We start from the raw sequence: 115,343 nt of genomic DNA, 5'->3' as shown, positions 1-115,343 counted from the left end.
CCGGAGCCTTTCTGCCCTCGGTCGGCCGCGCCATGTGTCAGCTCAACTCGATGATCTCGTGTTGTTGTCGCTGAATCTCCGAGCCCCGCTTCCCTAGGCAGTAGTCCGCTCGGTCCCTACCCAGGTACCTCCCATCACCTCGGTATCGGTGCGTCCTCGCCCGTGGCGCGAATCCTGCTGCAGCCGAGATGACCACGGACGTCCGCTCCCTCTCGCTGATCGAATCCCGGTAACAGGTCTGGGCTGATCATCGTGACACCGCCCGAGTCTCAACCGGGGATGCACGGCAGGCGGCAAACCACCCGAACCGCTGCCGGAGCCTCAGCAGGGAACCAAGAGCAGGCCCGGTCGGAGACACCGGCACATCTCATCCACAACTGAATCACGAGCGGCCAGAATCGGCGCCACCTGGTGGTGCTTTAGGGGCCGCAACCCGCAATCATCACTCTGACGCCGGCGAGCACTCAACGACTCGTCCATGACAATCAGCATCACAGAACAGGAAAACCATGTCCCACAAGCGCAATCACCTACGAACTGCGGCAGCCTTCGCGTCCTCACTGGTACTCGCCTTCGGGCTGGCCGCCTGCGGCTCGCCGGACGACATTCCCGCGGACGACAGCCCGGCCGCAAGCGAGTCATCGGTCGGCAGCAGGACTCCCGAAGAGATTCAGGCCGCAGGTTCCATCCGGCTCGGCGTGTTCAGCGACAAGTCCCCGTTCGGCTACGTGGACTCGCAGGGCGACTACGCCGGATACGACATCTACTATGGCGAGCGGATCGCCGAGGACCTGGGCGTCGACGTCGAATGGGTGCCCGTCGAAGCGGCCTCCCGCGTCGAGTTCCTGGAGACCGGCAAGGTCGACGTCATCCTCGCGAACTTCACCGTCACGCCCGAGCGGGCCGAAAAGGTCGACTTCGCCAACCCCTACATGAAGGTCTCCCTCGGCGCGGTGAGCGCAGCTGACTCCCCCGTCAGCGACGACCAGCTCGCCGACTCCAAGATCCTCGTGGTCAAGGGCACCACCGCCGACACCTGGGTGGACGAGAACCTGCCCGACGCCGACGTGCAGGAGTACGAGCAGTACTCCCAGCTGACCAATGCGCTGGCCGATGGACGCGGCGATGTCTGGATCACCGACAACACCGAGGCGCTGGCCTACAGCGCCCAGAACACCGACTTCGTGACCTCGATCACCAGCTTCGGCTCGCAGGACACCATCGCTCCGGCAGTGCAGAAGGGCAACACGGAGCTCGCGACCTGGCTGAACGACGAGCAGGTCACCTTGGCCGAGGAGGACTTCTTCCACGCCGACTTCGAGGAGACCCTCAAGCCCGTTTACGGCGACGTGATCAGCCCCGACGAGCTGGTTGTCGAGGGCGGCAAGGTCGACTGACGCATCGGCTCGCAGAGCGGATTCATGAATCTTGATTTCATGCGGGACTCGATCCCGCTCTATGTGGATGCGGGGATTCTCACGCTGAAAATCGGCGTGGTGGGAATCGTGCTCGCATTGCTGACCGGGCTGGTGTGCGCGATCGTCCAGCAATTACGGATTCCGGTATTGCGCCAGATCTTCGGTTTCTACATCGAACTGTCCCGCAACACTCCGCTGATCGTCCAGCTGGTCTTCTTGTATTACGGCCTGCCCAAGGCCGGGCTCACCCTTTCGTCCGAGATGTGCGCGATGGTCGGCCTGGCATTCTTGGGCGGGTCCTACATGGCCGAGGCCTATCGCTCCGGCTTCGAATCGATCGAACCCATTCAGGCCGACTCGGCCCGGGCGCTCGGCATGAAACCGGTACAGGTGATGGGCAAGGTGCTGCTTCCTCAAGCATTCGCGGTAGCCGTGCCCGCACTGACAGCGAATGTCATCTTCTTGATCAAAGAGGTCTCGGTGGTCTCGGTGATCGCGCTACCCGATCTGGTCTTCGTGGCCAAAGATCAGATCGGCAGCGATTACAACACCCAAGAGTCGCTGCTGCTGCTCGTCAGCGCCTATCTGGTGATCTTGCTGCCGATCTCACTCGTGGCCCGCGCGCTGGAGAGGAGGGTCCGCTTTGCCACCTATGGAGATTGATTTCTCACAGGGCTTTCAGCTGCTCTTCCAAGGACGCAATTTCGCCCGAATGATGCTCGGGCTGTGGGTTTCGGTGCGCATCGCGCTGGTCGCGATGATCTTGTCCATCGTGTTGGGAACCCTCGTCGGTATCGCCATGAGATCGACGAGATCCTGGCTGCGCGCCATCATGCGGGTCTATCTCGAATTCATCCGCATCATGCCGCCACTGGTCCTGCTCTTCCTGGTCTATTTCGACCTGACCAGGCTGTCGGATCTGAATCCGGCGCTGCCCAATATCAACCTGTCGGGCGAGACCGCCGCCATCATCGTCTTCACCTTGTGGGGCACCGCCGAGATGGGCGACCTGGTGCGCGGCTCGATCGGTTCGGTTCCGAGGCATCAATACGAGTCGGCCCGGGCGCTCGGCATGTCAGGCGGCGAGGTCTACCGCTATGTGGTGATTCCGCAAGCGGTGCGCAGGCTCGTCCCCCTGACGGTGAATCTGACCACCCGCATGATCAAGACCACCTCGCTGGTCAGCCTGATCGGCGTGGTCGAGATCTTGAAGGTCGCCGAGCAGATCATCGACGCGAGCCGCTTCGAGTTTCCGGACGCCTCGCTCGGCATCTACGGCATCGTCTTCGTCATCTACTTCATCGTCTGTTACATCATCTCCAGCTACGCGCGGCATCTGGAACGAAAGTGGGCACTCGCATGAGATCGGCAGACCTCACGCGGCCCACCACGTCTGCCGAGCAGGAACCCGCCGCCTTCGAGCGTGGGCTGCACGTGCGGAACGGCCATCTCGCGAGCCTCGAAGCAAGGAAGGTAATGCAGTGACTCAGAACGTCCTTGAACTCGACGAGGTCACCAAGATCTATCCCGGGCCGGTGCAGGCCCTCACCAAGATCAGCCTGCAGGTCGCGCGCTCCGAGGTGCTGGTCATCATCGGGCCGTCGGGCTGCGGCAAGTCGACACTGCTGCGCACCATCAACGGTCTGGAGCCGATTCAGGGCGGCTCGATCACGTTCAACGATCAGGTCATCACCGATCGCAAGGTGAAATGGGAGCCGGTTCGCGAACGCATCGGCATGGTCTTCCAGTCGTACGAACTCTTCCCCCATCTCACCGTGCTCGACAACCTGCTGCTCGGGCCGAAGGTCGTCCAAAAGGCCAAGAAGGACGAGATGACCGCCCGTGCGCACGCTTTGCTGAAACGCGTCGGTTTGGACGACCGCGCCGACTCGTATCCCCGGCAGTTGTCGGGCGGGCAGAAGCAGCGCATCGCCATCGTCCGGGCGTTGATGATGCAGCCCGAGGTACTGCTGCTCGACGAGATCACCGCGTCGCTCGACCCGGAGATGGTGCGCGAGGTGCTCGACGTCGTCCTCGAATTGGCCGGTGACGGCATGACGATGCTGATCGTCACCCACGAGATGGCTTTCGCTCAGGCCATCGCCGACCGGGTGATCTTCATGGAGGCCGGCCAGATCGTCGAGGAAGGCGAACCGAAGTCGTTCTTCGCTCACCCGCAGACCGAGCGGGCCCGGCAGTTCTTGACCACCTTCGTCTTCGAGACGCCCGGCACATAGGCCTGACGCCGCTCACCACCACAGCTGCGCCCGGCATCGACTCCCGCGCCCGAGATACCTGGCGCGGGAGCAGATTTCGGGCGCGAACGGCAAACCTCGCCATGCCAGAACCGATCCGATGCCCGGCCAGGTTCGCTGGCGGGCTCAGTGCCGGGTCTCGGCGGTGTTCAGTTGCATCAGGTAGACGCTGTCGCGCAGCTTGGTGGCCTGCGCCCTGGAGAGCGTGCCATCCTCGTAGAGGTCCTGAATAAAGCTGAGTTCGAGGCGGAAGCCCTCCTCCTCGATGGTCCTGACCGACTCCCACAACTGGGCCCGGTCGCCGGTCGGGCGGCCCTGGGCGTCCCCGGCCATCTGGCGCTGCCTGCGGTACATCCGCAACAGCACCTCGTGGTCGGTCTTCAATCTGGACGCGGCCTCGGCCCGCTCGTCGTTGCTGTGTTCGAGCACCCCACCGAGGTACTGCACAGCGCGCACCTCGAGCAGAATCTGGGCGTCCCTGGTCTTGCCTGAGCGCCGGGCGCTTTCCCGCAGCTCGGCCGGACGCTGGGAACGGCCCATCCATTGCTGTGCCTGGGTGCGCATCAGCGAGGTGAAAATACCCCGCCGCTTCCCGGTGGTGACCACCGCAAGGTTGCGGCGCAGAATGGACGCGCAGATGCGCGCCGTCTCCGGGTCGACGGCACCGGATTCCTTCGCCTCGTCGAGGTAGAGCTCCTGGTCGGCGATGACCTCGGTACGCAACTGCTGCAGCAGCGCGGTCTGTTCGTCCTCTTCGGTGAGCTCACGGACCTGCAGCCGGTATTCGTTGACGACAATGGAGACGGGCACTGCGGTGGCGGCCGTCGACTGCTCCCGCAAGGCCCGCACGACCTTGTTCAGAATCTCGACGTGGACTTTCGCCAGCTGCTTCTCTTCGTCCGAAGTGTCGGCCTTGGGTGCCAGCACCGGCACCACGAAGTTAGCGAGCAGCAAGGTCAACAAGATCACCCCGGACGCCAAGAAGATCAACTCGTCGCGTTGGGCGAAAAGGTCCCCGCTGGCAAGCGTGTACGGCAAGGTGAATGCGATCGACAGCGTGACCGCACCCTTGGGGCCGGCGAATGTGGTGACCGCCACGTCGCGCAGCAGCTGCCGGCCACCGGGTCGGGGCGTGCCGAGCTTGTCCTGCATTCGCCGCCGGTGCAGCATTTCCATCCCGAACAACCAGATAAAGCGCAGGGCCGTCGAAATGAATGTCACCACGAAAATCAGTCCGACAAGGCTGATCGGATTGGTGGCGTCCTCCCAGGAGTGCTCGAACGCGTACGGCAGTTGCATGCCCAAGAGCACGAAGACGACGCCGTTGATGACGAAGGTCAGCACCTCCCACACGCTGGACGACACCAGTTTCACTCTGGCCTGGTAGCTCGACCGCAGTTGCGGGAAGAGGGTCATCACCAGGCCGGCGGCCACCACCCCGAGGATTCCGGAGGCGTGCAGTTCTTCGGTTATCAAGAAGATGATGAACGGTGTCACCACTTCGAAAAGCACGTGAAACACCGTGCTTTCAAGACCGATCGCCCGCACCGAGCGCAGGATCACGACGGCGAGAAAACCGAGCAGCGCCCCGGTCGCCAGGCCTCCGAAGAAGGAGATCGCGAAGGACACTCCGGCCTCGGCGAGGCTGAAAGCGCCGGTGACCAGCGCGGCCACCGCGAACTGGAAGGAGACGATGCCCGAGGCATCGTTGATCAATGCTTCTCCCGACAGCAACGACTTCTGTCTGGTGTTGAGTTGCAGGCTGCGCGATAGCGCGGTGACGGCCGCCGCATCGGTGGGCCCCAGCATGGCGCCGAGCGCGAACGTACCCGCCAGCGGAATCGTCGGCGCCAGCCAATGCAGGCTGAATCCGACGACCAGGGCCGAGATGATCACCAAACCGATGGCCAGCGACAGGATGCTCCCGATGTTGCGGACGAACATCTGCTTGTTGATCTTGCGGGATTCGTCGAAGAGCAATGGCGCGATGAACAGCACCAGGAACAGTTCGGGGCTGGTGGATATGTGCAGAGGCTCACCGACGACCACGGACAACAGCGCGCCGATCAAGATCTGCACCAGCGGCAGCGCCAGCCGGGTGAGCAGCTGGTCGAGCACTGCCGACACCAGGACGACGGTCAGTACCAGAAGGATCAGGTCGAATGTCTCCATGCGCGGCTACCTTCGGCCGCTCGGTGCAGGGCCCGGACCGGACGAGATGGCCCATGTGACGAACGAACGCGCACCTGGCAGATCGGGACGGCAGCGCTCGGGTGACGGGCTGCGAGCATCGGCGGCAGTATCGCGGGCATTCATCGACGGGGCCTGAGATCCTGGGCGAAAACGCTGCGGTAGTTGGTCGTCATCGGAATCCGCCCTTCTTCAGGTTTCCCGAATCCGCCACTTTTACTCGCACTGGCGCCCATCGCCGGATTCTTCTTGGAGACCCTCCTATTTTTCCACGGGTCAACCCATGACCGCGACGGTTTCCATATGCGTTGCCGTGAACTCGCCGGCTCCCGAACAGCATGGGCAACGGTGATCGGCATCGGGTCGAGATCTCATACTCAGTTGTCTACTCCATCAGTCTGGTCCGGGATCCTTCCGTCGCCGTCCGCCAGCCGTCCGCGATCGGTGGCCATCCCCGTTGCCATGGTCGGGCGTGCAAAACCTTCCGCGGTTGACGGCTAACGTCTCGGTAGGGCCGGTTTGGAGGCAGCCGGCGGTTGATTGAGGAAGGTTATGCACGGTCGTCGCCGTCCCCACCAGATGATTCTCGATGGTCCCCGCGATCGGTGGCCAGCCCGGCGTCCACCAAAACTCGGACGATAAAGTCGGCGGTCGCCTGGCGGGGTGTGCGTCCGTCGGCGAGGGGCGGGCCCGCAGAAAAATATCCCTGCGGGCCACCGTGCTTGAGGCCACCCATGGTGACGATCTGCAGCCGGCCATCGCGCAACGCCCGGTTCCATGACGACTTGCGGAAGAGTGGCCAGCGTCCGGCGAAGAACACCGGCCCCAGTTTCTCCGCGACATCCGACTCGCCGTGCAGATGCCAGATCTGCTGGGCCCGGTCGAGGCCGGGATCGGCCGAAACGATGCCCGCCATCGACATCACCCGCACCGGCATCCCCAAGGCCGCCAGGTACCACGCCGCGCCGGCCGCGATCTGGGCGCCACCGCTCCATCCCAGCAAGGTGACCGGACGGTGATGTTCGGGTACGTAACCGTTGCGGATCAGGGTTGCGGCGATCTGTTCGGCGACCGCGAGATTGAAAACCGGTCCGTATCTGCGATCGGAGCTGACGAACATCTGAAAGGCGTTACGCAGATTGATCAAGAACGCCAGCGACCGGAGCCTTGTCTTGTTGAACTTCCAGCGGGCGAGCGCGCCCCAGATACGGCTCATCCGTCTGCCCTGGGTGAGCGCGGTGTTCGCCACCGAGTAGGGGTAGATCCGCCACATCACTGTGGTGCGGCCGAGACGTTCGGTGAGCAGCCGGACCATCGGGATCTCGATGACCGGGAGCTCGTCAGGACTGCTGATGCCGATGCCCGACAGGTAGATCAGATAGTGGTCCTCTTCCGCCGGAAGATCGTCGGGCACCTCGTCGTCGGGTTCATCGCCGGGACGACGGAATGCTTCGGCAACACTCGGCCAGCCGATCGTCCGGTCGTCCAGTTGGCCGCGACGCCACCAGCTGAGTGCCTCGCTGGGAGCCACCAGCCCGGCAATGATCAGACCGAGCACGACGATCGCGATAATCTGCCCGATCATCGGTGGTCTCCCAGCCTGGCGGAGCTCATCAGGTCGCGGCCGGTCAGCCCGGCCGAGCCGCTGACAAGCTTGAACACTCGTTCGCGCAGGTGCATCGGGGCGCGCTCGATCAAGGCGTCGATGCCTTGCTGGGCCAGCCAGGCAACCGCCGCGATCAGCAAGGAGTAGCCGCCGCCCATATCCAGCACCGGACGCAACCCCAGCCACATGGCCAGCAGGTGCCACACCTTCAGCACGCGCGCGACGCCCGGTCCTGTGTAGGGCAACACCACCAGGAATCCCAGCCAATAGGGCGCGTAGGCGACCAGTACCGCCGGCAGCACCACCCACAGCCGCACCCTGTCCTGCAGCAGCGCCCAGCTCAGCAACGCCACCAAACCCGCCTCGACGACACCGGTGCACAGGGTGCCGAGCCCGGATGTGGCGAGAGTCAGCAGAGTGCGCCAGCGTCCGACCCGGTTGATGGCGAGCAGGGCCCATTGCCCGAGCATCAGCGAGATGCCGGCGATGATCGCCACCCCGATCGGCACCGCCCAGCCGAATGATGCCGTCGGCCGCAGGGCACAACCGGTTCCGAAAGACAGCGAGCAGCCCACCGCACCCAGCAACGCGTCCAGAAATGCACCGAGCCAGCTCACCCGGCAAGTCTCGCACGCCGCACCGTGCACCATGCACCGCAACCTCCAGGTGCTCGCCATAAATGGCAGACGCTCGCCTTAATCCCCAAACACTCACCATCGTGCATATCGCCTAGCGAAAGGGCGTTTACTACTGCTGTAACAGCAGCAGACTTACCTACGGTGAGTGGCGTGCAGGACTGCGAGCATTCGCGAATTAGTGTGAGCATGTGGGCGTCCGGGCTGAGTCTCAAACCACCGGGTGGACGATTGTCCGCGCCGCTCTTCGAACCACACCTAGAGTGGCCCCATGACCTTCGAACTCGGGATGACCGTCGACCAGTCCGATCCGGTGGGTGAGGCGCTGCGGGGCCAGGTGCCGATCGTCCAGATTCAGATCGGCGACCCGCAGAGTTGGAAGGCACCGAAGCTCGGCTTCGAAGACGGGCCCGAGGCGCTGCGCGAGCAGGCCGAGCGGGCAGGGGTCGGCATCTACGTGCACGCGCCCTACGTGATCAATGTGGCTTCGACGAACAACCGCATCCGGATCCCGAGCCGCAAGATCTTGCAGCAACACGTCAGCGCAGCGGCCGCGATCGGGGCGCGCGGTGTGATCGTGCACGGTGGTCACGTGACTGCCAACGACGATCCGGCTCAGGGGTACGTGAACTGGTTCAAGGCCGTCGACGGGCTGCGGCTGGAGTGCCCGATCCTGATCGAGAACACGGCCGGCGGTTCGCATGCGATGGCCCGCTACCTCGATTCGATCGGCAGACTGTGGGAGCAGCTGGCCAAGGCGTCCGACTTCGATCAGGTCGGGTTCTGCCTCGACACCTGCCATGCACACGCCTCCGGCGAGGAGCTAACGGGGATCGTCGAGCGGGCGCGGGCCATCACCGGACGTATCGATCTGGTGCATCTCAACGATTCGCGCGACGTGGCCGGCTCGGGTGCCGACCGCCACACCCACCTCGGACAAGGCCAGATCGACCCCGATCTGCTGGTCGAAGTCGTGAAGCAGGCCGATGCCCCGACCATTCTGGAGACCCACGGCAGCATCGAGGATCAGGCGGCAGACGTCGCCTGGCTTCGTCAACGGCTGTAGTTACTGTCGGTGTATTCCGTTATAGCCAGCGCCGTACAATTCGGCTACCGAAATAGATCCTGGCTACCGCTATATCGGTAGCGAAAGTCTCATTCGGTAGTCACCTAACTGTGGATGAAAGAGGACGAGGACGATGGGCTTCCGCGATTTGTTCAGCAAGGACGAACCCGAGGCTGACGAGTTTGCGATCTCGATCACGGACGCGCTCGGTCAACTCGCCAAGGGCGGCCTGTTCATCGACGTACGGACGCGAAGCGAGTACGAGCGGGGCCATATCCCCGGCGCGAAGCTGATCGCGATCACCGACCTGAGGGAATCCGCGCTCGAGGCGATCTGGGGGGATGATCCGCTGGCGATGCTCGACCCGGAGACCGCGTCCAAGACCATCGTGGTGGTCAGTTCGACTCCGGCGCACGCATCAGCGGCCACCCATTTGCTGCGCGACCAAGGCCTCAACGCCTACGCGCTGGCAGGCGGCCTGATCGCCTGGGTGCGCGACGGCCAGGTGCTGTTGCCCGGCCCACCCCGCTGACCGCAGGTTGGTCCTATCCCGTTGGCCCAGAAGACCGTGCCCCGTGGCCCGCTACTTTTTCCAAAGGCTGCCGATATAGATCTTGGCTTGTGGTGTGCGCCAAGCCATCGTCCATATCGGCAGTCAGTGTTCATCAACACGAAACCTCGTGCGTGACGGCCCGACGTCCGGCACAAAGCGGAGCGGGCTATCTTGCCTGGAGGTTTCGACTTCGTCGACACAGGCGGGTAGACTCGCGGCTTGTGTCGGACGCGTCCGTAGTGTCCGGCACACGTATTACGTCCTCCTGCCACGGGAAATACTCGCGGCCGCCTAGTCCGAAGGAGGTGGAGTTAGCGTATGCGTAAGTACGAGATCATGATCATCATTGACCCCGATGTCGACGAGCGTCAGGTGCCGGCTCTGCTGGAGAAGCATCAGAAGGTCATCACCGCAGCCAACGGCGTCATCGACAACCAGGACGTCTGGGGCAAGCGCCGGATGGCCTATGAGATCAACAAGAAGCCCGAAGGCATCTACGCCGTGCTCGATATCACGGCGCCCGTTGATGCCGTCAAGGAAATGGATCGGCTCATGTCCATTGATGAGCAGATCATGCGCGCCAAGGTGATGCGCACCGACAAGAAGTAGGGGCCCGGCAGGAAATCGCCACCGCGCATCACCCTTGGAATCGAATAACTGAATCCCGGGCTGACCGTAGCCTCGCTACGCGGCTCAGCCTCGGCCCTCGGATATCCGGTTCGAAAGCTGCTGCTCGGTATCGCATTCTTCGTCAAACCCCGAGTTGAACTCGCGGAGTTGTCCACAGATTCATCGGGCATCGATTTTTTGTCGGTGCCGTGGCGAATACTTGGGAGAACCCGCAGACAACTTATTCGCACTCGTAATGGAGGAATCCCATGGCAGGTGAAACCCAGATCACACTGGTAGGCAACCTGACTGCCGACCCCGAACTACGGTTCACGCCGTCGGGCGCAGCGGTGGCAAATTTCACGGTTGCCTCAACGCCGCGCACTTTCGACCGTCAGACCAATGAGTGGAAAGACGGCGAATCCATGTTCCTCAACTGCTCCATCTGGCGCCAGGCGGCCGAAAACGTCGCCGAATCGCTCCAGAAGGGCATGCGGGTGGTCGTTCATGGCCGGCTCAAAGCACGCAGCTACGACGACCGGGAAGGCAACCGCCGCACGGTCTTCGAAGTCGACGTCGATGAGGTCGGTCCGTCGCTTCGCTACGCCACAGCAAAAGTCACCCGTACCTCTTCTGGTTCCGGCGGCAATTGGCAAGGTGGCAACCAGGGCGGCCAGCCCAATCAGGGCGGCGGCTATAACCAAGGTGGCTTTAACAACGCCAACCAGGGCGGCGGCCAGGATAACTGGCAGTCGGGTGGTTCGTCCTCACCCAACCGCGGCGTCTCGAACGACCCGTGGGCCAGCGCCCAAAGCGAAGAACCGCCGTTCTGATCGTCCGGTCAGATCGGCACAGATACACACATATACAAGGCACATTCCGGCGAAGCCTGTTGAGGGATAGCCGGGCTCAGACTAAGGAGCACCACAATGGCCGGTCCACAGCGTAAGCCTGTGAACAAGAGGAAGATCGTCCCCGTCAAGACGGTCCGCATCGGCAATGTCGACTACAAGGACACCGCAACCCTGCGGAAGTTCATCTCCGAACGCGGCAAGATCCGCGCGCGCCGGGTCACCGGGCTCAGCGTGCAGGATCAGCGCAAGGTCGCGATCGCGGTGAAGAATGCCCGCGAGCTGGCGCTGCTGCCCTACACCACGAACGCCCGCTGACCAGGAGGTGTGTTGATATGAAGCTCATTTTGACTGCAACAGTCGACAACCTCGGTATCGCCGGCGACGTCGTTGAGGTGAAGGACGGCTACGGACGCAACTATTTGCTGCCCCGTGGCTTCGCGATCGCCTATAACCGTGGCACTGCCAAGCAGATCGAGGGCATCAAGCGCGCCCGCGACGCCAAGCAGGTCCGCAGCAACGAGCATGCGGCCGAACTGCGTACTCAGCTCGAAGAGCTCCAGGTGAAGGTCGAGGCCCGCACCGATGCTTCCGGCAAGCTGTATGGCGCACTGACCGGCAACACGATCGCCCAGGCGATCAAGAAGGCCGGCGGCCCGTCGGTCGACAAGCGCGCCATCTCGGCGGCCAAGCCGATCAAGACCACCGGTACCCACCTGGTTTCGATCAAGCTGACCCCAGCGGTCACCGCCCACGTCCCCCTCGAGGTCGTCGGCGCCTGATTTCGCACAAGTTCGGGCGCACCGGCCAGCACTGGCCTGCTGTTTCCCCTAGACACGTCAGCACGCCCGGAATCGTCCGAAGCGTCGTCTGACGTTTAACGACGGTGAGTCCCTGCCCGAAGATTTGGGCGGGGACTCACCGTTATTTTGAGTTCTCAGTGGCGCTGGCCGTCACCCGGGGTCAGCCAAATAACTGCGGCAATTCCCGCCCATCCCAGGAAGACGCCCGCGAACATCGGCAAAGCGCCGAAGTCGCTGAACATTGCGGCCGACCGAACAACCGCGGACGATCCACGGGGCTCGGCACAAAGGTGCAACAATCTAACTCGTGCGCGTATATAACTTCTCCGCTGGTCCAGCGATGATGCCACAAGCCGTTCTCGAGCAGGCCCAGGCCGAATTGCTCGATTGGCAAGGCACCGGAATGTCGGTCGCCGAGGTGTCGCACCGCAGCCCCGAGTTCAAGGCCTGCGCGGCCCGCACCGAGCAATCACTACGAGATGTGATGGGTATCCCCGCCGACTACCGGGTGCTGTTCATTCAGGGCGGCGCCTACGGGCAGTTCGCCGATGTGCCGCTCAACCTGTCGAAGCCCGGCGACACCGTCGATTTCGTGCTGACCGGCCAATGGGGCGCGAAAGCCCTCAAGGAGGCCAAGCGGTTCGGCGTCGAGACAGTCGTGGTCGCCGACGAAAAGGCGTCCAACTACACCACCACCCCGGCCGGGGACACCATCACCGCGACCCCCGGTGCCGCCTACTTGCACTACACGCCGAACGAAACCATTGGCGGCGTCGAGTTCGGTTATGTTCCCGAGACCGGTGATGTGCCGCTGGTCGCGGACCTGAGTTCCACGATCCTTTCGCGTCCGATCGACGTGTCGAAGTTCGGCGTCATCTACGCGGGCACCCAGAAGAACATGGGGCCGGCCGGCATGGCCGTGGTGATCGTCCGCGAGGACCTGCTCGACCGCGCACGGCCCGATTCCCCATCGATCTGGAACTACCGGCTGATGGCCGACAACGATTCGATGCTCAACACTCCCCCGACCTTCTCGATCTATCTGCTCGGCCAGATCCTTGACTGGGTCGAGGACCACGGCGGTCTCGAAGGCATGGCGACACGCAATCGCAAGAAGGCCGAGGCGCTCTATGGCTTCCTGGACGCGTCCGGCTTCTACTCGAACCCGGTCGCTCATGATTCCCGCAGCTGGATGAACGTGCCGTTCTTGATGGCCAACTCTGATCTCGACAAGAAGTTCGTGGCGGACGCCGCCGATGCGGGTCTGACGAACCTGGCCGGGCATCGTTCGGTGGGCGGTATGCGGGCGTCCATCTACAACGCGATGCCGCCTGCTGGGGTCAACGCTCTGATCGACTTCATGAAGGAGTTCGAGCGCGTCCACGGGTGACGCGCGCCCACCCTTGCACGTTCGCGGTGGACCTAGCGGGCGCGGCGCCAGGCAATAACACAGACGATTCCGAATCACGCGGCGGCAAGTCGGCGCGTGGGATGCGCAGTAGGCGCACAGAACAGGACCGAGGCCAAAGATGACCTACCGTATCCAGACGCTGAACTCGATCAGCGCGCGCGGACTGTCAAAGCTGCCGGACACCTACGAGGTGGGTTCGCAGGTCGAAAACGCGGACGCCTGGCTGGTGCGCTCGGCCAATCTGCATTCGGTCGAGATCCCTGACTCGGTGCTGGCGATCAGCCGGGCCGGGGCCGGCACCAACACCATCCCGGTCAATCAGCTGAGCGGACGCGGCATCGTCGTGTTCAACACCCCGGGATCCAACGCGAATGCCGTCAAGGAGCTGGTGCTGGCCGGCATGCTGCTGGGCGTCCGCAACATCATTCCGGCAGCGAACTTCAGCCGCCGGCTCGCCGGGGACGACGACGAGATCAATGCCGCGGTCGAGGCCGGCAAGAAGCAGTTCGTCGGCTGGGAGTTGCCCGGGCGCACACTCGGCGTGATCGGGCTGGGCGAGGTCGGAGTTCAGGTGGCCAATGCGGCGGTGGCGCTCGGCATGAAGGTGCTCGGCTACGATCCGGCGATCACGATCCGGCACGCCTGGCAGCTCAGTTCACATGTGACCAGGGCTTCGTCCATCGACGAGGTCTTCAAGAAAGCGGACGTGCTGACGGTGCATGTGCCGCTGGTCGACGGCACGAAACACCTGGTCAATCGCGAGCGGCTCGGCCTGATGAAGCAGCGCGCGCTGGTGCTGAATTTCTCCAGGGCCGGCATCGTCGACTCTGAGGCGATGACCGAGGCCTTGGACGCCGGGTCGATCCGCGGTTACGTCTGCGACTTCCCGAGCCACGAGCTGCTCGGCCACTCCAAGGTGGTGGCGCTGCCGCATCTGGGTGCATCCACGGCGGAGGCCGAGGAGAACAGCGCAGCGATGGCGGTCATCGAGCTGCAAGACTTCTTGGAGAACGGCAACATCACGAATTCGGTGAACTTCCCGGACGCGATCCTTCCCCGGGAGCCCGGCACGACCCGCATCGTGGTGGCCAATGTCAACGTGCCGAATATGGTCGGCGAGGTGTCGTCCCTGATCGGCGACGCAGGCATCAACATCGCGAACCTGTTGAACAAGTCGCGAGGCGAACTGGCCTGGACGCTGATCGACGTGAAGGGCGAGGTCACGCGCGAGTTGCGCGCCGCGATCGAGCAAGTTGAAGGAGTGCTGCGCGTCCGTGTGATCGGATGACGCCTCGGCGTACCGTGTGGATCCAAAGCCCATGACGGGCGCTGATTCTCCACGATGCGCAGGCCAACCGGACAGGGCCGGTCACACCCGCCGGAGGCGACCTTTAGGCTGGGGCCATGGAGAGCTACAACCGGGCCAGCACGGGCATCACCGGGCTCGACCGCATCTTCGACGGGTTGCGGCTCGGCGACAACGTGGTTTGGCAGGTTGACAGCCTCTCCCAATACCGCGACCTGATCCAGCCCTTCGCCGAACGCGCCCAAGAAGAGGGCCGCCGGTTGGTCTATTTCCGGTTCGGGTCGCACGCCCCGCTCTTGGACGACCTGACCGGCGTCGAGGTCGTCAAGTTGGACGCCTCGCTGGGCTTCGAGAACTTCGCGTCCGCGGTGCACAACACCATCACCGAGAAGGGCTTCGGAGCGTTCTACGTCTTCGACCTGCTCACCTCGCTGCTGTTCACCTGGCGCAGCGACCTGGCCGTCGGCAACTTCTTCAAGGTGACCTGCCCCTACCTGTTCGACATGGACACGGTCGCCTACTTCGGGCTGATCCGCCGCGAACACACCTTCGCCACCCTGGCCATGATCCGAGACACCACCCAGCTGCTGCTCGACGTCTACCTGATCTCGGGCGACACCTATGTCCATCCATTGAAGGTCTGGCTACGCCATTCACCGACAATGTTCTTCCCCCACCTGCTCAACGGCGACGAGGCGAATCCGATCACCTCCAGCGAGACCACCGCCCGGCTGTTCGCGGCCGCGTCCCACCGCATCGATCCGCCCGACCATTGGCAGCGGGTCGTCCAGCAGGGTTGGGCGGCCCTCGACTCTCTCGAAGTCGGGGTGCAGCGCGAGGCCAAGGATGAGCTCATCGACATGTTCATCGGACGCGAGGGCCGGGTCGTCGAGCTGTGCCGCAGCCACGCCACCCTCGCCGACCTGTTGACCGTCGCGATGCGAGAGATCGGCACCGGGTACATCGGGGGCAAGTCGGTCGGCATGATCGTCGCCAACGCCATCTTGGATCACGATTCAGAGGCCCGGTTCACGCCCCGGATGGAACAGAACGACTCCTACTTCTTGGGTTCCGACCTGTTTTACACCTACATCATCGCCAACGGCTGGTGGAAGCTGTGGGTCGAGCAGAAGAGCCAGGACGGCTACTTCACCGCTGGCGCGTCACTGAACCGCAAGCTCGCCACCGGCAGGTTCCCGCCCGCGATCCGCGAGCAGTTCCTGACGATGCTGGAGTATTTCGGCCAGTCCCCGATCATCGCCCGGTCGAGTTCGCTGCTCGAAGACAACTTCGGCAATGCGTTCGCCGGCAAATACGAGTCGGTTTTCTGCGCCAACCAGGGCACCCCCGAGGAGCGGCTGCATGCGCTCGAAGACGCGGTGCGCACCGTCTATGCGTCCGCGATGAGCAACGATGCGCTGGAATACCGCCGCAACCGGGGGCTGGACACCTCGGACGAACAGATGGCCATCTTGGTGCAGCGGGTGAGCGGAGACCATCACGAGGGCCTGTTCTTCCCGCACGCCGCCGGGGTGGGTAATTCGTCCAATTTCTATGTCTGGGATCCCTCGATCGACCCGGACGCAGGGATGCTGCGGTTGGTGCTCGGTCTGGGTACCCGCGCCGTCGACCGGACGATCGCCGACCACGCCAAGCTCGTCACCTTGGACGACCCGACCCGCGAGGTCGACGCCACCGACAAGGCCCGCAACACCCAGCGCTATGTCGATGTGATGAGCCTGGACGAAAACCGGCAGCTCACCATGGCCCTGGCCGATATTCGCGAACTGGATATCAAGGCCGATTGGGATCTTTTTCTCTCGACCGATACCGAGACATTGCGGTGGCTACGGGAAAACAATCGTCCGATCAAACAGATACCGAAGGTGCTCGATTTTCACGGCCTGATCGAGCGCACCGATTTCGCACCATTGATGCGCGACATTCTCGCCAAATTGTCACAGGCCTACGATTATCCGGTCGATATCGAATACACGGTGAATATCAACGAGTCCGGCGAGCCGCGTATCAATCTGCTGCAATGCCGCCCGTTGCAGACCCGCGGGCTCGGCCATGCGATCGCGATGCCGTCCGAACCCGATCCGGCGCACATCTTGTTCAGTTCACACGGCAACTTCATGGGCGGCAATGTACGGCTGCCGCTCGACCATGTGGTGATGGTGCGCCCGGACGCGTATCTGGCGCTCGGTCAGCGCGATCGCTATGCGGTGGCGCGCGGCATGGGCGTGGTGAACAAGGCGCTCGCCGACGCCTCATTCATGATCATGGCTCCCGGACGCTGGGGCACCACGTCTCCGTCGTTGGGCATTCCGGTGCACTTCACCGAGATCAGCAATGCCGCGGTGATGGCAGAGTTCACCTATCCCGCGGGCGGGTTCATCCCGGAGCTGTCCCAGGGCAGCCATTTCTTCCAGGATCTGGTCGAGTCGGGCATTTTCTACGTGGCGATCTTCGACCAGCGTCCTGAGGTCAGCTTCGCGCCCGGCCTGGTGACCGAGGCACCCAACCGGCTGACCGAACTGGCGCCCGATCTGGCAGGGTTGGCCAATGTGCTTCATGTGGCCCGCACCGACGACCTGGTGATCTACTCCGACATCGCCTCCCAACAGGTCATCTGCTGCTGATTCCGGGAGTCGTCTGGCCCAGCACGCCAGCCGCGCCCGAAATCGACTCCCGCGCCAGGTATCTCGGGCGCGGGAGTCGATTTCGGGCGCGGGTAGTCATGGAAAGGGCCGGATGGGACTACTACGCAAGAATGCCAGCAATTTGGCCGCGAATCGTTGACCGTCGGCGAGGTCGTCCCAGGTCCAACGAAAAACCCACCACCCGAGTGCCCGAAGCCGATTCTCGCGCCGTTTCTCCCTCATGATGACGTCGGCCGCGTCGCCCATCATCGTGGTGTATTTGACGCGTCCATCGAATTCGCCGATGACGCGATACCCCTCCCACACGAAATCGGGCCGGGCCACGAAGTTCCCGTTCTGGTCGGTGATAGTGACTTGGAGTTTTGGCTGCGGAACGCCACCCATGATCATCCAATAGCGGCTCAATGATTCGCCGGCGCTCTCAGATAGCGGATCAGCATGTTCAAGGGCCCACCTTGCTGCCCTGATACCGGAGCGTCCGCTCGCAGCCTCGCAGGCTTCGACCATGCCATCAGGCGACCGCGAACTCCGCAGTGCCGCATCCACTACTTGCAGCGCTTCGTGGGGCCGGCACAGCATGGCCGTTTCGATAGCCGTCCTCGCAAGGCTCGTCACGTTCAGGCCATCAACGTGGGCCACATCTTCTGGTTCGAGTGGAGCCATGTGCGTGTGCGTCCACGTGCGCACATGCCCACCGCCCGACCCTTCACGGGTCATGAACCTTGCCCAACAGCCGCCTGGGCACCGGTAGTCCCCATAACAACGCTGCAGACGAATGGCTGATCACTGTATCGGCCCTCAGCAGCGGAGCCGTCGTCTTGATCAACGCAAAATGCCGCTCCTCTGGCTGCGTCGAGGACAAATCGAGCGCATAGCCACCATGCCGGACACGATCAAGCGCGCCAGAAGACACCTGCCTGCGCACCGACTTATCGTCGTGTCCTTGATCAACGAGGTTTGTGAATCTAAATGTGAGTGTCATGCCCCAAAGATCGTTAAGCGCAACCCCAATCGTTCAGTTATCCACAGGAGAATCTCAACGATTTCACGCGGAGGCCGAGATTGCGGCAATGGCGGTCGCCGCAGCACTGCCCGCCACGCGCGGCTGATCCGGGGAGACGTGCGGCACTGATCGTCAGCCCCACAGACGCGCCCGAAACCTGCTCCCGCGCCCGAGATACCTGGCGCGGGAGTCGATTTCGGTCGCGGATAGTCAGCGGGGCAGCGGCGGCCCTGCAGCACACCGCGGCCCCGAATCGTCCAATTTCGCGCGCGGGAACAAAGGGGGCCGCGCTCGGGAACCACGAAGCCCGGTGCGAGACCCACGAAGCCGGAGCACAGTGGTCGGCTGAGGGCGGTAGCGCACACAAATGACACTTGCTGATTCCGGCAACCTCAAGAAATGGGGGCGCGAATCGTCGTATCTTCGTAGGGTGACCAACAAAAGCGTGTATGTTACGTCCCCCGACGGGCTAGGTGGCAAAAGCGCCATCGCCCTGTGCCTGATTGAAGCACTGTCGCGGCAGGTGGATTCGGTCGGTGTTTACCGTCCCATGGTCCGCGACGACAACGACGAAGTTGCCAATGCTCTATTGGCGCATTCCGGCATCCAGCAAACCTACGAAGAAACCATCGGCGTGCAGGTTGACGCCGCCATGGACGACCCGGAGGCCGCTCTCAGCGAGATCATCTCCAAGTACGGTGCCCTGCAAGACCGCTTCCAGACCGTGGTGGTGGTCGGCAGCGACTATGTCGGGGCCGCGTCCCCGACCGAGCTGGCGTTCAACGCCCGTGTCGCCGCGAACCTGAGCTCGCCAGTGCTGCTGGTCGTAAGTGGACGCGACCGTACCCCCGACCAGGTTGTGGCGTCCGTCGAATATGCGGCCAAACAGTTCCGCGACCTGCACAATCAGATCGTCGGGGCCGTGGCCAACCGCGTCGACCCGGACGACATCGAGCAGATCCGCACCGAGCTCAAGACCCTCGGCCTTGGTTTCAGCGCCGCACTGCCCGAGAATGCCCTGCTCAGCGCGCCGAGCGTGCGGGCCCAGTTCGAGGCCCTGGACGCAAAGTTCCTGATGGGTGACGCCGCCGCTCTCGACCACGAGTCGCTCGGCACCGTGGTTGCCGGCATGACCTTGCCCAACGTGCTGACCCGGCTGGAGCCCGAATGCTCGATCGTGACGGCCTCCGACCGCACCGATCTGCTGCCGGGGCTGGTCGCCGCGCACACCTCGCAGAGTTTCCCGAATCTCGCGGCGATCTTCCTGACCGGCGGCTACCCGCTGCCCGAGGCGATCAGCCAGCTGATGGACGGCCTGAAGGTTCAGGTGCCGGTCGGCTTGGTGCAGCGCGGCACGTTCTGGACGGCGTCCAAACTGCACGATCTCAAGGGTTCGGTGATGAGTTCACCGCGCAAGCACGCCGAGGCGCTGCGCATCTTCCACGAGAATGTGGACGAGCAGGCTCTGCTGGCAGCCCTTGACGTGCCGTCCACGGCGTTGCGCACACCACGCATGTTCGAGTACCAGATCATGCAGAAGGCCCGCAGCGACAAGAAGACGATCGTGCTGCCCGAGTCGAGCGATCCCCGCATCTTGGAGGCGACCTCGATTCTGCTGCGCCGCGGCGTCGCCGATCTGGTGCTGCTGGGTGAGGAAGACAAGGTCAGGGCGGACGCTGCGGCTCTCGGCTTCGACATCACGGGCGCCAAGGTGCAGTCGATGCACGACCCGCAGCTGGCCGACCCGTTCGCCGCGAAGTATGCGGAGTTGCGCGCCAAGAAGGGCGTGACGATCGAGCAGGCCCGCGAGAAGATGACCGACCCGTCGTACTTCGGCACGATGATGGTCTACATGGGCATGGCCGACGGCATGGTTTCCGGCGCCACGCACACCACCGCGAACACCATTCGTCCGGCACTCGAGTTCATCAAGACCAAGCCGGGCGTCAAGGTGGTGTCCGGTTCGTTCTTGATGTGCATGCCCGAGCAGGTGCTGGTGTTCGCCGACTGCGCGGTCAACCCGAATCCGAACCCCGAGCAGCTGGCGACCATCGCCACGAGTTCGGCGGCCACCGCGAAGGCCTTCGACATCGAGCCGCGGGTCGCGATGCTCTCCTACTCGACCGGCACGTCGGGTTCGGGTGAAGACGTGGACGCGGTCGCCGCCGCAACCGAACTGGTCAAGCAGACCGAACCCGATTTCGCGGTCGACGGTCCGATCCAATTCGACGCTGCGATGGATCCGTCGGTCGGCAAGTCGAAGATGCCCGGCTCCCAGGTGGCGGGCCAGGCGACGGTCTTCATCTTCCCCGATCTGAACACCGGCAACAACACCTACAAGGCGGTGCAGCGCACCTCCGGCGCAATCGCGATCGGCCCGGTGCTGCAAGGCCTGAACAAGCCGGTCAACGACCTGTCGCGCGGCGCCCTGGTGGCCGACATCGTCAACACCGTGGCGATCACCGCGATCCAGGCGCAGACCGGCATCTGATCGGCCTGAACGACCTCAACAAGTAGAAGGGCTCGCACCATTCACTGGTGCGAGCCCTTCGCCGTATCGGGCACTCAACAGCGACCACGGCTTGCCCAACCCGCGCGTCCAATGCCTACCGCCAGCCGCACTGGAAAGCGCCTACGTGGAAGGAGAGATTGCGCAATCGTGGTGCCGGCAATCGCGGCATGGGCGGCGCTCATTACAACCAGACCGGGTTGCCGGCCTCTAGACTGATCTCATGAAGCTGGACGAAGCCGATCGGCGGCGCTTACGCAGCATCTGCGAGCGTTACGGTATTCAACGCCTCGAGGTTTTTGGCTCGGTTGCGCGAGGAACGGCAACCCCAGCGTCCGATATTGATCTGCTGTATTCCCTCAAGCCCGGCGTCGAGTTGGGGTGGGAAATCGAGGATCTGACCACCGAGCTGTCAGAGCTGTTCGGACGCCCAGTTGATCTGGTGTCACGCAAGTCGATTCATCCTTTGATCCGCAGCGACGTCCTGAGTCAAGCACAGGATTTCTATGCCGCCGCCTGAGGTACTACTCATCACGGAGATGATCGATGCTGCACGTGAAGCGTGCCGCCTCGTAAGAGATCAGTCCGTTGAGCAGTTGAACAACGATCGGCAGCGGAGGGACGCGCTTCTATGGAATTTCACGGTATTGGGGGAAGCTGCCGCTCAACTTCCATCCGATTTCAAGAAGCTGCATAGCGAGATCGATTGGGTACGGCCCGCGCGCCTTCGCAACCGTATCGTGCATGGCTATTGGTCCGCCGATATGAGCATTCTCGCTGCAACCGCAAACAATGATCTCCCCGAATACGCCCAGCAGCTCCAATTGCTGCTTGAGATACTCACACACGATCAATAAAGCATGCTTTGCAGTCTCGTCGGTATGGACACTGCGCGGATCGTCGCGGACCCAACCATTATGGCGGGCATGCCGACTATCCGCAGCATGCGCATCACGGGTTTCAGCAATACTCGGCCAACTGGCTGCAAGCAGGCCGGTTGATCAGGACGGTTGATGAGGCAGTCACTGACTGCCCATCGATCACACGAGAAGATGTGTTTGCGGTACTCGGGTTTGCTGCCGGATCGGTCGCGAATTGAGCGCCCGGTTGCTGCGACTTGAGCTACCTCGCAGCTGAAAACATCTCCCGGTTGCGGAGTTGCTTCTGCGCCACAATCTCGACTCGAAACACATTCTCGAAAGTCACACACTCTCGCGTCTCAAAAGCCACCCTCGACTGCGGAGACGATGCGATCGCGTGCTGGTTCCACCATCGTTGTGATGTAGTCGGACGACAGATGCCCCGGGTCCAGCCACATCAAGACATTCCCGATCACCACGGGGCATTGACCGTCGGGACAGATCAGATCGGTGAAATCGAGATTCGTGTAGCCGGAGCGATTATCCAATTCCTCCGCCGGGTTGATCGGTTTCAGCAGACCCGACTCGGGAACCATGCATGCGTCCGGGTTATCGAGATGCTTGGTGTAGCACTCGACTCGATCGTCCTCTGTGCGGGGATTGTCGCGGATTCCGGTCACGGATATACCCTCGTCGATCAATTCGTCGATGGTCTCGGCAATTCCCGGAACCAGATTCTCGCCATCTGCACTCACATCAGACCGGGTGGAATGCAGAATCACGGCGTCGGGATGAAGGTCGAGAACATAGCGGTTGAATGCCTCATTCGCAGGAGTGCATTGATCGAGGTACTCGACAACCGTGAAGTTGCAGCCGGGCTGCAGAAGTGACACCAACTGCCAGTTCTGTTCTTCAGCAATGGGCAGAATCGCTGCCATCATCTGTGCGCTATGTGAGTTTCCTACAACCACGACCGTTTTTGATGGAAACGTGACCATGGGCGATTGCTTGCACCAGCCGGGCGTGAGATCAATGTCGGTGGCGTACCTACCGGTGCAGTCTTCTTCAAGTCCGAACCATTGGGTGTCCAGTTCGCCGACCCTGGGCAGGATGGTTGCATCCGCGTCGCCCTCATACACAAAGTCGGGCATCAGCGATTGGGCGCCGGGGTTGTTCCTTGTGAACTGTTCGCGAGCCTGCTCACTCTCGATCCGCACCCGGTTGGTGTCCCAGATGAGCCAGCCACCCACCGGGACCGACGCGAGAGCGACGCTCGTGACCACAATGATGGCCATGTGCTTGGTGGTCGACTCGGCCCAGTGCCACCGTCGCAGCGGCTCATCGATCAGCCTGGTCAGCGTCACCGCCAGGGCCACACTTGCCACAACCAACACCACACCTGATCGGGGGCCGGCTTCGGGACGGTCCCTGATCACCATGTAGGTGATCAGCAATGGCCAATGCACGAGATAGAGCGCGTAAGCCGAATCTCCCAACCGGACGATCGGCCCCCAGCTGAGAAGACGATCGATACCGAAACGAGATCCCGACTGGCCAACCGCCATTATCGCCGCCGCCGAGACCAGCGGCCACAGAGCGATCCATCCGGGAAAGACACCCTGCACGTCGATCAGAATGCCGACCGACAGCATGCTCACAAATCCCGCCCAGCCGAGGGCGAGGCGTCCGGCCTTGGGGACCTTGATGAAAGGAATCGCCAGGGCCAGCAGCGAACCCAGCGCAAACTCCCACAGTCGAGCCCGAGTATCGAAGTAAGCAAACGCCTGATCTGCCCCGGTTGCGTAGATCGAGTAGCTCAGCGATACAGCAAAGATCACGCTGAATGTCACGGCCAGCGTCTTGACCGGACGAATATCGAAGCGCTTCTTAATCCAACTCGCGAACAAGAAGATCAGTGGCCAGAGCAGGAATACCTGACCTTGCATCGACAACGACCAGAAATGCTGGAACGGAGACGAGAGTGAACGGTCGGTCGCGTAGTAGTCGGCTTGTTCTTGGGCCAGATGCCAGTTCTCGACATAGAAGATGGACGCCAAGCCATCTCGACGGAAAGCCCAGACCGATCCCTCCGGATAGAAGACGGCCAGCAACAGCGAAGTGACCAAGATAGTCGCTGCCGCCAACGGCAGCAGGCGCTTAAATGTGTGCAGCCAGTATCGCCCGAGCGCGAGAGGTCGTTCGCCCTCAAGCTTGCGGACAAACGACAAGGTCATGAAGAAGGCTGAGATCAGCAAGAAGATGTCTACGCCACCCGAAACCCGGCCAATGAAGACGTGGTAGACGACGACCATGAGCACTGCGACGGCGCGCAAGCCCTGAATCTCTGGACGAAATCCCGAATAGCGGGCAACGAGACTCGGAGAAGACTGCACCCGGAGACTTTACCTGAGAAAACCCTGAAACAAGAACCGGGCGCGTTGACTCATCGTAGATGCCCGCGTAGCGCGAGTCGTTGACTCATTTGAAGATGCCCGCGTGGGATCTATAACGAATGGAGCTCACGATGGCAGCGCGTAAAGCGATTACGAAGGCGCAGTTGGCGAAGTGGCCGAAGGCGACCAAGACGGAGAAGGGTCAGATTCTGGACGCCGTCTGTGCGGTGACTGGCTGGCATCGTGACCATGCCCGTAAAGCGATCCGGACCATGCTCGCTAACCCTGACCCGCGCCCACGCCGGCCACGAACCCCTCTCCAGCGCTACGACCAGGCCGCGGTCGATCTGTTGACCCGCTGCTGGGCGATACTGGACGGGCCCTGCGGTAAACGCCTGCGACCCGCACTGCCCGAAACCCTGGCCAACCTGACCCGGCACGGACACCTCGACAACACACCCAGCGAGATCATCGAGCAGGTCCAGGCCATGTCCGCGGCCACGATCGATCGCCGTCTCGCTCCCGCCCGGGTCGGGCTAGTCGCCGGTAAGGGCATGTCCCACACCCGTCCCGGATCCCTGCTGAAGACCTCGATCCCACTCAAAACCTGGGCCCAGTGGAACGACACCGTCCCCGGCTTCATCCAAATCGACCTGGTCGGCCACGAAGGCGGCGACAACAACGGCCAATTCCATTACAGCCTGGACGCCACCGACATCGCCACCGGCTGGACCGAAACCATCACTGTCCGATCCAAAGGCGAACGCATCGTGTCCGCCGGACTGGACCAACTCCACCTCCGATTCCCGTTCCACATCGCCGGCATCCACTCCGATAACGGCTCCGAATTCATCAACCACCACCTGCTGCGCTGGTGCACCACCCGCCACATCACCTTCTCCCGGGGCCGAGCCTCCCACTCCAACGACCAAGCCCACGTCGAAGAGAAAAACTGGTCAGTCGTGCGCCGCAACGTCGGCTACTACCGTTACGACACCGCCCGCGAACTCGACCTGCTCAACCAGCTCTGGCCCCTGGTCTCACTCCAAGTCAATCTGTTCTTGCCCCAACAAAAACTCATCTCCAAAACCCGCACCGGCGCGAAAGTCTCCAAACGCTACGACACCGCCACCACACCACTCAACCGCCTACGACACCACTACCCCGACATCCTCGACCCCCACGACCAGACCCACCTCGAAACCCTGCACCACGACACCGACCTACTCGACCTGAAAAACCGCATCGCCGACATCCAAGGCAACCTCACCGAACTCGCCCGCCGCCGCGGCCAAACCCAACGCCGCGCCAAAACCAACCACGTCTACCTCAGCCGCACCAAAATGAGCACCCGCAAGCGGGCAAAACCCGACGAGTCAACGACCCCCAACACGCGGGCATCTTGACATGAGGCAACACGCCGGGTTACAGCCCGAATGAGGACAAGAAGGCGACCACCAAGAAATCTGCGGCTGCGTTGAAGCGTGGGCGATCTCCGGCCGCAATGGCAGTCGGTACCCGGCGGGCTCGAGCCGCGCAGGCGTCGCACGCCTTTCGGTGATCACAGATGACCCAGGCGAGGGAGCAAGCCCAGCGTCCCGGCTGTAAAGTGGCTTACCGTCGTGACTTCTCAGCAAGGGGGACCCAACTACTATGTCCAAGCCGATCCTCGTCCTGAACTGTGGATCAAGCTCGATCAAATACCAGATGATCGACGTCGAGAGCGAAGAACTGCTTGCCAAGGGCATCGTGCAGCGCATCGCGACCGGCACCACCGGAACCATCGACCATGAGGTGCTCGCAGGTGAGCCCGGCGAGTTCCACGTCGACCAAGAGCTCGACAACCACGAAGCCGCTCTGGCAACTGTTTTCGACCTCTTCAAGCAGCACGGTCCTGACCTTTCCTCCACCGTGGCCGTCGCGCACCGCACCGTGCATGGTGGCGACAAGTTCGCTGACCCCACGCTGATCACCGACGAAGTCGTCGATACTCTGCGTGAACTGTCGCCGCTGGCTCCGCTGCACAATCCGGCCGGTATCTCCGGCATCGAGGCGGCCCGCAAGCTGCTCCCCGAGATTCCCCATGTCGGCATCTTCGACACCGCATTCTTCGTCCGGCTGCCCGCCGAGGCCTTTACCTACGCCATCGACACCGACCTGGCCAAGCGCACCCGCATCCGCAAGTACGGCTTCCACGGCACCAGCCACCAGTTCGTCAGCGGCGAGGTCTCCAAGCTGCTGGGACGCGACGACCTCAAGCAGATCGTCTGCCACCTCGGCAACGGCGCCTCGATCTCGGCCGTCGACTCCGGGCATGCCATTGAAACCTCGATGGGCCTCACCCCACTGGCCGGCCTGGTGATGGGCACCCGCTCCGGCGACATCGACCCCGGCATCGTCGGCTACCTGAGCCGCGAACTCGGTCTCAGCTCCGCCGAGATCGACGACGAGCTCAACAAGCGCTCCGGCATGCTCGGGCTGACCGGCCACACCGATATGCGTGACGTCGAGTCCGCGATCGACGCCGGCAACGAGCAGGCCCGCATCGGCATGGACGTCTACATTCACCGCATCGCGTTCTACATCGGCGGCTACGCGGCCCTGCTGGGCGGCCTGGACGCCATCACCTTCACCGCCGGTGTGGGCGAGAACGCCGCGCTGGTTCGCTCCGAGGTCTGCGCCCGGCTGGGTGGTCTCGGCGTCGAATTGGACGAGGACGCCAACGCTCAGCGCTCCAAGGATCCCCGGGTCATCTCGACCGATGCGTCCAAGGTCAAGGTGCTCGTTGTGCCGACCAACGAAGAACTGGCGATGGCCCGCCAGACCGCCGAGCTGCTCGGCTGACCTGCCCGCTCTGATAAGGCCGCCACACATCGGCTCCATCACACACACTGATGGTCATGCCCGACGTGGTGGGCCAAGACTCATTGGGTGCTCCGGAAGATTGACGGTGAGGCGGTCTCCGGAGCGCCCATGGCACGCCCCGATGATCGGGACACGCTGTGTAGTCACATCGCGAGTATCTCATCGCGAACAGGACACGGTTTCGGGATTATGATCGGCTGACCTGCTTCGAGCATGGCAACGGCCATGTTCTGTTGAACGACGCATCCCGCTAGATTGGAGAACATGGCGACAGCATTGGTCACGGGGGGCACCTCGGGCATAGGACGAGCCTTCGCGACCGAGCTCGCCGAGCGCGGCTACGACCTCGTGTTGGTGGCGCGCGACCAGTCCCGGCTTGATCAAACTGCCTCTGACTTGCGTACGCGTTTCGGATGTGAGGTCGAGACCTTGCACGCCGATCTTGCTGTCCGAAGCGATCTCGACCCTGTCATCGCTCGCTTGAGCGAGACCGATCGTCCGGTCGATGTCCTGGTGAACAATGCCGGATTCGGGCTGAACGCGTCGTTGCTCGATGAGGATGTCGCCACCCAAGAACGTGCGATGGATGTCATGTGCACCGCGGTGCTGATCTTGTCCGGTGCGGCCGGCAGATCGATGAAAGCGCGGGGACAGGGCATGATCATCAACGTGTCGTCGGTGTCGGCGTGGATCGTCAAGGGCAACTACTCGGCCATCAAGCGCTGGGTACTCACCTATACCCAGGCGCTCGCGCTCGAATTGTCGGGCACCGGCGTGCAGGCCACCGCGGTGTGCCCGAGCTGGGTCAAAACTGAGCTGCACGAGCGCGCCGGGGTGGCGCGTCCGAAGCTGCCGGGCTGGGCCTGGGTCGACGGTTCTGTCGTAGCCAAAACCGCTTTGGACGCAGCCGCCGCCGGCAAACCGGTAGCCATTCCCACCCGCAAATGGCGCGTCGCGGTCTGGTTCTTGGACCATGCGCCCAAGGGGCTGTCACGCGCCATCTCCCGCAAGATCACGAAGTCGAGGAGGTCTGATGGCTAAGCTCGGCGACAACAAGAGGCGTTTCAAGAATCCGCTGTCGGTCACGGCGAGCACCGCCGCTCAGCAGCTGTTGATGAAGCCTGCCGTGTGGGGCATTCTCAACGTCCACGTGCACGGCGAGGAGAACCTTGAGGGAGTGGAAGAGCCCTTCATCGCCATCGCCAATCACTCCTCGCACTTCGATGCGCCGTTGATCATGGGGGCGCTGCCGGCCAGGCTCAGCAGGCATCTGGCCACCGGTGCTGCGGCCGACACGTTCTTCACCAAACGGTCGAACGCGCTGGCGATCGAGCTGTTCATGAATGCCTATCCGGTGAACCGTGGCGCCACCAGAGATCACCGCGGCATGTCGAAGCAGCTGCTCAGCGATGGTGTGCCGCTGTTCATCTTTCCCGAGGGCACCCGCTCACGCACCGGCGGGATGGGGCCGTTCACCCCCGGTGTGGCGGCGCTCGCGATCTCGTTCAACTGCCAGGTGCTGCCCGCCGCGATCGTCGGCTCCTACGCCGCCTGGCCAGCCCGGCAGAAGCGCTGGAATCCCGGGCGTCCGGACGTGCATGTGGTCTTCGGTCTGCCGATGCGCCCGCGTCCCGGTGAGATCGCCCACGAGTTCAACGAGCGGATGCGCCGCAAGGTCATCGAAATGCATGACTCCACCGCGACCGCCTACTCGATGCCCACCCAAAACGAGCTGGCTCACATCGCCGCGATCGAGGCACCGAAGAAGCCCAAGAAGGACGACAAGTAGCCGCTGCAGTCGCTGCTGGAGGTAGCGTGACTCTCCCGCTGGAGGTAACGTAAATCGCCTAGGTTTACGCCTCGGCTAGCAGGTTCACCAGTTTAGGTTGGTAGCTTGTCTATGGCTCGTCAGGCCACCAGCTGTGCGGCACGTTGATGTGAGACTCCCATGACCGTTCCAATGTCACGCAATGTCAGCCCGGCGTGTTGCAGTGCTCGAGCAGCTGCCCGGGAGGCCTCAGCCGCTTCCCGCTGTTTTCGGGCCACATCTTTGCGCAGCCGTTCGGCCTCTTCCGCTGCGGAGGTGAACTCATGCGGCAAAACAGGATGCACATCAATATCGAAAGTGTCCTCACCAAGGCCCATCTGATAAGCGATAGCTTCACGCATATCGTCCGCTGCCTGATCGAGACGGCGGACTTGCGACACGCTGCCGGCTTCCGCACACTCGGTGACCCACCAGGGTCCCCGCCCACGCTCAGCGGTAACCACAAATGTCTTGCGACTCATCGCCACCATCCTTTTCCACCAAACTCCTCCGCAAACTGATCGAAGAATTTCCCAGCAGTCACCTCATCCACCTCGGCATGCCGTCCAAGAGTTCGGCTTGTCGACCCGACTATGACAGCCGTGTGTCGCGTCAGCTCAACAATCCTGTACTCCAGGCCCGCAGCTTTAGCCGCCGCCTGGATTTTCTTGAGCACAGCTCTTCGCTTCACACAGGGATAGTCTAGTGCACACTTGCAGTTTAAGGCAAGAGAGCTCTAGACATCGGATCGTCCCAAGTAGCGCTACTGAACCCAGGCTCCGCTTGCGTCCAGGTAGTACCAGGTGCCGCCGACACTGACCCACCCTGTGGCCATCGAGCCATCGGAACGCAGGTAGTACCACGTATTGCCGAGCTGCAGCCAGCCGGTCCTCATGGCTCCACTCGCGTCGAGGTAATACCACGTGGCGCCGAGCTTCTGCCAGCCGGTGGCCATGGCACCATCAGGGGCCAGGTAGTACCAGGAGCCGCCGGTGCTCAGCCAACCGGTGGTCATCGCACCACTGGACGCCAGGTAGTACCACGAACTGTCGAGCTTCACCCAGCCGGACGCCATAGCGCCACTCGCGTCCAGGTAGTACCAGGTGCCGCGATCGTTCACCCAGCCGGTGAGCATCACGCCATCGGAGCGCAAGTAGTACCACGAGCCCCCGGTGCTCAACCATCCGGTGGCCAGCGAGCCGTCGGAGTACCGGTAATACCAGTTTCCGTTCTTCTGCTCCCAGCTACCCGACCAGTCGCTGGGCGCCCCGACCTGCTGAACAAGGCTGGAAAGCTGCGAATAGATCTGGTTTCCCGGGCAATCGGTCGGATAGACATCGCGGTGCCCGAAGATGCGAGACAGTGCCGCACCGCCCTGGCTGGTGAACCCTGAGGCGTCGCGGGCGTCCAAACCGGCCAGATCGAAGCGATACTCGATCACCGTCTTGAACGCATTCAGCATCGCCTGAGTGGGTGCGGTGCTGGTGTAGGTGCCGAGCGCGGAGACGCCCAGGGTGCCGGTGTTCGAGCCGTAGGCATGTCCTCCGACGATCATCGAGCTCGCGGCGACATCGAGCGAACCCTCGCGTCCCTCCCACATGCCGCCGTACTTGTCGACCAAGAAGTTGTAGCCGATGTCTCCCCAACCCAAGGTGATCGCGTGGTAGTAGTAGATGCCCGCGATGATGCCGGGCACATCGCCCTGCGCATAGTTGTTCGTGCCGGCCGTGTGATGGACGATGGCAGCCTTCAGCTTGGCTTGCTCATCGCCCCAGGTGGGAGCCGGTGAATTGCCGTCCCACGCACTGCGGGGACGGATACCGCGGGCGATACCCTCGCGTCCCTCGTCCGTGGTGCCGGACTGGGTGTTCGCCTGCGGCCCGACCCGGCTCGACAGCGATCCATCGCCCTGTTCGGCGACGACCAGCTTCAGATCGGCCGGCAGTGAGTCGGCCTCGCCGGTGATCTGCACCTGGACGGCGGTGGCCACCCCGGAGATGAACGGATCACTACCACCGGCGTTGCCCGACTGCTGAGGATCGGCGCTGACACTCGACCAATCGCTCCAGCCCGAGGCTTCGAGCACCCGGATGAACGCTGCGTTCGCGTCATCGAGGCTGTCTTCGGCGTTCCAGGTCAAAGCTGACACCGTGAACTGGCCGAGGTCGATCTGATCGGTGATGACGGCGGACCCGTCGACGGTCGTGCCGGTTGCCAGGTCGGTCTCATCGGCGTCCGCCGCACCTTCACGAGCGTCCGCCGTCAGACTCGCGGACGAATCGGTGAGCGCGATCTCGACCGGTTCGATGGCAGTTCCGGCTTCGTCCGCGACCGCCGGCGAGCCGGCGTACAGAGCGCCGCCGGCCACCAGTGCGCCGACAACCGCCATCGAAACAGCACGTGAAACCTTGAACTTATGCACGAGGTGTCTTCCCTTCTGGGGTCACGAAACGCCCGTCACCGTCTCGGCGCCATGGTGCACCGAAGGTTCTCAAAGAATTCTCGGTTCATTGACAGTAAAAACACAATTCGACGCGCCCGCAGCAGCAGGTCAGTCGGCGAGGCGACCCATGCGTCCGCGGATGCCGTCACGAATGCCTCGCCACAGCATGCGGCGGCGCTCGGGCAGCCGGTCGACCAGCAGCGAATTGAAGGCGACGTATTTCGCCAGCCAATAGCAGTACCGGACGCGCCAGCGCCAGGGCATCAGGTTGGTCTTGATCAGGTAGATCGTGTTGCGCGCCAGGTAGTAGTTGCGGAACGGGGCGTGTACATGAATGGGCTGCGCACGCCTGGGCAGCTGCACTACCTCGTCTCCCAGGGAGTGATGCAGATGGGCGCTGGGCACCGCCACCAGCCGGTAGCCTGCGCGGCGAGCCCGCAGCCCCCATTCGAGATCGACGTGGTCGATGAACATCGGCTCGTTCATGCCGCCGATCTCATCGAGCGCCGAGATCGTGATCAGGCACCCGGAGGCGATCAAGAACGCCACATCCAACTGTGGCCGGCTGAGTTCTTCGGCAGTGGCCCGCTTCGGGCTCCATGTGCGTGCCATGTAGACCAGCTGGTCGCCGCCTTCGCGGTCTTCGGCGGCCAACGGCCCGGCGGCCGCGATGCGGGGATCCTGCTCGATGGCCGCGAGTAGCTTGGCGACCATGCCGTCGTCCGGCAGCGAGTCATGGTCACTCAACAACACATGGCTGGCGCCGAGTTGCCGGGCCATCGCGATGCCACGGTTCTGCGCCGCCGCGATGCCCAGGTTCTCTTCGAGAGCGATCAGCCGCGACCCAGTTCCTTCGCAGGCGAACCTGACCATGGTCAGCGCATCGGTGCCCGAACCGTTGTCGACGACGATCACCAGGTCGCACTGCCGGTTGAGCTCGGTCAGCAACCCACGCAGGCCCTCACCGGCGCGATAGGTGACGACGACCGCCACGATCTTGGTCATCGCATACCCCTCACACTGTTAGGTGGACGCCGCCACGCGCCCACCGTGACACCACCGTTGGCCCTGGCCATGGCGAGCCTCGCGCGTCCGGTGGTCACCAGATTTTGCTGCATGTCGTCTCAGCCTTGCCTGCGCGCGACGAAGACCTGCAGCTCTTCACGGGCCTTCAGCCCGAGCCACAGCAGCGCCCGCAGCGGCCACTGGTACCAGGCGTCATAGATGCCGTTCAGGTAATGCATCGCCGAACGATGGTGGGCCCGCAGCATGGCTTCGGGCTGCTGTTTCCAGCTTTTCCCCTGGTCATGGACGATCTGTGCGTCCGGAATGAAGACGCTCTGCCAGCCCGCCCTGGCCAGGTCGTCGCCCAGCTGGGTGTCCTCGAAGAACATGAAATACGACTCGTCGAAGCCGCCGATCTGCTCGAATGCGGCCCGCCGCAACAGCAGACATGACCCCGAGAGCCAATCGACTGGGTGGGCGCTCGCCACCGAGGAGTTTCGCCGGTAGGCCTGAGTGAACGGGTTGGCCGGCCAGATGCCGCCGAGCAGAGCGTGCCCGATGCCTGAGACGAGCCTCGGAAAGTGCCGGGCCGATGGGTAAACGAGACCTTCCGGTGTGTGAATCAGCGGGCCGAAGGCTCCACCCTGGGGCCAGGTGCCGGCAACCTCGACCAGTGCGTCGATGGAATGCTCGCCGAATCGGACGTCCGGGTTGACGACCAGTATCCACTCGGCCTCGGCCCCCCGGGCGCCCAGGTTGGCGGCAGTTCCGTAACCCAAGTTTGCTCCCGGACGCACAACTTCTGCCCCGGACGCGGCTGCCACCTCGTCGACGACTTCGGTTTCGGTGCCGTTGTCGACGATGACCAGCTCATAGGGATGGGAGCAAGCCGCAGAAAGCGAGGCGACCATCCTGGCCAGCTCCGGGCCAGGATTGAACGCTACGGTCACGATGCGTAACCCGGGTTTGCTCTGCATCATGTCAGGTTAGGCCCGCGCCTCTCCACGCGACCTCAACACCAGACTGCATCTCTGATTGCGAGTAAGTAGGTCCTTCCGAATCGGGTAGTGGGCTCCAGAATCGCTCCTTCTGCCCATTCATTCCAGGCATTGATGAATACCAGCCGGTCTTTGGGCTCACGAGGCAGCACTGCAGAAATCAAGCCCATCACCCAACGGTGGAAGGTGTAGGGATTGGACCCGTACCAGGTGTCCGCCTTCCACTGCCGGCGTGCGGTATTGTCGAATGTCACCATCGCACCAGGGTAGTTCTGATTGGACAACTCTCCCGTCATTGCCAAGGATGCATCGACCGTGGCTGGATAGCTCATGAAGTTGCCTCTCCACCTTTGATCGAGCCCCACATCAGTGGCAGGACCTGCGACCCATGGGAGATTGTGCGGGGGGAATTGCAGGGTCCCGTCGAGCCCCAGAGACGTCACGTCCGCGCCTACTCCATCGAATTCGTCGGCAACCGCAACTGCAAGGACAAATAGCTCGCCTACTCCTGCCTCGCGAGCTCGCTTCCGCCATGTAGAAACCACATCGGGAAAGTTCTTCATCTGTCCCGGACGGTAGACAGAGATCAGTGCCTTGCCATCGACCCTCATATAACGGGGATCCGATAAGAACTCCATGATATCGTCAATAAAATCCTCGGCAGGGATCCTAGAATAATCTTGGCCGATCAAAATATCTTGCGATCGTCCGTCCCAGCGTCGAGTCCAATTCTCATTGGCCCACATGATCGAATACGGCATATCGACATCAGAAGCACGCATCTTCTCGATGGGAAGGTTAAGCAATCTTTCGCCTGAGAACCAGTAGTAGTAGTACATAAACCCGGCAATCCCGTGCGCCTTCGCCAGATCGGCCTGCTTCTGGCGAACAGAGTCAAGAGCGAGATCATAGAAGCCAAGGTCCGTCGGAATCTTCGGCTGATAATGACCGCGATATCCGGGTATCGCACTCGTCACATTCGTCCATTCCGTAAATCCGTCACCCCACCAACGGTTGTTCTGTGGGGAATCATGAAACTGCGGAAGATAAAATGGGACAATCTGGGCACGAGCAGATCGTGGCGCTTCGCGCCCGAAACGGAGATAACCTTCTGTATCATAGGACGAATCGACTGAAAGTACTGCCAGGTCGCTAATCTCGGCCAAAGACAGCCCTGCCTCCTCGGTCAGGATACCTATAATCCGCTCCAAAGCGTGAGCAGTCGTGCCATCAACTTGCCCTGATTCCTCATCGAAATCAGCGCGCTGCAAATTCATTGCCCGAAGGCCCTGCAATAGAAACCCGCGAATCCAATACATTGAGCCCGAGGCGAACCGCAGGCGGTCATGGTCCAATGACATCTCTAACCGTCTGAGCAACTCCTCGGATATGCGCTGGTCTCCACCCCAGAACTCGGAACCCACGATGCTCTCATCAGCGGTAACGAGACCAATGGAAGAATCAGCTGCGAAGGCATTCAGTATGTCGATCGGCCGCTGCGCAGTACCCACTAGGCCATCAAGGAACTGGTCGTTCCAAGTGGCCCCGCTTCCGGCAAGCTCAGTGTGCGCTTCCCGCCACGGGCTCTTCTTCGTGTGCATCTTAAGGACGAGTTCATAGGGATCCAAAGCCCCTGAGTTGACTAACTGAACCAGCGGGAAGATATCGCGGCCGCGATTCTCCACATCCACGACCACGGCATGCCCCATCCTCTCAAGATCAGTTGGTATCTCAATCTGTTTGCCCGAGGCATTTGTGAGGAATAGATCAAAATCGATCGGTATGTTATGCAAGCAAGAAAAGAGCTCCGGTAGAAGGTCCTCGTAAAAGCAGTGGATAACGACCGCGAGTCTAGCCGGCTCGTCGATAATGAACTGGTCGTCTACGCGCCACCTATCTGGAAAGCCGGAATCTTGTCGACCTCCCTGACGAAAGACGAAGTTGGAGAAGTCAGCGCAATGCTTTACTTGAAAACCCCTAACGCTGCCAGAAACTAGATAGTTCGCCAGGGCGCTTCTGCCCTTCGCAAGTTTATGTTTGACCCGCCGCTCAAGTCCTGCAGGCACGATCTTAGACATATTGTTCCTTACCACTCATTTACATCGGCGTCGAATCGTCTCTTGATATATCGTTGGGCTTCCACAGCCTCACTCATGGTTGACGGATGGGTCATGATGGTGCGCTTCAAAAACGGTACATCCGTCTCAATCAGATTCCTCCAGCCATCAACCGTCGGATTCCCATTCGGCACGCCGAGCTCCGGCCCGGTCACCCAGGACTGACTCGAGTACGCTTCAGAAAACGCCAACCTCGATGCACCGATTTCATACTGCTGCACGATTGCTTCTTTGTCGGGCTCGACTTTGACTGAGTTGAAGAACTCAACCCAAGGCTCGTCCGCCAGAATCCCTCCGCGAAACGCCAAGAAATAGCTCTGCATATGCTGCGTGAACTGGAATGATTGCGTCAGTGCACGAATGCTGGGCCCAGGCGAAGCCGCCCATTCCAGCAAGTGATCAATCGGTGCGAACGGCCCTAATAGCGAGTCGTTAGTCAGTAGGACTGTGTCGCATGCGCGGATCTGTGGGTACTGGTTCATCAGGTCCGCCCACGACCCAAAATCGTAGCCGATATTCGGCCTTCTCACGACGACCACCTCGTCCGGGATCCCATATGGGAACTCAAGCGGACGCCGATCACTGCATACAGAAATCACCATGGGAAGGTAGGCATTCGCCGCCAATGCATGAAGATATGCCGACAACGATTGTGATTGCACTGAAGTCGGCGAGTATTGAGCGACCAAAACGACCCGGTCGGGCAGGGCGTCGACTTCCAAGCGGCCTCGCTCTATTCTTAGACCGCTTGATGTGTCACCGATAACGAGGCTTCCACGGCGTCTCATTTGCGCAGCTTCCTTGCCACGTTTTTGGCCTTGCGGAGAAAACTACCAACCCGCCATGACTCCGATTTGCGCAAAGTGTCCAACTGGTACCAGCTATCTTCGAGCGATCGTTTCGTGCGTCGAAGTTCCAACTCAACTTCCTCGGTCCGCCTCCGTGCAGAAGAGAGCTCTCGCTGTGACTGCCGGAGGGCAGCGCGTAGCTGACGGATTTCTTCTTCCACCTTGTCGTGCCGCTCCCCGCTCATTCCGCCACCTTACGTACGCTTGTTTTCCCACTAGGGCCGGGATCACTCGGGATGCCCGCCGCTCTACTCCACGTTCCGGTCGGCAATTTCACGAGACCAGGCTCGGTGGTGATGCTGTCAGCGCGCACGATCATTTCCGTCTGCCGATCCGAGTAGTCATACATTTCGCCATCCCTGACAAAACAAGTCGTCAACCAGTAGCGACCTTCCTGGATGATCAGGTTGTCGATTGCGTAGTCAATGAACGTGGTTCCGCTGGGAAGATCATAAAGACAGCCAGCACTCTTGGAGTTCGGGCCCGCGACCGTTATTCCTCCATCGGTCACAAAACCGAGACCTAGCTCGACATCATGAAGAGCCTGCTTGGCATGCACATGCACTCGGATCGTTGCGCTCGCCCCCGAAATGAGGAACGGGATGGTCTTCCCGTCCCGGTCCAGGAAATCCACGCCTGTCATCCTGCATGCGCCGTTTCCTTGGTTCAACTTGTATTGGTCATCCTCCGGTGCCTCGCCGGCATCTACTTGCTCAAGTGCGCGCTTCTCGGCTTCTTTCACGTTGACAGACTGCAAGTATGCAGAGACGACGGTATCGGCGTCACCGATCATCTGAACGTCGCCGCGATCAAGCCAGACCACCTCGTCGCACATCTCACGGGCGAGGGACAGCGAATGGGTGACCAAAGCAATCGTGGTGCCCAGCTCGCGTAGGTGCCTCATAAAATCGAAGCACTTGCGCTGGAATTCTTCGTCGCCGACCGCAATGATCTCGTCGACGATGAGAATCGTTGGGGTGATCGCCACAGCGACCGCGAACCCCAAGCGTACGGTCATTCCTGATGAATAGACTTTCACGGGTTCGTCAATGAAGTCGCCAATATCAGCGAAATCTATGATCCAGTCGAGAGATTCATCGATCTGTTTCCGGCTTCTCCCCAGAATTGCGCCGTTCAGGTAGATATTCTCCCGACCGGTGAGCTCTCCATGAAAGCCAGCACCTAGCTCAAGAAGTGCATCGGCTTTATCAGAAACAAGAACCTCTCCCGACGTTGGCCTATAAACTCCAGCCAAGATCTTAAGCATGGTTGATTTTCCGGATCCATTATGGCCGATTAAGCCGAAGGTCGTCCCTTTCTTCACCTTGAAAGAAACGTCGTCCAGCGCATGAAACTCCTGTTTCTTTGTCGACCTGCCCCGAACGAAGCGCTCTTTAAGGGAGTCGCGCCTATCGGCATGCATGGTGAACGTCTTCGTCACGTTGTGCACTTCGATCGCGTACTCCGGCGAATCTGTAGAAGTGCCGATCTCCTCCAGCCCGCTCATCAGATTCTCTCTCCCAGATCAGAACCCCACCGTCGGCAGACCCAAATCGCGCCAAGCACAGCAAGGAGAGCCCAACCACAGGCTGCCAACCAACTTACAATCGAGCCAGGGTTGAGCTCGTACAGCAGGCTCCGGAACAATCCGATGAACTCTGCGACAGGCATCGACGTAACGAGCCGGCGGGCTGGCAGCCCAAACACCACCTCCGGCACGATCTCCGGGTTGTAAATGATCGGAGTCGCATAGAACATCAACTGCAGGAACACGCCCACGAGATGAGCTAGGTCCCGCACATGAACATTCCAGACCGCCAGCATGACCGAAATCGAAGCGGTGAATATCATCAGTAGGACGAGCAACAACGGAACGAGCAACCACGTCCAGCCCACGTTTCCAAGCACGAGAAGAGCAGCGAGCAGAATGCCCATCTCGATCGCAGACTGCACACCAACCGCCAAACAAGCACCCAGGACGGGAGAGTATGCCGGAAAGTACACCTTTTGGAGGAGGCCGCCTGCGCCCAACAACCCGCTGATTCCGGCGTTAACCGAATTCTGAAAGAAGCTCCATACGGTTAGCCCCGCGAACAACCAGATGGCGAAAATGCCAACGCCCTCATGTCGCGAAGCTATGCCAGGGGGCTCCATCTGGAAGAGCCCGCCAAAGATCACCGTATAGATGCCCAACGAGGCAAGCGGTACAACCAGCGACCACACCCAACCCAGCGCGGTGCCCTTGAACTTCGACTTGAGATCACGATTGCCAAAAGCTCTGATGAGATTCCACTGCTTCAGCGGTGGCTGAGATACCCGCACATTGGTCTTTCCCACTACTACCTCGATTGCCTAGCTCGCGACTACAACCCATGGATGTCGCCCACAGCTTGCCGTGGAGGACGTATGGCTAACACATGTGGCGGCCGACATTACAGGCGCCTTCCGCTTTACGTTTCTCGCGGCTGCACTTGGTTCACCGCTCCCTAGCCCGACCCCGCCTAAGCCTGAATACACAGGGCAAGTGTAACCAAACGCCCTAACGTTACGCCGCCGGCCAGTCGAGCACCAGATATACCAAGGTGCTCCATTCGAGCGGGGCTCCACCCGATGAAGACTTGCGACAGCATCTGTTGCCTGCGACATCGATCCCTTTTGCCGGCACCTTTGGCTGCATACAGGTCGCGTAGCATGTGGCCTGTGGAATCTGTCGACACCAAGACTGCATCTTCTGGGAACCCAAAACCACTGAACTACATCCTCGTAGTGGGTGGCTTGCTAGCGCTGCTCACGGGACTGGCTTGTTGGGCGATGTCGTCACCCACTGGGGCTTCACCTGACGAGGACTACCACCTCGGCAGCATCTGGTGCCCACGGCCAATCGAAAGCTCGGGTTGCAGCTACGAGACAGAGAACGATCAAATCGTCAGCGTCGACGTTCCGCAGTCGGTCGCGAACCCGATGTCCTGTTATATCCGGCACACCCAGCAGAATGCTGCCTGCGCCGATGCACTGTCAGATTCAGCCTTCCAACCTACTGACCGGTTCGACAATGGGACCTATCCACTCGGCTTCTATCACGTCAATCATCTTTTTGTCGGCCCAGATGTAGACCGCTCCGTGACCTCAATGAAGGTCTTTAATGCCTTGCTCGGGCTCGGAGGGCTTGCCCTTGCATCAATACTGGCACCTCCCAAGCTTCGTCATTCGGCAGTGGTAGCAGCAACAGTTGCCTGGGTGCCGATGGGCGTTTACTTCATCTCATCGGTCAACCCCAGCTCCTGGTCCATTTCAGGTTGCCTTATCTATGCCGTTGCCCTGATAGGGGCCGTTGAATCCACGGGAAAACGCCGCTGGGCGCTGCTCGCCGTGGCCGGTTACGGGGCCTTGCTTGCGATCGAGAGCAGAACCGATGCCAGAATCTACGTTCTTGTCATCAGCCTCGCCATATGGGTATTCGTTCGCATTACACGGAAGAGACTTCTTCTCCTTACGGCGTCAGCTCTGGCTTCGATTCCCGGTCTCCTCGTTTTTCTTCCCACAGAAGGAGGCAGTCAATTCACAGGATCCGGCGGCTGGCCAATGAGTGAGTGGCCGTTGCCCAAGATATTTGCATATAACATCATGAGCCTGCCGGAGTATCTGGGTTCACTATGGGGGTTGCGGTGGGGCCCGGGATGGTTCGATGTGCCACTTCTTGGTTGGTCCACCCTCACGATGATCGCCGTCGCTGGTGGCGTGGTCTTTGTAGGTATTCAGGAGCTCTATTGGCGCAAGGCCTTGGCAGTGGTGCTTATCTCAGGTGCGCTCTGCGGTATCCCGGTTGTGAGTCTTACGCTTCGCCACGTACAGCCGGTCATTTTTTATCAGGGCAGGTACCTGCTGCCTCTTCTTGCGGTCGTATTGCTGTTGTGCCTAGCCCGCCAGGGCGCCCGGTCATTCTTCCTAGCACGCGGGCAGTTAGCACTCATAGTCGTAATATCCGGTGTTGCCAATGCCCTGGCCTTGCGCAGAATAATCGCCCGCTACGCCTCCGGGGTACTGACCGAGGACTACAGCTTTGCAGTCTTCAACCCGCAGTGGTGGCCCTGGCCGATTTCGATCGATGCCTTCTGGGCAGTTGGTTCACTGACAATGGCGATCGGACTGTGCTGTCTCTTGATAGCGTCAGCACGGTCAGTCAAACTACTCCAAAGCGACGGGGACCGCGCGATGACACCCAAGCGCGCAGCGCGAGCAGACTAAGGTGTCTGCCTCGGCGTCACCGTCCTTGCTCCACCAGCCCACGCAGGTACGCACCGTAACCTGACTTCACGAGTACCTCTGCTCTGGCGAGCAACGCCTCGTCGTCCAACCAGCCCTTGCGCCAGGCCGCCTCTTCGGGGCAGCCGACCTGCAGACCTTGGCGGGCCTGAATCGTGCGGACGAAGTCACCCGCGTCGTTGAGCGAATCGAACGTTCCGGTGTCGAGCCAAGCTGTTCCCCGCGGCAACACTTCGACGTGCAACTTGTGCTGCTCCATGTAAATGCGGTTGATATCGGTGATCTCCAGCTCCCCACGTGCACTGGGTTGCAGGTTGCGGGCATAGTCGATGACCGAATTGTCATAGAAGTAGAGGCCAGGCACCGCCAGATGCGATTTCGGCTGAGTCGGCTTCTCCTCGATTGAGATCGCCATGCCTTCATCATCGATCTCAACCACTCCATAGGCCTGTGGATCGGCCACCCAGTACCCGAAGATCGCCGCACCGTCGATGTCGGTGTACTGGCTCAGCCTGGTACCAAGTCCGCGCCCGTAGAAGATGTTGTCGCCCAGCACCAATGCGGCCGAATCGCTACCGATGAAGTCGGCACCGATGGTGAATGCCTGGGCCAATCCCTTGGGCTCTGGCTGCACAGCGAACTGCAGATTCACGCCGAGCTCTGAGCCATCGCCGAGCAGACGGTGGAAGGGCTCCGCCTCGTGCGGGGTGGTGATAACCAAGACATCACGGATGCCAGCATGCATCAGAGTCGACAGTGGGTAGTAGATCATCGGCTTGTCATAGACCGGCAGCAGCTGCTTGCTCGTCGCCTGAGTTATCGGGTGCAGGCGGCTTCCGGTGCCGCCGGCAAGGATGATGCCGTGCATGGGGCTTTCTCCCTAGTCTCGCATTCGCCGAACCCTGCGTGGCGCGGACACGTTATTCGTTCAGCCTAGCGGTAAGGAGCGAGAGCACCACAACCGAAATTCGACTACCCATCCATCTATTCTTGCCTGCGCACCGAGACGATCCTGGAGCCCGTGTTCCGTCCTCGTCGAGAACATCAAGACTCATACACTCGTCGTTATGAGAGTCGTCTACTCAGCGCTGCTTGGCGAGTATGAGAATTTGAAAGAACAGCCAATCGCAGCAGCGACAACAATTCCGTTCATCCTCTTCACCGACGACCCCACGCTTGGCAGCGATACCTGGAATGTGCGGCTCATCACGCCTGAGTTCCCGATGGACATCGTCCGTTCGTCACGGGATATCAAGGTTCTCGGGCACCCCGGTCTTGAGGACTTCGACGAGACACTTTGGATCGATAATCGAGTTGAACTTCTCGTCGACCCTGATCAGATCCTGGACGAATGGCTGGCGCAGTCAGATCTAGCCCTCTTTGAGCACTCCTTTCGGGACGCACTCATCAACGAGTTCTATGCGGTTGTCAACGAAGGCTACGACGACCCGTCGCGTGTTTACGAACAGCTGATTCACTACGCCGAAACGAAGCCAGAAATCTTGGACGAGAAGCCGCTGTGGACAGGCTTGATGGCTCGCCGAAAGACCCACGAAGTAGACGCAGCAATGCGGCTCTGGATGGACCATATCTTGCGTTACTCGCGACGTGATCAGCTTTCGGTTAACCTGGCCATCAGTGATCTCGGTGATCGGGTGGCGCGAATCAACGGAGATAATCTCCATTCAGAATGGCACAAGTGGCCACTTCTCGAGCATGACCGTCGACTCAAGCGTGACAAGTCACGTCCGAGGGATGCCTTCGTGCATTCGATCCGAGCACCGCTTTCAAGGCTGTCTGAGATAGAAGGGCCGGTTCGGGAGTACGTGCGCCAGCTCGAGGAGACAGCGACCGAGCGGGCAGCAGTTATCGACAACCAGCAAGAACAGATCGACTCGCTGGGCCGGGAGATCGAATCACTCAGCAAGAAATCCCAACGGGACCTCAGCCAAGCCGAGGCCGAGGTCAATACGTTGCGAGCCGAGCTCGAAGCGCTTCGCGAAACACACTCCACGCTTCAAGCTGAAGCCAATTCCCTACGCGCTCAACTAGCTGGCGCAATCCAGCGGAGTGCGCTCGTGCGCCTGAAGCGACGCCTGTACCCCTTGGCGCAGCGCCTCGGCGTTCGCCCATAGTCGGGAGATAGGCCTAGCCACGCGGGTCAGCACTTGCCACACGTCTGTCCGGCCCGGAATGCGTGCCTCACGAGGGCCGAGATCAGCGTAAGTACTCCTGCAGGTACTCCCGGAGGCGCTGATCCGCAGTTGCCGGAACGAAGCCGGTTGCCTCGATCTTGGTGAGATCCATGGTGCTGTTCAACGGACGCGCAGCGACCTGCTTGCCTGCGAAGTACTCCTCGGTGCTGATCGGCGAGACCTGGCTCGGGTCATGACCGGTAAGTTCGAAGACCCGTGCCGCCACTTGCTGCCAGCTGGTTTCTGGGCCCTCATTCGACAGGTTGTAGGTGCCGTATTCGGCACCGGTGCTGAGTAGATGGATGATGCCTGCCGCCAGATCTGTGGTGAAGGTCAGCCGCCCGACCTGGTCGGAAACCACTGACGGGCTGATACCTTTTTCGGCGAGCCCGGCCATCGTGCGAACGAAGTTCTTGCCGTCGCCCACCACCCAGCTGGTGCGGACCAGATAGTGCTTCGGGGTGGAGACGATCGCGGCGTCGCCGCCGGCCTTGGACTGCCCGTAAACGCCGAGTGGGCTCGGCGGCTCGGCCTCGGTGTGCGGGTTCTTGGTGCCGTCGAAGGTGTATTCGCTCGAAATATGCACCAGCGTGATTCCCTGTGCCGATGCAGCGCGTGCCAGGTTTGCCGGACCCCCCGCGTTGGCCTTCCAAGCAGCGGGGCGCCCTTCGGCGGTCTCGGCACCATCGACATTGGTCCAGGCGGCGGCATTGATGATCACCTCGTAGCCCGCCCAGTCGACACCGGCCATCTGCTCGGCGTTGGAGATGTCGAAGTCGGGCAGGTCGACTCCGTCGGCCGCGAATCCGGCCTCAGGCAGCTGCCGCATCAGTTCGCGACCGAGCTGGCCGTTGGCTCCGGTGACCAGCACCTTCTTTGCGGGAGCGCACGCGACGGCGAACGGCTTCACATCAGCAAGCCTCGGATGGCCTTTATCCTTGTCGGACTGGATGGCCTGATCGAGCGGAATCGGCCAATCGATGGCGACGGTTTCGTCCGCAAGATTGAGGAAGGTGTACGAAACCTCAGGGCTCCAATGCGCATTCACCAAGTAGGTGTAGGCGGTATTGGGCTCGAGGGTCTGGTAAGCGTTGCCGACACCCTTCGGCACGTAAACAGCAACGCTCGGGTCGATCTCGCAGCTGTACACGGCACCGAAACTGGGGCCCTCCCGCAGGTCGACCCAGGCTCCGAAAACGCGGCCGGTGGCCACCGAAATGTACTTGTCCCACGGCTCTGCATGAATGCCGCGGGTCACGCCGACTTCGTCGTTGAACGAAATGTTGTTCTGCACGGGGCCGAGATTGGGCAGGCCGAGCGCCATCATCTTCTCGCGCTGCCAGTTCTCCTTGAACCAGCCTCTGTTGTCTGCGTGCACCGTCAGATCGATCCGCAAGAATCCCGGGATCGGCGTCTCTTCGATGCGCAGTTGCTTGCCAGCCTCAATCTCAGCCACGGTGATGCGTCCTGTCTTTCTTCTTGTACCGGCTATGTGCTTACTGGCCCTGGGCGGCGTATTTGGCCTCGACGGCCGCCTTCTGTGGCCGCCACCAGCCCTCGTTGGCGCGGTACCACTCGATGGTGGCCGCAAGCCCTGTCTCGAAATTGTTGTACTTCGGCTGCCAGCCCAGCTCGGTGCGCAGCTTCGTGGAGTCGATCGCGTAGCGCATGTCGTGGCCGGGGCGGTCGTTCACGTGATCGTAGGCGTCTGCCGGCTGCCCCATCTCGGAGAGAATCAGCTCGATCACGGTCTTGTTGTCTTTCTCACCGTTGGCGCCGATCAGGTAGGTCTCGCCGATCTCGCCGGCTTCGAGAATGCGCAGCACCGCAGAGTTGTGGTCGTCCACATGAATCCAATCGCGCACATTGAGCCCTTGGCCGTACAGCTTGGGGCGGATGCCGTCGATCACATTGGTGACCTGGCGCGGAATGAACTTCTCCACATGCTGGCGGGGACCGTAGTTGTTGGAGCAGTTGCTGATCGTCGCACGTACGCCGAAGCTGCGTGCCCAAGCTCGCACCAGATGATCAGAACCCGCCTTGGACGACGAGTACGGGCTCGACGGCTTGTAAGGCGTCGTCTCGTGGAACTTGTCGGGATCGTCGAGCTCGAGATCGCCGTAGACCTCGTCGGTCGAGATGTGGTGGTAGCGCTTGTCGTGCGCGCGGACGGCTTCGAGTAGCGAGAAGGTGCCGTAGAGATTGGTGGTGATGAACGGCTCGGGATTGTTCAAAGAGTTGTCATTATGGGATTCGGCTGCGAAATGCACCACCGTGTCAACCTTGCTGACCAGATCATCAACAAGCTCCCGGTCACAGATGTCGCCCTTGACGAATTCGTACCGGTTCTCGGGCAGCCCCTCCAGGGAGGCCAGATTGCCCGCGTAGGTGAGCTTATCCAGCACCACCACTTGATCGTCGGTGTGGGCCATCACGTGGTGGACGAAGTTCGACCCAATGAAACCGGCGCCACCGGTCACCAAGAGTTTGCTCATGGGATCACGGTATCAACTACGCCTGTGCTGTTGCTCGCTTAGGTGTCGGCTCAAGATCTTCCGCGGCGGAGCCCTCGGCCTCAGTCGGCCTCCCTACATAAAGAAGCGCCGCTGCAAACATGGCAAATCCAAGCGTGCCGAGTACCCACAGTGTCATGGGCTGCACCGGCGCTTCCCACCATTCAACGGCCACATTCAAATTGAAGCCATCAACATCGATGCCAGTTATATACCGTCGGATGTTTCGTTGTAGGGCGAAGCACTGAGCGATGACCAAGAACGTCCACACCAGCCACCGTGTCGCCACGGGGAAGTGAATCGAACGCTCAGAATGATTTTCATCCACGAAAAGCACCATGCAAAAGACCAAGATGAGGGGCAGCAGATAACGGGGTTGTACCTGGTTGCCAACTGTCGTATTACTTAGCTGTAGCGTCCAGAGCGCGAGAGCCGATGCCGCGCCAAAAAGCATCATTAGGATCAACCCTTTACGCCAGGAAATCCGCTGCGTGCCAACGAAGAGGATACCCCCAACCACCATAAGCATCGCAACGGCCGTGATGCTTGGCAGGCTGGTATCCAGCCAACCCAGCCCCCATTGATACCCGAACATTCCACCAAAGAGCAGCGGCAAGTCCCGAATATTACGAATCAGCAAAGAAAACCCCGTGAGCGATCCTCCGTCAATCCATGGTTGAGTTAGACCACTAGCCGATTGACCTGCTGACATAAACCCGATTAGCCCAATTAGACTCGCCAAGACGACGCCGAAGATGGCGATTCGTGGTGCCCCTCGACGATACTGAAGTATCAGATATCCTGCCGTCACCACCACTACGAAAGCACCGGCATCTCCCCGGCTTACAGCGGCAATCGTCGCCCCCAAAAGCAGCAACAAAACTGCTCCAATTCGCTTCCATCGAGCAGAATGCGGAGCGATTAATGCGTGAGTACTGCCCCAAGCTACGGCAACGCCGATAATCGCCCAGGCGCTTGGATTGACCGACGCCACTAAAAAGATCCCGAGCGGCACAAGCCCGACAATCATGCCACCGATCACTGGTAGCCGCGCCGATTTTCCACTCACAGCAGCAGTTGCAGCGAACAGCAGCCCAGCGAGTATCACATTGAACACCCGCATTGAATACACACTTTGGTGTGTATCAGGGCCGACGAACCAATGCATGAAGTCGTAGTAGCCGCCCGGGTATCCGCCATTATCTACCCGCGTCGTTTGAACTTCACGCTCAACATCGCGCTGGCATCCCCCAGACTCGTCTGGGTGCTGCGCATAACATGCACGTGGACCAATCGAATTGGGGATATGAATTATGGCGTTTCCTGAATCATCGTATCCTGCAAGGCACCCGGATGTCTCAAGAGGCGTAGGACACCAGATACTCGCCATGTGATAATCGTCATCGGGACCTGATCCCACAGGTGATGACCAGGCCCAAGCCCAGCCTGTCAGCAAAAACCCCGCGAGCGGGACCATCCAGCCGAGGATACGCAGCGTTACCCCCAACGTGCTTCGGCGCCGAGCCTTCGAACTGGGACCCATCCGATATCGCCTTCCAACCGCTTCAGATTCCACACGAATCCGCTACGAAGACTACCGGTCGGGCCCGAGACACCCTACTCAGAGTAGGGAGACTTGCCCAAGGATGCCTCATAGTCGGAGGAGCACCGTGTATCTCGCCAGGTTTGGCATTTAACAATGCTCTGGCTTTCCTGCACTACCATCGGACACGACCTCAATGGCGAAGCAATGAGCTAGGAGAAGACGGATGAGCGTTCTTGTTGTGGGTGGCGCGGGCTACATCGGCTCCCATGTGGTTCGGTTGCTACGCGAATCGGGCACCGACGTTGTGGTCGTGGACGACCTGTCCAACGGCGTGCCTGCCCGGATCGGTGATACCACGCTCGAACAGATCGACATCTCCGCCAATGCTGCGCCCGAGGCTCTCGCCGGTGTTATCCGCCGCGAGAAGGTTGACGCGGTCATTCACTTCGCCGCGAAGAAGCAGGTCGGCGAATCGGTCGAGCGTCCGCTCTTCTATTACCAGCAGAATATCGGCGGCCTGGTGAATGTGCTGGAGGCGATGCGCCGCGAGAACGTGACAAAGATGATCTTCTCGTCGTCTGCTTCGGTCTATGGCGCGCCTGAGGATGCAGTGGTCACCGAGGATTCGCCGACCGAACCCATCAACCCATATGGACGCTCCAAGCTGATCGGTGAGTGGATTCTCGCGGACTGCGAGCGGGCTTGGGGGCTCAACTGGGTGGCACTGCGTTACTTCAACGTCGCCGGTGCCGGCTGGCCCGAACTTGGAGATTCGGTGATCATGAATCTGATCCCGATGGTGCTCGACAAGCTCGCCGACGGTGCGGCGCCCCGTGTCTTCGGCGACGACTATCCCACCCCCGACGGCACCTGCATTCGCGATTATGTGCACGTGAAAGACCTTGCCGAGGCCCATATCGCCGCGCTGCACGGTCTTGACGGCCAACTCACCCATCACGTGTTCAATGTGGGCACCGGCCGGGGTTCATCGGTCACCGAGGTCATCGAATCGATCGGACGCGTCTCCGGGCTGGACACTTCGCCTCTGGTCGAGGGACGCCGCGCCGGGGACCCACCGAAGCTGATCGCCTCCGCCGACCGAATCCGCGAGGATCTGGGCTTTGTCGCGAAGGCCGACCTCGACGAGATCGTTGCGTCCGCCTGGGAAGCCTGGCAGGCAGGGCCCCGGCGCATCGAGGCGTAACGCGATCACCACCGTGCAGACCTGTGCGTGACCGAGTTACTCGGCCAGGCGCGAGGACATCCGGTGGTCGCCAGCTTCAATGACCGATACCACTATGGATACAGCCAACGGCAAGCCTGTAACATGCGCCAGGTGGAGCGTTTATGCATATTCACCCCGACGTACAATCGGGCGCACACACTTGAGGCGCTGTTCGAAAGCCTCAAGCGACAGAACTCACGGCAGTTCTACTGGCTGATCGTCGACGACGGCTCCACGGACGACACCGAAGCACTCGTGCGACGCTTTATGACGGACGCTCCCTTCCGCATCGAGTACTCCAAACAGCCCAACGGCGGCAAACAACGCGCCTACAACCGTGGCGTCGAGTTGTGCACCAGCGAACTCTTTCTATGCGTCGATTCGGACGATCTGCTCGCTCCTCGAGCAGTTGACACTGTCTTGGACAGCTGGGTGTCGTATCAGGACGATCCGACTGTCGCTGGCCTGATCGGAATGTGCGGGAGCGACGCCGAAACACCGCTCAGTAACGGCATGCCTCCAGGGATCACCCGCACAACCTATTGGGATCTCTACTACAAACATGGTCACAAGGGCGATACGGCTCCGCTGCACCGCACGGAGATCCTCAAGCGTTATCCATTCTGGGTGGCCGACGGCGAGAAGTTCATGGCGGAGCCCTACGTCTATCACCAGATCGATCAGCACTATTCGCTTGGTGTTATCGATCGGGTTCTCATCGTGCGCGAGTATCTGGCCGATGGCTATACCGCCAATGTCCGTGCCATCACGAAGAAGAACCCGATCGGCTACATGACGCTTAAACGCATGTATGTGGAATACTCCGACACCTTCTGGTTGAAGTTCTACAACTCGATCCTCTACCTCGTCGGCTGCCAACTCAGCGGTACCCGCCGTGGCGTGCGCAACGCTCCCAATCGCATCATTGCGGCGTTGGCCTACATACCCTCAGTCATCCTACGCAGAACGGTTTATCGCTAAGCCAGGAGGCACAGATGGAAGCGATTGAACTTCCCGAGATGAAAACGCTCGAGTTGGGCATCTTGATTGATGTGGCAGACTTCTGCACCCGTCATGGCTTGCGGTATTACCTTGCCTATGGGACGCTGCTCGGCGCAATACGTCACCACGGCTTCATACCGTGGGACGACGACATCGATATCACCATGCCCCGGGAGGATTATGAGAAACTCTACGGCCTATTCAATGACGAGCATGCCGGATCGAATCTGAAGCTCATTTCGTATCGGGATAAGTCATCGATCTATCCATTCTTCAAGATCGTTGACAGCAGAACCTACGTCGACGAGCAATATGTGGATCCTCGATATCGATCAGGTGTGTGGATCGACATCTTTCCCGTTGACGGTCTACCAGCAGACGACGAGCCGTTCCGGGCCAATGCCCGGACTAAACGCGTCTATGACTTTGTCGTAGCAAATCCTCGCGTTGCGAGCAGCCCCCTCCGAAAGGCCATCAAGAGCGTCCTAACGCCACTTGCACGACGTAGGGATATCTATGCGGAGGCAAAGAGACTCGACCGACTGGCGGCCGCGACGCCGATCACTGACAGTAATGATGTTGCTACGGTGATCTGGTCATACGGCCCGGCTGAACGGATGCCGCACTCCTTTCTGGAATCCACGACCGTGGAGTTTGAAGGGCACAGCTTCCTGGCACCACGCAGCTATGACGCCTTTTTGACATCCATCTTTGGGGACTACATGACTCCACCGCCCGAAGATCAGCGGCTCCCACACTTTTGTAAGTCTTATTGGAAAGATGGCACTTTGCATGACTGACGAGTCGGCAAGCGGCGAGGAGGGCACCGGCCCGGCTGAGTCGCGAGCTCCGCGTCCATTGTCGATCCGGGCGAACATGCTCTGGAACTCGATCGGCTCACTCACCTACTTGGGGTTCCAGTGGCTCATCACGATATTAGTCGTGAGGCTGTCGGGCGGATATGCCGCAGCCGGCATGTTATCGCTGGCAATGACGGTCTATAACATCTTTGGCCCGCTCGCTATCTATCGGATGTACACCTATCAAGTCTCCGATGTGAGGCGTGAGAACACGGTCGGCGAGTACTTTGCGTTTCGGATGGTCACTTCGGGATTGGCCCTGACCGGGTGCATTGTCTACGCCGCGATCAGCTGTCCTCCCCAAACACTTTTCGCTATCTGTCTTTACGCTGTTTTCAAGATCTGTTCGCTGCTCATCGATGTCTTACACGGCTTTGACCAGGTGAACGGTCGCATGGACTACATCGGCAAATCGCTGATGTTCCAGGGCATCTCCACCTTCGTGGCATTCATCGGCATCTTCGGCCTCAGCAGAAGCCTCGAAGCAGCGCTGGCGGGTATGGCCATCGTCACCGTTGCTGTCGGATTGCTTTACGACCTGCCACGATCGCGACAATTCGGGCCAATCAAGATCGGCATCAGCTGGGTGAAGGTCATCCATCTGCTCAAGTACTGCTTCCCGATCGTCATAGCAGCAGTTGCATGCGCCGCAGCCCCTTCAATTCCGCGCCAGTTTCTCTCGTTCGTGGAAGGTGACAGTGCGCTTGGTATCTACGCTTCGGTGGCCGCTCCGGTTGCCATCATTCAGATGGGTGCCAGCTATGTCTACAACCCTCTGTTGAGTGTATTCTCAACGCATTTTGCCGAACACCGCAGGAAAGAACTCACTCGCCTCTTTGGCAAAGTCCTGCTGGCCATCATCGGCATCGGTCTCATCAGCGCGGTCGTTCTCGAACTGCTCGGCCCTTGGCTGCTCAGCCTGATGTTCGGAGACAGCATCCGGCCATACACGTACCTGCTGCTTCCGATCATCGCTACTACGGTGGTCTCCGCCTACGTCTGGTTTTTTAGCGATCTGCTCGTGGTGCTCCGTTCGTTCACCGGAAGCTTCATCGGCAACGTGCTGGCAGTCGTCATCGCGGTTCCGACCACCTACTTCTTCGTCAACAGGTGGGACATGAACGGTGTGAGTTTCACTGGAATAGCGTCATACGGCATCGGCGCGATTGTGATGGCGGCCTTCATCCTCCGTGCCTTCAAGAAGGGGCCAGCAGTTGCCGAGCCCCTTCCCACCGAACCAGAACCTAACGAATGAGTTCGGCGGCGATCGCTTCGAACTGGGCCGCCCTGTTTCGCCACGACCACTTCTCCAGCTTGCGCCACGGGTAAGGCTCACCGGGGTCGTCCAGAACCGCCTCGACCGCCTGCCGCAAGCTCGTTTGGTCGCGCCGGTCGGTGATCGTCACCGGAGCACCGTCGTCAGCGAGCACTTGCGCGCCCGGCACCGGATAGGTCACCACCTGGCCGCCGGCGGCGAGGGCCTCGAGCAGCGTTGTCTGGAAGCCTTCGGACAGCACGGTCGGATTCACCAAAGTCGCACCCCGCAATTGGACGCCCACCTCTGCCGGCGAAACCCGGCCATGAACGGTAACACCATCCGGCGCGGCCCGCCGAGCTGCTTCTTCGTCGGGACCGTTCCCGAGCAGGCTCCCGGTGACGTCGAACCCCTTAGCCCGCAGCTGAGTCACCGTCTCCATGAATGCTTCCCAGCCCTTGCCCGGCACCAGCCGACCCACGAAGACCAGATGTTTGGGATTTCGGGCCGGTGTTTCCGGCGCCTGAGCCGGCAGGTCGATGGCGTTGTAGAAGACCTCTGCCTCGGCTCCGGACAGCCGTTTCACGAACGCCACCGCGTTCTCCGACACCCCGATCACGTGGCTGGCGCGGCGCAGAGCGCGGCGTCCGAAAGTGAGGTCAACGATCCTGGACGCAACAGCGATGATCGGTGAATTGGACGCAACGTAACCTGAGCCGTGCTCAGTGACGACCACCGGGATGCCGCAGGCCCGGGCGGCATCGACACCCAACCAGGTCATGGGGAAAAAGCGCGTGTGCACCGACACCAGATCAAAGCCGCCATCACGCAGCATCTGCCGAAGCCGCCGTGCCGTGCCGAGCGGCGGAAATGCCAGCACATCGGCTATCCGAAAGCGCTCGCGCAGTCGGATGACATGCATGTCTTCCTCGTCTGATTCGCCCGGTGAGTCGCTGAGCGCGACCACCGTGACGTCGTGGCCACGACCGCGCAGGGCGCAGGCAAGCGCATGAACATGCATTTCAAGGCCGCCGACGTGAGGCGGATAGTTGTTGACCAAGAAGGCGATGCGCATGGCTCAGTACTCACCAAGATCGATGAAGTAGGGGGCGTGGTTCTTGCGTTTCTCCACCGGCGGTAACTCCATATAATCGCCGAAACCGTTGGTGAGGACCTTGTCATAGTCACGCGGGATCTTGATCGTGAGGTTCTCGAAAGGCGCATCGACCGCCGGAAACATGTCCTCGGCCGTTACCGCCCAAGCCATCGGGGTGAGGTCGGAAAAGTCGGCCATCAATTCGGTGGTGTCGTTCTCGTATCGCCGAGCCACCTTGTCCCAGTGCTTCTGCACCCAGGCGCCGTCCATATGCAGGACGCGCATTGCCCAATGGGCAGCAGAAGTGATTGCCAAGACGAGGGAACGCTTCCAGCCGGTCAATGCCACATTCGGTTTTCCCGTTGCACTCAGATACATGAGGCGGCCCCAGAACCAGGCCTGCCGGCATTGCCGGCGCCGCAGCTTCGGGTCATCGGCAACGTTGTCGAGAGGGAAGAGATCGACACTCACCGGCTTGCGGTAGGAGTGATCCTTGATGTCTTCGTGCACGAGCTGCGTGCCCTTGAGAGTCAGAAACGAGAAGACCGCAGTGAAGTCGCGATGATTCCTGGTGTTATGAATCTCGAAATTGTCGCCCAAGACCGCGGGCGCCTCGGCCAGAAAACGCTCGTAATCCGAGCGCATCATCGCCACATCGACATCGTCGTCCCACGGAATGAAACCTTGGTGCCGCACAGCGCCGATCGCGGTGCCACCGTAGGCGACGTAGGGAATATCGAGCAACCGGCAAACCCTGTCGAACTCGGCCAAAACGATGACCGTGACTCGTTGAACCTCGCGTAGCAACTCGGGGCTCTCGTACTCCTTGAACGCCATCGCTCAACCTCTCCAGTTGGCCCAACACTCGTATATGTGTGTGCTCGCAACCAGTGATAAAGATAACAGGGCCGATCTGTTCAGCGATCACGCTCGAATAGCTGCCCCGGGGGCGAAGACGCTTTCGTCACCTGTTTGGGCATCGAATACTACGCGACAGGCAGGCCCAGGTAGGCAACTGTCGCGTTGGGCGTCCGAACATGACCGAACCGCCGGGTGCTTCAACACGGCCCCTTCACAACAGCCACTAGAGTTCTCGACAGCTATCCTGCTATGAGGTGGTGCATACGCCAGACCGATCGAGAGGTGAAGATGCCGCGCACATTGCTCATCATGCCGGCGTGGAATGAGGAAGAGGCGATCGGTACGACTGTTGCGGAAGCCCGCTTGGTGCTTCCCGATATCGACGTCTTGGTGGTGGACGACGGGTCTACCGATAACACGGTTGCCGTTGCGCAGGCCGCTGGGGCCAGCGTGCTCAGTCTTCCTTATAACCTCGGAGTCGGCGGGGCCATGCGCGCCGGTTTCACCTATGCCAAACGATTCGACTACGACCAAGCCATTCAGTTGGACGCAGATGGCCAGCATGATCCGCGCAACGTCCCCAAAGTGCTGGCGGGTCTCGAACACGCCAATATCTCGATCGGAGCACGATTCGCCGGAAGCGGCGACTACGAGGTTCACGGGCCCAGGCGCTGGGCGATGATGATGCTCGCCGGAATCGTGTCGCGGCTGGCTCGCACCAAGCTGACCGATATCACCAGCGGATTCCGGGCTGCTGATCGGGAAGCCATCGAACAGTACGTCAGGTACTACCCCGTCGAGTACCTCGGAGACACGGTGGATTCTCTGGTCGTTGCTCTCCGCTCAGGGCTCAGCGCGGCCCAGGTGCCGGTAGCGATGCGGCCACGGCAAGCCGGCGCGCCATCAAACAATCCCTACAAGGCCGCCGTCTATCTGGGCCGTTCGATGTTCTCGTTGCTGGTGGCGCTCACCAGGCGTCCGGTCAAACGTGGCGACCGGGTGGACGAAAAGAAGGACGCAGCATGAGAGGCACCATCTTTTTTCTGATCACTGCCGTACTGACGCTGATTTTGCTCTTCAACCTTGTCAGGTCACGTCGGCTACGCGAGAAGTACGTAGCGCTGTGGATGCTGGTGGGCCTCGTCATCATCGTGCTGGCGCTTTTCCCGGGACTGTTGAGTTCACTCGCACACCTCGTCGGCGTGCAAGTGCCATCGAACCTGCTGTTCGCACTCGCCATCCTTCTGTTGCTCGCCGTCTGTTTGCAGCTCTCCTTGGAGGTTTCGAAGACAGAGGCAAAGTCTCGAACTCTTGCCGAGCACGTCGCCATTTTGGATCTACAGATGCGCAGGTTGGACGATCGGGTGAAAACACACAAACCGGAGGACGATCAGCCCGGGCAATCGCCCTCTGATACCGATCATGGTTCGGCCGACCGGACATAGGCCAAGACACATGCCCCTTCCACTCGCCGCACCCCATTTCCGGCCCCGTGCAGGCATCAAAGGAAGTACGCCGGTTCATTCGTGATCGACAGTAGGGATGCGCACATATGACCAAAGCATGCGCTGACGTAACCGCCATCATTCCGTTCTTCAACTCGTCTGGGACGCTGCAACGCGCTCTTGATTCGGTCACGCAGCAGACTTCTCGGGTGCGAGAGATCATCGTCGTTGACGACGCCTCATCACCGGAGGAATCGCGCCTGGCCGCAGCTATCGTGGCCGAGACACCCCACGCGCGACTGATCGTCCTGCCTTCAAACGGGGGCGCCGGTGAAGCGCGCAATATTGGCTGGGACGCTGCCCAGGGGCGCTGGGTCGCCTTTCTCGACGCGGATGACGTCTGGCACTCCCGCAAGATCGAGACCCAACTACGCGCGGCAGAGCGAACCGGCCCCGACACCGTGCTCGTCGCTGCCGGCTGGGGGCAAGTCGGCGACCAGGCAGCTCTGGATTCACTCCCGGTCGTTGATGATGCGCCCACTCGCAGGCTATCGAAACGACGTTTCCTCCTGATCAACCCGATCGGGACGTCAACCGCTATGGTCCGCCAAGACATACCGGTCAGGTTTCCCGCCGGGCGGCGATACTCGGAGGATCATGAAACCTGGCTCTTGATCTTGGCGCTCGGCCGCCCGATGATCCGCATCGATTCGCAGCTGGTCGGAACCTTCAAGAACCCCTACGGGGAGTCAGGGCTGTCGTCGGCCATCTGGCGCATGATTGCCGGTGAATATCAGGCGTTTCGGGGCGCCCATAAGGCCGGTGCGCTCCGCCTGGATGAGATGATCTTCGGCATGGCCGTTCTCACCGCGCGGGTATGCGTCCGCCTGATAGAGATGGGATCACGCAGACTCCGCACCCGAATCCAAGGCCGGGCTGGACACCGCAAATAGGGCCAGCAAGAGTCCTCCGTGAGACTCCCGCTCGCGTCCCTTCAGCCCTGTTAGCCGACTCGTCTAGGGCGAAAGTACTGGCTACCGGCGCGATCTCCCGAGCTCTTCACGAAGGACCCGCTCGAACTCGGGAAGGTCGTTCTGAACAGTCTCCGCGATCATCTGAATATCGAGGATCGCGTAACCATGAGCAAGGTAGTTACGCGTGCCCCAGATCTTGCGCCAGTCGCTGAGAAACAGCCGTTCTCCCAGGAGCGGCTCGCCATGGTGTAACGCGTCGATGGCTGCGGCCAAACGCATGCTCACAGCATCAGCGACGATCTGATCTGCCAGGTCACCACGAGAAAGATGCTCTCGCAAGATGCCGAGATGCGTCAGCGCCTCTTCAATTAACTGCTCGTCACTTCGTTTACTCATATCGGAACCGCATCCGCCAAGACGCCCGATCGCAAATGCTCATAGAGGCCGGAGTCGGGCACGACATCGACGGCAACGCCCAAGAGATCCGAGAGCTCTTGCCCCATCGCGGCGAGAGCGAACAGCCCCATACCGGCGGGGCGTGTAAATAGAAAGTCAATGTCACTATCGTCGTCAGCATCGCCCCGCGCAACGGAACCGAAAAGCCTGGGGTCCGTTGCTCCATAAGAGCGAAAAACGGCATCAAGATCTGCTCGATTGCGCTGAATCAATGTGCGCAACTCAGAAGATCTCCGAGTCGGTGTGAGCGTCGTCATAGATCCAGAATACGAGGCCCTGCCCCGCTTGGCGTCGCAACATCACCTCGTTGAAGCCTTTGATGCCCATCGGGTGCTTGCTCGCCTTCGCGATGCATCAGATCGTGCAGATGGCCAAGAACGCCATCAGCGCCGTCGCATCATTAGTCCGAAACATCTCGTCGAGGGCGAGATTGAACTCTCTCCGCCGACGAAACGGTACGGGAACCAGGGTTGGCTAGTGGAATACCGCGCTTGAGCGTCCTTCGACTGGCCGGACCTCTCGACCGCCTCCGAAAGCTGTTCCATAAATGGAACAGCATCACGTACTTGTATCAAATATGGGACACCGGCTGGCGGCCTTCGCGAGGGCTAAGTGGCACGATCTGCAGACCAGGCAGTTCGCTCACTCGTCGGATGCATTGGCCTCGGGGGCCGGCCTTCCGACACCAGCGCCGACCGGGGCGTCCGCAGCGACAGACTCGCCACCGCGGGACTTGCGTCCGAACCGAAGCTCATTCCAATCGGAGGTGGCGGCCAGGACCGTCCCGACCAGGACCACGACGCAGCAGATGATCGTCACCGGGCCAGGAACGGTACCCATCAGCAGCAGACCGAAGACCACGGCCCACGCCGAGTACGAGACGTTGAGCGCCATGCCACGGGCAGCGCCGATGGTGTCGATCGCCTTGTAATAGAAGAGATACGAGATGGTGCCGGCCAGCCCGGCGAGCGCGATCACCGCGGTCGCGGGCGTGAACAGCACCTGCCCGGAGAACTTCAACACGCCGAACAGCGGCGCCACGATCAGCGCGTAGGTCAACGCCGAGGTCGTCTCACGAATCTGTAGTGCGGTCTCGTTGTCGACCGCGTCGTCCCTCATGCCCCAAGCCAAAATGACGGCCTCCGAGCCCCAGCCGATCATGCACATCAGCGCGCCGATAATGCCCAGCCAGGCATTGCCTTCGATGGTCGTAGACGTCCAGCCCATCAGCATCACTCCGGCCAGCGCCGCCAGCAGCGCCACCACCTGGCCCGGCTTCATCCGCTCCTTGAGGAAGACGAATGCCAAGACCGTGCCCACGGCCGGGTAGAACGAGGAGATGATCGCGGTATATCCCGGACCGATGTTGTTGATGGCGATCAGATAGCCTGACATGCCCAACGGGCCACCCAGCACGGCCGCACCCATGACGGCCTTGCCGCTGCGGGTCTTGAGCGCGCTGAGAGTGTGCCGCAGCCGACCGCGCACCCCCATGTAGATCAGCATGACCAGCGCGCAGGCCGCATCGTGCAAGAACGCGCTTGCCATGGACGCTTCGGGAGCGCCGGCGAAGGCACCCATTGCTAGTGCGATACCCAGTACGACCGTGTCGAGGCCCCAGGTCATTCCGCTGATAATGCCGTATTTCATGCCGTTACCTCGATCAGCTCGTCTTCGTTGTTTGCTTCATGCCGGCCGTCTGCGTACCGATCGGCCGACTCGTACCAGTCGAGCACCTGATCGATGTAGTCAACGGCGTACTTGTAGTAGATGAAAAGCCACTCGCCGACGTTGTCACCCTCGGCCTCCTTGGCGAGCGCCCAGATGTACCAACACCATCCGGCGAACACCACGTACGCCCAGAAGTGCCGTCTCTCGGCGAAGCTCGCCGGGCGTCCGAAATAGAAGTCGAGCGCCTCGTCGGCCTGCTCCGTGGACAGTTGGCAGCACACGGTGAAGGTGCCGAAATCGTTCGCGACGTCGGACATGCCCGCGTATTCCCAATCGATGAGGCTGAGTTCATCGTTCTTGTCGACCAGGAAGTTGAGGAAGAAGAAGTCGTTGTGGTTGAGGCAAGTCGGGTAGCCGTCCGCGTCGGCGTAGGTCTTCAGCCTGCTGACCTTGTCTTTGAGCTCGGTGTATCCGGGCACATCGATGGGACCATGCTGCGCCAGGAGCTTCTCGTAGCCGAGGCCCTCCTGATAGAAGTCGAATTCGCGGTCGAGTGTGGCACCGCAATCATGGACCTTGCGGCACACCTGCATGGCACGCTTCACCTGCGCAGAATCGTATGGGTCGAGATTGCGGACACCCGGGATGAACTTCGAGATCTTCCAGCCCTTAGCGGGATCCTCGAAGATGAAGGTGTCGTCGATGCCGAGATCGCGGGCGAGGCGCAATGCCGCCTCTTCGGCCTCCCGGTCGATCATCTGCTCGGTGCCCACGCCCGGATGGCGGTAGACGTATTCTTCGTCGCCGACCGCGAAATGGCAGGACAGATTGGTGAGCCCCTGCTTCAGCGGGTAAAAGTCGTGAATTTCTGATTTCTTGCAGTCGAGCACCGAAACGATGTTGTCGAAGATGTCGGAGTCGACGTTCTCGATGAAAGCCGGATCGAAGCCGCTCAGCTCGTCCAAGGAATCGAATTCGTTGATGAAGCCTGTCTCATATGGACGCAGCACCATCTTCAACTGCTTGATGTGGTCGGCATAAATGCCCTCCCACAACTTGTCGGCCGTCTCCGGAAGGTCATAGACCTCTTCGAGAATCTGCACGAACTTCTCGGAGAAGGCGCGATTGAAGTAGACGTGCCCCAGCATGACCCAGGCATCGCTGCCTCCCACGGTCACGTCGGTGATGCGATTGCCGGTGCCGGTGGTCAGGCACCACTCGTCGGTCGGTCCCTCGACATACTGGGACGCGTAGTAGGCCTGGTAGACGTAGCGCTCAAACGGATTATCGATGAAATAATCATCGGACGAACAAATGAAGGTGTTGCGCAGCCGGTCTTTGACCAGCCACAGCGTCGAATTGTTATTGCGCGTCGCGTAATAGGGATTCACCACGATATCGACGCCATATTTGGCTCTCAGATAGAAGAAATATTCCTTCATGTATCCGACGACCATGGTGATGTCAGAAACGCCGACTTCGAGCAACTGGCGGATCTGACGTTCGACCAACACTTCGTCGCGAACCTTGAGCATGCCCTTCGGCTTCTCATAGGAGATCGGGGCAAATCTGGACGACAGGCCCGCCGCCATGATGATCGCGTTATCGACCTTATACGGCTCGAGCGCGGCAATGCCGGCCTCGGTGATCCGACGATCTTGGACGAAGCCCCGCCGCTCACAGCTTGCTACGGCGGCGTTCACGCTGCCCAGGGAGACATCTCGCCGTTCACTGATCTGTCGCTGGGTCAACGCTTCGCCGCTGATCGCCAGGGCAAAGAGCACCTCGAACTCGTACTTTGTCAGCGTCACAGGTGTCCTCCGTGCAGTCTCGACCTGCTGATATCCACAACAGATTCATGACCAGTACACAGCAAAGACGAACGATGTTCAAGTTGTGTTCATTCTGCGTTGTTGTTGAACACGGGACTATGCGACGGCGGCCGGGACGAGTTGCTCGTAGGCGGCCAGCGCCTTCGCGCTAAACGACTGGGCGTAGCGGTACCAGAGGTAGAGGTACTCGTCCACCGGGTTGCCCTTGACTTCCTGATAGATCGCCCAGACGAACCAGTAGTAGCCCGACAAGGCGACATACCCGAGATAATGGGCACGCTCACGGGGCGTCGGTTGGCGCTGGCCTGTTCGAAAGGTGACACAGGGGTTCTCATCGAGGAACCTAGACTGAGCAGTACGGCAGCACGAGGAGCAATGCATGACCGACGAGTATGCGATCGACGCCAGTCAGTTCGCGCGAACCCTGCGCGAGCAGCGCCAACTGAAACTCCCCGGTGGGCTCTATCACCTCACCCAGATTGAGATGGCATTCAACTCGAACCGCATCGAAGGCAGTCGGCTCAGCAAAGACCAGACGAGATTTATCTACGAGACCCGCACGGTGATCGGTGACGCCTTGGTCGACGACGTGCTCGAGACCAGCAACCACTTCCGTGCCTTCGACATCGTGATTGATCATGTTGGTGAGCCGTTGACAAGTGGTTTCGTCAAAGAGCTGCACCGGATACTCAAGACCGGCACCCAAGATGCCACCAAGGACTGGTTCGCAGTGGGTGATTGGAAGAAGCTTCCCAATGAGGTGGGGGGAAACCCGACCACGCCCCCGGAGCAAGTAGATACCGAGATCAGCCGTTTACTTGCTGAAGTACCGAAGCAGATGACTTTCGCCCAGATCTGCGACTTTCACGTGAGGTTCGAGACGATCCACCCGTTCCAGGACGGCAACGGGCGTGTGGGCAGACTGATTCTGTTCGGGCAATGCCTCAGCAACGACATCATGCCGTTTGTCGTCAGCGACGACGAGAAGGCTTTTTACTACCGTGGTTTGCAAGAATACTCACACGAACCTGGGTACCTGCGTGATACGTTTCGGCACTTTCAAGACCAGTACTACACAAGGTTCCACAGCTTCGTCCCAGCCAAGAACACCTGACTCGGTGCCGCGACACAATTGCGTCCGGCTACCTCACGCGGAAGCCGTTGATGCCGCTCGGGGACTGTTCGCTCACCTGGTAGGTGTCGACACTCGCCCAGCCCGGGCCGTCGCGCATCCACTCGATCATCTGCGCGACCTTGTCGTCGTCGCCCTCGATCCAGGCCTCGACAGAACCGTCGTAGAGGTTACGTACCCAACCGTTGACGCCGAGAGAATCGGCATGATCTGCCGCCGACCACCGGAATCCCACGCCCTGGACGCGTCCGGTCACCACTACCTGCACTGCGCGTTCCGCCATAGTTAAGCCTACGGGCACCCCCGAAAGACCACCGCCAATAATTCAAAGCTCAACAATGGCAACCGACAGGCCAACGACCACGGTCATTTACCCGAGGTGGCCTAGAATTGCAAGCCATGAGCACATCGCCGATGCAACTGACCCGCCGCACCGCTCTGCTGGGTGTTGCGGGACTCACCCTGGCCGGTTGCGCGAGAGCCGGATCCGAAGAAGCGGGCTCCGACCAGCCTGCGTCGTCCGCGGGAACGGTAACTGCCGATACCAAGAGCGAGGCGGTCATCACGATCGGCACGGCTCACGGTCTGGACACCATGTGGCCCAATGAACCCCTCGATATCACCGTCGAGAACGGCACGATCTCGTCGGTCAAGGTCGTCGACGAGACAGGCAGCGAGATCCCGGGCACTGTTGACGGCAGCCAGTGGATGCCCGATCGGGGCGCACTGCTGCTGAACTCCACGTATTCGATCGAGGCGATCGCCGTGGACGCCAAAGATCGTCAACAGGCCACTACGGCTTCGGCCACCACGATGAATCCCGACCTGGTCGTCGAAGTCGATTTCCGGTTCGCCGACGGGGTGGCCGTCGGCAACGGCATGCCCATCTGGGTACGGTTCGACATGCCGGTCACCGACGATCAGCGGGCTGCGATCGAGAAGACCGCGTCTGTCACGACGGTGCCCGAACAGGAGGGCTCGTGGGGATGGTCGGACGAGACCACGCTGTGGTGGCGTCCGAAGGAATACTGGCAGGCGGGCTCGACCGCACACGTCGAGGTGAAGGCCGCGGGTCTGCCGGCCGGCGACACCTGGGTTCTCAACGACGCGGCCGCCGACTACATCTATGGCGACCTGCGGGTTACGGTCACCGATATCGACAACCACCAGCTCACCTGCTACCAAAACGGCGAAGCCGTGAACACCATCCCGGTCAGCTGCGGTAAGCCCGGAATGGAAACCATGACCGGCACCAAGCTGGTCATGGACCAGGAGTATTCAGTCCTCATGGACTCCGGGACTTTCGGCGTCCCGGCCGATTCGGCCGAGGGTTACAGCACCCAGGTCTATTGGGCACAACGCATCACCTGGTCGGGCGAGTATTTCCACGCAGCGCCGTGGGCGGATGGCTCGCACGGTGTCGCCAATGTCAGCCATGGCTGCACCGGCATGACCACCGCCAACGCGCAATGGTTGTTCGAGTTCAGCCAGATCGGTGACCCGGCCGAATTCGTCGGCAGCACGTTCGCCACCCAGCCGTACCAAACCTATGGTTGCTGGCTGTACTCCTGGGAAGACTGGCAAGCTCAAAGCGCGCTGTAGGGCCACGGCTGATCGGTCGTGCGCAAGTCCCGAGCGGATTGTGCGGTTCTCCGCACGTTCTCCATTTCGTGATCTACGCCCCTCTCGGCGTCCGGACAAAGTGGTGAGATCGAGCGCGACCGGCGCGATGCGGCTGGCCCCGCGTCCAGGACTCGGCAAGAATGGATGCATGCTCACAGACGGAATCGCCTATCAGGCAGACCCGGCCCGCTACGACGGGTCCATGATCTATCGCCGAACAGGACGCTCCGGACTTCTGCTGCCCGCCATCTCTCTTGGGCTGTGGCAGAACTTCGGCGACCTACATCCGGCCGGTAATCAGAGGGACATCGTGCGAGCCGCCTTCGATGCCGGAATCACCCACTTCGATCTCGCCAACAACTACGGGCCGCCGCCCGGCCAGGCCGAGATCAACTTCGGTGAGCTGCTGCGCACCGACCTGGCTCCCTACCGTGACGAGATCGTGGTGTCGACCAAGGCCGGTTATGACATGTGGCCCGGCCCCTACGGCCAGGGCGGTGGCGGACGCAAGTACGTGCTCTCGTCCCTCGACCAATCACTGCGCCGGATGGGACTCGACTACGTCGACATCTTCTATTCGCACCGCTTCGATCCGGATACCCCGCTGTACGAGACCATCTCGGCTCTCGACCAGGCGGTTCGCTCGGGCAGGGCGCTTTATGTCGGCATTTCGAGTTACTCCGCCGAGCGCACTCGCGAGGCCGCCGAGATCGCCCGGGAGCTCGGCACCCCGCTGCTGATTCACCAGCCCAGCTATTCGATGATCAACCGGTGGATCGAAGAGCCCACCGGCCAGGACGGCTCGCTGATCGAGCAGGCGGACAAGCAGGGTATGGGCATCATCGCGTTCAGTGCGCTCGCTCAGGGCATGCTGACCGACCGCTATCTCAATGGTGTGCCCGACGATTCGCGGGCGGCCCGTGGTGGATCGCTGCCTATCGAATACCTGGACGAGAAGCACATCTCGCAGTTGCGTGCCCTCAACGACATCGCCGCCAAGCGTGGCCAGTCGCTGGCTCAGTTGGCCATCGCCTGGGTGCTGCGCGACGAGCGGGTCACCTCGGCGCTGATCGGCGCGTCCAGTGTCAAGCAGCTGCAGACCTCGCTGGGTGCGCTGCAGAATCTCTCGTTCAGCGCCGACGAACTGACCGAGATCGACAAGTACGCGACCGACGCAGACATCAACAAATGGGCGAAGTCGTCCAACGCCTGATTTTTGCCGGCAAACAACATGTAGGGGTGCGGACGCTGCAATGCGTCCGCACCCCCACGTGTGGTTCGCAAGCAATAGATCCGGTGGCTCTTTGCACCACTTTATTGCCATAACGTGGTGCAATGACGGTTCATCAGCCTCGTTTTCGCCGCGAACGTGCACAGTAGTCCAAGCCCTGATTTCTGCCCACGAACAATTTTCGTGGGGTACGCAGTTCGCAAGGATGGGTGTCAGCCGAGGAAGGCGAGCAGCTCTCTGGCGACCACGTCCGGGTGGGAGGCGAGCAGGCCGTGGGGGCCATCGGGGATCGGCTTCACGGTGACATCGTCCAGGTATTGGGGCATCCGGGCTCCGCTAGCCGCAAACGGGACGATCTGGTCACCCTGGCCGTGGATCACCAGCGCGGGCACCGTGAATTTCGCCAGATCCTGCCTGAAATCGGTGAGCCACAGCGGGATGCAACAGGCCAGCGCGTTCACATTGCCCTGCTGGGCGATCATGATCGAGTGATCGATCTCGGCGGCAGGAACCATCAGCCTGGTCTGGTCGCCGTCGGCGGGCACCGAGTAGAAGTTCGTCAGGAATCCCTTGAGGAACCCGACCGGATCGGCGAGTAGGCCGGACTGCATCTCAGCGGCGGCGTCCGGTGTGAAGGCACCATCGGGATTGTCGGGCAGCGTCGCATCGTTGCAGGGCGTGATCGCACCGATGAAGCAGGCAGCGGTAACGCGCCCGGTGCCGTACTTGCCGATATAGCGGGCCACCTCGCCGCCGCCCATCGAGAAGCCGACCAGCACCGCGTCCGACAGATCGAGTTTGATCAGCAGTTCATCGAGATCGGACGCGAAAGTGTCGTAGTCATAGCCTGATCCCGGCTTGCCGGAGCGTCCGAAACCACGGCGGTCGTAGGCGATGACCCGGTAGCCTGCCTCTTGCAACACCGGGGTGATCTGGTTCCACGAGGCTTCGGAGGCCGGCCAGCCGTGCACGAGGACGATCGGCCTGCCCGGGCCCTTGGAGTCTCGGTAGTACAGCTCGGTGGGATGGGCTTTCGTTGTTGTCAGCATAGGCATGGGATACCTCCTTGGATCCAGCTCCGGTTGTCTCGATTGTTTCACAGCGCCGCCACCACCAGAAGAAGCTCTAGGGTTGAGCATCGTGAGGACGATCAGCACCGCTCAGGCACGCCGCATAGCGCTCGCCGCGCAGGGCTTCGGGCGGCCGCGTCCACAGCGGGAAGTCACGATCCGCGATCTCCAGCGGTTGATCGACACTGTCGCACAATTCCAGATCGACACGATCAATGTGGTGACTCGTGCGCATTTCATGCCCGCGTATTCCAGACTCGGCCCCTACGACACTGCGCTGCTCGACCGCTGTTCCCAACAGGCGCCCCGGCGGCTGTTCGAGTATTGGGGTCATGCCGCGAGCCTGATCGACGTCCGCCTGCAACCCGATCTGAGGTTCCGGATGGCCCGGGCGTCCGGCGAAGCATGGGGACGGATGCGCACCGTCGCCACCGAGCAGCCCGAACTGGTGGGGCAGATCCGTCAGGAGGTGGCGCTGCGCGGCCCTGTCACCGCACGCCAGATCGAGTACGACGAGGTGCGGGCCCGCGATCATTGGGGTTGGAACTGGTCGACGGTCAAGACCGTGCTCGAATGGCTGTTCTGGTGCGGCGAGGTGACCTCGGCCTACCGCAACCCCCAGTTCGAGCGGGTGTTCGATCTGCCAAGCCATGTCCTTCCGCGACCGATCATCCAGACACCGACACCGGACGATGACCAGGCGATCCGCACCCTGGTCGCCCGATCCATCCGTGCGTTGGGTGTGGGGAGCCTCGGTTGCATCGCAGACTATTTCCGGCTCACCAACGCGGAAACCTCCCGGGCCCTGGTGGGGCTCGCCGACGACGGTCTGGTCGAGAAGGTGCAGGTCGAGTGCTGGGCCAAACCGGCTTGGTTGTGGAGTGCTGCCCGAATACCGCGGCGTATCGAGGCGCGGGCGCTGCTGGCGCCCTTCGACTCGATGGTCTTCGAACGCCGCCGGCTGCGCAGCCTGTTCGGCTTCGACTATTCGATCGAGATCTATGTGCCCGAGCCCAAGCGGCGCTATGGCTACTACGTTTACCCGTTTCTGCTGGACGACCGGTTCTGCGCCCGAGTCGACCTGAAAGCCGACCGGGCCACCGGCGTGCTGCGCGTCCGATCGGCCTGGGCCGAGCCGGATGCCGATGCGCCCAGGGTGGCCCGGGAACTAGCCGCCGAGTTGCACACCATGGCCGGCTGGCTAGGGCTTTCCGAGGTGGCGGTGGAGCCGCGCGGTGACCTGGCCGCCGCTCTCGCCCAGGTGTGCTGAATCGGTCCCGCCGATCAGGACACGCCTTGAATCAAAAACGTCGTAGCCGGGCGCTACCCTCATTGCATGTGGCCACCAAAGAAGACCGGACCCCGATTGCTCATCGGTTTGATGGCCTGTGCCGTCGTGCTTTCAGGATGCGTCGGCGGCAAGCCGTCGCCAGGCGGTGAGGACGCCGCCGATCAGCTGGCGGCCGCGTTGAGCGAGGGATCGATCGATGATCTACCGCTGGCCGGAGATCAGCAGCGGGCCCTCCTCGACTACGAACAGACAACCGGCGCGTTGGATGGCCTGCTTCCCACCGTTGAGGTGGCGTCGGTTGACTATGGTGATTCGGGCGATCAGGCAAGCGTCCAACTGAATCAGAGCTATCAGTTCGGCGAACAGCAATGGTCGTTCACCTCCACCGCCCAGATGAGCTACAACGAAGATCAATGGCAGGTCGAGTGGACGCCGAGCATCGTTCACCCCGAACTCGGCGACAACACCCGGCTCTACGACGAGCGGACGACCCCCAAGCGCGGCTCGATCATCGGCGCAGATGGTCTGGCGATCGTCGAAGATCGTCCGGTGTACAAGGTGGGCATCGACAAGACTCAGGCCGAAGAATCCGAGATCGACTCGTCGGCCCGCGCATTGGCCAAGCTGGTGGAGATCGACGAAGACCCCTACGCCGAGCAGGTCGCCGCGTCCGGGCCACAGGCATTCGTGCCGGCCGTCACCCTGCGGGAGGGTCAAGTGCCTCCCGAGATCGAGGCCATTCCTGGCGCCGTTGCCATTCCCGGTACCCTGCCGCTGGCGCCGTCGAGCACCTTCGCCCGCGGTATTCTCGGCACGGTCGGCGAAGCCACCGCCGAAGACATCGAGAACAGCGACGGCACGATCGCCGCGGGAGATCTGGTCGGCCAATCCGGACTGCAGCAGATCCACGACGCCGAGCTTCGCGGTGAACAGGGCCATGCGATCAGCATCATCGCTCGAAGCGAGGACCAGTTGGAGGAGATCGGCCCGGCGCCTTCGGCAAACGCGGACTCTGCGGCTAGCGGCAGCGCCGAACAGTCGGATTCGACGAGTCCCTCCAGCGACGCATCCCCGGACGCATCCGATACGGCCTCCCCCGACACACCCGGTTCGTCGTCATCGGGCAGCCCATCCGAGACGAGTTCTACTACCCCGTCCGAAACCTCGGGATCCGAGACTGCCGACACCGACCCAACGTCATCGGCGCCGGCCGAAAAGCTGCTCTTCTCGGTCGCACCGACCGACGGCACCTCACTGCAGCTGACGATGGACGCCGATCTGCAACGCACGGCCGAGTCGGTTCTCTCCGGCTACAGCGACAACCTGGTGCTGCTCGCGGTGCTCGACAAATCGAGTGGTGCGGTGCTCGCGGCGGCCGAATCCCCGGCCGCAGAGGGGCAGTCCTTTTCGACCACCGGAGGATATCCGCCAGGTTCTACTATGAAGATCGCCACCTCGTTGGCGTTGATCCGGCAGGGCTATACCGCGGATTCGGCGGTGAGTTGTACGCCGACCGCCACCGTGAATGGCCGCGAGTTCAACAACTGGCCCGGATACCCCGCTGCATTTACCGGGGATATCCCGCTGCGCGACGCCGTGGCCCAGTCATGCAATGCCGCCTTCATCAACGCTGCCGCCCAGATATCGGATGAGCAGTTCGCCGGTGCCGCGGCAAGCCTCGGCATGGGGGCCGACTACGACTCCGGCTTCGGCGCCTTCTACGGTTCGGTCCCGGCGACCGGCGACCCGGTCGAACACGCCGCCGGAATGATCGGGCAGGGCCAGGTGCTGATGTCGCCGATGGCTCTGGCTTCGGAGGCGGCGTCGGTGGCCAACGGGCACACCACGATCGCGTATCTGATTCAAGACGAACAGCCCACCTCGTCGGCCCAGGAACTGACCGCCGACGAGGCAGCCCAGCTGAGTGACCTGATGCAAGCGGTCGTCGCCCGCGGCACCGGCACCCAGATGCAAGGCGTGCTCGACGCAGCGAAGACCGGCACCGCCGAGTTCGGCGAAGGCTCCGAACACAGCTGGATCGTCGGCTGGAACGACCGGTACGCGATTGCAGCCATGTCGTATAACGGAGATGGCGCCGACAAACAGGCCGTCATCGATTTCATGAACGGCTAGCAACGCGTGGGACACTCGTAGCACTGTTAAACCCGAATTCGCCGGTGGGCCGTCAGGACACGCACCCGACAGGTGTACTTCACTCACGCGCACAAAATGCGAAGATACTCATGAAGTTCGGTGAGTTCGACGGTTGTGGAACTTGAGGAAAAGCCGGTGAATCTGGATAGAACCCGAGTTCATCCGGGCGTGAAGCATCACTGAATCGGAGCAGGAATGACTTTTACGTGGCCCGACACTCTGATCGAGATCGGCACGATCGCGCTTCTCGCGATCGTGCTGCGCGGTCTGCTGAAGCGGCTGATCAGGCGCTGGGTGAAGTCGGTACGTGCCCGCGCCGACAGCGAACACGAAAAACTCACCAGCCGGGCGGCCGATGTGCTGGCGAAGGCCGGCAGCATGAACTCGGAGCGGCAGCAGCATCGCGCCCGCACGCTCGGCACGATGCTCGGCTCTCTGGTGGACGCGATCATCGGTCTGGTCGCCATCTTCATGATCTTGGAGGCACTCGGACTCAACATCATGCCGGCGCTCGCCTCGGCCGGCATCGGCGGTGTAGCGCTCGGTTTCGGAGCCCAAAGCCTGGTCAAAGACATCATTTCGGGTGTCTTCCTGATGCTGGAGGACCAGCTGGGCGTCGGTGACTACATCGATGTCGACGACGTGCACGGCACCGTGCTCTCGCTGGCGCTGCGCGTCACCAAGGTGCAGGGCGACAACGGCGAGATCTGGTACGTGCGCAACGGCGAGATCGTGACACTGGGCAACCGGACGCAGGGCTGGTCGTCCGGAACCGTGGAGATTCCGGTCAGCCCCAACGAGGATCCGCAAACGATCCTCGGCCTGCTCACCACCGTCGCCGAGGAACTCGACACGGACGAGACCTGGCACGAGCAGATGATCGAGGCACCCAATGTTCTCGGACTCACCAAGTTCGAGAACGGGCAGGCCATCTATGCTGTGGTCGTCAAATGCCCGGGCAACAAACAATGGGCGCTCGAACGCGAGGTGAGGGCCCGCGCCATCGCTGCCCTGCGCAAGGCGGGCGTCCACGTCAGTTGGCCGACGAACCTCACCTCATAGAAACCGGAGCCCATGACCGCCAGCCCGCGTCCCACCGGCAAAACCAACGCGTCCGTCTCACCAGAGTTGGCGATCGGCGCCGCACTGGGCTCGGTCATCTGCGTCGAAACCGGCGCGGCCCTCGGCAAGGGACTGTTCGAGCAGATACCGTCACTCAGCGTCTCGTGGCTTCGCTTCACCTTCGCCACCGTTGTGCTACTTGTGCTGCAACTGGTGACCGCGTCCGTTCGGCGGGCTCGCCATCGCCCTGTGCAGTCCAAGACCCCCATCAACCGCACCACGATGCTCGCCCTCGCCGGCTATGCCGTCGCGCTGGTGTGCATGAACACCTCGTTCTATCTGGCCATTCAGACGATTCCGCTGGGCATCGCCGTCACCATCGAGTATCTCGGCCCGCTCACCGTCGCGATTCTGGGCTCCCGAGGACGCCTCGACCTGCTCTGGGCGGTGTTGGCGGGGTTCGGTGTGCTGCTGCTCGGCTTCCGACCGGCCGGCCTGCATCTTCAAGGGGTCGTTCTCGCGCTCGTCGCGGCCTGCTGCTGGGGCAGCTACATCAAACTCGGCGCCAGAGCCCGGCAGTACTGGCGTGGCTCCGACCTGGTCACCGCTGCCTGCGCTCTGGGCACCGTCGCCTTGGCCGCTCCCGGTATTCACGGCGGCGGCAGCGCGCTGTGGACGCCCGGTGTGCTCGCGATCGGGCTGTGCGTCGGCGTGTTCAGCTCGGTGCTGCCCTACCGCCTCGACATCGTCGCACTGGGACGCATCGCCCCGAACGTGTTCAGCATCCTGCAGTCTCTCGCCCCTGCGGCCGCGGCTATCGCCGGCTGGCTGCTGCTCGGCGAGATCCTTGGCATCACCGATTGGATCGCGCTGGCCTCGGTCGCGATCGCTTCGGCCGGCGCCACCATCACCTCCACGGCCCGCGAACACCGGCTGCCGGCGTCCAGTCAGCATCCCGGGGCGTAACCAGTTCGTGTGGATCTCCGGGGCACCAACGTAGAATCAGTTCTACTGAAATGGGGGTTTGATGATGGCGAGCACACAGCAACTCAATATCACCCTGCCGGGCGACCTCGCTGATGCCGTCAAGCAACGTGTGGCGTCTGGGGAGTACGCAAACGAAAGCGAAGTCTTGCAGGAGGGGCTTCAAGAATTGTTGGATCGCGATGCTGCGGTCGAACAGTGGTTGCGCACCGAGGTCGTCGCATCGGTCCAAGAGATGCGGGCCGATCCGTCAAGGTGGATCAGCTCAGAGGATATGCGCGCCCACCTTCTAACTTTGCGAGCAAAGTACGACTCCGAGCATTTGACATGAGATACCGGGTCGTCTACTCACGTCAAGCACAACAACATCTGGATGACATTTTCGTCTGGATTGCCGATCAGAGCCGCTCGTCGGAAGTAGCAGAGCATTTCGTGTTAGCGATTTCCGGGTTCTGTGACGGTCTCACGGATTTTCCTTACCGCGGGAACGCCCGAGATGATCTGCTGCCCGGGCTGCGGACAATTGGCTTCCGACGGCGCGTCATCATTGCATTCATAGTCACAGAAACCACTGTCGAGATCTTCGGTGTCTACTACGGCGGACGAGACTACGAAACCCTCATCCAGCAATTCACTGGCCCAAATACTTGACAATTAGCGTCATCGATACCAGGACCCGGAGAGCGTAGCTTCCGATGCCCCGTCCCGTGCTCGCCCGGCTGCCAAGGGCTAAACTGAGCCAAATGTCGAATGTCAGCCATGCCCAGCAGACCGCTTTGGCGTCCCTTCTTTCGGCCGGCCCCGTGATCGGTGAACTCGGCCGGCTGTTCGCCGAAGCGGGTCAGCAGCTGTACCTGGTGGGCGGATCGGTGCGCGATGCGCTGCTCGGTGTGCCGGGCCACGACCTCGACTTCACCACCTCCGCACGACCTGACGAGACCCAGCGCATTCTCAACTTGTTCACCGACACCGTGTGGGATGTCGGCCGTGACTTCGGCACCATCAGTGCGCAGAAGACCCACGACGGCCATGACTGGCTGATCGAGATCACCACCTTCCGCACCGATTCGTATCGCAGCACCTCCCGCAAGCCCGATGTCATCTTCGGCAAGACGGTCGAGGACGACCTGATGCGCCGCGACTTCACGGTGAACGCGATGGCGCTCGATGTGAGCTCCGGCAATCTCGCCGACTGGCGTTTCGTCGACCCGTACCATGGCATGGACGACCTCGAGGCCCGCACCTTGCGCACCCCGGCAGCCCCCGAGATCAGCTTCGGCGACGACCCGCTGCGCATGATGCGCGCCGCCCGCTTCAGTTCACAGTTGTGCTTCGAGGTAGCTCCGGTCACCAGGCAGGCGATGACCGAGATGGCCGAACGCATCCGCATCATCAGCGCCGAACGGGTCCGCGACGAGCTGAGCAAGCTGCTGCTCACCGACACTCCGCGGCCCGGTCTCGACCTGCTGGTCGCCACCGGGCTCGCCGATATCGTGCTGCCCGAGCTTCCGGCAATGCGGCTGGAACGCGACGAACACATGCGCCACAAGGATGTTTACGAGCACTCGCTGACCGTCCTCGACCAGGCGATCGCCTTGGAGAAGTCCCGCGACTATGTGGACGGCCACCCGAACCCCGACCACCGGCCCGACCTGATCGTCCGGCTGGCGGCGTTGCTGCACGACATCGGCAAGCCCGCGACCCGTGGGCTGGAGGGCAGCAAGGTCACCTTCCACCACCACGACGTCGTGGGCGCCAAGATGGCCCGCAAACGCCTCAAGGCGCTGCGCTACTCCAAGGAGATCATCAACGCGGTCGGCGACCTGATCGCCTTGCATCTGCGCTTCCACGGCTACTCCGAAGGATCGTCGGGCGGGGCGTCCAGCGGTTGGACGGACGCTGCGGTCCGCCGCTATGTGCGCGACGCCGGAGACCAGCTGGAGCGGCTGCACATCTTGACCCGGTCGGATTGCACGACCCGCAATGTGCGCAAGGCCGAGCGGCTGCGGCGCGCCTACGACGAACTCGAGTTCCGCATCGACGAACTCGCCGAAGCCGAACAGATGGACGCGATGCGTCCCGATCTCGACGGCAACCAGATCATGCAGATTCTGGGCATCAAGCCCGGACGCGAGGTCGGCGAGGCCTATCAATTCCTGCTCGGCAGGCGCATCGAGGAGGGTCCACTCGACCCGGAGCGCGCCGAGGCCGAGCTCAAGCAGTGGTGGAAGAACCGACATGAGTAATGATCCCAGCCAGCCGGACGATCAACAGCCCGGCGAAGACGATTCCGTCATCCGGGTGCCGGGCACCGACCGGGTCTTCACCCGCGGCAAGATGCTCGTCGTGCTGCTGTCCATCCTCGCGATGAGCATGATGGCGATCAGCGCCATCAACGTGGCGCTGCCCAGCATCGAATCGAGCCTGGGCGCCTCCAATGCCGATGTGCAGTGGATGCTGTCGGGGTACGCGCTGGCCTTCGGCATGGTGCTGGTGGCCGCCGGACGCACCGGCGATGTGCTGGGACGAAGTTCCGTCTTCCTTTCCGGAGTCGCGGTCTTCACCCTCGCCTCGCTGGTCTGCGCGCTGATCAGCGACCCGTTCTGGCTCAACGCGATGCGCGTCGTGCAGGGCATCGGCGCGGGATTGTCGACCCCGCAGGTCAACGGCATGATCGTGCAGTACTTCCACGGCCACAAACGGGCCTGGGCGTTCTCGCTGTTCGGCCTGGTGGTCTCGGCTTCGGTCGCCGTCGCCCCACTGCTGACCGGGCTGCTGATCGATGCGCTCGGCCCCGGCACCGGCTGGCGGGCGTCCTTCCTCTGGAATGTGCCGATCGGCATCCTGACGATCATTCTCGGCTTCCGCTGGCTACCGTTCGGCCCCGAACGCGAACGCCGGATCGCCAAACAGCAGGGCGGCTTCGTCCGCAGCCGGTTGGATCTCGACCCGGTCGGCATGATCGTGCTGTCACTGACCGTGCTGGCGGTGATGCTGCCGTTCATGTTGCACCGTCCGGCCGGCTTCCTGCTGCTGATCGCGGCACCTGTTCTGGGTTGGGCGTGGATCAGGTGGGAGCGCAGCTATGAGGTCGCCGGGCATCAGCCCATGGTGAATCTGAGGCTGTTCGGCATCCGTTCGTTCACCCACGCCACCGCCATCTCCTTCCTGCAGTTCCTCGGCGCCACCTCGACCTTCGTCATCATCGCGATGCACCTGCAATCAGGCCTGGGGGCTGCCGCCCTGCTCGCGGGCAGTGTGGGCCTGCCCAACGCGGCCGCGTCCGCCATCTCGTCATTGTGGGCGGGACGCCACGTCATCGAGAAGGGCCGGGCCATCGTGATCGGCGCCTTCTGCTGCTCGGTCACCGGTCTGCTCGCCACCATCGTGATGGCCCAGTTCATCGACGGGCCCGACCCCGAGCTGCATTTCATGTGGCTGTCGATACCGCTGGTGCTGTACGGCATCGGCGTGGGCGCCATCAACACCTGCAACCAGGCACTCAGCCAGGAAGACATTCCGGCCAACATCGGCGGTACGGCCGGAGCGGTCAAGCAGGTCGGTGAACGCGTCGGCACGGCTGTCGGCAACGCCATGATCACCGCGGTCTTCTTCTGGGTGCAACCCTTGAGCGGCTGGACGGCAGGATTCACAGCGGCTCTCGGAGTCATCATTGTGCTCCAGATCATTGCGCTTGTCAGCGCCATCTTCGACCGGCGGGTGCTCGGCGACGGCCGGCACTTTCACGGCACCGCCTAAAAGCCCCAGAACCGATGCCACCTGGTCGCCGACCCCGAGCCGGCAAGGCAACACCGTTGCGATCCTGGTGGCAAGAACGACCCGGATGATCGTCTTCTGGATCGATGGGCCATCTCGACGAACATGGCCGGCCGCAGCTTGTCTGAGCGTCGCGCATCAGGTCCTGGCCTAGGATAAGCGGGTGGCAGTGAACCCGAAGCGTCGAAGAGGTGCCTTGCGACCTCTCAGGCTCTGGGGTCTCGTGCTCGGCCTGCTCGTTTTTCTGACCGGCCTCCCCGTCGTTGCCGCCCACGCCGACACCGACGACGATCTGCTGGTCGAGCTGACCTCGGTCACCCCCACCGTCTTGGACGCGAGCAGCGAACTGGTCATCACCGGACGGGTCACCAACCGCTCCGGGCAGCAGGTCTCGGACCTGGCGGCACACCTGTGGCGTGATGCCACACCGATCACCACCATTGACGCGCTGAACGCCGCCCAGACCGGCCCGCAGGATAGCGGTGAGGCGATGCAGTCTTCGCAGGCCGTGCAGGTGCTCGGCGACGACGGTTCTCTTCAGCCGGGTGCCAGCGCCGACTTCACCGTGCGGGCCGATCTGAGCCCGGACGCCGCCGAGCAGCTGTGGCTCAGCCAGCCCGGTGCCTGCTATCAGATCGGGGTGCAGATCTTCAGCGCCCAGCAGGCGGTCGGCGGCGCCAGCACTCTCGCCCCCTTCCCCGGGGACGACCAGTCCGAGGTGGGCACGGTGGCCCTGTTGAGCGCCACACCGACCCTGCTGCCACTCGACTCCCAGACCGCCGAGGTGCCGGTTTTCGCCGATGACTCGTTGTCGGACGAACTCTCCGGCCGGCTCGACCGGTTACTCACCCTCGCCGAGCAGGACGATGTCTGGGTGGTCATCGACCCGCTGCTCTACGACGAGGTGACCGCACTCGCCGAGCCGCACAGCATCCGCGAAGAAGACGGCACCGTCTCCGAGCCGGACTCCGCCGGCAGCGCCACCGCCCAGGCCTGGCTCGACCGCGTGGACGCGTTGATCTCCAGCGGACGCCTCACCCGCACCCTGTACGGATCGCTCGATGCCGGTTCCGTTGTCACCGCCGGCCGGTCAGATCTGATCGGACGCGCTGCCGGGTTGCCGGCCGGACACGCCCTCGCCGGGCTGCCGCTGGCCGTGGTTCCCTACGGCGGCAGGCTCGATGAGGCGACCGCCGCATCTCTTGGCCAGGTGTCGGCCGACTATGTCTTCGCTGCCGATCTGGGCGCGGGCCGGGTGCGATATCAAACCTCCGGGCTCGATGTGCTCAGTATCGATGCCGCATCGGCGCCGGGCATGCAGTCGGACCCGGTCGCAAGCCTCGGTGCCTCGCTCGCCCGCCAGTTGATCGGAAGCCATCAGGGCATGCCGGCGATCGAGATCGTGAGCACCGACGAGCAGGTGAATCTGGCCCTGAGCGACCAGTCGTGGCTGAGCAGGCGTCCGATCACCGAACTGGCGGCCGCTTCGGGCACGCCGGGAGATCCCAGCTGGCCCACCGATGAGCAGCCCGTGGACGCCGCGCTCGTGGATGCGATCGACCAGTCCGCGCCCGGCCTGGACTCGTGGACAGAGTTGACCACCGATCCTAACGAGACGCCCACCGCAAGCCCGCAACCCGACAGTGTCGACGCGGCCACCGCCGTGTTGGCCGGCACCTGGTCGCAGTCGTGGGGACGCGACACCGATGCCCAGGTGGCGTGGCTGAACGCGGCAGGGCAGGCGGCCATCGAATTGGTCGGGCCGGACGCCGTCGAGGTGCGGGCCAGCGACTGGGTGACGACCTCGTCCGAAGACAATTTGCTGCCGGTGACCGTGGTCAACAAGACCGACGCCAAACTCACCGTGCGGGTCCATTTCGACTCCGACAACCCGCTACGCATCAGGGTCGACGATTCCGAACTGGTGACCGTCGATCCGGGTGAGTCGGCCACGGTGCGGGTGAGCCCGATCGCGCAGGGCAACGGCACGGTCGCGATGCGCGCCCAGGTGGTGACCTCGGGCGGTCATCCGGTGGGCATGCCCGTCTCATTCAGCGCCACCAGTACCGAGGCCGGCCGGGTGGCGTGGATCATAATTGTGGCGTCGGGCGTCGTGCTGCTCGGCGCAACGGCATATCGGGTGCGTTCGATGATGCGGCGCAAAGGGCGGGAGGATGAAGGCTGATGACAGTTGATGCGGCCCGGATCTGCCGACCGGCCAGGCCAACAAGGGCGCTTCTCGGCACTCGAGATCCGAGCTTTGGTATCCACGACAGGATTCATGGAAATGTCTGAGTATTCCTCGACCGATCCCACCGGACGCAGCGCGCGTCCCGAGGCAGCCCCCGGGCTGATACTGGGCGGACGCTACCGGCTGGAGGCTCTGCTCGCGCACAGCGGCGGAATCATGAGCTGGCGGGCCACCGACCACGTGCTGTCGCGTCCGGTGCTGATGCACTTGCTGTCTCCCGACGACGACCGGATGGGATGGGTGCTCAACGCGGCCAGACGCGCCTCGACCATCACGGACGCCCGGTATCTGCGGGTGCTTGATGCGCTGGAGGCCAGCGGGCAGGAACCGTGGTCGTTCGTGGTCAGTGAATACGCCGTCGGAGACTCGCTTCAGGCGTTGCTCCAGCACGGCCCGCTGAGTGACGACCAGGCGAGCTATGTCGCAGGCCAGATGGCCGGCGCGCTCGCCCCGTTGCATGCCCGCGGAATGTTCCATCTGCGCATCAACCCGGCCTCGGTGATCATCACGGTCAGCGGCCAGATCAAGATCGTCGGATTCCTGATCAACGCCGCGCTGCGTCCCAAGCCAGGTGAGGATCGGCTCGCCTGGACCGATCAGGAGGCCATCGACTGCTACGACCTCGGACGGGTGCTGTATGCGCTGACCACCGCCACCTGGCCGATTCCTCCCGACGAGCCGCAGGGCAGCCACTGGGGGCTGGCGAGCGCGCCACTGCGTCTCAATCCCACCGATGAGCATGGCGCAGAGCAGCTGTGGGCGAGCCCCCACGAGGTCAATCCGGCGATCTCGCCGAGCCTTTCCACCGTGACCCTGGCAGCGTTGCGCCCCAGACTTGGGCTGGTCGGGCAGGGATTGCACACGGCCCACGACATCGAAGATTCGCTGGAGGGGCTGTGCGATCTGGTGGACGCCGAGGAGTCGCTGGAGAACCTGATGCGCGAGGTGCACCATCTCGGCACCCCGTCGGCCACCCCGGTGCAGACCGAGCGTGTGCTCGGTGCCTCGGCCGACGACGCCGCCACCCAGCAGATGAGCGCGGTCGATGCCGGTTTCGATGACCCGTCGGAGCGGCCGACACAAGTGGTGCCACAGTCTCAGCCGTGGCAGCCCGCGCCGGAAGACGACTGGGCGCCCACCATGGAGCAGCCGGCAGTGGACGACGATTTCGCCGATGACTCCACCACCACTCATTCCGCCGATGACTACTATGGACGCCCACAGTCGACCGGCTCGTCCGGTTATTCGGGGGCGTCCGGTTATCCCGGAGGCGACGACTATTCGGATCAGCCGGGATACCTGGCCGAAGCTGCCTCTGCGGGCCGGCCGGGCCCTTCGGCGCAGCAGGGACGCTCGCAACATCAGGCTCCGGTCGCGGCGCCACCCAGGGTGAGGTCACGCAAGGCCTCGTCGTCCGCCTTCGGCAGACGGTGGATCGTGTTCTTGGTGGTCTTCATCTTGTTGGCCCTGGTGGTGCTGCAGATTCGTGGTTGCGCAGGCAATGGCGGGGGTGAATCGGGGGACGGCACGTCCGAGACCGCTGCTGCGGGGCCGGTGGCGATCGCGTCGGCCTTCGACTTCGATCCGACGGCCGATGGCGGCGACAACAACGAGAACTCCGATCAGGCATCGCTGGCCGCCGACGGAGATCCGGACACGGCCTGGCACACCCTCACCTACCTGAACAATCCGGCCTTCGGCGGCCTGAAGCCGGGCGCGGGCATTGTCTACGACCTCGGTGAGGCCCAGACGGTGCAAAGCGTGCGGGTGCTGCTCGATAACGAGCCGGCCGCGGTGCAACTCATGGTGCCGATCGAGAACGACGCGTCGGCGGCGAGCCCGCCGATGAACACGGTCAGCGAGTGGCAGGTGATCGCCGCCGTCGGCGATGGCGGTGCGGAGACCACCCTGACTCCCGAGGAGGAGGTCAGCACGCGCTGGGTCATGGTCTATTTCACCTCGCTGCCCGGCATCGGCGGAAACCAGTACCGCTCGGGCGTCGCCGAGACTTATATCAATCAGTGATGGCGACGTGGAATAGCGGTGCCGAGCACGGTGTTGGGGTCGATGTAGTTGGGAACGAATGTTGTGACAGACGGCTCCCGGCCCAGGTTTTGCACCGATCGCTTGTCGGATAGGCTCCTAGAGCCGCCTGCGAGTCGAAGCAGCTGTATAGAACTGGGCAGGCCGTGTTTGTTTGAGATGAGGATGATTTGATGACCACCAACCCCTTCGCAGGCGGCGGGCTGACGTCCGGCATTCAGCTGGATGGTGTGCGTCCGGCCTCACTGGCCGCGCCGGTCGAAGTAGCAGCCGACGCTCCGGTTCGCGACATCATCATCGTCGGCAGCGGGCCCGCCGGATACACCGCCGCCATCTACGCCGCCCGCGACGGCATGCACCCCGTGGTGTTGGAGGGATCGATCGACGCGGGTGGAGCGCTGATGACCACCACCGAGGTCGAGAACTTCCCCGGTTTTCCCGAGGGCATTCAAGGTCCGGACCTGATGGCCAATATGCGGGCCCAGGCCGAGCGTTTCGGCGCCGAGCTGATCACCGACGATGCGACCTCGCTCGAACTCACCGCTGACATCAAGAAGGTCACCGACACCGACGGCAACGTCTATCTGGGACGCGCCGTGATCTTGGCGATGGGTTCCGCCTACCGCAGGCTCAACATCTCTGGCGAAGATCTTTACTCCGGCAAGGGCATCAGCTGGTGCGCGACCTGTGACGGGTTCTTCTACAAGGGCAAGGACATCGCGGTGGTCGGCGGCGGCGATTCGGCGGCCGAGGAGGCCACCTATCTGACTCGTTTCGCGAACTCGGTGACCTTGATTCATCGCCGCGACCAGCTGCGGGCGTCCAAGATCATGGCCGACCGGGTACTGTCCGATCCGAAGATCACGCCGGCCTGGAACAGCCAGATCGTCAGTTTCGCCGGGTCGCCGACCCTGCAGGAGCTGACGCTGCGGGACACCAAGACCGGTCAGTTGCGCACGCTCCCGGTCGCCGGGCTGTTCGAAGCCATCGGCCATGAGCCGCGCTCGGCCCTGGTTGCCGGCCAGGTCGAGTTGGACGACCAGGGCTATGTGCTGGTCGACGGATCGTCCACCCTGACCAACCTGGCAGGTGTCTTCGCTTGTGGTGATCTGGTGGACCACACCTATCGTCAGGCGATCACCGCGGCGGGAACAGGCTGCCGGGCCGCTTTGGACGCCGAAGAATACCTGGCGTTGCTCAGCGACGCCGCGAAAGAGCCGGCTCTCATCGTCCAAAGCAAGTAGCCGGAGCCCTCTGAGAGGAGGTCAGCAGTGGTACTGGGCCTGTCTCAGTAGTCCCGCATTCTTTCTGAACCTACGAGTCATCCGATATTGAAAGGACGATAATCATGGCGGTAATCGAAGTGACCGATGCCAGCTTCGCGACCGACGTGCTGGGCAGCTCAAAGCCCGTATTGGTCGACTACTGGGCGGACTGGTGTGCCCCCTGCAAGCAGCTCGGCCCGATCATCGACGAACTGTCCAAGACCTACGGCGACCGCATGGTCTTCGCCAAGCTCGACACCAATGCCAACCCCGATGTGCCGATGCAGCAAGGGGTGATGGCTCTGCCGACGCTGCAGTTCTTCAAGAACGGCCAGGTTGTCCAGTCGATCCAGGGCGGCAAGCCTAAGGGCGCGCTGGTGAAAGCCATCGAATCGGTGCTCGAGGGCTGAGCCCGCTCCGCGCAGGAGCGCCGGTCGAGCTGTAATAGGCACCCACGGTCCGGTTCACCGAAGACCTCTTAGAGAAGGTCGTCCGTTCTCCCCTGGGAGGGCGGACGGCCTTCTTTCGTTTCGGCCGGGCTCGCAAGACCGTGCGGGCAGGTAGGAGCGTTCATCATGACAGGCGTCTCTGACATCCGGGTACAAGGCGAGAAAGATATAAAACGATAAATCGACATAACGACATATCGCTATAACGATATGCGTCTGTTTGGCTACGGCTGCCGCTAGCTGATGCTGCGAGAGTTTGAAGAAGTTACTCGTCCGAGGACTCCAGGATGCCCATGATGCGTTCCAAGTCGTCTTCATCGGCGAACTCGATGGTGACCTTCCCCTTGTGCGCGCTCAGACTGATTTCGACGCGGGTGTCCAGCCAGTCAGCGAGACCATTCGCGTGTGCCTGCACTTGCTGGGGAAGTTCCCTCGGGGTTCGCCGGCGAACCGCCCTCGGAGCGCCGTCTTCACGCAGCATCATCGACACCGCCTCTTCGGTCGCGCGGACGGACAGTCCTTCGGCGATCACGCGTTGAGCGAGCTTCTCCTGCGCCAGTGCATCGTCCAACATCAGGAGAGCACGCGCATGGCCGGCAGAAATGACTCCGGCCGCCACCCGCCGCTGTACCGATGTCGGTAAACCCAGTAGCCGGAGCGTGTTCGAGATGTGCGGGCGTGATCGTTTGATCCGGGTCGCGAGCTCCTCTTTCGAGCAACCGAAATCGTCCAGGAGCTGTTGATAGGCGGCGGCCTCTTCGAGCGGATTCAGTTGCGCACGGTGCAGGTTCTCCAACAATGCATCCCGCAACAAGTCGTCATCTTCTGTGACACGGACGATCGCAGGTATCCGCTCTATTCCTGCCAACTGGTGCGCGCGCCAACGGCGTTCACCGACGACAAGCTGGTAGTCATCGTCCGCGATGCGCCTGACGACAACCGGCTGGAGGAGACCGACCTCGGCGACAGAATCCGCGAGTTCATTCAGATCGTCCTCGTCGAAGACCTTTCTCGGTTGTTTTGGATTCGGGCTGATCTCCGCCACCGGAATCTCGGCGAAGTACGAACCGTCCGGCATGGGCGCGGATTGCTCGGGTGTCTCGACGCTCTCATTCGAGGCAGCGGAGCCCGACGGTTCAACGTCCGTGCGCTGAAAGAGCTCGCCGAGGCCACGTCCCAGACCACCGCTAGGCCGAGTGCTCATCGTTCCAGTCCTCTCCGAGCGGCTCCGCTGGGTACGCGCGCTCCTCGTTCCGCGATCTCTGTAGCCGCCTTACGGTACGCCCGCGCTCCGACCGACTGCGGGTCGTAACCGAGGATCGTCTGTCCGTAGCTCGGTGCTTCGCTGAGACGCACCGATCGCGGAATGAGGGTGACGAGCGTCTGGTCGGGGAAGAACTCCCGCACCTGTTCGCCAACCTGGGCCGACAGCTTGGTTCGTGCGTCGAACATCGTCAGCAGCACGGTCCCCAGCTCAAGATCAGGATTGAGCTCGTCCTTCACCATGTTGATGGTTCGCAAGAGATGGCCGACGCCTTCGAGTGCGTAGTACTCGCACTGGATGGGCATGAGGATCTCATTGGCTGCGACGAGCGCGTTGAGGGTGAGCAGCCCGAGCGACGGGGGACAGTCGAAGATGATGTAATCGACATCGCTGTCGGCGAGATATTGCGTTATCGCCTTACTGAGCCGTTGTTCCCTGGCCACCTGGGGCACCAGTTCGATCTCTGCTCCGGCCAGATCGATCGTCGCAGGGACGACATGCAGGTTCTCCGACTCCGGCGATTCCTGCTCGACATCGGCAATCCTTGTGTGCTGGAGCAGCACCTCATAGGTTCCGGACGTTCCCGGCTGGTGATCGATTCCGAGAGCAGTGCTCGCATTACCCTGAGGATCCAGATCCATCATGAGCACCGTGAGGCCGCCGCGTGCGAGCGCGGACGCGATATTTACCGCAGTGGTCGTCTTACCGACGCCCCCTTTTTGATTGACAATGACGATCGTCCGTGTCTGAGCCGGGTGAGGTAATCGCGTTTCACGTGAAACGCTTAAAGCCGATGGGCTGGAGTTCATCGCCCGACTGCCTCCTCTACTCAAAGGTCCGTTTCACGTGAAACGCCACGGACCCTCACCACAAAAGTCTCCTCAAGATTAGCGGCCGCTCGAACTGGCCGCACATCGGCCACCAGACCGCTCTTCTCCAGTTCGGTGGCCGCAGCGGCCACCTCCTCGGCAGCCGACGCACCCTTCAGTGCCAGCAGCTCACCTTCAGGAAGAAACATCTTCTTCGTCCACCCGACGAGTTTCCCCAAGGGTGCAACCGCCCTCGCGGTCACCACATCGAAGGTCCGGACGCAGTCCTCTGCGCGGCCTCGCACGACCTCCATCCGTCCCCCCAGAGCAAGCTCCTCCACAACTTCCGTCAAAAAAACCGAGCGGCGAAGTAGCGGTTCCACCAACACGATGGACAAATCCGGGCGTGCGATCGCGAGCGCAATACCCGGAAGTCCGGCCCCGCTGCCCACGTCAGCAATCGAAGCATTCTCTCGGATCAACGGTGCCACGGCGACGCTATTGAAGATGTGCCGTTCCCATAGCCTCTCGGACTCGCGCGGCCCGATCAGACCTCGCTCGACACCTCGACTTGCCAATATATCGACATATCTATTAATCGTCTTAGTGTCCGTGCCGAAGAGTTCCTCGACGACAGGTTGGTTCACCTATTCGCCCTTACTGATCACCACGTGACGATTCGGTTCCTGGCCTTCGGACGCACTGCTCAGCCCGGCCGCCGCAACGACGTCGTGTACGACCTTGCGCTCGAAAGCGTTCATGGCGGCCAGATGTACCGGCTCGCCGGACTCTTTGGCCTCGACGATTGCCTCGGTGGCCAGACCCTGCAGTTCCGCGCGTCGACGCTCGCGGAACCCTGCCACGTCAAGCATCAACCGGCTGCGCTTGCCGGTTTCGGTCATCACCGCCAACCGGGCCAGGTCCTGCAACGCGCTCAGGACCTCGCCGTCCTTACCCACCAACACTTCGCTGTCGGTGATGATCGAGACATGCGCCCGATCGCCCTCGGTGAAGATGTCGATATCGCCGTCCATGTCCGCGATCTCGAGCAAATCCTCAAGGTAATCCGCGGCGACGTCTCCCTCGGTGTCGAGGGTCTTCTGAAGCTCTCCAGCATCCATCGTTGAATCTCCTGCTCTAAAGAAAACCTGGGTCAACCTCGCTTCGAAGAATCACTGCTGCGTGCCGATTCTTCTGGATCCCGACCCCTACAGAACCACCCCGAGTCCAGGCGGCTACTTCTTCTTCTTGCGTGCCGCACGGCTGCTGTGCTGCACCTGCTGGCGTTGGATGACCTGCTTGCCGTCCACCGATCGGCGCACCGTCTGCCGGTTCACCTGCTGACGTGACACAGTGGGCTGCTCGCCGGAGTCCTTGCCTTTCACCTCGCGGGTCGCCACCTGGCCCTTGCCGTTGCCACCCTTGCGTGCCTTGTTCGCGCGGGCGCGTTCGATCTCCTTCGGGTCCTTGCCCTTGGCAACCATTCGCTCCTCCCACTCCACATAGGCGGGGGTATTCGGCGTCGGATAGTTGCGGATGATCACGTACTGCTGGACGAACGTCCACAGGTTCGAGATGATCCAGTACACGAGCACGCCGATCGGGATCTGCGGACCGATGAAGATGTACATCGCCGGCATCATGTACAGCATCATCTTCTGCTGCTGGCCCATCGGCCCTTCGAACGCTGTCGGGGGCATATTGCGCCGCATCATGTGCAACTGCTGGAAGAACAGCAGCCCGGTCATCATGATGATCATGATGAGCGCGAGAATCTGGGTCGCCCCGAATCCGTCGCTCATCGGCAGGAAGGTGCCCGACAGTTGGGCCCCGAACAGCCGTGCGTGCCGCAACGACTCGACCAGGTCAGGATTGTTCACGAAGAACGTGCCCCGGGCTTGTCCTTGCGCGGCCCCGTACAGCACGCGGTACAAGCCCCAGAAGATCGGCAGCTGAATCAGCATCGGGAGACAGCTCGAGGTCGGGCTGACGCCCTCGTCCTTGTAGAGCTTCATCGTCTCTTGTCCGAGCCGTTCCCGGTCGGAGCCGTATTTCTGCTGCAGCGCCTGAATCTTCGGCTGCAACGACTGCATGGCCCGCGACGAGTTCAGCTGCTTCGCGTATAGCGGCATCATCAAGCCGCGCACGATGATCGTCAGGACGACGATCGACAGTGCCCAGGTCACTCCTGAGTCGGTGCCGAACAGCGGAGACCACAGCCGGTGAGCCAGCACGATCAGCCCGGAGACCGCCCAGTACAGCGGCTGCATGATGGCGCTGCCGACCTTGCTGATGTCGTCCCACAGGTTAAGGAACAGGAAAGGGTCGAAGTCCATCAGGACGCCACCTCACAATAATCGGGCGCTTGAGCGCCACCCCGGAAACGCTGGGGTTGCGCGGCCATTTCGGCCTCAAATTCTGAACCGGGCACCGGGTCGAACCCGCCTCGTGCCCAGGGATGACAGCGGCTCAATCGCCTCAGGATCAACCACGATCCCTTGAGCGCGCCGTGCAATTGAAGTGCCTCCAGCCCGTAAGCGGAGCAACTCGGGTAGTACTTGCACACATCTCCGTACAACGGCGAGATCACTGCCCGCCAAAGTTTGACGAAACCGATCAGCAAGTACTTCATCGAAGCCGCCCCAACTTGCCCAGTGCAACGCTCCAGGCAGCTGCCAAATCATCGGCCACCTGCGACGAAGCCGCAGCAGGCAGGGCTCGGACGACAACTCGTGTTCCGGCCGGCGTCGTCGTCAACTGCCGGCGCGCCAAATGACGCAGCTGCCGCTTCACCCGGTTGCGGGTGACGGCGTTGCCGACCTTCTTCGAGACCACAAAACCGACCCTTCGGTCGTCATCACCGACGGCACGCGCATGCACCACCAAAGTCGGGCGTGCAGCGCGCACCCCACCACGGACGGTCGCATCGAACTCGCTCGATGCCCGCATCCGGGCGGCCGCCGGAAGCATCGGTCAGGCTGACAGCTCGGCCCGGCCCTTGCGGCGGCGGGCGGAAATAATGGCGCGGCCGGCGCGGGTGCTCATACGCGCGCGGAAGCCATGGGTGCGTGAACGCCGACGATTGCTCGGCTGGAACGTGCGCTTACTCAAGGGAAGTCTCCGTCATTCGTTTTCGTGCATGCTTCGGGTGAAGCAAGATGTCGGGGCCGTACCTGATAGCGGCGCGCCGGGGTGCACGCACAGTCTGCTCAAGACAACGGCTTAGCAATATTACGTCAGCCCACGATAGAACAGCAAAAGCGGCGCCGCGACACGTTGTGCCCCGCTCGTCCAGTCAACACGCCGTCCACCCTCAAATCTATTTTTGTTCCTGCTTGCGAAGGGGCACGCAAGTAGCTACGGTCTAACGCTTGAGAGGAAGTTTTCCACAGCCTCGCTGGCGGTCGTCCACTTGGGCGAGTATCGCCGTGAGGAGGGAGTCCTTGCCCTCAACCTCGATCTAACGAGGGGAAATACCGCCTGAGCGTGATCAGGCGGGCTGATCACACACGATCGCCCGGTCAGCCCGCGGAGACAGGCCCGCCGGCCTGTGGAAAACTACAGGGGACGACAATAAGAAGCGCGCCGCTGAACGATAACCGGTGTGGCGAACCAAGTGGAAGACGAGTAAGCACCGTGCCGGACGAGCATGAACTGACGCCAGCCGACGACAACCTGGCAAAGGCGTGGCAACATGTGATCGACCAGGCCGACAAGGTCTCCAAACGCTGGCTGAAGACGGCGCACCTTTTGACGATTCACGAGTCCGTCGTGGTCATCGCCGTCCCCTCCGAGTATCACCGCAATCACCTCGAGACTCGTGACCGCAGCAGGATCGAGAACGCCCTCTCCGACTACTTCCGCAGAGAGATGCACATGGCGGTCACGGTGCAGCCCGATCTCGAACTCGACCTTCTGCCGCCCGATCCGCCTGCGGAGACCGAAGTCGAACCGAAGGAACTGACCCGCCGAGACGAGGCGCCGCCGGTCATCTCGTCCGCCCCGGTGACCGATCTATCCGACGGCGACCGGCTGAACCCGAAGTACACCTTCGACAACTTCGTCATCGGCAGCTCGAACAGGTTCGCTCACGCCGCAGCTGCCGCCGTCGCCGAGAACCCGGGCAAGGCTTACAACCCGCTGCTGATCTACGGCGATTCGGGGCTCGGCAAGACCCACCTGCTGCACGCCATCGGGCACTACGTCCGGCAATACTTCACCGACGCCAGGGTGCGCTATGTCAGCACCGAAGAGATGACCAATGACTTCATCAACGCGATTTCTGAGGGACGCAGCGCCACCTTCCGTCGCACCTACCGCGATGTCGACGTGCTGCTGATCGACGACATCCAGTTCTTGGAGAACAAGGTGCAGACCCAGGAAGAGTTCTTCCACACCTTCAATACCCTGCACAACGCTCAAAAGCAGATCGTGATGACCTCCGATCGTCATCCGAAGGCGTTCGAGAACCTCGAGCAACGGCTCCGCAGCCGATTCGAGTGGGGTTTGATCACCGACGTGCAACCGCCCGACCTCGAAACCCGCATCGCGATTCTCAAGAGGAAGGCCGCCTCCGAGCACCTCTCGTTGCCGCCCGAAGTGCTGGAGTTCATCGGCTCCCGCATCCAGACAAACATCCGCGAGCTCGAAGGCGCGCTGATCCGGGTGAGCGCATTCGCGTCCCTCAATGGTCAAGATGTCGACCTCAACCTCGCCGAAGTCGTCCTCAAAGATCTCATCCCCTCTGATCCCGAGACCGAGGTCACCGCGACCATCATCATCGAAGAGACCGCGAGATATTTCGGCATCCTGGTGGACGACCTGACCGGGTCATCACGTACCCAGACCGTCGCAACCGCCAGGCAGATCGCCATGTATCTGTGCCGCGAGCTCACCGAACTCTCCTTGCCGAAGATCGGCCAGGAATTCGGTGGACGCGACCACAGCACGGTGATGCACGGCGTCAAGAAGATCCGTCAGCTCATGAAAGAACGCCGCAGCGTCTACAACCAGGTCACCGAACTGACCAACAACATCAAGCAATCCGGACGCTGACGATCCCACCCCACACCCCTGTGGACGACGCGTCAGTTCGGCGGATGAATCACCGCAAGATGGGGACAATGCGTGGACAGTTGTCCACAGCCGCTGCCGTCATACACAAACGCAACACGATCTGCCGACAAGTATGGAAAGTTATCCACACCCCCGTCCAGCGGAGACGACAAGCAAAAACGAGAGTTATCCACAGTTTCAACAGAGGCTACGACTACTACGAGAGATAACTACATAAACACTCCATCGAAGTCACCGGTGTGGATAGCTCGCCATCTGGCAGCGGGCTGCCTCGCTGCCAGACGCTGCCGTTCGAAGCGGCCCGGCTGCGCGCCGAGCATCTGGTTGCCGACCACGCGACCGGCAACTCTCAACGAAAGGCTGAGTCGACCTGGCTGGCGTGTGACGAGATAGATATGATGCAGACCAGGATTACCCTGAATCTGAAGTAAGGACGTGCACCGTGAAGATTCGCATGGAACGCGATGTCATGGCCGAAGCCGTGGCATGGGCTGCTCGCAGTCTGCCAAGCCGGCCGAGCGTTCCGATTCTGGCGGGTCTGCTGATCAAAGCTGATGCCAGCGGCGTGACCATGAGCAGCTTCGATTACGAAACCAGTGCCGAGGTGCAGGTCGAGGCGCAAGTCATCGATGAAGGCGAGGCGCTGGTCTCCGGCAAGCTGCTCGCCGAAATCGCTCGAAGCCTGCCGAATCGTCCGGTCGATCTGTCCAGCGACAACACCCGCGCCGAGTTGGTGTGTGGCTCGGCACGGTTCACCCTACAACTGCTTCCGGTGTCGGAGTATCCACAGCTTCCCGAGATGCCCGCCGCGGCCGGCGTGGTCGGCTCGGACGAGTTCGCCCAGGCCATCAACCAGGTCGTGGTGGCCGCCGGACGCGACGAACTACTGCCGGTGTTCACCGGAGTCAGGCTCGAAATCAACGACGACACATTGTCGCTGTTGGCCACCGACCGCTACCGGATGGCGCTCAAGGAACTCGCCTGGAATCCGGCCGACAGCTCCGCCGAGGGTGCCGCGCTGGTGCCGGCCCGAGTGCTGAGCGAGGCCGCCCGCTCCATGTCGAGCGGCGAAGACATCACCATCGCGCTGGCCAACGCTGAGGCCGGCGAGGGCCTGATCGGCCTCGAAGGCAAGGGTGCCGGAGGTGTGCGTCAGCTCACCACCCGGCTGCTCGGTGGCGAGTTCCCCAAGGTCCGCCATCTGATGGACATTCAGCCCAGTGTCACCGTGAGCTGCAAGACCGACGAACTCATCGCCTCGGTGAAGCGTGTCTCGTTGGTGGCCGAGCGCAACAGTCCGCTGCGGATGCTGATCGGCGATGAGCAGATCGCCTTGGAGGCCGCATCGGGTGATCAGGCACAGGCCTCCGAAGCCGTTGCCGCGCAGGTGGCCAACGTTGCCGGGGGTGAGTTGGCGATCGACGCGGCCGGATTCAATCCGCACTATCTTTCGGACGCATTGAACGTGCTGGGCACCCCCTACGTGCATTTCTCGTTCACCGCAGCCGGCAAGCCCTGCCTGGTGCGGGGAATGGACGACATCGACGGTGAGCCCAAGGGAGACTACCGGCACGTCATCATGTTGATGCGCCTGCCGAACTGACATCGTGTACGTCGCTCGCCTTGAGCTGCACCAGTTCCGCAACTATTCCGAAGTGGAACTGCGGCTTGACCCCGGGGTGACGATCTTTCAGGGCTCGAACGGCCAGGGCAAAACCAACCTGGTCGAGGCCATCGAGTACCTGTCCAGGCTCGGATCGCACCGGGTCAGCAACGACACCCCCCTGGTCAAGGCCGGCACCGAGCAGGCCGTGATTCGTGCTGAAGTGGTCGCCGGTACCGACGATCCCCGGCGGCTTCTGCTGGAACTGGAGATCAACCCCGGACGCGCCAACAGGGCACGCATCAATCGCGGTGCCCTGCCCCGGACGCGCGACCTTCTCGGCGCCTTGCGCACGGTGGTCTTTTCCCCCGAAGACCTGAGCGTCGTCAAAGGCGACCCGGCTGCCCGCCGCAATTTCCTGGACGACCTGGTGATCAGCCGCTGGCCGCGCATGCTGGGGGTCAAACAGGACTACGAGAAGGTCGTCAAGCAACGCAACTCGCTACTGAAATCGCTTGCCCAAGGCCACGGTGACGCCGACGCCGAGTTCACCTTGGATATCTGGGATCAGCAACTGGTCAGCTACGGCAGTGAGTTGCTGGCCGCCCGGCTCGATACCTTGAGTGAGCTGACCGGCCCCACCTCCCGGGCCTATGCACAGATAGCTCCGCTGAACAACCAGGCCGACGCGTCCTATCGGGCGGGATTCGCCCTGCCCGGCGACCCCGCCGAGCTTCCGGGCGCGTTCGCGGCTGCCCTGGCCGATCGGCGTCGTGAGGAACGCTCCCGCGGGCTCACGCTGGTAGGGCCGCACCGCGACGACCTGTACTTGACGATCGGGGAGCTGCCCGCCAAGGGTTATGCGTCCCATGGTGAATCGTGGTCGCTGGCATTGGCCCTGCGGCTCGGCGCGTTCGAGCTGTTACGATCCGATGGCATTGAGGCGGTGCTGATACTGGACGATGTGTTCGCCGAATTGGACGCCACCCGCCGCGACCGGCTCGCCAAGGCAGCCCGGGACGCCGAGCAGGTGCTGGTCACCGCGGCGGTCGCCAGTGACGTGCCGGGCGAACTTCGTGGCGAGCGGTTCAACATTTCGGCTGGTCAACTCATCGACGTCGGCCCGAGTGATGCGAGTCCCGTGGAAGGCGATGACCGGGCCGGAGATGACCGGGCGGGCGATGAGGCCGTGACATCACATGACGGGAGCGTTGCCGATGGGCCGGAGCCGTCCACCGAAGCCTTCACGGCGGGCGATGAGGAGCGGCCGGATCATGCGTGAGCGTGTGGTTCTGCGCGCCGCTATCGATTCCTGCGCCCGAAATATGAAGACGCGCAGGATATATCGGGCGTGCGTTAGCATTTCGGGCGCGGCTGCGGCTGTGCTATGGGGCACGTGCTCATGACCGACAATGCCCACCGGCCAGACCTCGATCGTCCAGATGATGGCGATTGCCCCCAGGACAAGGACGAATTGGCCGCCGACGAGATCACGGTCTTTCCCGAACCTTTGGAGAATGACGATCATGATCCGCTGGGCATCGAGGTGGCCAGTCACATCGCCCACGACATCGCCGGTATTCTGCCGCCGCCGCGCGGGGTGAGCTCCTCGCGCCGCCGCAGGCGTCGGTTCGGCACCGAACAACGCTCGGGTGCCGGGCCGGACGAACGTGACCCCAAGCCGTTGTCGCAGGCATTGAACCGGCTGGTTTCCGGTCGTGGCTGGCAGACCGAGGTGGGGTTGCGCAGGTTGCTCGAAACCTGGCCCGAAATCGTCGGCCCGGTGAACGCGCAGCACTCCCAGCCCGCGGGATTCGAGAACAAGGTACTGGCGGTGCGGGCGGAGTCGTCCACCTGGGCGACCGTGCTGCGTCAGATGGCACCGCAGATCGTCGCGAAACTGAATACCGAACTCGGCGACGGATCGGTGCAGCGCATCGACGTGCGGGGCCCTGCGGCGCCGAGCTGGTCCCATGGCCGGCGCTCCATCCGCGGTTCCCGTGGACCGCGCGACACCTACGGGTAGTCGATATCGGTGCGCCCAGCTTTCCGGCTCACCAGATGACGAAATGATTGCCGCCTGGCGTGCGGCTTTGATTCTTGCGGCGATGTCCGGCGGTTCTATCGCACCGGCAGACCAGAGTGACGTGCTCCGTCTACACTGATGCCGATGTCCTTCGTCCGCCAATGGTGGGGCCAACTCACCAACTTGACCGGCCAGACCGTGCAGGTCTGGTGGCAGGTGCTGCCCAAGGTGCTGATCGCCTGGGTGGCCGGCTGGCTGGTCTATCGGGTGGCGCTGACCTCGACCGCATCCATTCAGGAGACCCATCCGTGGCTGACCATCGTCATCTTCAGCACCGGACTGGTGACTCAGCTGGCGGCATTGATCGTCGCGATCAGAATCGCCGGCCGCCCGGCAGGGTTGTGGGAGACTCTGCCACCTCAAGTCGCCCGGCTGGGACGCGATGAGCCACTCTTGAAAGTCGTCAGCGTCTCGCTGCTGCCATTCGTCGGGGTGTACGCGGTCTTCAACGGCATCAACGAGGCCACCTATCAACTGTTCATTCAGGGTGCGATCAATTCGGCGACCGTGCTCAATCCGCAATCCGCAACGACTGTGCTCGACCCCACCACGGCCCGGCAGCGGTTGATCATCGGTGCGGTGCTGGTCATCAGCTATATCGTCAAACGGGCTCTCGAAATGCTCGCCGACAAATTCGGACGATCTGTTCTCGGATTGGCGGGTGCGCTCGTCGAGGGATTCTTCTCGGTCGTGCTGATCTTCGGCGGCTCCCGGATGCTCGGGGATCTCGGCGACTGGCTGCGCGACCGGGTGTTCTACGGCTGGCTGATGGACGCGTGGGAAGCGCTCTCGGGCTTCCTGGTCTCGTTACACATCCCGATTCCCCAGGTCATCAGCTGGTCCTGGCAGCTGTGGACCGAACATCTGTGGCCGCTGTTCAGCGACGCCATGCTTGCCCCGTTGCTCTGGTTGGCGGCTGCCGGATTGGTCTTCGGCACCTACACGCTGTCTGCCGCCGAACTGTGGGACAAGGGCCAACAGCGAGGCGTGTCCGGCGCACTGGCGAGGCGCCACGAGCGGCTGGCGCGCCTGCAGGCGCGGGGTCTGTCGGCAAGCCGCGGCAGCCGCGCCGTGGTGCTCGAATTCATCGAGATCTTCGTCGGCGACATCGAGGACCGGTTCATCCCGATCATTCAATCGCTACACCATGTGCTGCGTGTCGGCCTGCCCTTCACCGGTGCCTTTATCCTGCTGTACGCCGTGGTGGGAGCGGTCAAGTCGATCGTCTTCTATGGTCTGCAGTCGATCATCGGCGGCAATGTCTTCCAGTTCTGGCTGGTGATGCAGCCGCCGCTCGACCTGATCAGCGGAGTCATCGGTGAACCGTTGCGGATCAGCCTGCTGGCGGTCGCCATGACCGCGACCCTGAAGGCGAATTACCACCACACGCCAGCCAGGCCGGATGACCTCGGCACAGACGAGAGCGGGGCGTCGGTTCAGCGGGTCGGCGCGGAAGTTGCCGGAGAAAATCGACCCGGATCATCCGTCAAGACCCTTCAGCAGCAGAATTCCGGTCGCCGATGGCAGGCCGCGCCCGCCCCCGTTTCCCCGGGGCTCCCATCGGCGGTTTGGGGAACACCACCCGCGAATCAGTCGGGACCTCAGGCACCGACAGATCACGAGCACTCCACGGTGCAACTTCTGGTGGCTGGCGGCGTCACCTTGGCGTGCGTCCTCGCGGCCGGTTTCGTGACCGAGACCGTGATTCCCGAACAGAACACCGATCTGAGGTATGCGTCCGTCGGTGAACGGCTGCAGCTGGTGCCGGGACAGACCATGCAGGTGACCGGCCTCGACGCGGGCACCTGGCTGCAGATCAACGGCGACATGGAGCCCGCCATGGTGACCGAGGCGCTGTTCGTGAGCGTCCAATTTCAGATGACGAGCGACACCCACGCGATCGCCGGTCTCACCTGCAAGTTGTATACCCCCGGCCCCGATGGCGATCTCCTGCTGGCCGAATCGCCGGTGGAAGACATGTTCAGCACTCCCCAGCCGGGATTCACCACCCACGCCCAGGTTGTTTTCGAGCGGCCCGCCGATCAACTCGTGGGTGCCGAGCTGCACTGCACGCCGAGCGCCTTCTACCTGGCGTACGAGCCCGAAGCCGTCATCGAGGTGGGCATCGACGAGGCCACTCAGGCCGAGCTGGCGTCCAAGAACGGGACGCTTCAGGTGAGCGATCCGGTGACGGAGGTGACCCGATGAGGTGGCACTACTCCTCCCGGACGAGCCGACCTGAGAAGCGCGAACTGCCGTCCCGGGGGCCGGGATTCTGGTGGACGCTGACCGCGATCGTGCTCGCCATCGCCGTCGGATATTGCGCATGGCTCGCCCGCGACCTCTATCGCTCACCCAAAGTGCTGGCACCGGGCGCCGGATACACCGACCCACTGGGCGTCACCTACACGGTGCTCGCCCGCGAGCAGGTCGACGAGCTGCCCGGCGGATGGGATGACACGATGCATCCTGCTTCCGGAGCCGTCTTCTTGAGTTTCACCGTTGCTGTGGACAACTTCGTCTACGTCGAGGGCGACGGTTCGTCCACCCTGTGCAGCTTCGATCTGATGGCTACTTCGGGCGAGGTGTGGACCTCGGTCGATTCCTACGATCCGACCAGGAGCAGCATCTGCAAACTCGAGCCGGACGAGATCACCGCCAGTCAGCAGGTTGTTTCGAGCTTCGAGGTTCCGGTGAACATGCTCGACCAGGTCGTTGGGCTGGTGTCGGACACCGTGCCGCACGAACAGTTTCCGGTCATCTCCGAGCCGGCGCGTTAGATACGCCACCACGCAGCCTTCGGCGGTGCGCACGAGCTATGACCGGGCGCACCGAACATCGTGCGTATGGTTCTATCTCGTGCGCGTGAAGGAACCCCTGCCCCAAGACGGCGATCGTGAAACCGACAAGCGTCAGGGTCAGCGGATCGTCCAACTGATCGGAAACGTCACTCGATAACCATCGGGCGCCGGGTTCCAGGTCTTCGAGGTCTCTGCGTCGTTCTTGACATTGCCCTGCTCGCCGAATTGCAGTTTCGCGATCAGGACGGTCACCTCGTCCTGCCCCATGGTCTCGGGCGGCAAAGTAAACCGCAGCACGCAAGGAATGGCCGGCACACCGGGCGAGAGCACATCTCGGGTGGTATCGAAACTCAAGCCGTCGTCGGTGCCCAGACTGAGCATCGATTCGGTGGAGATCAGGGGATCACCGTCGGTGCGCATGCCCGCATATGCACCGTCCTGGATGGCGTACTGCACCGACCCGGCCGATTGATCCGCCGTCAGCCCGCAGGAGCCGGCCACCTCAATCGAAACGTCATCGCCGAATTGATAGCCGATCGCGTGATCGAGCGCGATCTCGGCAGGCCCCAGGTTCAACGCCTCGCCGGGGCTCTTATCGTCGTAGGTCTGCCGGAGTTCGAATCCACCGACCGCCCAGACGCAAACGATCACCAGTGCCAATACCACCATCGCAGCCAGCAGTCCCTTGCTTGCGGTGGGCAATCGGTGCGGAGCGCCCGCCGGCCTTGATCCTGCGGGAGGTGGAGGATACGAAGGCGCGGCGGGAGGGACAATACCCCCGGCCACCGCGGCGGGAACGACGTTTGCCGAAGATGCGGGCCGGGCACCGGGAGGAGGCGGCGGGAAGTCGACGAAGGCGGCCGGCTCATCGTCCGGCCTCATCGCGCGCCGCGGGCCCTGGCTCATGCCGGATAGTTTAGGACCTTCAGAGGATCGCTACGTGGCGATCTATCGGATTCAACCCTCATATCGGACCTTGCCGAGGGCCTCGGATGGGCTGCAAAGTGCCATAGAAGGCCCGACAGAGGCATTTGTGCGGCAATGAGGCGTCCATCAGCTGGGATCATAAGAGCTCAGATGGTAAGATTTCGTGTTTGGGACGGGTCTTGAAACCAACCCATCGACGGGGCGCCGGAAGGCGAGCCGAAATCGATGAGTTCATTTTAGCCCGGGCCCGCCGGGCTAGGCACGCTTTAGCTGCGCATCGGTGGGTCTCGGCTGATCCTGGGTCACCAGATTCAGGGGTGAGCTTTCGTTCATCGACCAACGCCAGGAGGCGCCGGCGGTGCACCGGGCGTGGTCAAAAGGCCTGTGGGTCGAAACCCACCGCAGATCGTTGACGGTTCCTGGAACTACGAAGGAGCTACTGCCGGTGAGTGATCTGGCGAATAGTCCTGAGCCCGATGATGCCGAGGACGGCACCGAGGTCGTCTTCGACGAAGGTGCAGAGAACATACAGGTCGAGGGCGAGTACGGTGCCTCGGAAATTCAGGTGCTGGAAGGCCTGGAAGCCGTGCGGATGCGTCCGGGCATGTATATCGGGTCGACCGGCGAGCGCGGTCTGCATCACCTCGTTTACGAGATCGTCGACAACTCGGTGGACGAGGCTCTGGCCGGCTACTGCGATCACATCACCATCGAGCTCTTGGACGGCGGCGGCTGCCGGGTCAGCGACAACGGACGAGGCATTCCGGTCGCCATGCACCCCACCGAAGGAGTGTCCAGCCTGACCCTGGTGCTGACCGTGCTGCACGCCGGCGGAAAGTTCGGCAACGGCGGCTACAAGGTGTCGGGCGGCCTGCACGGCGTGGGCAGCTCGGTGGTCAACGCGCTGTCCGGCCGGCTGATCGCCGACGTGCGCCGCGACGGCTACCACTGGCGGCAAAGCTTCACCCTCGGGGTTCCGGACGCGCCCACCGAACGGCTGGAGGCGACCGAGGAGACCGGCACCACGATCACCTTCTTCCCGAGCTCCGAGATCTTCGAGTCCACGAACTTCAACTACGAGACGCTCGCCACCCGGTTCCGCGAGATGGCCTTCCTCAACAAGGGCCTCCAGATCGACATCACCGATCGCCGCCAGAACCACGTCGACGAGGACGGCAACCCGCTCGCCGACCAGTTCAAGTTCGACAACGGCCTGGTCGACTACGTGAAATACCTCAACGCCTCGCGTGAGGTGCTGACCAGCGTGATCGACGTCGAGGCGCATTCGAGCGATCTGGGCATGGGCGTCGAGCTGGCCATGCAGTGGAACATGAGTTATGGCAATTCGCTGCATACCTTCGCCAACACCATCAACACCCACGAGGGTGGCACCCACGAAGAGGGCCTGCGCGCGGCGTTGACCACCACGGTCAACAAGTGGGGCGAGGCGTGGGGGCTGATCCGCAAGAAAGAGGACCGGGTCGGCAACGAAGACATCCGCGAGGGGCTGACCGCGATCTTGTCGGTCAAGCTCGCCGAACCTCAGTTCGAGGGCCAGACCAAGACCAAGCTCGGCAATACTGAGGCCCGGGGCTTCGTGCAGCGGGTGGTCAACGACCGGCTCGGCGACTGGATGGAACGCAATCCGGCCGAGGGCAAGGAGATCGTCCGCAAGGCGATCGCCGCGTCCAGCGCCCGGATCGCGGCCCGCAAGGCCCGGGAGGCCGCCCGCAACCGCAAGGGCCTGCTCGGCGGTGGCGGCCTGCCCGGCAAGCTGGCGGACTGCTCGTCCAAGAACCCCGAAGAGTGCGAGATCTTCATCGTCGAGGGCGACTCGGCAGGCGGCTCGGCCAAGGGCGGACGCAACCCCCGCATTCAGGCGATCCTGCCGTTGCGCGGCAAGATCCTGAACGTCGAGAAGGCGCGCATCGACCGCATCTGGGCCAACAAGGAGGTCGAGGCCATCATCAACGCGCTCGGCACCGGCGTCCATGACGATTTCGACATCAACAAGCTGCGATACCACAAGATCGTGCTGATGGCCGATGCCGATGTCGACGGCTCCCACATCCGCACCCTGCTGCTGACCCTGCTGTTCCGGTTCATGAAACCGCTGATCGACCAGGGCTATGTCTATCTGGCGCAGCCGCCGCTGTTCCGGTTGCGCTGGACGAACTCCCCGCACGAATTGGCCTACACCGACCTCGAGCGCGATGTGCTGCGGGATGCCGGGAAGGCAGCCGGCAAGAAGCTGCCGAACGTCAACCCGATCCAGCGCTACAAAGGCCTCGGCGAGATGGACGCCCAGGATCTGTGGGATACCACGATGGACCCCGATGGCCGGATCCTGCTGCAGGTGACCTTGGACGATGCCGCGCGCGCCGACCAGATGTTCTCCATCCTGATGGGCGAGGACGTCGAGGAGCGCCGCTCGTTCATTCAGCGCAATGCCAAAGACGTTCGTTTCCTCGACATCTGACAAGGACTAATACCAAGTGAGTGAAACCCCGCAGGGCCCGAACGGGCCCGACGAACCAACCGAACCGAACGATTCCTTGGACGATGACATTCTGGGTGCAGGCGATGGCGAACGCACCGGCGGCAACCCGGCATCGGCCGAGGACGCCGCGTCCGAGGGCGTCATCACCGAACCTCGCAAGGGCGTGATCGAGCAGGTCGACCTGCAATCCGAGATCCAGAACGCCTACCTCGAATACGCGATGAGCGTCATCGTCGGGCGTGCGCTGCCCGATGTACGCGACGGCCTGAAGCCGGTGCACCGGCGGGTCATCTACGCCATGTACGACGGCGGCTACCGGCCCGACCGCGGCTGGAACAAGTGCTCGCGCGTGGTCGGCGAGGTGATGGGTCTCTACCACCCGCACGGCGACTCGGCGATCTACGACACCTTGGTCAGGCTCGCCCAGCCCTGGGTGATGCGCGCCCCGCTGGTTTCGGGCCAGGGCAACTTCGGTTCGGCGGGCAACGACCCGGCCGCCGCCATGCGGTACACCGAGTGCAAGATGGCGCCGCTGGCCATGGAGATGGTCCGCGACATCAACGAGAACACCGTCGACTTCCAGGACAACTACGACGGACGCGAGCAGGAGCCGACCGTGCTGCCGGCCCGCTTCCCGAACCTGCTGGTCAACGGGTCGTCCGGTATCGCGGTCGGCATGGCCACCAACATTCCCACGCACAACCTGCGTGAGGTCAACGAGGCCGTGCAGTGGGCGCTGGCCCACCCCGAAGCAACCGATGCCGAACTGCTGCAGGCGTCCATGGAGCGCATCAAGGGCCCGGACTTCCCCACCGGCGCGCTGATCGTCGGACGCCAGGGCATCGAGGACGCCTACCGCACCGGCCGCGGCTCGGTGACGATGCGTGCGGTCATCAATGTGGAGGAAGACTCCAAGGGACGCACCCAGCTGGTGGTCACCGAACTGCCCTACATGTGCAACCCCGACAACCTGGCCCAGAAAATCGCCGACCTGGTGAACAACGGCCGGTTGACCGGTATCGCCGACATGCGCGACGATTCCTCGGCCCGCACCGGGCAGCGGCTGGTCATTGTGCTGAAGCGGGACGCCCAGCCCCGCGTGGTTATGAACAACCTCTACAAGCACACCCAGCTGCAGGACACCTTCGGCTGCAACATGCTGGCGCTGGTCGACGAGGTACCTCGCACCTTGCGGCTCGATCAGTTCATCTCGAACTGGGTGACCCATCAGCTCGAGGTCATCCGCCGGCGCACCCAGTACCGGTTGGACGAGGCCGAGAAGGCTGCCCACATCTACCGCGGCCTGGTCAAGGCACTCGACATGCTGGATGAGGTCATCGCGCTGATCCGCCGCTCCCCCAACTCGGAGGCCGCGAACACCGGCCTGCAGGGGCTGCTGGACATCGATGAGGTGCAGGCGCAGGCCATCTTGGATATGCAGCTGCGCCGGCTGGCGGCTCTCGAGCGCCAGAAGATCATCGACCGGCTGGCCGATCTGGAGCGCATCATCGCCGACTTGGAGGACATTCTCGCCAAGGAGTATCGCCAGCGCGAGATCGTCTCCACCGAGCTGGCCGAGATCGTGGACAAGTACGGTGACGACCGCCGCACCCAGATCATCTCGGCCGACGGCGACATGAGCGAGGAAGACCTCATCCCCGATGAGGAGAACGTCATCACGATCACCCGGGGCGGTTACATCAAGCGCACCCGGATGGATCAGTACCGCGTCCAAAAGCGTGGTGGCAAGGGAGTTCGTGGCGCCTCGCTGCGTGCCGAAGATCAGGTCGGCTCGGTGCTGACGGCGATGAGCCATGACTGGCTGGTCTTCATCACCACGATGGGCCGGGCCTACCGGATCAAGGCGTGGCAGGTGCCCGAGGGTGGACGCGATGCCAAGGGCGGCCATGTCGCCGGTCTGTTGAGCTTCCTGCCCGACGAGCGGATCGCCCGCGGCATCGTGTTGCGCAGCTACGACGACGCCGACTACCTGGTGCTGGCCACTCGCAAGGGGCTGATCAAGAAGACCGAGCTTCGGGCCTACGATTCGGCCAGGCAAGCGGGCCTGATCGCGGTGAACTTCCGGGATCCGGGCGACGAGCTGATCGGTGCCGAGCTGGTCAACAAGGACGACGACATTCTGCTGCTCAGCCGCAAGGGCCAGGGCATCAGGTTCACCGCCGACGACGAACAGATTCGTCCGATGGGACGCACCACCTCCGGTGTGACCGGGATGCGTTTCCGCAAGGGCGACGAGCTGTTGTCGATGGCGATCATTCCCGCGGACACCGATGAGGAATCGCAGTACGTCTTCACGATGACCGACGAGGGCTACGCCAAGCGAACCCAGGTTTCCGAGTTCAGGCTGCAGAATCGTGGCGGTTTGGGTGTGCGGGCCATGCGGGTGAACGACGATCGGGGTGGCCTGGTGGCGGCCATGGTCGTCGCAGGCGACGACGAGATCATCTCGTTCAAGGCATCCGGGCAGGTCATCCGCTCCGCGGTGGCCGATGTCACCCCGACCGGACGCGACACCATGGGCGTCAAATTCGTCGGCCTGAAGGGCAAGGACCAGGTCGTTGCGGTCACCGTGAACTCCGAGCGGGCGGCTGAGGAAGAAGCTGAGGCCGAAGGCGCCGCGGGGGCCGAGGCCGAGGGTGACGTCGTGGAGGACGCCGATCTGGCGGACGCGTCCGAGGCCGAACCGGCCGATGAAGCCGACACCGAGGAGTCCGCCGAGGGTTCTGCGTCCGATGACGTTAGTCTTGAACCCGACGTAACCACCGATGAGGAGGCAGGCGATGAGTGAGAGCGATCAGGTGTCTTCGGCGAAGCCCAAGCCATCAGATTCTGACGCCACTGCCGAAACGCGGACGGTCGAGTCGGTCAAAGGCTCGGCCAAGGCCGATGACAAGACTCACGTGACACCCAAGATCAACGAGCCGTTGGCAACAGGTGCCGCCAAGCCTGCCGACGACAAGACGACGGTGACGCCCAAGGTCGCCGCCGATCTGGCGGCGGGCGATCATAAGGCGGCCGGCGACAAGACACGCGTGAATCCGACGATTGCTGCCGATTTGGCCTCGGACGACAGTTCCCTCGACAAGGCCGAGGTGACCAAGGCCACCGGCCCAACGCGCGACCGTACGGGACGAGTCAAGACCACCAGCTCAGGCACCGTGCGTCCGGCCCGCAAGGCCCGGCTGCGGATCGCCAAGCTCGATCCGTGGTCGGTGATGAAGACGGCGCTGATGTTCTCGGTAGCGGCGGCGATCATCCTGTTCGTTGCGGTCGCCCTGCTGTGGTCGGTCATTGAGGCCTCCGGTGCGCTCGACACCTTGCAGGAGACGCTGAACTCGTTGCTCGGCAACCCCGACGGTGGCGGCACCTTCGAGATCGAGTCGGTCATCGACCGGTGGCGGGTGCTCGGGTTCACCGCGATTGTCTGCGGCATCAATGTGGTGCTGCTGACCGCGCTGGCCACGCTGGGTGCCTTCTTGTACAACCTCTCCAGCTCGGTGCTGGGTGGGCTCGACGTGACGCTGGCCGAGGACTGATCTTTCGGCTCGGCGGTTATTTGGCTGCCAACATGACGATGCCCGGGACGACCGACGATTTGGTCGTCCCGGGCATCGCTTCGAATCAGCTCAGGAAGCTCAGCTTCCAGGGGTAGTTGTAAGGCTGCCCGCCCGACGCCTTGACGGCGGCGATGATGCCGACGATCACCGAGGCGAGCACGGCGGCGATGATCATCAGGACGCCCAGCGGAATCAAGATGACGGTGATGCACAAGACGCCACCGACCAGCGCGACCAGCCACATCGTCACCTGGAAGTTGAAGGCGTCTGCTGCCTCATGGCGGACGAAGGCGTCCTTGTCTTTGTAGAGCAACCAGACGAGCAGAGGCCCGACGATGGCCAGCCATCCTGCCGAGACTGCGGCACTGATCGGTCCGGACAAGTGCGCCAGCATCGCGGCCGTCCGGGACTCGCCCGGCTGACCGGCGTGGTTCGGAGGATTCGGGTTCGAGTAAGGGGCGGAATAGTTGGTCATGGGTCCATTTTTGGTGGCGGCACCTGGATGGACAAGCTTCTCGTCCGGGGTTCAGGGAGTCTTCCGGGAGCCATTGATGTGGGCTCAAGGTTGAGGAATGTGCATGGCGAACGCGATTTGAGACTTCGAAGATGTCTGCGGTAATGTAATCGCTCGGTGCTGGTTTGGTTTGGCATCGGTTCGGGCCTTTAGCTCAGTTGGTTAGAGCGCGTCCCTGATAAGGACGAGGTCACTGGTTCAAGTCCAGTAAGGCCCACCAGTGAATCTCTCTCTGACTAGCGGAAACGCTAAGCCCTCAATTTCGAGGGGGAGAATAGGGGGAGTTTTCTCCCGAACCCTTCGCGGTCGAACCGGTGGCTAGGTGCTTGATCGAGAGGCACAAAGACCATGACAACCACGATGATGCAGGCACGCGAAGTTCGTCCGGTTGATAACCGCGGCCCGGTCTGGGCGGACGAGGTGACGCCTTGGGCGCGAGCTGGGGACGGCGTGTGGAGTCGGCAGTTCACCGGCATGAACCACGGCGCTACGGTGCGCCAGACGGTGACGCGGAAGCTGAGTGAGTCGGCGCAGCATTCAGACCTTGAGGTCATCAAGGCGTCGCCCGATTGCCCGGCGTGGTGTACGAGTCACGGCATCGAGAACCGGGACGATGATTGCGTGGAGTTCGAGCAGGTCTATCACCAGCGAGTTGTTTTAGCCGGGAGTCATGAAGTGCTGATCGTGCAGGCGCAAGATGCGCAGACCGGCCGGATGCTGGGCGTGGACATTCTGCCGTCGAACTGGGCTGAGTTGACGCCCGTCGAAGCCGCCGAGCTGGGCGCAGCGCTGATTCAGGCGGCGGAGTTGGTGAGGGGTTAGGTTGCGGTGACGGCGATACGGCGGACCAAGGCCGACTTCCCAAGCGACGAGGAAGGCTACGCCGCGTGGAACGCGGGCCGGGCGGAAGGTCTGGCGGATGATCCTCGACCGCGCCCTGAGTGTCCCTATCTTTCCTGGCCGAACGGCACGTTCAAAGAACAGTGCCTGAACGCGGCTTGGCGGCGCGGCTATCACCACGGCATTCAAGAGCTGGTGCTGGCCAAGTACGGCGAACCGCTGGCCTAGTCTGGGCATGGCTGAGGCCGGGAGTCTCTGACGGGACTCCCGGCCTTTAGTGTGCGTGCGGGATGGGCTTAGAGCGTGAACCGGCCGGCGCCGGGATGCTGGATCTTTTCCGTCAATGTGCCTCTGAGTAGTTCGTCCATCGGATGCTTGGCGTCTGATCCGCCGATAACCATCGAGGCGGGGATCTCGGCATGAACCCGACCCGTGCGCATCATGGCGCTGAGTTCGTCGGCCAGCTCGGCGCGGGTTGGTGCGTCCGTCTGTGACTGGGGCGTGCCTTCCACCGGTGGCGTGGTGCTGGTCTTGATTGCTTCGAGCGCTTGAGCTTCGGTGAGCCCACGGGCTTCCAGGACCTTGTTCCAAGCTTCCTCGGCCTGGCCTTCCTCGACGTATGCGGCGTGGACGTCATCCACGCTGGCAGCTGGCGTCTTCAGTACTTCGTTCACGGCCTGGCCTGCCTGGGTGAGTCGGTCGTGAGCATCGGCGATCGAATTGCCGTGCAGGAGGTCGTTCATGTTGTCGATGGTGTTCATATTGTTCTCCTTAGTGGGTGATGGGTCGTGCGGTTTCGAAGATGTGGCGGGCGATCTCTGCCGGATCACTGTCGGGGTCGGCTCGCCCGAGCTCGATGGCGTTGTAGAGCATCGGCAGAATCCATCCGGCCTGCATGGTGGCGAACTGCACCATGGCTTGGTCAGCACCTCCCTTGATAGCGGCAGCTGAATAGCTGGCGAGCTGGTCCTGTGTCTTGTGCAGCATCAGTAGGGGCGTGGCGTATCCACCTTCACCGATGGCCTGGGCAGGGTCGCCGGACTCGGCTACGCGCTGTTCCCAGTAGGCAACCTCGGTCGCTTTCACCTGCACCAGTTCGAGCAGTGCTTCGGCGGGGCTGACATCGAGACGGCCACCGAACGCGGCGACGTGCTTGGCCGCTTCAACTTCGGCTATCCGGCGTTCTCCTGCCCGCCTGGCGGCCGGGATCGAGCCGCCGTGCATCCGGCAGCGGCGTTGGCCGGCCATCGGCGGATTCTTGCACGGGCCGCCGTCCCTGGTCTTCGCACCACAGATTGCATGGGATACGCCCATGCTCGGTGTTTGTATGGGATCCCGATCGGTCATGCGGTCCTCCCGTTGGGTTCGGTGTTCTCGGCGTCTTCGATCGCTGCGTTCAGTATCTTGGCGAGCTGGTGGGCCTCGGGCAGTGTCAGCAGGTCTTCGAGCTCACTGTTCGGTGCGCCGTCTTCTCCGGCCTGCCAGGCTCTGAGGTCGATCATGGTTGCTGTTGCGATGCGTGTTGGACGGAAGGTGATGGCGAAGATACCCGCACCGTTCTCGTCGCGTTCCATGTACAGCCGCTGATCGCCGTAGCAGGTGTGTTCGTCAGGGTCTTGATTGACGCACCAAGAAGGGCAGTCGGGCGTGGCTGTGGTGCGCTGATTATGAATTTGGGTGATACTCATGAGTTCTCCTGAATTGTGTTGTTGTCGGATTCGATTGGGTTATTCGTTTCATGCGAGACCCGGGGGATAAGGGTTCGGTCTTTTCCTCCCCAGACCCCGAAGTGTTCCTTTCGTCCGGCTTCCCGGCATTCATCAAGGACGGGACAGTCGAAACACGATTCGGCGGCTCGCTTCCGGATCTCCGGGTCATCGGATAGCCACGGCGATTCACCGATCCACGGGGGTGCGCATGGGATCTTCAGCTCTTGGACGATCGAGGCACGCAGACCATCAGCGAGAGCAAGGTGAACCTCGGATGCTGACCGTGGCCACTTCATCGGCGCTCACCAGCTCGCTGCATGCATGCGGGATGCCTGACCTTGCCCGGTGGTACGGGCTCGCCACACTCGGGGCAGGTGCGGCCGGTACTCCTGGTTGTCTCGAACAGGGTTGGCTCCGTGTTGATCTGACTATCAGTGTCCAATTCGTCCAATGTGTCCAATTGCCTAGTCAACGACGGGTTCTCTATGGCTGGTTGTCCAATAGAAGTGTCCAATTGTGATTCATCACGGTCGTTCTCGAATTGGACACTTTGGACACTTTGGACACACATATACAGGCCACGTTCAGCCCTGCGAAGCTTGCCGGCGTCCGCCAGTCGTTTCAGATACTTCCCAGCATCGGCAACAGCGATATCCAGTTCGGCAGCGACGAGGGCAGCGCGCACACCTTCGGGATGCTCGGCAGACATGGCGATGATTGCCGCCGATCGATCACCCAGGTTTCTGGTGGTCTCGGCTTCCTGGGCAGCTTCTGCGGCTTGCCGCAATGTGTCGCCGTCCAACGTCCACACGCCTTCGCTACTGTCCAGCGAGTATTCGTCTTCGGCAACATCCCTGCCCGTGACTTTCAGCAGCCCCTTCGAGGTGCCGCGCTCACGGCCAAGCACGATCACCCAGTCAGCTGCACCGGTGAGCCCGTTCGTCCCCGACGATGTTTCGGCGAAGTCGGACGCGGCCATCTTGCGGCTGTGATGCACCACCATCACGCACGAACCTTCGTGAGCATCCGCGAGGTTCTTCAGCCTGGTGCCGATGCGCGAGTCACGCTGGTAGTCGTTCTCGCCCGGCAGCGCCCGTGGCATGACCTTCGCCAGCGTGTCCAACATGACGAACCCGGAAGGGTGACCGTCGAGCCATGCTTCGATGGTGTCCATCACTTCGTCAGACGGGCCGCTGGTGAAGTACTCGAAGCCTTCGGGGATCGGCCCGTCTTCGAGGATGCGGCGGCAGCGGGTCTGCATCCTGCGGTTGCCGTCTTCGAGCGCAGCGTAGAGCACCGGGCGTTCGTCCACCGGTATCTTGCCCAGCGCATAACCACCGGCGGCAGCAGCCAATCCGAGGTTCAGGGCGAGCCACGACTTGCCGAGCTTCGGAGCACCGACCAGCAGCCCGAACCCTTCGGCCACCAGGCTGGGCACGATCCATTGCAACGGCGGGAACGTTTGCCGATCCAACCATGCGCCAGTGTGGATACGGGCCAGCAGCTGCGATGCCCGTTCAGGATCTATCGTCACGCCGCTACTCCTTCCAGGTCGAAGGAGCTGGCCACCTGGTCGGCGGTCATCTGGGCGAGCAGCCAGGCGTGACGCCTGCACTCCCGGGCAGCACCGTCGGCTGACGGTGTGCCCACGGCTTCAAGCGCCTCGGCCCTGCGCACCCAGTAGGCCGGCGTCGCCTCCCTGAGCGCGTCCACCAGCACCGACAGAGACAACCGGTAGGCCAGGTCAGGCAAGGACGCGAGCGTCTGCACAGCAGGCCGTGACGGGGCTGTAGCGATGCCACGGCCGAAGTCGTGGGCGGATTCGATAGGGGTACTCACTCGGCATCACCAGTCACGAACTCGGTGCCGATCCACAGACGGTTCAGCCCGGCGTGGCGTTGCCTTCGGCCGGAAGTCGTGGTGCCGATCGGTTCGATGTAGCCGGCCTTCCGCAGGCTCGCGAATAGAGCGCCCCACTGATTCGGGGCTGCAGGCTCACGCACACCGGCAGCACGCACCCGCTCGGCGTCGAACACCTGCCCGGACGCGGCGAGCATCAGCACGACTTCCTCGGCGTCGGCACGCCAGTTATCGGAATCGACGGCGTCTATACTGGACTCAGCGCCGTCAAACGCTTTGCGAGCCGCTCGGGAGTCCACGCCCGGGCGGCTTTCTCGTGTCGCCATCAGGTCAGGCCTCGGCCCTCAGTAGCCGGGCGACTTCGGCGGTCTTGTAGCGTCTGGCACGTGATCCACCGGGGTAGTAGCGGGTCACCTGCCCGGCGCTGACCATCCGGTCAAGTGAGCGAGCCGAGATGCCGCCGGCGATTTCGAGCGCGGTCTTCTCGGTGATGAATCGTCCGTGCTCGCCAATAAGATCTTGGATCTCTTGGTTCGAGTAGGCGCAATGAATGGGCTTGGGCATCATCAGCCACACCTCTTTCAGGTGTTCGCCGGATTGCCCATGTCCCGGGGCCGTCATATCCATGACGGGCTGAATACTTAACTGCCATTCAGGCTACCACACGCCATATCAGCCGTGGATAATTACTACCTTCTTGCGCGCCTTAAGATCTTGCTCAATCTGCTTGTTTGTGCGCACTCGAGCTGTGAGATGGTCACAAGTCACTTGAATATTCATCCCTTGATCCAGGAAGAAGGTCCGCGCCTTCCAATGACGATCACCGTCAACAGTGCTGCGAGCTCGGCCAGATTCATTACTCGACTGGGTGTTGACTGAGGGGCTGAATTTGTATGGGTTCGTGTGAATCAGTACGCCCTCCGATGTCCGGTAGACGGTCGCCAAAATACAGCCCCGCCTATTCGGGCAGCGGTATTGAACGTCGGCGCGCTTGAGTGCTTGCCCCTCCTTTTCGAGTACGGCATAAGCCTGCTCAGCGCGTGCGGTTCGTTCGTCCAAGTGGCGTGCGGCACTACGGATCTCTTCGTCAAAGCTCTTGGTCATTTCGTGGCTTCACTCTCGGGGGTTGATTGGTTAGTTCTGGCGCTGAATGCCCGCGCTATCACGTCGGGGCTCAGCAACGGCACGACCCCGGCCAGCTGGGCGTCCGTCATGCCTGCCAGGGTGATGCTCAGTTGCTCGGGCGTCATGGCAGCCAACAGCCGGGGGTTAATTATGGGGGCGTCCGGTAGCGTGCGCGGGTCGATAGTTCTCGTCCAGCCGGCCAACTCGGATAGGCGGACCATGTACGGCCACAGCCCGTCGCGGTCCAAGGTGACGTAGGCGCCCATCACCGGATCGAGTACGTGTCCAAGCAGTTGCTCACAATCAGCGTCCCCGATGCCCGCCTTGCGCCACATGTGCCTTGCCCACCTGCGGAGGTCGTACAGCCGTAACTCTGGGCGTCCGATGGCGATACGGGCAGCGTTGAATCCGGTAGGCGTCCGTAGCTTCGTCTTGCGTCCCTTGCCAGTGCGTTGCTTGGCGCTGGTGCCGATCACCTGCTGAATGGTGGGCCACGGGTTGACCGGGTTCGTGGAAGGGAACAGCAGACCGTCCGGGCCGGGCGCGGCGTAGCGATCGATGTGCGCGGCGAGCTCCCCTGCCACGTGCGGCGGCAACGGCACGAACCGGATCGACTCGGGTGTCTTCGGCGGTTGCGGCCCAAGCTTGCCGTCCTCGGTTCTCGATATCGCCTTGGTGACTTTCACCGTCCACTGTGGCGTCCCGTCGTCTGCCGCGCCCTTTGCTATGTCGTTGCGGGTCAGTGCGAGGGCCTCGGCCGGGCGTAGCCCCGAATAGGCCAGCAGCAGCACCAGGACGCGCCATTGCTCGGGTTTCGTACCGTCGGCAAGGGTAGCGACCTCAAGCGGGCTCAGACCGGTGATGAGGTCGTTCTGAACAGCCCTCGGGCGCCCGGTAGTACGGCTCGAAGCGTTCTTCACTTTGCACGGGTCCACGGGAATGCGCTCACGGTCGACCGCGTCTGCCATCACCGATTTGAGGAACGCGTAGGCGTGGTGCCGCAACGTCGGGGCGTCCTTGTTGGTCAGCCACCAAGCGTCAATCATCTGCCGATCGATCGCAACGATGGGGGTTGCTGCGAGCTCGGATAGGCGCCCGTCCAGGTAGCCGTTGTACTCGTCGATCGTCCGGGGTGCCAGCGGCGTGCCCTTCTTCGTTGTCCGGCCCGCGATCCATGTGCGGGCATAATCGCCTAACGTGGTCTGGTCTCGGATCTCGGCTTGCGCGGCCATCGCCTGGTCGTCGCGTCGCTGCGCCGGCGGCGTCCACTCGTCTCGGTCGATGAGAGTCCGTTCACTATTCAGCCAGGTCTCGGCGGCCTTGCGATCAGTGAAGGTGTGTCCGGGCGTATGCCTGTTGCCCTTGTGCTCGTAGTAGGCCCGGTACCTTCCCGACGGCTTGAGTTCTATCGTGCCTGGTGCCTTGCGTCTCGCGGCCATCTTTTGCCTTCCTGACCCGCTCCCTGAGGGGGAGAATAGGGGGAGTTCTAGCGCCATTCTAGCCGACATTAGTCAAGCAAGCTGATATAGTTTCAGTCAACAACACAACAACGATGCACCTAGTCAACTACCTATCAATGCTTGTCAGACCGTGGATTCATCATCGAATCGCGAGTGAGCTGGGATGCTGGTTCAAGTCCAGTAAGGCCCACCAGTAGATCACCTAGTCAATAGGCGAGACAACCAAGCTTCGCAAGCAGATCGCTGCGTTGTGTGAGGTGGGCAATGAGTGCGTCTCTTTGGGCCGGACGAGTGCCGAGCGTCCCCACATTTACGGAAGTCATGTTCGTGAACCTCCTGTTCAGTTCGTGGACGCAATTGAATTCTCGCCAACTGTGGCTGTAGCGTACGTCTCATGATTACGACGCGCCAGGCATTGATGTCCTGTTGTTGTGCGTCCATGTGCTGTTGCGCCTGTTGATCTTCTCTCGTTGGCATCGGTCATCGTGCGAATATGGCTCGCACATCCTTGACTGACTCTGCTGACCTTGCTTGTCACAAGGACCAAGACCGGTAGCGGCGACGCAAGGCACAGCGGCAGTCGAGTAACTTTTAATTCTCTTACCGGGCTTCTCTTCGCTATTGAGAGAGCCCTCAAACCATCACTGCGGGTAATTTTCCCGTATTGGCAGCAGAATCCGAATTAACGAATCGAACACGATAAGGATGAAGAAATGGCCTATTTCGAAGATGCAACCAAGCTGATCGGACGCACGCCGTTGGTGAAGATCAACCGGCTCTACGGTGATTCCCAGGCGACGGTGCTGGCAAAGCTGGAGTTCTACAATCCGGCCAACTCGGTGAAGGACCGCATCGGTGTTGCCATCATTGACGCGGCGGAGGCGTCCGGAGACCTGAAGCCTGGTGGCACCATCGTCGAAGGCACGTCAGGCAACACCGGCATTGCGCTCGCCTGGGTGGGCGCTGCCCGCGGCTACAAGGTGATCATCACGCTTCCCGAGAGTTTCTCGAAGGAGCGCCGCGCCGTGCTTCGCGCCTACGGTGCTGAGCTGGTGTTGACTCCTGCTGCCGATGGGGTCCCGGGTGCCAACAAGCGCGCCGAGGAGATCGCGGCGAGCACACCCGGCGCCATCCTTGCTCGTCAGTTCGACAATCCCGCCAACGTCGAGATTCACCGCAAGACCACCGCCGAGGAGATCTGGGCAGACACGGACGGCGCGGTCGACATCGTTGTTTCCGGTGTCGGCACCGGCGGCACGGTGAGCGGTATCGGGCAGGTGCTGAAAGAGCGCAAGCCTGAGGTGCAGATCTATGCCGTCGAGGCCGCCGAGTCCCCCGTGCTGTCCGGTGGCCAGAAGGCACCGCACCGCATCCAGGGCATCAGCCCGGGATTCGTCCCCGCTATCTACGACAGCAGCGTGGTCGGTGGCATCATCCAGGTGACCGGGGACGACGCCATCGCGTGGGCCCGCCGCGCAGCCACCGAAGAGGGCCTGCTGGTGGGCATCTCTTCGGGTGCGGCTCTGCGCGCGGCGGCCGATCTGGCTGCTGATCCGGCCAATGCGGGCAAGACCATCGTGGCGATCATCCCCGATTGGGGCGAGCGCTACCTGTCCACCCCGCTGTTCGAGGGCCTGCTCGACTGATCCGTCTCGTCACGCACCCCACCCCGAATGCGGGAGCGGTCGTCTGGTGAAGGCACGAAATGCCGAACACTGGGCGACCGCTCTTCTTCTCGGGTCCGTAACCGTCGCGGGGGTGACTCAGAGAGTCGACCCACCGGTCGAAACGGTGCCGCCCGAAGCTGTGAGTAGGCAGCAGCCGGTGGGCCAGCATCGCGATGCCCCATCGGCCTGAGGTCGGGGAATGGGCCAGGAGACCGAGGCTCATCGACCGTCGCGACGGCGGCGCGGCCGTTCGGTGTCGGCAGCCTGTTCTGTAGGACGCTCCTGACTGGAGCCGGCAGTCATCCTGAGATTCTTGGCACGTTCGACGTCCTCGGCGAGCCTTTCCGCCTTCTTGTCGCTGGCCTTCGTGTCGCGTGCAGGTAGCTGAAGGTCAACCTCCGCCGGCATTCCGGCCTGCAGTTCCCGGCCTCGCTCCACTTCGCTGTCCACCTCCGCGCCGAACAAGAGGACCGTATTGATGATGAAGATCCACAGCAGCAGGATGATCACACCGGCCAGCGTCCCGTAGGTGGCGTTATAGCTGCCGAAGTTTGCCACATAGAAGAAGAAGGCGGCCGATGCAAGTATCGCCAACACGATGGCGATCGCTGCACCAATGCTCATCCAGCGGAACTTCGGTTGCCGAACATTGGGCGTTGCATAGTAGAGCAGAGCGACGACGAAGATGACGATGCCTGCGAGCACTACCCACTTCACGATGTCCCAGACGACGATCGCTGTATTGCCCAGGCCCAGCGCCTGGCCCACGGCTTGGGCGACGGGCCCGGAGAGCACGAAGATCATGAGCGCCACCGCTGCCAGCAGCAGTACGAGCGCGGTGAGCAGGTACATCTGCACATTGAGTTTGATGAAGCCGCGCCCCTCGGGCACGTCGTGGATGGTGTTCATCGCGCGTCCGAAGGCCTTGATGTAGCCCGAGGCCGTCCACAAAGCGGTGAGCAGACCGAGGATGAGACCGATGCCCGGAGCGGGCGCGGTGAGCACGGCCTCGAGCGGGCCTTCCACCGTTTCCCAGACATCGGCGGGAATGAGCTCTTCGGCTTGCGTCATGACGTCGGAGACCGAGCCGCTCTGGCCGAAGAGGCTGAGGATCGAAACCAGGGCGATCAGCGCCGGGAACAGTGCCAGCACTGTGCGGTATGTGAGGTTGCCGGCCAGATCAAGGCACTTGTCGGCTGTGAACTCCCGGACGGTGGTGCGCAGCACATATTTCCATGAGGGTGCGGTGATCTCCGTTGGAGAATCGGGCTTGCGGTCATCCTCCGGATCGGGGGCTTGGGCTGGGTGCCTCCGATTAGCCGCGGGGTTCTGTGTGTCCATGCGTGGTGTCCCTCTCAGGGTCGTCGTTCGATAGTTCTTTACAGCGTAAGCCACTGTCCTTATGCTGTAAGGCAGACCGGCAGGACTTGCCGGCCACTCTTTTAGCTGAGGAGATCGAATGATGACAAGTCCCCCTTACGAGTATGACGAACTGGGCCGTCACGGTTCACCTGCGACTCCTGCACCGCAGCACGGCCTCTACGACTCCACGGATGTCAAACCGAGCTCTCGGGAGAACTCATCTGCCTCCGATGCCTCCAAGGGAGAGGCCGAGGCGATGAAGGACACCGTGGCCGACAGCGCGACGGATGTCGCCGACTCCGCCAAGAGTGCGACCCAGGACGTCGTGGCGGAGACCCGCCAGCAGGCGGGGAATCTGCTGGCGCTCGTGAGGGACGAGGTCGAGACGCAGGCCGGCGCCCAGCAGCAGAACATGGCCGGCACCCTGCATTCGCTCGTGCAAGAGCTCGAGGGCATGGCAACGAACTCCACCCAGAACGGTCCGCTTACGCAGGCGGCACGCCAGGGCGCGACAAAGGGTGGTGAGATCGCCGATTGGCTTCAGGACCATGAACCGCGCGATCTGCTGCGCGAGGTTCGGTCCTTCGCCCGACGCAGGCCAGTGGCATTTCTCGCCGCGTGCGGGGCCGCCGGAGTCGTAGCCGGCAGGCTCAGCCGGGCAATTGCCGCCAGTGACGGTTCTCCGGCCCGTGGCTCCCGCTCGCCCGTCCGCCGCGAGGTACCGGAGAGCCATCGGCAGGCTACGACGGGCACGTCTTATGCCCCGGAGGCCGGCGGTTTGCGAGCAGCCGACGAAGCTGTCGTCAGCGAGGCAGTGGAGGAGGCCACAGGTCGGACGGACCTGCCGCCCCGGACGGGTGAGGCACGATGAGCAGCAGGTCGCAGAACCTCGAGCCGCGCTCGCCGGAGCCTCAGCGAAGGCAGCTGCCTGAGGAACGGCGCGGTGCGCTCGAGGCCGAGGACGGCCGCTCGATCGGACAGCTGCTGGCCGACGTGAGCTCCAACATTTCCTCACTCATGCAGCAGGAATTGGCACTCGCCAAGGCCGAATTGCGGGAATCGGTCAAGCGGGCCGGCAAGGGCATCGGCCTTATGGCGGGTGCCGCCATCGGCGCGTTTTTCGTCCTATTGTTCCTTTCCACCAGCGGATGGTGGGCCCTGGGCATGATCGTGGGTAACGGATGGTCTGCGCTCATTGTCGCAGGCGTCTGGGCGATCATCGCCATAGTCCTGGGGCTGGTAGGGAAGAAGGAGCTCGAGCGCATTCGCGGCCTCGACCGCACCACCGACACATTGAGCAAGCTGCCCAAAGCGGCCCAAGGACACGAGGAGGACAACCGATGACTGAAAGCGAAGACCCCGATGCGATTCGCGCGGAGATCGACAGGACGCGTGCCGAGCTCAGCGACAACATCGACAACCTGACCGACACGGCGAACCCCAAGAATATTGCCGGCCGACAGCTGGACAGGGTTTCCGGTGCTGCGCGATCCGTGCGAGACAAGATCATGGGCGCTCCGGACGATCCGTACGACGAGGGTCGTATGGGCGACGCCCGCGATGCCGTGTCTCAGGTGAGCGACGCAGTCTCCGATGCTCCGACAACGGCCAAAGAGCAAACTCGCGGCAACCCGCTCGCGGCGGGATTGATCGCCTTCGGTGCGGGCATGCTGCTCTCCTCGCTCTTTCCTGCTTCGAAACCGGAGCGGGAGGCGGTCTCGGACCTGCAGGACAGCATCGAGCCACTCAAGGAGCAAGCAAGCGGTATGGCCCAGGAGATCGCGCAGAATTTGCGTGAGCCCGCTCGCGAGGCGGCTCAGTCCGTGCGTTCCACTGCCGCCGGCGCAGCACAGGAGGTCAAGAACGAGGGGATAGCGGCCAAGGACCAGGTCCAAGCTCAGGCGCAGGACTCGGCGGAGAACGTCAGGGGCGAGGCTGCTCGCTGAGCGAGGCTACTGGCTGATCTCCATCTCGATGCGCTCCAAGAGCGTCTCAAGCGCCGCCTCGAACTCCTCGGCTTCGTGGTCTTCGCTCAGCTTCGAGCGGAACCGCAGGAGTGGGCTATCCGGCGGCAGGACGAGGTCGCCGTCTCCATTGGGGACGGTGGCCTCGCCTTCGTCGAGAGGCTCCTCGATCGGAGAGGTCTCCGCACCGCGCATGGTCGCCTCGAGGAGCAGGTGGCCCAGGAGGAAGCTGCTGAATGACCGGTAGGTTCTCGCGGTCTGATCCTCGGAGAAGGCGAACCCTTCGAGCGTGCCCAGGAAATGCTCGACGATTTCCAAACTGCGTAGCGGAGGGCGCAGCCACGGTGCGGCCGGATGGCGCGTGGCTACCAGCGGGAAGGCCAACGGGTGCTCGACGGCCACCTTCCGAATGGCATGAGCAAGCGCCTGGAGATAGCCCTGCCAGCTCTGGCAGAGTTCTCCGCTCAGTTGCTTCGGCACATCTTGGAGAAGCAGGGCAACCACGCCCTCAAGGACGTCCTCCCGTCCGGTCGCGTAGTGATACAAGGACATGGCTTCGACGCCGAGCTCCTTGCCCAACCCTCGCATCGTCAAACCCTGGGCGCCCTGCAGGTCGATCGATTGCAGCGCGGCCTGGATGACCATCTCGCGGTCTAGACCGCGCGTGCCCTTGCGGGGTTTCGTTGCGGACTTACTCTCAGCGGCCATGAGAGTAGTGTCCCGGCTTTCAGGCGATCAGTCCAGATGGCGGAGCCGATGCGTCCAGCTGACGAGTGCCGGAGACGCCGCCAGGCTCGACCGATGTGACCGGCGTCGGGAAAGGCCACAGAACGAAAGTTTCCCGGCCGCTTTCACATCGATCGATCGTGGTTAGGCTTGAAAGACACGAATTGAGCCTCCAGCCGTGATCACGCGAGGTGAGCTTCAGCGCTCACCGGTGAAGCTGGTCGCAGTACGAAACGGCGCCGATGCTACAACCCCGAAAGCGCACCGGTTGGAGCGAACTCGCCAACTCAGGAGTCAACTCACACAAGGCCCATCTTTTTGGAAGGGACGCATGAAATGACAGTACGAATTGGTATTAATGGTTTCGGGCGCATCGGACGCAGCTATCTGCGCGCCGCGCTCGCGAACCAGGCAGACGTCGAGGTCGTCGCAGTGAACGATCTGACCGATGCTTCAACGTTGGCGACGCTGCTCGAGTGGGATTCCATCTCCGGGCATCTGGACGGGGTCTCGGTCGACGGCGACGTCATCAAGATCGGTGATCGAGCTATCAAAGTGCTCTCCGAGCCCGACCCGGCGTCCATCGCCTGGGGCGAGCAGGGAGCCGATGTCGTCATCGAATCGACCGGCCGCTTTACGGACGGTGCCAAGGCTCTCGCCCATCTGAAAGGTGGCGCGAAGAAGGTCATCATCTCGGCCCCGGCCAAGGGTGACGTGCCGACCTTCGTGCTCGGCGTGAATGACGACAAACTCGATCCCAGCTCGTCTGACGTGTTCTCCAATGGTTCGTGCACGACGAACTCGCTTGCTCCGCTTGCCAAGGTGCTCAATGACGCCTTCGGGATCGAGACCGGACTGATGACAACCGTGCATGCCTATACCGGTGATCAACGCTTGCACGATGCCCCGCACAAGGATCTTCGTCGTGCGCGAGCCGCCGCCTTGTCGACGATCCCGACCAGTTCCGGTGCCGCGAAGGCCATTGGCAAGGTGATTCCGGAGTTGGACGGCAAGCTCACCGGCTTTGCGCTGCGCGTCCCCGTCCCCGTCGGCTCGGTCACCGATCTGACAGTGAATCTGAACAAGGGAGCAAGTGTCGATGAAATTAACGCTGCATTTTCCGCGGCTGCATCTTCGGGCCCGCTTCAGAAGTACCTCCAGTACTCGACGGCACCCCTGGTCTCGACGGACATCGTGGGCAATCCATACTCGTCGATCTACGATGCGCCACTGACCGAGGTGCTCGGGCGCCAGGCCAAGGTACTCGGCTGGTACGACAACGAGTGGGGCTTCTCGAACCGGCTCGTCGAATTCTCCGAACGGATAGGCGACGCGCTCTGATACGTCGGTCATCCCAAAACGCCGGCTCCCTGGTGGGAATCTTTTCCTGCCGGGGAGCCGGCTTTCTGTGTGCCGGTTCAGCTGACCGGACGATGGACACGTCAGTAAGCTCACACCACAGGCAATCGTTCGAAGGAGAACACAGCTCATGAGATATGTCTCGATCGATGAACCAGGGAAGGTTTCTGTCCGGGAGATGGATATGCCCACGCCTGGGCCGGGTGAGGCACTGCTCAAAGTGCGCTACGGCGGAATCTGCGGTTCGGACGTCAACACCTAACGCGGCACGTTCATTTATGCGTCCTATCCACGCATTCCCGGGCATGAGTTCTCTGCGGAGATCGTGGAGATCGGCGACAACGATCAAGGGCTCGCCCCGGGCATGCTG

Annotated in this window: 109 protein-coding genes, 1 tRNA gene and 3 pseudogenes (1 of these 113 running past the window's edge); 63 read left to right on the top strand and 50 right to left on the bottom strand. The window is 62.1% G+C overall.

Going from position 1 to position 115,343, the window contains the following annotated elements:
• Positions 1-509: 509 nt before the first annotated feature.
• The 4 genes from QQ658_RS14395 to QQ658_RS14380 all read left to right on the top strand — a co-directional run bounded on the left by QQ658_RS14395 (position 510) and on the right by QQ658_RS14380 (position 3,655).
• The gene (locus tag QQ658_RS14395; RefSeq protein WP_286025527.1) at positions 510-1,397 is read left to right on the top strand and encodes a transporter substrate-binding domain-containing protein; all 888 of its coding nucleotides are present in this window, start codon (positions 510-512) and stop codon (positions 1,395-1,397) included.
• A 39-nt stretch (positions 1,398-1,436) separates the two neighbouring features.
• Complete coding sequence (locus QQ658_RS14390) at positions 1,437-2,081, top strand: amino acid ABC transporter permease (protein ID WP_286025526.1); 645 nt, start codon at positions 1,437-1,439, stop codon at positions 2,079-2,081.
• Positions 2,071-2,781: an amino acid ABC transporter permease gene (locus QQ658_RS14385; RefSeq protein WP_286025525.1), complete on the top strand. Its 711-nt coding sequence runs from the start codon at positions 2,071-2,073 to the stop codon at positions 2,779-2,781. The genes QQ658_RS14390 and QQ658_RS14385 overlap by 11 nt, the downstream gene beginning before the upstream one ends.
• Before the next feature lie 118 nt (positions 2,782-2,899).
• The gene (locus QQ658_RS14380) at positions 2,900-3,655 is read left to right on the top strand and encodes an amino acid ABC transporter ATP-binding protein (RefSeq protein WP_286025524.1); all 756 of its coding nucleotides are present in this window, start codon (positions 2,900-2,902) and stop codon (positions 3,653-3,655) included.
• Positions 3,656-3,799: 144 nt separating this feature from the next.
• On the opposite strand, the gene QQ658_RS14375 is transcribed toward QQ658_RS14380, so the two are convergent.
• The 3 genes from QQ658_RS14375 to QQ658_RS14365 form a co-directional block, all read right to left on the bottom strand.
• The gene (locus tag QQ658_RS14375; protein ID WP_286025523.1) at positions 3,800-5,845 is read right to left on the bottom strand and encodes a Na+/H+ antiporter; all 2,046 of its coding nucleotides are present in this window, start codon (positions 5,843-5,845) and stop codon (positions 3,800-3,802) included.
• A 568-nt stretch (positions 5,846-6,413) separates the two neighbouring features.
• Positions 6,414-7,448: a hypothetical protein gene (locus QQ658_RS14370; protein ID WP_286025522.1), complete on the bottom strand. Its 1,035-nt coding sequence runs from the start codon at positions 7,446-7,448 to the stop codon at positions 6,414-6,416.
• On the bottom strand, positions 7,445-8,086 hold the full coding sequence (locus tag QQ658_RS14365) for a hypothetical protein (protein WP_286025521.1): 642 nt from the start codon (positions 8,084-8,086) through the stop codon (positions 7,445-7,447). The genes QQ658_RS14370 and QQ658_RS14365 overlap by 4 nt, the downstream gene beginning before the upstream one ends.
• 289 nt (positions 8,087-8,375) lie before the next feature.
• On the opposite strand from QQ658_RS14365, the gene QQ658_RS14360 reads away from it, so the two are divergent.
• From QQ658_RS14360 to QQ658_RS14320, 9 genes are all read left to right on the top strand, one after another.
• Positions 8,376-9,170, top strand: coding sequence for a deoxyribonuclease IV (locus QQ658_RS14360; RefSeq protein ID WP_286025520.1), 795 nt, complete (start codon positions 8,376-8,378; stop codon positions 9,168-9,170).
• Positions 9,171-9,303: 133 nt separating this feature from the next.
• Complete coding sequence (locus QQ658_RS14355) at positions 9,304-9,702, top strand: rhodanese-like domain-containing protein (protein WP_286025519.1); 399 nt, start codon at positions 9,304-9,306, stop codon at positions 9,700-9,702.
• 339 nt (positions 9,703-10,041) lie between these two features.
• On the top strand, positions 10,042-10,332 hold the full coding sequence (gene rpsF / locus QQ658_RS14350; RefSeq protein ID WP_286025518.1) for a 30S ribosomal protein S6: 291 nt from the start codon (positions 10,042-10,044) through the stop codon (positions 10,330-10,332).
• A gap of 269 nt (positions 10,333-10,601) precedes the next feature.
• The gene (locus tag QQ658_RS14345) at positions 10,602-11,165 is read left to right on the top strand and encodes a single-stranded DNA-binding protein (protein WP_286025517.1); all 564 of its coding nucleotides are present in this window, start codon (positions 10,602-10,604) and stop codon (positions 11,163-11,165) included.
• Between the two features lie 96 nt (positions 11,166-11,261).
• Positions 11,262-11,501: a 30S ribosomal protein S18 gene (gene rpsR, locus QQ658_RS14340; RefSeq protein ID WP_286025516.1), complete on the top strand. Its 240-nt coding sequence runs from the start codon at positions 11,262-11,264 to the stop codon at positions 11,499-11,501.
• Between the two features lie 17 nt (positions 11,502-11,518).
• The gene (gene rplI / locus QQ658_RS14335) at positions 11,519-11,965 is read left to right on the top strand and encodes a 50S ribosomal protein L9 (protein WP_286025515.1); all 447 of its coding nucleotides are present in this window, start codon (positions 11,519-11,521) and stop codon (positions 11,963-11,965) included.
• A 328-nt stretch (positions 11,966-12,293) separates the two neighbouring features.
• Entirely contained in the window at positions 12,294-13,376 is a 1,083-nt protein-coding gene (gene serC / locus QQ658_RS14330; RefSeq protein ID WP_286025514.1) for a 3-phosphoserine/phosphohydroxythreonine transaminase, read from the top strand.
• Between the two features lie 139 nt (positions 13,377-13,515).
• Positions 13,516-14,685: a phosphoglycerate dehydrogenase gene (locus tag QQ658_RS14325; RefSeq protein WP_286025513.1), complete on the top strand. Its 1,170-nt coding sequence runs from the start codon at positions 13,516-13,518 to the stop codon at positions 14,683-14,685.
• Between the two features lie 116 nt (positions 14,686-14,801).
• Positions 14,802-17,348 carry a PEP/pyruvate-binding domain-containing protein gene (locus QQ658_RS14320; protein ID WP_286025512.1) on the top strand — a complete coding sequence of 849 codons (2,547 nt, stop codon included), beginning with the start codon at positions 14,802-14,804 and terminating at the stop codon, positions 17,346-17,348.
• A 96-nt stretch (positions 17,349-17,444) separates the two neighbouring features.
• On the opposite strand, the gene QQ658_RS14315 is transcribed toward QQ658_RS14320, so the two are convergent.
• Complete coding sequence (locus tag QQ658_RS14315) at positions 17,445-17,876, bottom strand: putative endonuclease domain-containing protein (RefSeq protein ID WP_286025511.1); 432 nt, start codon at positions 17,874-17,876, stop codon at positions 17,445-17,447.
• Between the two features lie 926 nt (positions 17,877-18,802).
• On the opposite strand from QQ658_RS14315, the gene pta reads away from it, so the two are divergent.
• The 3 genes from pta (at position 18,803) to QQ658_RS14300 (ending at position 21,738) form a co-directional block, all read left to right on the top strand.
• Positions 18,803-20,863: a phosphate acetyltransferase gene (pta, locus tag QQ658_RS14310; protein WP_286025510.1), complete on the top strand. Its 2,061-nt coding sequence runs from the start codon at positions 18,803-18,805 to the stop codon at positions 20,861-20,863.
• 241 nt (positions 20,864-21,104) lie between these two features.
• Positions 21,105-21,401: a nucleotidyltransferase family protein gene (locus QQ658_RS14305; RefSeq protein WP_286025509.1), complete on the top strand. Its 297-nt coding sequence runs from the start codon at positions 21,105-21,107 to the stop codon at positions 21,399-21,401.
• Between the two features lie 19 nt (positions 21,402-21,420).
• Entirely contained in the window at positions 21,421-21,738 is a 318-nt protein-coding gene (locus tag QQ658_RS14300) for a HepT-like ribonuclease domain-containing protein (protein ID WP_286025508.1), read from the top strand.
• Positions 21,739-22,100: 362 nt separating this feature from the next.
• On the opposite strand, the gene QQ658_RS14295 is transcribed toward QQ658_RS14300, so the two are convergent.
• Positions 22,101-24,134, bottom strand: coding sequence for an acyltransferase family protein (locus tag QQ658_RS14295; RefSeq protein WP_286025507.1), 2,034 nt, complete (start codon positions 24,132-24,134; stop codon positions 22,101-22,103).
• A 131-nt stretch (positions 24,135-24,265) separates the two neighbouring features.
• Between QQ658_RS14295 and QQ658_RS14290 the strand changes: the two genes are divergently transcribed.
• From QQ658_RS14290 to QQ658_RS14275, 4 genes are all read left to right on the top strand, one after another.
• On the top strand, positions 24,266-25,540 hold the full coding sequence (locus tag QQ658_RS14290) for an integrase catalytic domain-containing protein (RefSeq protein ID WP_286025506.1): 1,275 nt from the start codon (positions 24,266-24,268) through the stop codon (positions 25,538-25,540).
• A gap of 247 nt (positions 25,541-25,787) precedes the next feature.
• A complete protein-coding gene (locus QQ658_RS14285) occupies positions 25,788-26,978 on the top strand; it encodes an acetate/propionate family kinase (protein WP_286025505.1) in 1,191 nt (396 codons plus the stop codon).
• Positions 26,979-27,263: 285 nt separating this feature from the next.
• Positions 27,264-28,040 (top strand): SDR family NAD(P)-dependent oxidoreductase, encoded by a 777-nt coding sequence (locus tag QQ658_RS14280; RefSeq protein ID WP_286025504.1) that lies wholly within the window; start codon positions 27,264-27,266, stop codon positions 28,038-28,040.
• Positions 28,033-28,788: a lysophospholipid acyltransferase family protein gene (locus tag QQ658_RS14275; RefSeq protein WP_353057929.1), complete on the top strand. Its 756-nt coding sequence runs from the start codon at positions 28,033-28,035 to the stop codon at positions 28,786-28,788. The genes QQ658_RS14280 and QQ658_RS14275 overlap by 8 nt, the downstream gene beginning before the upstream one ends.
• Before the next feature lie 119 nt (positions 28,789-28,907).
• Here the strand turns inward: QQ658_RS14275 and QQ658_RS14270 are convergent, their stop codons facing one another.
• The 10 genes and pseudogenes from QQ658_RS14270 to QQ658_RS14235 form a co-directional block, all read right to left on the bottom strand.
• Entirely contained in the window at positions 28,908-29,288 is a 381-nt protein-coding gene (locus QQ658_RS14270) for a hypothetical protein (RefSeq protein WP_286025503.1), read from the bottom strand.
• Between the two features lie 281 nt (positions 29,289-29,569).
• Positions 29,570-29,899 (bottom strand): hypothetical protein, encoded by a 330-nt coding sequence (locus QQ658_RS15565; protein WP_502928970.1) that lies wholly within the window; start codon positions 29,897-29,899, stop codon positions 29,570-29,572.
• Positions 29,879-30,049 (bottom strand): annotated as a pseudogene (locus QQ658_RS15560) (choline-binding protein D); the annotation flags it as partial. The pseudogene QQ658_RS15560 and the gene QQ658_RS15565, both read right to left, overlap by 21 nt.
• A gap of 78 nt (positions 30,050-30,127) precedes the next feature.
• Positions 30,128-31,195: pseudogene (locus tag QQ658_RS15555) on the bottom strand (N-acetylmuramoyl-L-alanine amidase); the annotation flags it as partial.
• Between the two features lie 162 nt (positions 31,196-31,357).
• On the bottom strand, positions 31,358-32,254 hold the full coding sequence (locus QQ658_RS14260; RefSeq protein WP_286025501.1) for a glycosyltransferase family 2 protein: 897 nt from the start codon (positions 32,252-32,254) through the stop codon (positions 31,358-31,360).
• A gap of 119 nt (positions 32,255-32,373) precedes the next feature.
• The gene (locus QQ658_RS14255) at positions 32,374-33,231 is read right to left on the bottom strand and encodes a glycosyltransferase family 2 protein (RefSeq protein ID WP_286025500.1); all 858 of its coding nucleotides are present in this window, start codon (positions 33,229-33,231) and stop codon (positions 32,374-32,376) included.
• Between the two features lie 35 nt (positions 33,232-33,266).
• The gene (locus QQ658_RS14250) at positions 33,267-35,330 is read right to left on the bottom strand and encodes a glycoside hydrolase family 99-like domain-containing protein (RefSeq protein WP_286025499.1); all 2,064 of its coding nucleotides are present in this window, start codon (positions 35,328-35,330) and stop codon (positions 33,267-33,269) included.
• 8 nt (positions 35,331-35,338) lie between these two features.
• Positions 35,339-36,091: a rhamnan synthesis F family protein gene (locus QQ658_RS14245; RefSeq protein WP_286025498.1), complete on the bottom strand. Its 753-nt coding sequence runs from the start codon at positions 36,089-36,091 to the stop codon at positions 35,339-35,341.
• A gap of 307 nt (positions 36,092-36,398) precedes the next feature.
• The gene (locus tag QQ658_RS14240) at positions 36,399-37,724 is read right to left on the bottom strand and encodes an ABC transporter ATP-binding protein (protein ID WP_286025497.1); all 1,326 of its coding nucleotides are present in this window, start codon (positions 37,722-37,724) and stop codon (positions 36,399-36,401) included.
• Positions 37,724-38,554, bottom strand: coding sequence for an ABC transporter permease (locus QQ658_RS14235; RefSeq protein WP_286025496.1), 831 nt, complete (start codon positions 38,552-38,554; stop codon positions 37,724-37,726). Before QQ658_RS14235 ends, QQ658_RS14240 begins: the two co-directional genes overlap by 1 nt.
• Positions 38,555-38,917: 363 nt before the next feature.
• Between QQ658_RS14235 and QQ658_RS14230 the strand changes: the two genes are divergently transcribed.
• Entirely contained in the window at positions 38,918-40,462 is a 1,545-nt protein-coding gene (locus QQ658_RS14230; RefSeq protein ID WP_286025495.1) for a DUF2142 domain-containing protein, read from the top strand.
• 16 nt (positions 40,463-40,478) lie between these two features.
• On the opposite strand, the gene rfbA is transcribed toward QQ658_RS14230, so the two are convergent.
• Entirely contained in the window at positions 40,479-41,348 is an 870-nt protein-coding gene (rfbA, locus tag QQ658_RS14225) for a glucose-1-phosphate thymidylyltransferase RfbA (RefSeq protein ID WP_286025494.1), read from the bottom strand.
• Between the two features lie 199 nt (positions 41,349-41,547).
• Here rfbA and QQ658_RS14220 point away from each other — a divergent pair, with 199 nt between their 5' ends.
• A complete protein-coding gene (locus QQ658_RS14220) occupies positions 41,548-42,615 on the top strand; it encodes a glycosyltransferase domain-containing protein (protein WP_286025493.1) in 1,068 nt (355 codons plus the stop codon).
• 82 nt (positions 42,616-42,697) lie between these two features.
• On the opposite strand, the gene QQ658_RS14215 is transcribed toward QQ658_RS14220, so the two are convergent.
• From QQ658_RS14215 to QQ658_RS14205, 3 genes are read right to left on the bottom strand one after another with little or no spacing between them, the layout of a single operon-like run.
• Positions 42,698-44,131 carry a sugar nucleotide-binding protein gene (locus tag QQ658_RS14215; RefSeq protein WP_502928920.1) on the bottom strand — a complete coding sequence of 478 codons (1,434 nt, stop codon included), beginning with the start codon at positions 44,129-44,131 and terminating at the stop codon, positions 42,698-42,700.
• 40 nt (positions 44,132-44,171) lie between these two features.
• On the bottom strand, positions 44,172-45,170 hold the full coding sequence (gene rfbB, locus QQ658_RS14210) for a dTDP-glucose 4,6-dehydratase (RefSeq protein WP_286025492.1): 999 nt from the start codon (positions 45,168-45,170) through the stop codon (positions 44,172-44,174).
• 16 nt (positions 45,171-45,186) lie between these two features.
• Entirely contained in the window at positions 45,187-46,665 is a 1,479-nt protein-coding gene (locus QQ658_RS14205; protein ID WP_286025491.1) for a DUF2142 domain-containing protein, read from the bottom strand.
• Positions 46,666-46,957: 292 nt separating this feature from the next.
• On the opposite strand from QQ658_RS14205, the gene galE reads away from it, so the two are divergent.
• The 4 genes from galE (at position 46,958) to QQ658_RS14185 (ending at position 51,076) form a co-directional block, all read left to right on the top strand.
• Complete coding sequence (gene galE / locus QQ658_RS14200; protein WP_286025490.1) at positions 46,958-47,938, top strand: UDP-glucose 4-epimerase GalE; 981 nt, start codon at positions 46,958-46,960, stop codon at positions 47,936-47,938.
• Between the two features lie 27 nt (positions 47,939-47,965).
• Positions 47,966-48,940 carry a glycosyltransferase family A protein gene (locus QQ658_RS14195; RefSeq protein ID WP_286025489.1) on the top strand — a complete coding sequence of 325 codons (975 nt, stop codon included), beginning with the start codon at positions 47,966-47,968 and terminating at the stop codon, positions 48,938-48,940.
• A gap of 14 nt (positions 48,941-48,954) precedes the next feature.
• Positions 48,955-49,761 (top strand): LicD family protein, encoded by an 807-nt coding sequence (locus QQ658_RS14190; RefSeq protein ID WP_286025488.1) that lies wholly within the window; start codon positions 48,955-48,957, stop codon positions 49,759-49,761.
• A 142-nt stretch (positions 49,762-49,903) separates the two neighbouring features.
• The gene (locus tag QQ658_RS14185) at positions 49,904-51,076 is read left to right on the top strand and encodes a lipopolysaccharide biosynthesis protein (RefSeq protein WP_286025487.1); all 1,173 of its coding nucleotides are present in this window, start codon (positions 49,904-49,906) and stop codon (positions 51,074-51,076) included.
• On the opposite strand, the gene QQ658_RS14180 is transcribed toward QQ658_RS14185, so the two are convergent.
• Together QQ658_RS14180 and QQ658_RS14175 are read right to left on the bottom strand one after the other, a co-directional pair.
• The gene (locus QQ658_RS14180) at positions 51,066-52,151 is read right to left on the bottom strand and encodes a glycosyltransferase family 4 protein (RefSeq protein WP_286025486.1); all 1,086 of its coding nucleotides are present in this window, start codon (positions 52,149-52,151) and stop codon (positions 51,066-51,068) included. The genes QQ658_RS14185 and QQ658_RS14180 overlap by 11 nt on opposite strands.
• A 3-nt stretch (positions 52,152-52,154) precedes the next feature.
• On the bottom strand, positions 52,155-53,009 hold the full coding sequence (locus QQ658_RS14175) for a LicD family protein (protein WP_286025485.1): 855 nt from the start codon (positions 53,007-53,009) through the stop codon (positions 52,155-52,157).
• Positions 53,010-53,321: 312 nt separating this feature from the next.
• Here QQ658_RS14175 and QQ658_RS14170 point away from each other — a divergent pair, with 312 nt between their 5' ends.
• From QQ658_RS14170 to QQ658_RS14160, 3 genes are all read left to right on the top strand, one after another.
• The gene (locus QQ658_RS14170) at positions 53,322-54,059 is read left to right on the top strand and encodes a glycosyltransferase family 2 protein (protein ID WP_286025484.1); all 738 of its coding nucleotides are present in this window, start codon (positions 53,322-53,324) and stop codon (positions 54,057-54,059) included.
• The gene (locus QQ658_RS14165; protein WP_286025483.1) at positions 54,056-54,478 is read left to right on the top strand and encodes a DUF2304 domain-containing protein; all 423 of its coding nucleotides are present in this window, start codon (positions 54,056-54,058) and stop codon (positions 54,476-54,478) included. The genes QQ658_RS14170 and QQ658_RS14165 overlap by 4 nt, the downstream gene beginning before the upstream one ends.
• 107 nt (positions 54,479-54,585) lie before the next feature.
• Complete coding sequence (locus QQ658_RS14160; RefSeq protein WP_286025482.1) at positions 54,586-55,431, top strand: glycosyltransferase family 2 protein; 846 nt, start codon at positions 54,586-54,588, stop codon at positions 55,429-55,431.
• A gap of 81 nt (positions 55,432-55,512) precedes the next feature.
• On the opposite strand, the gene QQ658_RS14155 is transcribed toward QQ658_RS14160, so the two are convergent.
• The 5 genes from QQ658_RS14155 to QQ658_RS14135 form a co-directional block, all read right to left on the bottom strand.
• On the bottom strand, positions 55,513-55,848 hold the full coding sequence (locus QQ658_RS14155; RefSeq protein WP_286025481.1) for a HepT-like ribonuclease domain-containing protein: 336 nt from the start codon (positions 55,846-55,848) through the stop codon (positions 55,513-55,515).
• Positions 55,845-56,165: a nucleotidyltransferase family protein gene (locus tag QQ658_RS14150; RefSeq protein WP_286025480.1), complete on the bottom strand. Its 321-nt coding sequence runs from the start codon at positions 56,163-56,165 to the stop codon at positions 55,845-55,847. Before QQ658_RS14150 ends, QQ658_RS14155 begins: the two co-directional genes overlap by 4 nt.
• A 385-nt stretch (positions 56,166-56,550) precedes the next feature.
• Positions 56,551-57,558, bottom strand: a complete 1,008-nt coding sequence (locus tag QQ658_RS14145) for a DMT family transporter (RefSeq protein WP_286025479.1) — start codon at positions 57,556-57,558, stop codon at positions 56,551-56,553.
• On the bottom strand, positions 57,555-59,390 hold the full coding sequence (locus QQ658_RS14140; RefSeq protein WP_286025478.1) for a phosphotransferase: 1,836 nt from the start codon (positions 59,388-59,390) through the stop codon (positions 57,555-57,557). The genes QQ658_RS14145 and QQ658_RS14140 overlap by 4 nt, the downstream gene beginning before the upstream one ends.
• 117 nt (positions 59,391-59,507) lie before the next feature.
• Positions 59,508-59,663, bottom strand: coding sequence for a hypothetical protein (locus tag QQ658_RS14135; RefSeq protein WP_286025477.1), 156 nt, complete (start codon positions 59,661-59,663; stop codon positions 59,508-59,510).
• 127 nt (positions 59,664-59,790) lie between these two features.
• Here QQ658_RS14135 and QQ658_RS14130 point away from each other — a divergent pair, with 127 nt between their 5' ends.
• Positions 59,791-60,525, top strand: a complete 735-nt coding sequence (locus QQ658_RS14130) for a Fic family protein (RefSeq protein ID WP_286025476.1) — start codon at positions 59,791-59,793, stop codon at positions 60,523-60,525.
• A gap of 28 nt (positions 60,526-60,553) precedes the next feature.
• Here the strand turns inward: QQ658_RS14130 and QQ658_RS14125 are convergent, their stop codons facing one another.
• Positions 60,554-60,826, bottom strand: coding sequence for an acylphosphatase (locus tag QQ658_RS14125; RefSeq protein WP_286025475.1), 273 nt, complete (start codon positions 60,824-60,826; stop codon positions 60,554-60,556).
• A 116-nt stretch (positions 60,827-60,942) separates the two neighbouring features.
• Here QQ658_RS14125 and QQ658_RS14120 point away from each other — a divergent pair, with 116 nt between their 5' ends.
• Positions 60,943-62,145, top strand: a complete 1,203-nt coding sequence (locus QQ658_RS14120) for a L,D-transpeptidase (protein WP_286025474.1) — start codon at positions 60,943-60,945, stop codon at positions 62,143-62,145.
• A gap of 169 nt (positions 62,146-62,314) precedes the next feature.
• Entirely contained in the window at positions 62,315-63,379 is a 1,065-nt protein-coding gene (gene mgrA, locus QQ658_RS14115) for an L-glyceraldehyde 3-phosphate reductase (protein ID WP_286025473.1), read from the top strand.
• A 230-nt stretch (positions 63,380-63,609) separates the two neighbouring features.
• Here mgrA and QQ658_RS14110 read toward each other — a convergent pair whose 3' ends face one another.
• Positions 63,610-64,452, bottom strand: coding sequence for an alpha/beta fold hydrolase (locus QQ658_RS14110; RefSeq protein WP_286025472.1), 843 nt, complete (start codon positions 64,450-64,452; stop codon positions 63,610-63,612).
• An 85-nt stretch (positions 64,453-64,537) separates the two neighbouring features.
• Between QQ658_RS14110 and QQ658_RS14105 the strand changes: the two genes are divergently transcribed.
• The 12 genes from QQ658_RS14105 (at position 64,538) to trxA (ending at position 79,704) form a co-directional block, all read left to right on the top strand.
• A complete protein-coding gene (locus QQ658_RS14105; RefSeq protein WP_286025471.1) occupies positions 64,538-65,737 on the top strand; it encodes a winged helix-turn-helix domain-containing protein in 1,200 nt (399 codons plus the stop codon).
• 66 nt (positions 65,738-65,803) lie between these two features.
• Entirely contained in the window at positions 65,804-67,891 is a 2,088-nt protein-coding gene (locus QQ658_RS14100; protein WP_286025470.1) for a penicillin-binding transpeptidase domain-containing protein, read from the top strand.
• Positions 67,892-68,107: 216 nt separating this feature from the next.
• Positions 68,108-68,974: a mechanosensitive ion channel family protein gene (locus tag QQ658_RS14095; protein WP_286025469.1), complete on the top strand. Its 867-nt coding sequence runs from the start codon at positions 68,108-68,110 to the stop codon at positions 68,972-68,974.
• A 12-nt stretch (positions 68,975-68,986) separates the two neighbouring features.
• A complete protein-coding gene (locus tag QQ658_RS14090; protein ID WP_286025468.1) occupies positions 68,987-69,940 on the top strand; it encodes an EamA family transporter in 954 nt (317 codons plus the stop codon).
• A gap of 64 nt (positions 69,941-70,004) precedes the next feature.
• A complete protein-coding gene (locus QQ658_RS14085; protein WP_286025467.1) occupies positions 70,005-70,289 on the top strand; it encodes a ribbon-helix-helix domain-containing protein in 285 nt (94 codons plus the stop codon).
• Positions 70,286-70,609 (top strand): type II toxin-antitoxin system RelE/ParE family toxin, encoded by a 324-nt coding sequence (locus QQ658_RS14080; protein ID WP_286025466.1) that lies wholly within the window; start codon positions 70,286-70,288, stop codon positions 70,607-70,609. Before QQ658_RS14085 ends, QQ658_RS14080 begins: the two co-directional genes overlap by 4 nt.
• Before the next feature lie 92 nt (positions 70,610-70,701).
• Positions 70,702-72,204, top strand: coding sequence for a CCA tRNA nucleotidyltransferase (locus tag QQ658_RS14075; RefSeq protein ID WP_286025465.1), 1,503 nt, complete (start codon positions 70,702-70,704; stop codon positions 72,202-72,204).
• A complete protein-coding gene (locus tag QQ658_RS14070) occupies positions 72,197-73,717 on the top strand; it encodes an MFS transporter (protein ID WP_286025464.1) in 1,521 nt (506 codons plus the stop codon). Before QQ658_RS14075 ends, QQ658_RS14070 begins: the two co-directional genes overlap by 8 nt.
• 241 nt (positions 73,718-73,958) lie before the next feature.
• Positions 73,959-75,920 carry a DUF6049 family protein gene (locus QQ658_RS14065; RefSeq protein WP_286025463.1) on the top strand — a complete coding sequence of 654 codons (1,962 nt, stop codon included), beginning with the start codon at positions 73,959-73,961 and terminating at the stop codon, positions 75,918-75,920.
• A gap of 102 nt (positions 75,921-76,022) precedes the next feature.
• Positions 76,023-78,011, top strand: a complete 1,989-nt coding sequence (locus QQ658_RS14060; RefSeq protein WP_286025462.1) for a protein kinase family protein — start codon at positions 76,023-76,025, stop codon at positions 78,009-78,011.
• A gap of 191 nt (positions 78,012-78,202) precedes the next feature.
• A complete protein-coding gene (gene trxB / locus QQ658_RS14055) occupies positions 78,203-79,273 on the top strand; it encodes a thioredoxin-disulfide reductase (protein ID WP_286025461.1) in 1,071 nt (356 codons plus the stop codon).
• A gap of 104 nt (positions 79,274-79,377) precedes the next feature.
• The gene (gene trxA / locus QQ658_RS14050) at positions 79,378-79,704 is read left to right on the top strand and encodes a thioredoxin (RefSeq protein WP_502928919.1); all 327 of its coding nucleotides are present in this window, start codon (positions 79,378-79,380) and stop codon (positions 79,702-79,704) included.
• 304 nt (positions 79,705-80,008) lie between these two features.
• On the opposite strand, the gene QQ658_RS14045 is transcribed toward trxA, so the two are convergent.
• The 8 genes and pseudogenes from QQ658_RS14045 to rpmH form a co-directional block, all read right to left on the bottom strand.
• The gene (locus QQ658_RS14045) at positions 80,009-80,947 is read right to left on the bottom strand and encodes a ParB/RepB/Spo0J family partition protein (RefSeq protein WP_286025460.1); all 939 of its coding nucleotides are present in this window, start codon (positions 80,945-80,947) and stop codon (positions 80,009-80,011) included.
• Positions 80,944-81,816: a ParA family protein gene (locus QQ658_RS14040; RefSeq protein WP_286025459.1), complete on the bottom strand. Its 873-nt coding sequence runs from the start codon at positions 81,814-81,816 to the stop codon at positions 80,944-80,946. Before QQ658_RS14040 ends, QQ658_RS14045 begins: the two co-directional genes overlap by 4 nt.
• A gap of 20 nt (positions 81,817-81,836) precedes the next feature.
• Complete coding sequence (gene rsmG / locus QQ658_RS14035; RefSeq protein WP_286025458.1) at positions 81,837-82,463, bottom strand: 16S rRNA (guanine(527)-N(7))-methyltransferase RsmG; 627 nt, start codon at positions 82,461-82,463, stop codon at positions 81,837-81,839.
• Positions 82,464-82,937 carry a Jag family protein gene (locus QQ658_RS14030; protein WP_286025457.1) on the bottom strand — a complete coding sequence of 158 codons (474 nt, stop codon included), beginning with the start codon at positions 82,935-82,937 and terminating at the stop codon, positions 82,464-82,466. It lies immediately after the preceding gene.
• A gap of 114 nt (positions 82,938-83,051) precedes the next feature.
• On the bottom strand, positions 83,052-84,152 hold the full coding sequence (yidC, locus tag QQ658_RS14025) for a membrane protein insertase YidC (RefSeq protein ID WP_286025456.1): 1,101 nt from the start codon (positions 84,150-84,152) through the stop codon (positions 83,052-83,054).
• Between the two features lie 83 nt (positions 84,153-84,235).
• Positions 84,236-84,448: pseudogene (yidD, locus tag QQ658_RS14020) on the bottom strand (membrane protein insertion efficiency factor YidD); the annotation flags it as partial.
• Positions 84,445-84,786: a ribonuclease P protein component gene (gene rnpA / locus QQ658_RS14015; RefSeq protein WP_286025454.1), complete on the bottom strand. Its 342-nt coding sequence runs from the start codon at positions 84,784-84,786 to the stop codon at positions 84,445-84,447. The gene rnpA and the pseudogene yidD, both read right to left, overlap by 4 nt.
• A gap of 3 nt (positions 84,787-84,789) precedes the next feature.
• Positions 84,790-84,927 carry a 50S ribosomal protein L34 gene (rpmH, locus tag QQ658_RS14010; protein WP_286025453.1) on the bottom strand — a complete coding sequence of 46 codons (138 nt, stop codon included), beginning with the start codon at positions 84,925-84,927 and terminating at the stop codon, positions 84,790-84,792.
• Positions 84,928-85,452: 525 nt separating this feature from the next.
• Between rpmH and dnaA the strand changes: the two genes are divergently transcribed.
• From dnaA to QQ658_RS13980, 6 genes are all read left to right on the top strand, one after another.
• Complete coding sequence (dnaA, locus tag QQ658_RS14005; protein ID WP_502928918.1) at positions 85,453-86,871, top strand: chromosomal replication initiator protein DnaA; 1,419 nt, start codon at positions 85,453-85,455, stop codon at positions 86,869-86,871.
• Positions 86,872-87,334: 463 nt separating this feature from the next.
• On the top strand, positions 87,335-88,495 hold the full coding sequence (gene dnaN / locus QQ658_RS14000) for a DNA polymerase III subunit beta (RefSeq protein WP_286025452.1): 1,161 nt from the start codon (positions 87,335-87,337) through the stop codon (positions 88,493-88,495).
• Between the two features lie 4 nt (positions 88,496-88,499).
• Positions 88,500-89,777: a DNA replication/repair protein RecF gene (recF, locus tag QQ658_RS13995; RefSeq protein ID WP_286025451.1), complete on the top strand. Its 1,278-nt coding sequence runs from the start codon at positions 88,500-88,502 to the stop codon at positions 89,775-89,777.
• Between the two features lie 120 nt (positions 89,778-89,897).
• Positions 89,898-90,521 carry a DciA family protein gene (locus tag QQ658_RS13990; RefSeq protein WP_286025450.1) on the top strand — a complete coding sequence of 208 codons (624 nt, stop codon included), beginning with the start codon at positions 89,898-89,900 and terminating at the stop codon, positions 90,519-90,521.
• Positions 90,522-90,665: 144 nt separating this feature from the next.
• Positions 90,666-92,789 (top strand): hypothetical protein, encoded by a 2,124-nt coding sequence (locus QQ658_RS13985; RefSeq protein ID WP_286025449.1) that lies wholly within the window; start codon positions 90,666-90,668, stop codon positions 92,787-92,789.
• Positions 92,786-93,361, top strand: a complete 576-nt coding sequence (locus tag QQ658_RS13980; protein ID WP_286025448.1) for a hypothetical protein — start codon at positions 92,786-92,788, stop codon at positions 93,359-93,361. The genes QQ658_RS13985 and QQ658_RS13980 overlap by 4 nt, the downstream gene beginning before the upstream one ends.
• 138 nt (positions 93,362-93,499) lie before the next feature.
• Here QQ658_RS13980 and QQ658_RS13975 read toward each other — a convergent pair whose 3' ends face one another.
• A complete protein-coding gene (locus tag QQ658_RS13975) occupies positions 93,500-94,051 on the bottom strand; it encodes a hypothetical protein (RefSeq protein WP_286025447.1) in 552 nt (183 codons plus the stop codon).
• 784 nt (positions 94,052-94,835) lie between these two features.
• Between QQ658_RS13975 and gyrB the strand changes: the two genes are divergently transcribed.
• From gyrB to QQ658_RS13960, 3 genes are all read left to right on the top strand, one after another.
• On the top strand, positions 94,836-96,788 hold the full coding sequence (gene gyrB / locus QQ658_RS13970; protein ID WP_502928969.1) for a DNA topoisomerase (ATP-hydrolyzing) subunit B: 1,953 nt from the start codon (positions 94,836-94,838) through the stop codon (positions 96,786-96,788).
• Positions 96,789-96,879: 91 nt separating this feature from the next.
• A complete protein-coding gene (gene gyrA, locus QQ658_RS13965; protein WP_502928968.1) occupies positions 96,880-99,618 on the top strand; it encodes a DNA gyrase subunit A in 2,739 nt (912 codons plus the stop codon).
• Complete coding sequence (locus tag QQ658_RS13960; protein ID WP_286025445.1) at positions 99,611-100,366, top strand: DUF3566 domain-containing protein; 756 nt, start codon at positions 99,611-99,613, stop codon at positions 100,364-100,366. Before gyrA ends, QQ658_RS13960 begins: the two co-directional genes overlap by 8 nt.
• Positions 100,367-100,451: 85 nt before the next feature.
• On the opposite strand, the gene QQ658_RS13955 is transcribed toward QQ658_RS13960, so the two are convergent.
• Entirely contained in the window at positions 100,452-100,862 is a 411-nt protein-coding gene (locus tag QQ658_RS13955; RefSeq protein ID WP_286025444.1) for a DUF4870 domain-containing protein, read from the bottom strand.
• Positions 100,863-101,044: 182 nt separating this feature from the next.
• On the opposite strand from QQ658_RS13955, the gene QQ658_RS13950 reads away from it, so the two are divergent.
• The 3 genes from QQ658_RS13950 to QQ658_RS13940 all read left to right on the top strand — a co-directional run bounded on the left by QQ658_RS13950 (position 101,045) and on the right by QQ658_RS13940 (position 101,969).
• A tRNA-Ile gene (locus QQ658_RS13950) sits at positions 101,045-101,121 on the top strand.
• Positions 101,122-101,261: 140 nt separating this feature from the next.
• Positions 101,262-101,723 carry a hypothetical protein gene (locus tag QQ658_RS13945; RefSeq protein ID WP_286025443.1) on the top strand — a complete coding sequence of 154 codons (462 nt, stop codon included), beginning with the start codon at positions 101,262-101,264 and terminating at the stop codon, positions 101,721-101,723.
• A gap of 6 nt (positions 101,724-101,729) precedes the next feature.
• Complete coding sequence (locus QQ658_RS13940; protein WP_286025442.1) at positions 101,730-101,969, top strand: hypothetical protein; 240 nt, start codon at positions 101,730-101,732, stop codon at positions 101,967-101,969.
• A gap of 68 nt (positions 101,970-102,037) precedes the next feature.
• Here QQ658_RS13940 and QQ658_RS13935 read toward each other — a convergent pair whose 3' ends face one another.
• From QQ658_RS13935 to QQ658_RS13895, 10 genes are read right to left on the bottom strand one after another with little or no spacing between them, the layout of a single operon-like run.
• Positions 102,038-102,502, bottom strand: a complete 465-nt coding sequence (locus tag QQ658_RS13935) for a hypothetical protein (RefSeq protein ID WP_286025441.1) — start codon at positions 102,500-102,502, stop codon at positions 102,038-102,040.
• A gap of 10 nt (positions 102,503-102,512) precedes the next feature.
• Positions 102,513-103,055 (bottom strand): HGGxSTG domain-containing protein, encoded by a 543-nt coding sequence (locus QQ658_RS13930; protein ID WP_286025440.1) that lies wholly within the window; start codon positions 103,053-103,055, stop codon positions 102,513-102,515.
• A gap of 29 nt (positions 103,056-103,084) precedes the next feature.
• The gene (locus tag QQ658_RS13925; RefSeq protein WP_286025439.1) at positions 103,085-103,429 is read right to left on the bottom strand and encodes a hypothetical protein; all 345 of its coding nucleotides are present in this window, start codon (positions 103,427-103,429) and stop codon (positions 103,085-103,087) included.
• Positions 103,426-103,746, bottom strand: coding sequence for a WhiB family transcriptional regulator (locus QQ658_RS15460; protein ID WP_353057928.1), 321 nt, complete (start codon positions 103,744-103,746; stop codon positions 103,426-103,428). The genes QQ658_RS13925 and QQ658_RS15460 overlap by 4 nt, the downstream gene beginning before the upstream one ends.
• Entirely contained in the window at positions 103,743-104,984 is a 1,242-nt protein-coding gene (locus QQ658_RS13920; RefSeq protein ID WP_286025438.1) for an AAA family ATPase, read from the bottom strand. The genes QQ658_RS15460 and QQ658_RS13920 overlap by 4 nt, the downstream gene beginning before the upstream one ends.
• The gene (locus tag QQ658_RS13915; protein WP_286025437.1) at positions 104,981-105,289 is read right to left on the bottom strand and encodes a hypothetical protein; all 309 of its coding nucleotides are present in this window, start codon (positions 105,287-105,289) and stop codon (positions 104,981-104,983) included. Before QQ658_RS13915 ends, QQ658_RS13920 begins: the two co-directional genes overlap by 4 nt.
• Entirely contained in the window at positions 105,286-105,636 is a 351-nt protein-coding gene (locus QQ658_RS13910) for a hypothetical protein (RefSeq protein ID WP_286025436.1), read from the bottom strand. The genes QQ658_RS13915 and QQ658_RS13910 overlap by 4 nt, the downstream gene beginning before the upstream one ends.
• A gap of 4 nt (positions 105,637-105,640) precedes the next feature.
• Positions 105,641-105,937, bottom strand: coding sequence for a hypothetical protein (locus tag QQ658_RS13905; RefSeq protein WP_286025435.1), 297 nt, complete (start codon positions 105,935-105,937; stop codon positions 105,641-105,643).
• Positions 105,938-105,982: 45 nt separating this feature from the next.
• Entirely contained in the window at positions 105,983-106,414 is a 432-nt protein-coding gene (locus QQ658_RS13900) for a hypothetical protein (RefSeq protein ID WP_286025434.1), read from the bottom strand.
• Positions 106,411-107,874 (bottom strand): tyrosine-type recombinase/integrase, encoded by a 1,464-nt coding sequence (locus QQ658_RS13895; RefSeq protein WP_286025433.1) that lies wholly within the window; start codon positions 107,872-107,874, stop codon positions 106,411-106,413. The genes QQ658_RS13900 and QQ658_RS13895 overlap by 4 nt, the downstream gene beginning before the upstream one ends.
• A gap of 734 nt (positions 107,875-108,608) precedes the next feature.
• Here QQ658_RS13895 and cysK point away from each other — a divergent pair.
• A complete protein-coding gene (gene cysK / locus QQ658_RS13890; protein WP_286025432.1) occupies positions 108,609-109,541 on the top strand; it encodes a cysteine synthase A in 933 nt (310 codons plus the stop codon).
• 240 nt (positions 109,542-109,781) lie between these two features.
• Here the strand turns inward: cysK and QQ658_RS13885 are convergent, their stop codons facing one another.
• Positions 109,782-110,903 carry a YihY/virulence factor BrkB family protein gene (locus QQ658_RS13885; protein WP_286025431.1) on the bottom strand — a complete coding sequence of 374 codons (1,122 nt, stop codon included), beginning with the start codon at positions 110,901-110,903 and terminating at the stop codon, positions 109,782-109,784.
• Between the two features lie 118 nt (positions 110,904-111,021).
• On the opposite strand from QQ658_RS13885, the gene QQ658_RS13880 reads away from it, so the two are divergent.
• Genes QQ658_RS13880 through QQ658_RS13870 form a run of 3 tightly spaced genes read left to right on the top strand, consistent with a single transcriptional unit; the run spans position 111,022 to position 112,870 of the window.
• The gene (locus tag QQ658_RS13880; RefSeq protein WP_286025430.1) at positions 111,022-111,795 is read left to right on the top strand and encodes a hypothetical protein; all 774 of its coding nucleotides are present in this window, start codon (positions 111,022-111,024) and stop codon (positions 111,793-111,795) included.
• Positions 111,792-112,268: a phage holin family protein gene (locus QQ658_RS13875; protein ID WP_286025429.1), complete on the top strand. Its 477-nt coding sequence runs from the start codon at positions 111,792-111,794 to the stop codon at positions 112,266-112,268. The genes QQ658_RS13880 and QQ658_RS13875 overlap by 4 nt, the downstream gene beginning before the upstream one ends.
• On the top strand, positions 112,265-112,870 hold the full coding sequence (locus QQ658_RS13870; RefSeq protein ID WP_286025428.1) for a DUF3618 domain-containing protein: 606 nt from the start codon (positions 112,265-112,267) through the stop codon (positions 112,868-112,870). The genes QQ658_RS13875 and QQ658_RS13870 overlap by 4 nt, the downstream gene beginning before the upstream one ends.
• A gap of 6 nt (positions 112,871-112,876) precedes the next feature.
• On the opposite strand, the gene QQ658_RS13865 is transcribed toward QQ658_RS13870, so the two are convergent.
• Positions 112,877-113,596 carry a TetR/AcrR family transcriptional regulator gene (locus tag QQ658_RS13865; protein ID WP_286025427.1) on the bottom strand — a complete coding sequence of 240 codons (720 nt, stop codon included), beginning with the start codon at positions 113,594-113,596 and terminating at the stop codon, positions 112,877-112,879.
• 354 nt (positions 113,597-113,950) lie between these two features.
• Between QQ658_RS13865 and gap the strand changes: the two genes are divergently transcribed.
• The 3 genes from gap to QQ658_RS13850 form a co-directional block, all read left to right on the top strand.
• Positions 113,951-114,955: a type I glyceraldehyde-3-phosphate dehydrogenase gene (gene gap, locus QQ658_RS13860; RefSeq protein WP_286025426.1), complete on the top strand. Its 1,005-nt coding sequence runs from the start codon at positions 113,951-113,953 to the stop codon at positions 114,953-114,955.
• Between the two features lie 148 nt (positions 114,956-115,103).
• Positions 115,104-115,235 (top strand): hypothetical protein, encoded by a 132-nt coding sequence (locus tag QQ658_RS13855; protein WP_286025425.1) that lies wholly within the window; start codon positions 115,104-115,106, stop codon positions 115,233-115,235.
• A 12-nt stretch (positions 115,236-115,247) separates the two neighbouring features.
• A protein-coding gene (locus tag QQ658_RS13850; RefSeq protein WP_286027123.1) for a zinc-binding dehydrogenase crosses the window boundary here: on the top strand, positions 115,248-115,343 show its start. 780 nt of this gene lie beyond the right edge of the window; 96 of the gene's 876 nt are visible here — the first part of the coding sequence; its start codon is at positions 115,248-115,250; the stop codon falls past the right edge of the window.

The organism is Propionimicrobium sp. PCR01-08-3, from assembly GCF_030286045.1.
In the GTDB taxonomy this organism is placed as follows: domain Bacteria; phylum Actinomycetota; class Actinomycetes; order Propionibacteriales; family Propionibacteriaceae; genus Brooklawnia.
The sequence above is the reverse complement of the archived record's forward strand: the minus strand, read 5'-3'. Positions and strand labels throughout refer to the sequence as shown.

Coding starts and splice junctions, on each gene's coding strand:
- QQ658_RS14395 (WP_286025527.1), top strand. CDS start 510: ATGTCCCACAAGCGCAATCACCTACGAACTGCGGCAGCCTTCGCGTCC.
- QQ658_RS14390 (WP_286025526.1), top strand. CDS start 1,437: ATGCGGGACTCGATCCCGCTCTATGTGGATGCGGGGATTCTCACGCTG.
- QQ658_RS14385 (WP_286025525.1), top strand. CDS start 2,071: ATGGAGATTGATTTCTCACAGGGCTTTCAGCTGCTCTTCCAAGGACGC.
- QQ658_RS14375 (WP_286025523.1), bottom strand. CDS start 5,845: ATGGAGACATTCGACCTGATCCTTCTGGTACTGACCGTCGTCCTGGTG.
- QQ658_RS14370 (WP_286025522.1), bottom strand. CDS start 7,448: ATGATCGGGCAGATTATCGCGATCGTCGTGCTCGGTCTGATCATTGCC.
- QQ658_RS14360 (WP_286025520.1), top strand. CDS start 8,376: ATGACCTTCGAACTCGGGATGACCGTCGACCAGTCCGATCCGGTGGGT.
- QQ658_RS14355 (WP_286025519.1), top strand. CDS start 9,304: ATGGGCTTCCGCGATTTGTTCAGCAAGGACGAACCCGAGGCTGACGAG.
- rpsF (WP_286025518.1), top strand. CDS start 10,042: ATGCGTAAGTACGAGATCATGATCATCATTGACCCCGATGTCGACGAG.
- QQ658_RS14345 (WP_286025517.1), top strand. CDS start 10,602: ATGGCAGGTGAAACCCAGATCACACTGGTAGGCAACCTGACTGCCGAC.
- rpsR (WP_286025516.1), top strand. CDS start 11,262: ATGGCCGGTCCACAGCGTAAGCCTGTGAACAAGAGGAAGATCGTCCCC.
- rplI (WP_286025515.1), top strand. CDS start 11,519: ATGAAGCTCATTTTGACTGCAACAGTCGACAACCTCGGTATCGCCGGC.
- QQ658_RS14325 (WP_286025513.1), top strand. CDS start 13,516: ATGACCTACCGTATCCAGACGCTGAACTCGATCAGCGCGCGCGGACTG.
- QQ658_RS14320 (WP_286025512.1), top strand. CDS start 14,802: ATGGAGAGCTACAACCGGGCCAGCACGGGCATCACCGGGCTCGACCGC.
- QQ658_RS14315 (WP_286025511.1), bottom strand. CDS start 17,876: ATGGTCGAAGCCTGCGAGGCTGCGAGCGGACGCTCCGGTATCAGGGCA.
- QQ658_RS14305 (WP_286025509.1), top strand. CDS start 21,105: ATGAAGCTGGACGAAGCCGATCGGCGGCGCTTACGCAGCATCTGCGAG.
- QQ658_RS14300 (WP_286025508.1), top strand. CDS start 21,421: ATGATCGATGCTGCACGTGAAGCGTGCCGCCTCGTAAGAGATCAGTCC.
- QQ658_RS14290 (WP_286025506.1), top strand. CDS start 24,266: ATGGCAGCGCGTAAAGCGATTACGAAGGCGCAGTTGGCGAAGTGGCCG.
- QQ658_RS14285 (WP_286025505.1), top strand. CDS start 25,788: ATGTCCAAGCCGATCCTCGTCCTGAACTGTGGATCAAGCTCGATCAAA.
- QQ658_RS14280 (WP_286025504.1), top strand. CDS start 27,264: ATGGCGACAGCATTGGTCACGGGGGGCACCTCGGGCATAGGACGAGCC.
- QQ658_RS14275 (WP_353057929.1), top strand. CDS start 28,033: ATGGCTAAGCTCGGCGACAACAAGAGGCGTTTCAAGAATCCGCTGTCG.
- QQ658_RS14270 (WP_286025503.1), bottom strand. CDS start 29,288: ATGAGTCGCAAGACATTTGTGGTTACCGCTGAGCGTGGGCGGGGACCC.
- QQ658_RS14260 (WP_286025501.1), bottom strand. CDS start 32,254: ATGACCAAGATCGTGGCGGTCGTCGTCACCTATCGCGCCGGTGAGGGC.
- QQ658_RS14255 (WP_286025500.1), bottom strand. CDS start 33,231: ATGCAGAGCAAACCCGGGTTACGCATCGTGACCGTAGCGTTCAATCCT.
- QQ658_RS14250 (WP_286025499.1), bottom strand. CDS start 35,330: ATGTCTAAGATCGTGCCTGCAGGACTTGAGCGGCGGGTCAAACATAAA.
- QQ658_RS14240 (WP_286025497.1), bottom strand. CDS start 37,724: ATGAGCGGGCTGGAGGAGATCGGCACTTCTACAGATTCGCCGGAGTAC.
- rfbA (WP_286025494.1), bottom strand. CDS start 41,348: ATGCACGGCATCATCCTTGCCGGCGGCACCGGAAGCCGCCTGCACCCG.
- QQ658_RS14220 (WP_286025493.1), top strand. CDS start 41,548: ATGAGAGTCGTCTACTCAGCGCTGCTTGGCGAGTATGAGAATTTGAAA.
- rfbB (WP_286025492.1), bottom strand. CDS start 45,170: ATGAGCAAACTCTTGGTGACCGGTGGCGCCGGTTTCATTGGGTCGAAC.
- QQ658_RS14205 (WP_286025491.1), bottom strand. CDS start 46,665: ATGGTCCCGCTCGCGGGGTTTTTGCTGACAGGCTGGGCTTGGGCCTGG.
- galE (WP_286025490.1), top strand. CDS start 46,958: ATGAGCGTTCTTGTTGTGGGTGGCGCGGGCTACATCGGCTCCCATGTG.
- QQ658_RS14190 (WP_286025488.1), top strand. CDS start 48,955: ATGGAAGCGATTGAACTTCCCGAGATGAAAACGCTCGAGTTGGGCATC.
- QQ658_RS14180 (WP_286025486.1), bottom strand. CDS start 52,151: ATGCGCATCGCCTTCTTGGTCAACAACTATCCGCCTCACGTCGGCGGC.
- QQ658_RS14175 (WP_286025485.1), bottom strand. CDS start 53,009: ATGGCGTTCAAGGAGTACGAGAGCCCCGAGTTGCTACGCGAGGTTCAA.
- QQ658_RS14170 (WP_286025484.1), top strand. CDS start 53,322: ATGCCGCGCACATTGCTCATCATGCCGGCGTGGAATGAGGAAGAGGCG.
- QQ658_RS14165 (WP_286025483.1), top strand. CDS start 54,056: ATGAGAGGCACCATCTTTTTTCTGATCACTGCCGTACTGACGCTGATT.
- QQ658_RS14160 (WP_286025482.1), top strand. CDS start 54,586: ATGACCAAAGCATGCGCTGACGTAACCGCCATCATTCCGTTCTTCAAC.
- QQ658_RS14155 (WP_286025481.1), bottom strand. CDS start 55,848: ATGAGTAAACGAAGTGACGAGCAGTTAATTGAAGAGGCGCTGACGCAT.
- QQ658_RS14150 (WP_286025480.1), bottom strand. CDS start 56,165: ATGACGACGCTCACACCGACTCGGAGATCTTCTGAGTTGCGCACATTG.
- QQ658_RS14145 (WP_286025479.1), bottom strand. CDS start 57,558: ATGAAATACGGCATTATCAGCGGAATGACCTGGGGCCTCGACACGGTC.
- QQ658_RS14130 (WP_286025476.1), top strand. CDS start 59,791: ATGACCGACGAGTATGCGATCGACGCCAGTCAGTTCGCGCGAACCCTG.
- QQ658_RS14125 (WP_286025475.1), bottom strand. CDS start 60,826: ATGGCGGAACGCGCAGTGCAGGTAGTGGTGACCGGACGCGTCCAGGGC.
- QQ658_RS14120 (WP_286025474.1), top strand. CDS start 60,943: ATGAGCACATCGCCGATGCAACTGACCCGCCGCACCGCTCTGCTGGGT.
- mgrA (WP_286025473.1), top strand. CDS start 62,315: ATGCTCACAGACGGAATCGCCTATCAGGCAGACCCGGCCCGCTACGAC.
- QQ658_RS14110 (WP_286025472.1), bottom strand. CDS start 64,452: ATGCCTATGCTGACAACAACGAAAGCCCATCCCACCGAGCTGTACTAC.
- QQ658_RS14100 (WP_286025470.1), top strand. CDS start 65,804: ATGTGGCCACCAAAGAAGACCGGACCCCGATTGCTCATCGGTTTGATG.
- QQ658_RS14095 (WP_286025469.1), top strand. CDS start 68,108: ATGACTTTTACGTGGCCCGACACTCTGATCGAGATCGGCACGATCGCG.
- QQ658_RS14090 (WP_286025468.1), top strand. CDS start 68,987: ATGACCGCCAGCCCGCGTCCCACCGGCAAAACCAACGCGTCCGTCTCA.
- QQ658_RS14085 (WP_286025467.1), top strand. CDS start 70,005: ATGGCGAGCACACAGCAACTCAATATCACCCTGCCGGGCGACCTCGCT.
- QQ658_RS14080 (WP_286025466.1), top strand. CDS start 70,286: ATGAGATACCGGGTCGTCTACTCACGTCAAGCACAACAACATCTGGAT.
- QQ658_RS14075 (WP_286025465.1), top strand. CDS start 70,702: ATGTCGAATGTCAGCCATGCCCAGCAGACCGCTTTGGCGTCCCTTCTT.
- QQ658_RS14070 (WP_286025464.1), top strand. CDS start 72,197: ATGAGTAATGATCCCAGCCAGCCGGACGATCAACAGCCCGGCGAAGAC.
- QQ658_RS14060 (WP_286025462.1), top strand. CDS start 76,023: ATGTCTGAGTATTCCTCGACCGATCCCACCGGACGCAGCGCGCGTCCC.
- trxB (WP_286025461.1), top strand. CDS start 78,203: ATGACCACCAACCCCTTCGCAGGCGGCGGGCTGACGTCCGGCATTCAG.
- trxA (WP_502928919.1), top strand. CDS start 79,378: ATGGCGGTAATCGAAGTGACCGATGCCAGCTTCGCGACCGACGTGCTG.
- QQ658_RS14045 (WP_286025460.1), bottom strand. CDS start 80,947: ATGAGCACTCGGCCTAGCGGTGGTCTGGGACGTGGCCTCGGCGAGCTC.
- QQ658_RS14040 (WP_286025459.1), bottom strand. CDS start 81,816: ATGAACTCCAGCCCATCGGCTTTAAGCGTTTCACGTGAAACGCGATTA.
- QQ658_RS14030 (WP_286025457.1), bottom strand. CDS start 82,937: ATGGATGCTGGAGAGCTTCAGAAGACCCTCGACACCGAGGGAGACGTC.
- yidC (WP_286025456.1), bottom strand. CDS start 84,152: ATGGACTTCGACCCTTTCCTGTTCCTTAACCTGTGGGACGACATCAGC.
- rnpA (WP_286025454.1), bottom strand. CDS start 84,786: ATGCTTCCGGCGGCCGCCCGGATGCGGGCATCGAGCGAGTTCGATGCG.
- QQ658_RS13990 (WP_286025450.1), top strand. CDS start 89,898: ATGACCGACAATGCCCACCGGCCAGACCTCGATCGTCCAGATGATGGC.
- QQ658_RS13985 (WP_286025449.1), top strand. CDS start 90,666: ATGTCCTTCGTCCGCCAATGGTGGGGCCAACTCACCAACTTGACCGGC.
- QQ658_RS13980 (WP_286025448.1), top strand. CDS start 92,786: ATGAGGTGGCACTACTCCTCCCGGACGAGCCGACCTGAGAAGCGCGAA.
- QQ658_RS13975 (WP_286025447.1), bottom strand. CDS start 94,051: ATGGTGGTATTGGCACTGGTGATCGTTTGCGTCTGGGCGGTCGGTGGA.
- QQ658_RS13960 (WP_286025445.1), top strand. CDS start 99,611: ATGAGTGAGAGCGATCAGGTGTCTTCGGCGAAGCCCAAGCCATCAGAT.
- QQ658_RS13955 (WP_286025444.1), bottom strand. CDS start 100,862: ATGACCAACTATTCCGCCCCTTACTCGAACCCGAATCCTCCGAACCAC.
- QQ658_RS13945 (WP_286025443.1), top strand. CDS start 101,262: ATGATGCAGGCACGCGAAGTTCGTCCGGTTGATAACCGCGGCCCGGTC.
- QQ658_RS13935 (WP_286025441.1), bottom strand. CDS start 102,502: ATGAACACCATCGACAACATGAACGACCTCCTGCACGGCAATTCGATC.
- QQ658_RS13930 (WP_286025440.1), bottom strand. CDS start 103,055: ATGGGCGTATCCCATGCAATCTGTGGTGCGAAGACCAGGGACGGCGGC.
- QQ658_RS13925 (WP_286025439.1), bottom strand. CDS start 103,429: ATGAGTATCACCCAAATTCATAATCAGCGCACCACAGCCACGCCCGAC.
- QQ658_RS15460 (WP_353057928.1), bottom strand. CDS start 103,746: ATGAAGTGGCCACGGTCAGCATCCGAGGTTCACCTTGCTCTCGCTGAT.
- QQ658_RS13910 (WP_286025436.1), bottom strand. CDS start 105,636: ATGGCGACACGAGAAAGCCGCCCGGGCGTGGACTCCCGAGCGGCTCGC.
- QQ658_RS13905 (WP_286025435.1), bottom strand. CDS start 105,937: ATGGATATGACGGCCCCGGGACATGGGCAATCCGGCGAACACCTGAAA.
- QQ658_RS13900 (WP_286025434.1), bottom strand. CDS start 106,414: ATGACCAAGAGCTTTGACGAAGAGATCCGTAGTGCCGCACGCCACTTG.
- QQ658_RS13895 (WP_286025433.1), bottom strand. CDS start 107,874: ATGGCCGCGAGACGCAAGGCACCAGGCACGATAGAACTCAAGCCGTCG.
- cysK (WP_286025432.1), top strand. CDS start 108,609: ATGGCCTATTTCGAAGATGCAACCAAGCTGATCGGACGCACGCCGTTG.
- QQ658_RS13885 (WP_286025431.1), bottom strand. CDS start 110,903: ATGGACACACAGAACCCCGCGGCTAATCGGAGGCACCCAGCCCAAGCC.
- QQ658_RS13880 (WP_286025430.1), top strand. CDS start 111,022: ATGATGACAAGTCCCCCTTACGAGTATGACGAACTGGGCCGTCACGGT.
- QQ658_RS13875 (WP_286025429.1), top strand. CDS start 111,792: ATGAGCAGCAGGTCGCAGAACCTCGAGCCGCGCTCGCCGGAGCCTCAG.
- QQ658_RS13870 (WP_286025428.1), top strand. CDS start 112,265: ATGACTGAAAGCGAAGACCCCGATGCGATTCGCGCGGAGATCGACAGG.
- QQ658_RS13865 (WP_286025427.1), bottom strand. CDS start 113,596: ATGGCCGCTGAGAGTAAGTCCGCAACGAAACCCCGCAAGGGCACGCGC.
- gap (WP_286025426.1), top strand. CDS start 113,951: ATGACAGTACGAATTGGTATTAATGGTTTCGGGCGCATCGGACGCAGC.
- QQ658_RS13855 (WP_286025425.1), top strand. CDS start 115,104: ATGAGATATGTCTCGATCGATGAACCAGGGAAGGTTTCTGTCCGGGAG.